Here is a 110,124-nt window from a genome sequence, read left to right as displayed (position 1 = left end):
CGAGGAACCGTCCGGCGTCATCCGCGCCTTCGATGTCGACACCGGCGCGCTTGTATGGAACTGGGATTCCGGTAATCCGGACCAGACGACACCGCTGGCGGCGGGCCAGACCTACACCCACAACTCACCCAATATGTGGTCGACACCGAGCGCCGACGAGAAGCTCGGCCTTCTCTACGTGCCGCTCGGCAACCAGACGCCGGACCAGCTCGGCGCCGGGCGCAGCGCCAATGTCGAAAAGTTTTCCTCCTCGATCACCGCGCTCGATCTTGCCACCGGACAATTGCGCTGGGTGCGCCAGACCGTGCATCACGACCTCTGGGACATGGACGTGCCGGCGCAGCCGACGCTGGTCGACATCACCACGGCTGCCGGCCTGGTGCCGGCGCTGGTCGGGCCGACCAAACAGGGCGACCTCTATGTGCTCGACAGGCGCAGCGGCGAACCGATCATCCCGGTCAAGGAAGTGCCGGCGCCAGGCGGCGCCGTCGAGGGTGATCACACCTCGCCGACGCAGCCGGTTTCGGATCTGTCCTTTAACCCGAAGCCGCTGACCGGCGCCGACATGTGGGGCATCACCATGTTCGACCAGTTGGCCTGCCGGATCGAATTCCAGGGCCTGCGCTATGAGGGCCGCTATACGCCGCCTTCCGTGCAGGGGTCGCTGATCTATCCCGGCAATTTCGGCACATTCAACTGGGGTGGTGTCGCCGTCGATCCGGTCCGGCAGGTGATGTTCGGCATGCCGACCTATCTGGCCTTCAAATCGCAGCTCATTCCGCGCGACCAGGTGCCGCCGCCGGATGAAGGTCGCGGCAGCGAACAGGGGCTCAACCGCAATGAGGGTGCGCCATACGCAGTGGTGATGGGGCCGTTCCTGTCGCCACTCGGCGTGCCATGCCAGGCGCCGCCATGGGGCTATGTCGCGGGCGCCGATCTCAGAATCGGCAAGATCGCCTACAAGCACCGCAACGGCACCGTCTACGACATGACGCCGTTGCCGCTGCCGCTGAAGGTCGGCGTTCCCGGCATTGGCGGGCCGATGATCACCGCCGGCGGCGTCGCCTTCCTTGGCGCGGCGGTCGACGACTATTTGCGCGCCTATGATGTGACATCGGGCAAGCAGCTCTGGCGGGCCAGGCTGCCGGCCGGCGGGCAATCGACGCCAATGACCTACACCGTCGCCGATGGCCGCCAGTTCGTGGTCATCGTCGCCGGCGGCCACGGCTCGGTCGGCACTAAGCCGGGCGACTATGTGATGGCGTACACGCTGCCGAAGTAGGGGCTGGGATTCTATCTGTGTGTTCGGCCCGGCCGATCGATAGGAGTTCCGGCAATGCTGGCGCCGCCCCTCATCTGCCTGCCGGCATCTTCTCCCCGTATAGTGACGGGGAGAAGGAGCAGTTTCGGCGCTGGCTCTCTTCCTGCAACGTTGGTGATTGGCGAAATCATCGATGACGGCTCCTTCTCCCCGTCACTATACGGGGAGAAGTGCCCGGCAGGGCGATGAGGGGCAGCTCCAGCCTTGGGCAGCCATGATCGGGACCGCTGGTTGGCGGGCGCTATCAGAGCCCGAGATGGCCCTTCAGGCTCGGCACCGAGTCGAGCACTTCGTTGGTCAGCTGCGGCCCTGCGGCGGCTTCGGCCTGCTGGATCAGCGTGGTGCCGGCCTTCTGGATCTGCGCCATGTCGAGGCCGGAGGCTTTGAGCGCGGCGACACCGTTGATCAGCGCGCCGGTCTTTTCGCCAAGCACGCCGCCAAGCGCACCTTGCAGCGACGACAGGAAGCCACCACCGCCGGCAGGGGCGGCAGCCATGACGTCGTATTTCTGGGCGAGTGCGTCAGCGCCCGGGATCTTGGCAAAGAAGCTGGAGACGGTGGTGTCTTCGGCTTCATGTTCGAGCACCGAGAAGATGGTGCCGACAACCTTTTCGGTGACCGCCTGATCGAGGCCGGCTTTCTGCGAGACGATGGTCACGATGCTCTGGGCGTCCATGGTATTTCCCCTCGGCTGTCAGTTAGCGGGTTTTCGAACGGCGCCGGTCGACCCGGACCTTCACCATCCGCTTGGCAGCTTCCGACGCGGCGGAGCGCAGGGCCAGCAAGGCGGCTGCGGCAACCACGAGCGCGCTTAAAAGGATCGGAGTGGACAAGGTCATGGCGTTGTTCCTTCTCGTCTGGCTGCCACAACGGGCGAAGCCACAATCAACTTCCCCTGATATTGTGGCGGCACCATCAACATTCTCTGAAATGACCAAAATGTGATGGCTGCGCGGTTGGTGCGGCTGACTTGTGCCAACTGCACGGCCTGACGACGAAAGCGTCACTGATCCGTGACTGGACCGTGCGAGCTTGCACCCTATCTTGACCCGCAAGGTCATCCCGGAGTGACCCGCAAATCATCCCGGAGTGACCGTGAGATCATCTCCTAGCGAGGAGCACGCCATGACGAAAGCCGCCGCCGAAGCCACCAAGCCTGCCATCACGACTCCTGCCATTACTCAGGCGATGATCGATGCCTATGACGAATACACGCATCTGACGCTCGACCGCCGCCGCTTCATGGAACAGCTGACCAGGCTCGCCGGATCGGGCGCCGCAGCCGCCGCGATCGCGCCGCTGCTGGCCGCGAATTCGGCGCAGGCGGCAATCGTCGCCGACAATGATCCGCGGGTGAAGGCGCAGGATATCACCTATCCCGGCAGCAGCGCCGAGATGAAGGGCTATCTGGTCAAGCCGGCGGACCAGTCGGGCAAGCTCGGCAGCGTCATTGTGGTGCATGAGAACAGGGGCCTCAACCCGCATATCAGGGATGTGGCACGGCGGGTGGCGCTTGAGGGTTTCGTGGCGCTGGCGCCGGATTTCCTGTCGCCGCTCGGCGGCACGCCCACTGACGAAGACAAGGCGCGCGACATGTTCACCAAGCTCGACGCCAGCCAGGTCACCGCCGATGGTCTGGCGACCATCGCCTATCTCAAGGCCGAGAAGGACGGCAACGGCAAGGTCGGCGCCGTCGGCTTCTGCTGGGGCGGCGGCGCGGTCAATGATTTGGCCGTCAACGCGCCGGATCTCGCGGCCGGCGTCGCCTATTACGGCATGCAGCCGAAGGCCGAGGATGCGGCGAAGATCAAGGCGGCGCTGCTGCTGCACTATGCCGGGCTCGACGAGCGCATCGACGCCGGCATCGATGCCTACAAGAAGGCGCTCGACGCCGCGCATGTCGAATACACCGTCTATGTGTATGACGGCGTCAACCATGCCTTCAACAACGACACATCGGCCGCGCGCTACGACAAGAAGGCAGCTGATCTGGCCTGGGGCAGGACGATCGCTTTCCTGAAGGAGAAGCTGGCTTAGTAGACCGGTCAACGCCCGGCGGGGCAATGAGGGCAGTGCAGGCCGACGTCAGGCGTGGCCGCGTTTCATGCGCGCCTGCTTCAGGATGGCGCGCCAGCGAATCATGTCGAACGGGATCGGTTCGTTGCTGTTGGCGATGTGGAAGATCTCGTTGTTGACGTTCTTCAACGAGCGCCAGAAATCATAGTCGGTGATGCGCGGATCGGCAGCCAGCCTGTCCACTTCGACCTTGATGTCGGTTTTCATGCACGTTCCTCGAACCGCCTGTGCCCCGCCGCCCGCATCGCAACTCGGATCGACCCGTTCTCAAACGGTCCGCTGAGTCGTTCAATGGCTCAAATGGTTTGTTAACGTTAAAAGCTCGGTAAGGTTAACGCGGGCACGGGAGCGCATCAAGCGGTCTTGCGGCGAATACCGATCGAACGGCCGGCGCGCTCGGGCATGGGCAGTCCAGAATGGGCGGCGCGCATGGCTTCCACCTTGGCCTGCACGTCGGCGGGGAAGGGCGCAACCTTCGGCCCGGACATATCGACATGCAGCGACAGGGTTTCGGAGGTGGCGGCGAGCCAGCCGTCGACATGGCGGATTTCCTGGTAGGCCCTCAGCCGCTTGTCGTCATGGTCGATCAGCTGGAACGAGACGACGACCTTGTGTTCGAGATGCAGCTCCTGCACGTAGCAGACATGGACCTCGGCCGTGTAGATGGTGAGGCGCCGCTCGTTGACATAGTCCAGCCCCATGCCCATTGCCGCAAAGGCTTCATCCGAGCAGCGGTCGAACAGCACGTTGTAGTAGGCCATGTTGAGGTGGCCGTTATAGTCGATCCAGTCCTTCTCGATGTCCATCGGCTTGGAGACGTAGGGGGCAGGGATGGACATTGGAACTTCCTTGTTCTGGTGCTGGACCGAGTTCTGGTGCTGGACAGGCCGCGGTAGGTGAGACTACGCATCCATAATCGCATAACAAGCGTGGACGCTGGTCCATTCGCGGAGGAATTCATGGCTCTGAGCGACCTCAACCCGGTCGAACGCAACGAGGAAGGCATCGCCGCCGTGCTCGGCATCCTCAAGCAGCAGTTCGGCGAACGTTTCCAGACCGGCGCGGCGATCCGCTCACAGCATGCGCATACCACTACGTATATTCCGACGCAGGCGCCTGACGGTGTCGCTTTCCCGGAGACGACAGAAGAGGTGCAGGAGATCGTGCGCGCCTGCGCCGCGCACCGCGTTCCTGTCATCGCCTTCGGTGTCGGTTCCTCGCTTGAGGGCCACACCAACGCGCCGGGCGGCGGGATCTCGGTCGACACATCGCGCATGAACCGCATCCTGGCGGTTAACCCGCAAGATCTCGACTGCACGGTCGAGCCGGGTGTTACGCGGGAGGACCTGAACCGTCATCTGCGCGACACCGGGCTGTTCTTTCCGATCGATCCCGGCGCCAATGCGTCGCTCGGTGGCATGGCGGCGACCAGGGCGTCGGGCACCAATGCGGTGCGCTACGGCACGATGCGCGAGAATGTCTTGTCGCTGACAGCCGTGATGGCCGATGGCGAGACGGTGACCACCGGCAAGCGGGCGAAGAAGAGCTCTGCCGGCTACGACCTCACGCGGCTTTTGGTCGGCTCGGAAGGCACGCTCGGCATCATCACCTCGCTGACACTCAGGTTGCAAGGCATTCCGCAGGCGATCTCCGGCGGCGTCTGTCCGTTTCCAAGTCTGGAGGCGGCCTGCAACGCGGTCATCGCGACCATCCAGATGGGCATCCCGGTGGCGCGCATCGAACTGGTCAATGCGCTGCAGATGCGGGCGATGAAGAATTATTCCAAGCTCGACTATCCCGAGAGCCCGTGCCTGTTCGTGGAATTCCATGGCAGCGATGCCGGCGTCGCCGAACAGGCCGAAACTTTTGGCATGATCGCCGAGGAGAATGGCGGCGGGCCGTTCCTGTGGACCAGCGTCGCCGAGGAACGGACGAAATTGTGGAAGGCCAGGCACGACGCCTATTGGGCATCGCTGACGCTGCGGCCGGGCACCAAGGGCCTGTCGACCGATGTCTGCGTGCCGATCTCGCGGCTCGCCGAATGCGTTGCCGAAACCGAGGCCGATATTGCCGAGATGGGCCTGGTGGCGCCGATTGTCGGGCATGCCGGCGACGGCAATTTCCACGTTCTGGTGCTGATGGATGTCAACGATCCCAATGAGATCGCGCTGGCGGAGAAATTCGTCTCGCGGCTCAACATGCGGGCGATCGCCATGGACGGCACCTGCACCGGCGAACACGGCATCGGCCAGGGCAAGATCGGCTTCCTGCGCCATGAGCTCGGCCATGGCGTCGATATCATGCGTTCGATCAAAAAAGCGCTCGATCCGCAAGACATTATGAACCCGGGCAAGATACTGCCGGGGGTGGGGAAATAGTGGAATGGCCACAAGCGAGACCCTGCTACCGATCGACGTGCCGCCGTCGTCCGCCGGCGCGCCTTCGCCTCATGTCTTTGCCGATGAAGGTAGGCTGCTAGTTGCCTACATCGTCGACAGACCGGATCCGTCATTCGACGGCACCAATCCGCGCTCGGTTTCGCCCGCGACAGAAAGCCAGGCGATCGCAATCCTGACGGCGGACCCTTATCTGGCATTTCAATTCGGCCCGCCGAACGACGAAGCCATCAGCGGGCACCGTCTCTATAGGCTGGGGTTGCAGCCTTATTCGGCGTTCGAAGTCCTCAATTCGTCCTGGATCGCGTCCCTGGAAAAGGCAAATCGGGTTCACTCGTCCCACACGCCGGAACTGTTTTCCGCTTACCGGCATTTCATCCTGACGTTCCAGGATTCGACGCTGGAATTCATTGCGAGGAGCTTTTCGGTCAGCCTTCATCAGGGGGCGGTCCTGCCGACGCTGATGGAGGCGGCCGGATCTCGGTGATCGGGCGCACCGAGATGGGCCAACCGCGATGTGTCTGCCAGATGAATTGCCTCTTTATCGACACGCTGATGCGGGTAGAGTGCGGCTGACTTTCAATCAACCCGTTCGGAGCTGATGCTCGCACGCCTGTTCGTGATCTTCGGTGGCTTGTTTGTGCTGGTGCTGCTTGCGGCGCTGGTGGTGCCGTATTTTATCGACTGGACCGGCTATCGCGCCGAGTTCGAGCGCGAGGCGAGCGCCATTCTCGGCCGCAAGGTGACGGTGCAGGGCGACGCCACGGCGCGGCTGTTGCCGTTCCCCTCGGTGACCTTCTCCAACGTCACCGTCGCCGGCGGTCCCGGCGGCCAGCCGGCAATGACCGTCGAGACTTTTTCGATGGATGCGGAACTGGCGCCGTTCCTGCGCGGCGAAGTGCTGATCTTCGACATGCGGCTGGTGCGTCCGAAGGCAACGATCGACATTGCCGATGACGGTACGGTTGACTGGGCGATGCGGCCGTCCTCGCCCTTCGACGTCAACCAGATCTCGATCGAGAGGCTGACGGTGACGGAGGGCGAGATTGCGCTCCGCCATGCCGCCGGCGGCCGCAGCCATGTGATTTCCGAAATCAATTCGACCATCTCTGCCAAGTCGCTGGCAGGGCCGTGGCGCATGGACGGGACGTTGCGGCTCGACGGCCTGCGCTCGACGGTCGTCGCTTCGACGGGGAAGGCCGAGGGCAATGGCCAGATGCGGCTGAGGCTCAAGGTCGATCCGGACGACTATCCGCTGGTCGTCGAGACCGACGGCAATGCCGGCATCGTCAACGGGGCTGCCGTCTATACCGGCCAGTTCAAGATTTCCGGTAACGACAAGAATTCAGCTGCGCTGCGCGGCTCCGATGGCGAGAGCGTCAAGGTCAGCGCCGGCAAACCCGATCCGGGGTTTAGGCTGAACGGCAAGTTCTCGCTCGATCACCAGAAGCTCGGCGTCGACGAATTCCGTTTCGAGACCGGGCCGCTCGACAATCCCTACACCGCCGACGGCAAGGCTTCGGTCGATCTCGGCCTCAAGCCGAGCTTCGCCATCGAGGCCAATGGCGCGCAGGTGCAATTGGATGAGGCGGTGGGCGCTGAAAAGGGCGCCGGCTTGACACTGGACCAGCGCATTGCCGGGATCGAGCAGGCGCTGCTCGACCTGCCGATGCCGACCATTCCCGGCACCGTCGAGGTCAAGCTGCCTGCGGTGGTGGCCGGCGACACCACGGTGCGCGACGTGCATCTCTCGGCCGAGCCGGTCGAGGCCGGCTGGTCGGTGAAGTCGATGGCTGCGACCTTGCCCGGGCGCACCACGCTGGAAGCCAGCGGCATGCTTAGCGTCCAAGACCATTTCGGCTTCACCGGTTCCATGCTTCTGGCGGTGGCGCAGCCTTCCGGCTTTGCCGCCTGGCTGTCGAAGGATGTCGACGAGGCGATCCGCCGCCTGCCTGCCGCCGGCTTCAAGGCCAAGGTCGATCTGTCGGAGAAGCGCCAGGCGTTCAGCGATCTCGAACTGATCCTCGGCAAGGCAAAGTTTTCCGGCCGCATCGATTCCAGCCAGCCCGACGACGCCAAGCCGTCGGTGCTGATGCGGCTCACGGGCGGCGAACTCGATGTCGACGGGCTGACGGCGTTCGCCTCGATCTTCGTCAGCGACAAGGGCGCCAACCGCTTTTCCGACCGCGACCTCGATTTCCAGATCAAGGCTGGGCCTGTCAGCGCCGGCGGGCTGACCGCCGACACGGTCGATACCGCGCTCAGGCTGCGCGACGGGCTGCTCGAAATCGACCGGCTGTCGATTGGCGGCCTGGCCGGAGCGTCGATCAGCGCCACCGGCCGGATCAAGGATTTCCCGGCCAGCCCGACCGGCAAGCTCGACGCCTCGGTGGTCGCCGTCGATCTGAAGCCGCTGATCGACATCGCTGCGCAACACTATCCCGACAATGATGTGCTGAAGGGACTGGCAAGCCGCACTTCTGCCTATCCCGAGCTGTTCCAGGACGCGCGAGTCGATCTGGTGGCAAGTGCCGCCGACAATGGTGACGGCACGACGGGGCTGGCGGTGAGCGGGCAAGGCAACGCTGGCGGCTCAGCTTTTTCGGCGTCGCTGTCGGGCAAGGGTGCTGCCGGCCAGTTGCTCGACGCGCCGGTAACGCTGACCTTCAACGCCAAAAACCCGGACGCCACCGCGCTGCTGGCGCTCTACGGAATGCCGGCGCTGCCGCTCGGTATGCTCGGCCAGGCAAGTACCGACATCTCGGCTAAAGGCACGCTTGGCGGCGGCCTGGCGACGAGTTTCAACCTCGCCGCCGATGATTTCAAGGCAACGTTCGACGGCACCGTCGCCGAAAGCCCGCAAGGCGCCACCGTCAAGGGCAAGATCGGCCTCGATGCCTCCGATATCGAGCCCTGGCTGATGACCACCGGCGTCGGCCTGCCGGGCATGGGGGCCGGCACGTCGACCTCGCTCAGCGCGGATGCCGATTTCGGCAGTGGCCTGTTGGTGCTGAGCGGCCTCAACGGGTCCATCAACGAAGCGGCGGTGTCCGGTGACATCAATCTCGACGTGAAGCAGGGACTGCCGCATCTTGCCGGTGCGCTGGCGCTCGACGAACTCGACCTCGACCCGATGGCGGTGGCGCTGTTCGGCGACCAGTCCTTCATCGCCAGCAACGGCAACTGGCCGACGGCGCCGTTCAGTCAGAAATCCAGCCTGCCATTCACCGCCGACCTCGATCTGACGACGGCCACGCTTGCCGCCGGGCCGCTGGCCACGGCCTATGACGCATCGCTGTCGCTAAAACTCGACCAGGAAGGCATCCGCGTTTCGGACCTGAAGGCAAAGCTGCTCGGCGGCGCACTCACCGGTCTGTTCGAATTGAAGAACACCGACGGCAACGGGCTGTTCTCCGGTCAGATGAGGCTTGCCGGCGCTGATCTCACGACTGTGCTGCCCAATGCTGGCCTGAGCGGCAGTGGCGATTTCTCGACTGGCCTGTCGACCAGCGGCAAATCGGTCGACGCGATGATTGCCGCACTCTCCGGCTCCGGCACGGCGGCGCTGAAAGGCCTGACCATTGCCGGTGTCAATCCCGATGCCTTCGGCGCCTTGATCGCCAAGGCCGATACGATCGGGCGCGACATCGACGTGGCCAAGACCGCGGGCTTTGCGCCTGACATTGCCGGCGACGGCAATTTTGCCGCCGGTGATACCGACATCGCCTTTACGGTTGCCGGCGGTACGCTCAGGGCGCCGCCGGTCAAGCTGGAAAACGCTGGCGCGGCATTGTCCGCCGACATCACGGCGGACCTGAACACCAGCACCGTCGCCGCCAGGGGTACGATCACCTACAAGCCTGGCGACCAGGCGCTGGTCGGGTCGGATCCCTCGGTCAATTTCAGCGTCGACGGGCCGTTCGGCGCGATGAAGAAGCTGTTCGACAGCGAGCCGCTGGCGCAGTTTTTGACGCAGCGCGCGCTGGAAAAAGAGCAGCAGCGGGTCGAGGCGATGCAGGCTGCACTGCTCGAGAAGCAGCGGCTGCGGCGCGAAGTGCGCTATTACGCTGCGCTACAGACCGAACGTGACAACGCGGCTGAAGAATTGCGCAAGCAGGAAGAAGCGGCCCGGCTGAAAGCCGAGGCCGACGCCAGGGCGAAAGCTGAAGCCGACGCAAAAGCGCAGGCCGAAGCGGATGCCAAGGCCAAGGCGGATGCGGAAGCAAAGGCCGATGCCGCTGCGAAAGCGCAGGCGGAAGCCGACGCCAAGGCCAAGGCAGACGCCGAAGCGAAGGTGCAGGCCGAGCAGCAGGCAGCCGAAGACGCCGCCAAGGCCGAAGCCGAACGGAAGAAGGCTGAGCAAGCGATGCGGATTGCTTCGCAGGAAAAGGCCAGGCTGGAGGCCGAACGCAAGGCTCGGGAGCAGGCGCCGAAGGTCGACCGCTCACTGCCCGGCGTCAATGACGGTACGGCCCCGGCGCCGCCAACGCCCAAGACAAACCCATTCTCGGTCGACAATCTGCTGAAGTCGCTGGGCAATTAACGGCCCGTGCCGCTGACCGCGAGCGCCTATTGTTTATGACGGGTCAGCAGAGCTCCCAGCATCGGTTCGATGCGCTCAAGTTCATCGAGATGCACGGCAGACAGTTCGGCAAGACGGTTTTCAGCGTGCTCGGTCAATTTCAAGAATACGCGCCGCTGATCGTCCTTGTCCTGGTGCCTGATGACAAGCCCTGCCTCACTTAGCCGGTCGACCAGTTCCACGGCGCTGTGATGACGGACACGCAGGCGTTCGGCGAGGTCGCCGACCGTCACCGGTCCACCGCCTGGAACCCCCTTGATCGCCAGCAGCGCCTGATGTTGGCGCGGGGTCAGGCCGGCTTCGTTGGCCTTGGTCTGGCTGAATTCGAGGAAGCGCCGGATCAGGTAACGGAATTCGGACAGGCGCTGGTAATCGGCCTGGGAGATGGCGGGGCGTGGCTTCTGCGGAAAGGTCATTTCCGATCTCTATCGCCCTTTCCCGAAAAAGCTCAACGGCCAGCTTAAGATCCTCGTCCAAAATGACGCGGCGAGGCGGTTGAGAACGATCTTGAATAGTTATATCGTATTACGATACATAGCGCCCGACAACAGGATGGCGCTCGGCGCCTCCAGAAAGCTGGGCTCGCCACATGAAATCCTTGGAAAATCACCACCTTCGCGACTTCACCACCGATACGCGCGTGCTGCTCATCGCGACGATCGCCGTAGCGGTTGCGACGGCCGGGCTGTTTGCCGGGATTGCACTGCTGAAGCTGATCCGGCTTGCCACCAACGTCGCCTATTTCGGCCAGTTCTCGCTGGCCGATCTAAGGCTGGAGAATACGCCGCTCGGTTATGCCGCGGTCATCGTTCCGGTGATCGGCGCGCTGATCATCGGCTTGATGGCCAGATACGGCAGTGAGAAGATCCGTGGCCACGGCATTCCCGAAGCCATCGAGGCCATCCTGCTCGGTCGCTCGCGGCTCGGCGCCAAGGTGGCGATCCTGAAGCCGCTGTCGTCGGCGATCTCGATCGGCAGCGGCGGTCCGTTCGGCGCCGAGGGCCCGATCATCATGACCGGCGGGGCCATCGGTTCGCTGATCGCGCAGATGCTGCCGGTCAGCGACAATGAGCGCAAGACGCTGCTGGTGGCGGGCGCAGCGGCAGGCATGACCACCGTCTTCGGAACGCCGATCGCCGCGATTATGCTGGCCGTGGAACTGCTGCTCTTCGAATGGACGCCGCGCAGTTTCATTCCGGTCGCCGTCGCGGCCATCATTGCCGAGGTCGAGCGCACCATGCTGCATTTGCCGGGGCCGATCTTCCCGTTCCAGGGCAGCATGGTGTCGTCGTTCACCGGCCTGGGCGGCTGGGTGCTGATCGGGATATGCGCCGGGATGCTGTCCGGTTTGCTGACGCAGATGGTTTATGCCTGTGAGGACGCTTTCCAGAAGCTGCCGATACACTGGATGTGGTGGCCGATGATCGGCGGCCTTGTGGTCGGCATTGGCGGACTGATCGAGCCGCAGGCACTGGGCGTCGGTTATGACAACATCGCGGGCATGCTCGACGGCCGCCTGATCGCCACTGCCGCTCTTATCCTGCTGGTGGTGAAGGCGATCATCTGGTCGGTGGCGCTGGGCTCAGGAACATCGGGTGGCGTGCTGGCGCCGCTGTTGATCATGGGCGGCGCCATGGGCGCGGTTCTCGCCGGCATCCTGCCCGAGGCGACACCCGGCTTCTGGCCATTGCTGGCGATGGCGGCGACCATGGGCGGCACCATGCGCGCGCCGCTGACGGCGACTTTCTTTGCGGTCGAGCTGACCGGCAATACCCATGTGTTGGTGCCCTTGATCACCGCTTGCGCGGCCGCGCACGCCGTCACCGTGCTGTTGATGAAGCGATCGATCCTGACCGAAAAGATCGCCAGGCGAGGGCATCATCTGGTTCGCGAATATCGCGTCGATCCGTTTGCGCTGACCAGGGTGCGCGAGGTCATGACAACGCAAGTGGAGAGCGTGCCGGCGACGATGACGCTTCATGGCGCGGCCGCCTTCCTGACCGCGCCGGAGACGCGACATCCGAGCTTTCCCGTCGTCAATGAATACGGCCATGTGCTTGGCGTCATCGATCCACCGGCGATCCTGCGCTGGCGGCGCGCGGGCATGCACCGCACCACGACGCTCGGCGAATTGCTGGCCGGCGGCAAGCTCACGCTTGCCTATCCGGACGAGTATCTTGAGGGTCTTTCCGACAAACTGCTAATGGCCAGCGTCTCGCATTTGCCGGTCGTCGCGCGTGAGGATGCGCGGCTGATCGGCTATGTCGGCTGGAAGGATCTGATGCGGGTCAGGTCGAGGAAGCAGGCCGAGGAACGCGATCGCTCGGCCCTGCTGGGCTTTGGCACCCGCCGCAAGAAACAGGATACGGTCATTAAGGCCTAAGAAATTCTCCCGTCGCGCTTCGCCCAGTCCAGCACATGCAGTCTGAGTGCCGAGGACAAATTGGCGTCGCGCGGCCTTGTCTCGTCGATTTCGGCGACCAGGGCGGCAAGCGTCAGCTTTCGCGCTGCGGCGATGGCGACGAGGTCGTCGTAGAACGGTTTTTCGAGCGAATAGCTGGTGCGGTGGCCGCGGATCGTTACCGAGCGTTTTTCGACCGGGCTCACCGCAGGCTGCCCATCAATCGCCCTGGTCTTCCGGGCGTTCGCGGCGGTGGCCGGCGACGAACTTCTCGGCCTTATCTGATGTCAGCCGGTCGCGGGTTTTTTCGGCTTTGGAACGGCCGTGCAGAGCGCGGTTCTCGCCGGCGAGTTTTTCTTTTTCGGCGCGCGCCTTCTGCTTGCGGACCTGGCGAAGGTTGACGATTTCGCCCATGTCGCGCTGTCCGCGCTGCTACTTCTTGCGGAAGGCGTCGAGCGACACGACGTCGGCGCCCTTGCCGGCGTCAGCCACGGCGGGCTTTTTCTCGGCTTCGGCCACAGTGGCTTTCTTCTCGGCCTTCGGCTTTTTCTCGGAGACGATGGCCAAGGGCTCGGGAGCCGGCTGTGCCGGCGCTTCGTCTTCGGCGGGAATGTCGGTCTTGACGTCGAATTCGAGTTCGAAATTGACCGACGGATCGTAGAAGCCGCGCACGGCCGAGAAGGGGATTTCCAGCTTTTCCGGCACGTCGGAGAAGGACAGCCCGACCTCGAAGCCGGTATCAGTTACCTTGAGGTCCCAATACTGGAACTGGATGACGATGGTCATCTGTTCCGGATAGCGCTCGCGCAGCCTGGACGACACGCGCACGCCCGGCGCGCCGGTCAAAAAAGTGATGAAGAAATGATGATTGCCGGGAAGGCCGGTGCGCGCGACTTCGGCCAGCACCTTGCGCATGACGCCGCGCAATGCCTCCTGGGCCAGAATGTCGTAGCGGATGTGGTCGTCGGCCATGTGCTGGTCGGGTTCCGTTGAATCGTCCGCATAGCTGTAATCAAGCTTGAGGGCGGCGTAAACCGGATATAGATCGCTGGTGCAACGAAGCGAGGCCCATCAATGACGATTTGATCGCTGGATTTGATTCGTTCAGGCGCTGGCCAGCTGCTTTTCCACCGCTGCCGCTGATCGGCGCTTGCCGAAGGCGCGCAGGAAGGTGCGCACGCCGTGGGTGGCGGATTGCAGCACTTCATCTTCCGACGGCATGCCGCCGAGCATGAAGGTGGTCTGCAGTTCGGCGTTGGCCAGCGCCAGGAACTGGCGCGCGGCGACGTCGGGGTCGTCGACCGCGAGGTGACCGGCATGGGCGAGGCGGGCGAAACGGGCGGCAAGTGCGGGCCAGGTCCGCCCCGGACCCTGGTCGCGCCATTCGGCGAAGAGTTCGGGATAGCGCTCGCCCTCGGTCTGGATCAGCTTGCGCAAGAAACGTCCGTCGCGGTTGCAGATGCAGTTCTGGTTCATACGCACGGCAAAGCCGATCAAATCGGCCTCCAAATCCCTGGGCTGGTCGGGGAAGCTGGCGAAGGTGGCGAAGATGCCGGCATTGCAGCGCTCGGTCAGGTCGCGCACCACGGCCATGAAAAGCTTTTCCTTGTCGCGGTGGTGATTGTAGATGGTCTGGCGCGAGACGCCGGCCTCCGCCGCGATCAGGTCGATATTGGCGCCGGCAAAGCCTTCGCGGCAAAATACCGAGGCCGCCGTATCGATGATCGACATACGCTTGGCCTCGTGGCCGCGTGGCGGGAAAATGTCAGGAGAAACGGCAGGCTTCATAAAAATATATATAGAGGTGATTGACGAATTAGACAAGGCTGTCTAAATTTGTGGACATAAGAAAACGGAAATTTACTCCAAGGGGACGAATGAATTCGCCCCGGGATGTCGGATTTCCACGGGATGGAACGTCCTGGGGTTAGACGTCGCTTGCCGGCGACAACCAGATTCGAAAGAAGCCTTTATCATGAGTCCCAAATTCCTCCGCATCGCGGTCGTGCTCGGCTTGTTGTCCGCCATCGGCCCTTTCGCCATCGACATGTATCTGCCCGCGCTGCCGTCGATCGGCGAGGATTTGCATGCCGGCACCGCCGCCGTGCAGATGAGCCTGCTGATTTTCTTCCTGTCGATGGGCTTCGGCCAGATCGTCGTCGGGCCGATCTCCGACATGGTTGGCCGCAAGCTGCCGCTCTATGGCGGCTTGGCGCTGTTCATGGTCGGCGGCATCGGTTCGGCAATGGCGCCGACCATCGAATGGCTGATCGCCTTTCGCTTCCTGCAAGGCCTCGGCGCCAGCGCCGGCATGGCGGTGCCGCGCGCCATCGTGCGCGACCTGCACACCGGCACTGAAGCTGCCAAGCTGATGTCGCTGTTGATGCTGGTGTTTTCGGTGTCACCGATCCTGGCGCCGCTGACCGGCAGCCAGATCATCGAGAATTTTGGCTGGCGCGCCGTGTTCTGGACGGTGACGGGCGCGGCTCTCTTGGCGACCATTCTTTTGGCGACCTCGCTCAAGGAGACGCGGCCGGCGGAAGAACGTGTCGGATCCTCCTTCGGCACCGCACTCGCCGGTTACCGCTTCCTGATGGGTGACCGCAATTTCCTCGGCCTGGTGGCGATCGCCGGCTTCGGCATTGCCAGCTTCTTCGTTTACCTCTCGAGCTCGTCCTTCATCCTGATCGACCATTACGGGCTGTCGCCTTCGGTCTACAGCGTGTTCTTCTCGATCAATGCGGTGGCTTTCATCGGCATGTCGCAGCTGACCGGGATGCTGTCGGAACGTTTCGGCCTGAAGCGCGTCGTCTGGGTGGCGGTGACCGGTTACGCCACGACGATGGTGGTGCTGTTCGCTGTCATGGCGACCGGCGTTGACCGGCTCGATGTGATGGCGGCGCTGCTGTTCGTCGGCTACGGCTTCCTCGGCCTGGTCATCCCGACAACTTCCGTGCTGGCCATGGAAGAGCATGGCGAAATCGCCGGCACCGCCTCGGCACTGATGGGCACGCTGCATTTCGCCATCGGTGCGCTGGCCATGGGCGTCGCCGGCATCTTCTTCGACGGCACGCCGCTGCCGATGGTGGCCGGCATTACGCTGTGCGCCGTGATCTCGTTTACGCTGGCCAAGCTGACGCTCGGCCGCACGCGCGAAGCCGTTGAGGCCCCGGCGGAGTAAGCCAATCGCAATCGATGAGAAAGGTCGGGTCTGACCGGCCTTTCTCATGTATGGGGTGGCAATCCGGCTTCAGCCAGAATGAAGTCCAATCGCGCTTCGACCGAGGCCAGCGGCAGCTCGATCAGTTCGTAACCCAATTCTGTGTAGACGCCGACCAGTGAGTGATAGGTGCGCTCAGCCTCGTCCAGCGTCTGCTTTCGCTCGTTGTCCTGGGTGAAGATGTCCGGCCAAAGCGGGGCAATGAAGACGCGGCTGTTGTAACGAAATTTTGTCGCGGCGTTTGTGACATGGGCGGGCACCGGTAGTCCGATCAGCCTGTAATAGCCCAGCGTATCCGGCACACCGCGATCGAAGAAGATCGGTCCCGCATGGTCGCAAGCGGCGTGCCATGAGCGCATCTCCCACGACAGCATCAGTTCGGAAAACAGCGGCTTGTCCCGCCAGGGCAGGGCAAATCCGCCGATTGCCACCTGGTCGCGGATGATGCCGCGCCCGGCTTCGGGCGAGGTGGCGAAGCCGGCGGCTTTCAGCGCTTCGATCAGCGTGGTCTTGCCCGAACCGGGACCGCCGGTCAGCACAAAGAATCGATCGGAACAGTTTTGCATCTCTTGTCCATGGAGAAGGGCGCACGCGGCTCGACAGCTTCGCGGCCCGTGGCCAGGCAAAGTTCGACCAGCGCGGCAGCCTGCGTTGCGTGCAACATATTGAGAGGGGAGAAGTGGAGGTTTCTGTTGCCAGGTACCTCCGAACCCCGCCTAGAAGTGCGAACCTCTAGGGCTTGATTTGAAGCGTTCGCACTGCATTAAGCAGCGAGACGAGCTTCCGCATAGTTGTCGTTGGCAACTATAAGTTTAGCCCGATGACGGTGGTACAATGCCGGGCAAAAGTACGATCTTTACACCTTCGTCGATCCTATTTCGCCCCCAGCAAAAACCGCTTCGTCGTCAAAGCGGCTTTTGGTGGAGGCGCCGGGTACCGCCCCCGGGTCCGAACGGCTTATTTCATCGCCCATTTATCGCCATAGTCGGTCAAGCCGACAAAACGAATATAGGGGGTCGTCGCACGAAATGAAAGGCCGCAATCGCGCTTCTTCCCAGAGCCAAACTGTGACGCCGAGGGTTGACTTGGACACGGTCTCAACCGAAGCTTTGCGCCGGTGAGGAGTATCGACCTAGCGCACAGGTTGCGTAGCGCGCCACAGCCCTCATCGACCGGATCCGTGGCGCCGACGAGGGGAAGTCTGATGGCCGACTATCTTGCGGATGTGAAGAAATACGACGCCGGCGCCAGCGCCGATGCGGTCGAAAAGATCGTCAAGCATCTGGGCATTGCGCTCAGGAACCGCGATTCCTCGTTGGTATCCTGCACCGACCCCAAGGAACTCGAGCGCGTGAAGACCAACTGGGTCGCCAAGAAGCTCGGCGTCGCCGACGGCGCCAAGGCGGATGCATCCATCGAAAAGACCTGCAAGGCGATGGCTGCCGACAACACCAAGAGCCGCGTGACCTTTTACTACCTCGTCGCCAAGGATCTGGGCAAGCTGGGTTCTTTGTAGAGATTATCTCTGACAGGCAGAGCGCGTTTGATTTGCTCCTCACTGGACGTCAGCGCCGCCCCTCATTGCCCTGCCGGGCATTTCTCCCCGTATAGTGACGGGGAGAAAGGGCTGACCGCAGTCTTGGCACTCTTTCGTGAACGCTTGTGATTGGCGAAACCATCGGCGACTGCGCCCCTCTCCCCGTCACTATACGGGGAGTTGAGGATCGGTCCGCGAAGCGGACGAAAAGCCAATTGCTTGGCTTTTCGAATGACGAACGCCCGGCAGGCAGGTGAGGGGCAGCGCCAACCCTTGAAAGAGTGATGGGGGCAAGCCGCGTCTGGTGCCTTTTGATGTGTTCGGCGGCCCGCCAGTCGGCTATTATCACGAAACCTCGAATCGAGCCGGAACCGATGCGCCAGTATCTCGACCTCTTACAACATGCCCTGGACAATGGCGCCGATCGCGGCGACCGCACTGGCACCGGCACGCGTGGGGTGTTCGGCTACCAGATGCGCTTCGATCTCAGCCGCGGCTTTCCGGTCACCACGACCAAGAAGCTGCATTTGAAGTCGATCATCCATGAACTCCTGTGGTTCCTGGCCGGCGACACCAACATCAAATACCTTAACGACCACGGCGTTTCGATCTGGGACGAGTGGGCCGACGAGAATGGCGATCTCGGCCCGGTCTATGGCAAGCAATGGCGCTCCTGGCCGGATGGCCATGGCGGATCGATCGACCAGATTGCCAACCTTCTCAAGGAGATACGAAAGAATCCGAATTCGCGCCGGCTGATCGTTTCGGCGTGGAACCCGGCCGAGGTCGAGGCCATGGCGTTGCCGCCCTGCCACTGCCTGTTCCAATTCTACGTCTCGGAGGGCAAGCTGTCGTGCCAGCTCTACCAGCGCTCGGCCGACATCTTCCTCGGCGTGCCCTTTAACATTGCCTCCTATGCGCTGCTGACCCTGATGGTGGCGCAGGTCACCGGGCTGAAACCTGGCGATTTCGTCCACACGCTGGGCGACGCGCATCTCTATTCCAACCATTTCGAGCAGGCGCGCGAGCAGTTGCGGCGTACGCCCAAGGCGCTGCCGACGCTGTGGATCAACCCGGAGGTGAAGGACCTGTTTGCCTTCCGCTTCGAGGATTTCCGGCTGGAGAACTATTTTGCTGACGCCACGATCAAGGCGCCGATCGCGGTCTGATCCGCCGTTCCTTCAGTCGATACCGACCATGACATCCGAGGCCTTGATCACGGCATAGGCCTGCTTGCCCTTTTCGAGCTTGAGATCGGCGACAGCCTCATTGGTGATCGAAGCGGTGACGACCGAACCGCCGACGTCGATGTGGACATGCGAGGTGGTGGCGCCCTTGACGATCTCGGTGACCGTTCACCTGAGGATGTTGCGTGCGCTGATTTTCATGGGACTTCCTTTGCAAGGTTCCGTTCCCGTCAAAACCAGAACAATCGATGCCGAACAGACGCTTTCGACGGCTGCGGCCTTCCCTTGTTATATTCATCCGGATATATCGATCCTAGGCTTCGAGCCGGTCGGATTTCAAAACCCAGGGAGAGTTTTCATGTCGAGGCACAAAGGTTTTGGATTGAGAGCGATCGCGGTCGGCGGCTTTGCCGCGGCGCTTATGGCCGCGATGCCGGCCGCGCATGCGGAGGACAAGGTGATCGTGTTCGCCGCGGCCAGCCTCAAGGACGGCCTCGATGCGGTGAACAAGGCCTGCGAAGCCGATGTCGGCGAGGCCGCGACTGTCTCCTACGCCGCGAGCTCCGCACTGGCCAAGCAGATCGAGGGCGGGGCGCCGGCCGATGTCTTCATCTCGGCCGATCTCGACTGGATGAAATATCTTTCCGACAAGAAACTGACCAAGCCGGACACCGAGGTGAAGCTGCTCGGCAACCAGATCGTGCTGGTGGCGCCGAAGGATTCGACGATTGAAACCAAGATCGAGAAGGGCTTTGACCTCGCCAAACTGGTCGGCGACGGCAAGCTCGCCATGGGCGACTTCAAGGCGGTGCCGGCCGGCAAATACGGCAAGGCGGCACTTGAATCGCTTGGCGTCTGGTCGTCGGTGGAAGGCAAGGTGGCGCAGGCCGAGAATGTGCGCGCCGCATTGAAGCTGGTTTCGATGGGTGAAGCACCGCTCGGCATCGTCTATGCGACCGATGCGCATGCCGACAAGGGCGTCAAGGTGGTCGGCACCTTCCCGGAGGATTCGCATCCGCCGATCATCTATCCGGTTGCCCAGATCGCTGATTCAAAGGACAAGGATACGCCGGCCTTCCTGAAGTGCCTGCAGTCCGCCAAGGCGGCGGAGCTGTTTAGGGATCAAGGTTTCACCGTGCTCACGCCGAGCAATTAAGGTAGCGCCTGACACATGAACTGGCTGCTGGACCTCACTCCCGACGAATGGAATGCGGTCCGGCTGTCGATCAAGGTGGCGACGGTGGCGATGCTGTTCAGCCTGCCACCGGGCATCGCGATTGCGCTCCTGCTTGCGCGCGGAAAATTCTGGGGCAAGACGCTGCTCAACGGCGTGGTTCATCTGCCGCTGATCCTGCCGCCAGTGGTGACCGGCTATCTCTTGCTGCTCACCTTCGGTCGTCGCGGGCCGGCCGGTGCATTCCTGGCTGAGCATTTCGGCATCGTCTTCTCGTTTCGCTGGACGGGCGCTGCCTTGGCCTGCGGCATCATGGGCTTCCCCTTGATGGTGCGGGCGATCCGGCTGTCGATCGAGGCCGTCGACCGTAAGATGGAAGCCGCCGCAGGCACGCTCGGCGCCAATCCGCTGTTTGTGTTCGCCACGATCACGCTGCCGCTGATCCTGCCCGGGCTGATCGCCGGCTCGATCCTGTCCTTCGCCAAGGCGATGGGCGAGTTCGGCGCCACCATCACCTTCGTCTCCAACATTCCCAACGAGACGCAGACGCTGCCTTCGGCGATCTACACTTTTACGCAAGTGCCGGGCGGCGATGACGGGGCGCTACGGCTGACGCTGATCTCCATCGTCATTTCGATGGCGGCCCTGGTTGCCTCGGAAGTGCTGGCGCGGCGCGTTGGCCGGCGGATGGACATCGAATGAGCGTCCTTGTCGACATCAGCCATCGTCTGGGCGATTTCGCCATCGACGCGCGCTTCGAAAGTGCCGGGCGGCTAACGGCGCTGTTCGGGCCCTCGGGCTCCGGAAAGACGACGCTGATCAACATGATCGCCGGGCTGATCCGGCCGGGCAAGGGTCGCATCGCGGTCGATGGCCGGGTGCTCGTCGACACCAGCGCCGGCATTTTCGTGCCGAAGCACAAGCGCCGCATCGGCATGGTGTTCCAGGATGCGCGGCTGTTTCCGCATATGAGCGTGGCCGGCAATCTGGGCTATGGCCGCTGGTTTACGCCGGCGGCGGAGCGCTATGCCAATATGGACGCGGTGGTCGACCTGCTTGGCATCGGCCACCTGCTTGATCGGCGGCCGGCAAAGCTTTCCGGCGGCGAGAAGCAGCGGGTAGCGATCGGCCGGGCATTGCTGGCCAGCCCGAAGCTGCTGTTGATGGACGAGCCGCTGGCCTCGCTCGACGATGCGCGCAAGGCTGAAATCCTGCCCTATATCGAGCGGCTGCGCGACGAGACCAAGCTGCCGATCGTCTATGTCAGCCACTCCGTCGCCGAGGTGGCGCGGCTGGCGAGCGACGTGGTGGTGATGGCGCAAGGCAAGGTCGCTGCCTCAGGCCCGACCGGCGCGATCATGCAACGGCTCGATTTGTTGCCGGCGGAAGAGCGCGGCGAGGGAGGCGCGGTGCTGGACACCAAAGTGCTGCGCCACGACGAGGCGTTCGGCATGAGCGTGCTCGGTTCGGCGGCGGGCGAAATCCGGGTGCCACGGCTGGCTATATCGGTCGGCGCGCCGGTGCGCATTCGCATCCGCGCCCGCGACGTGATGGTCGCCACAGAACAGCCGACGGGCCTCAGCGCGCTCAACATCCTGCCCGGCATCATCGTCGCGGTAAGTCCAGGTGAGGGGCCAACGGTCGAGGTCGGCATCGACTGCAACGGAGCAACCGTGCTTGCCCGCATCACCGAGCAGTCGCGACACGCGCTGAACCTCCAGTTGGGGAGCAAGGTGTTCGCGGTGGTCAAGACGGTGAGCTTCGACAGGGCCAATACCGGCGCCGGGCTGCCGGCCGAAGTGGATGGCTGATAGCCGCTATATCGTTTTGGAATAGCGCTATGGATCGAGAGAGGCTAATGTGACCGAGGAGGACACGACATGCCGTCGCTGAGCTTGCGGATAAATCTCGATCCGGACGGGCGCATCGGTCCGGGCAAGATCGAGCTTTTGGAGCAGATCGCCACCTTCGGCTCGATCTCGGCCGCCGCGCGCGGCATGGAGATGTCCTACAAGCACGCCTGGGATCTGGTCGAGGACATGAACCGCGTGTTCGGCAAGCCGCTGGTCGCAGCGCAGACCGGCGGCCGCAAGGGCGGCGGCGCGCAGCTGACCTCGGTCGGCCTGGCGGTGGTCAGCCGCTTCCGTGCCATCGAACGGGCGGCGGCCGCGGCGGCGGCCACGCACATGGAGGCGTTGCAGGCGGAGATTGATGCCGGGTGAGGAGGGGGAGTTGAAGAACTGAAGAACTGAAGAATATGGGAGTGGATGTTGGCCGTTAGGCGTCTCCTGCCCTCCTTACCAATTCTTCAGTTCCTCATTTCTTCAATTCCCCTACTCCCTGCCCTCCGCTTTGCGCAGCAGATAGGTGTCCATGATCCAGCCCTTCTTCCGGCGGGCTTGTTCACGGATTTTCTCAATCTCCTCGCCGACATCACCTAGGCGGCCGGAGAGAGTGATTTCGTCGGGTGTGCCGAGATAGGCGCCCCAATGGATGATCAGATCCTTGTCGGCCAGCGTGTTGAAAGCGCATTTACCGTCGAGCATGACCACCGCACTGCCGGCATTTTGCGGCATGCCTTGCTCGGTCAGGCGGCGGCCGGTGGTGATGAGCACGGGGTCGCCGATACGGTTCAGCGCCATCTTGTGGCTGGCGGCGAGCGCCTGGACGGCAGTGATGCCGGGAATGACCTCCAACTCGAACCCGACATTGCCTCTGAGCCGCACCCGCTCGAGGATACGCAGCGCGCTGTCGTATAGAGAAGGGTCGCCCCAGATCAGGAAAGCGCCGCAGCCGTTCTCGGCAAGCTCGTCGCGGATCAGGCCTTCGTAGATGTCGGCGATTGCCTCGTGCCAGTCGTCGACGGTCGAGCGGTAGGACGGCGCCGGCTCGGCGCGCACCGGCACGTCGAATTCGACCATGCGCGATTTCGGGTTGGTGACGAAACGGTCGCAGATATGCCGGCGCAGTTCGGCAAGATCGTTCTTTTTCGCGCCCTTGTCGGGAATAAACAGGGCGTCCGCCCGGTTCAGGCCTTCTATGGCCTGCACGGTCATATGATCGGGATTGCCGGCGCCGATGCCGATGACGAAAAGCTTGCGCATGACGCGAACTCCTGCCCGATAGCGGTCTCGGTGTCCAGACAAGCATGTGCGCAAGCAATGGCGACCGCGGAAGGGCTTTGAAACACGGCCTTGAAACGGCTAGGATCATCCCGGCATTCCGGCCGAGAGGGCTTCCATGTTCCGATACGTTCTGACCGCGGCGCTGGCGCTTTCAGCCGCCCCCGCTTTCGCCAACGATTCGGTGGCCGAACTCAGCACCGGCGGCCTTATCCTGTCGCGCAGCGATGCGGTGGCGATGCAAAGCGAGGATCTCTTCATCTCGCCCGAAAAGGTGACGGTCGACTATGTCTTCCACAACAACACCGACAAGGATGTCGACGCAATCGTCGCCTTCCCGATGCCGGACATCTCGGGCGACCCGGAGGAAATGCCGGCAATTCCTGAAAATCAGAGCGACAATTTCCTTGGCTTTGAGGTGACGATCGATGGTGTGCCGGCGAAGCCGCAGCTCGAGCAGAAGGTGTTCGCTGTCGGCATCGACATCGGCGCCGATCTGAAGGCGCAGAACGTTCCGTTCAATCCGTTCGGCGATGCCGCCAAGGCGGCGCTGGCGAAGTTGCCGAAAGCGGTCGCCGAGGACTGGGAGAACCGCGGCATCATCATCGAGGATACCGGCGGCGACGGTACCGAGGCGAACAAGGTCTATACGCCGTGGTGGCAATTGCGCTCGACCTATTGGTGGCGTTCGACCTTTCCGGCCAACAAGGATGTCCATGTCTCGCACCGCTACAAGCCCAGCGTCGGCGGCACGTCTTCGGTCAGTTTCTTCTATGATGGCCAGTTCCAGGGCAGCCAGTATGCTGCCTACAAGGCCCGCTACTGCATGGACGGCGGCTTCGAGAATGCGGTGCGCAAGGCGGCCAAGGACGATCCGGACGGTTATCCCAAATACTATGAGAAACGCATTGCCTATATCCTGACCACCGGTGGAAACTGGGCATCCGGCACCATCGGCAAATTCAAGCTGACCGTCGACAAAGGCAATCCGAAAGCCCTGATCTCGTTTTGCGGCGACAATGTCAAAAAGGTCGGGCCGACGACGTTCGAACTGACGGCGCAGGATTTCTATCCCGAGCACGACATCGACATTCTGCTTCTCGAACCGTCGGACAGCAATGGCGGGGACGCCAACTGATGGAGCTCGCGATCTATGTCGCCATCGCCGAGAACGGCGTGATCGGGCGCGACGGCGGCCTTCCGTGGCGGCTGTCCACCGATCTCAAGCGGTTCAAGGCCGACACTATGGGCAAGCCCGTCATCATGGGCCGTAAGACCTATGAGGGCATCGGCCGGCCGCTGCCGGGCAGATTGAACATTGTGGTGACCCGCGACAAGGCCTGGCGCGCCGAGGGCGTTGAAACAGCAAATTCGCTGGAAGCCGCAATCCATCTGGCCACGGTGCGTGGGCGTTGCATGAGCGGTGTCGACGAGATCTGTGTCATCGGCGGCGGCGAGATCTATGCGCAGGCGCTGCCGCTTGCCGACCGCCTGCATGTCACCCATGTGCTGGCCAAGGTCGACGGTGATGCGCATTTCCCTGACATCGATCCAGGCAGCTGGCGAATTGTGCATTCGGAGGATTTTCCGGCCGGTGAAAAGGACAGCCACGCGACGCGCTACACGGTTTACGAGCGCAGCCGCCAATGACACAGGTGTCCTCATGACGGATAACAAGCATCAGCCGCTCGGTGCCTTCATGGATTTACTAAGCGCGGAGATACGCTCGCGTATGGGGAATGAACCCGCGCGTGAAGCTGCGCACCAGCGGATCTTCGGCAACACCGCGCTTGAGGCGCCGCGGGCTAGCGGTGAGCGACCCCAGCGCCAGCCGGCTTGTCGCCACCTTCCGGCATGCTTTGCCGAGCTTGAAACGATCGGCGGCAATCTCGGCAAGCTCGCCGCCGCACTGCGCGAGATCGAGCCGCATCTCAGCTGGAACAATCAAAGCGAGCGTCGCAAGTCGGCGGTGCTGGCCGAGAATTACGCCGATTCCTTCATTGTCGGCCCGGGCGGTTTCGTCCCGAGCGGTCAAATCGAGATCGGAGTGTCGGTCATGGCGCCGCACGCGACATATCCAGATCATCGGCATCCGCCGGAAGAGCTTTACCTCGTCCTGTCGCAGGGTGAGTGGCGGCAGAATGCCGAGGCGTGGCATGAACCCGGGGTCGGTGGGGTCGTCTACAATCCACCTGACATCGTTCATGCCATGCGCGCGGATGCCAAGCCGCTTTTTGCCATTTGGTGCCTTCCCCTCGACAATACGCCGCATTCATAAGGCGACTTATTGAAATTTGCTGCTTGCAGCGGTCCAAATCGGACGGTGCAGTGTCGGATCGCGTTGAAAGCGCATCGCGGCGTCCCTATAGAAGAACAACTGGATTTTGCGTCGCAAGGCCGGCGCTGAGGGAATTCCAAGCGAAAGGACATTCATGCCCTGGAACGACAAGAGCGGTGGCGGCGGCGGCCCATGGGGCGGCGGCGGCAATCAGGGACCCTGGGGGCAGGGACCAAAGGGGCCTGGCGGCCCGCAAGGGTCACCTCCCGATCTCGAGGACATCATCCGCCGCGGCCAGGACCGGCTGCGGCGCGCGCTGCCTGGTGGCGGCGGCGCCAGCCCGGCCGTCTTTGCGCTGATCGCAGCGGCACTGGTCGTGCTGTGGGCATTCAAGGCGGTCTATACCGTGCAGCCGGACGAGGTTGCGGTCGAACTGCGCTTCGGCAAGCCGAAGCCGGAGCTGTCGCAGCCGGGTCTGCATTTCCATTGGTGGCCCGTTGAAACCGTCGAGACGGCCAACATAGCCGAGCAGCTCGTCGATATCGGCGGCGGCGGCGCGACGAGCGGCAACACTTCCGGGCTGATGCTGACCGGCGACCAGAATATCGTCAACGTCCAGTTCTCGGTGGCCTACCAGGTCTCCGATCCAAAGGCCTATCTGTTCGACGTCTCCGACCCGGAAGGCATGCTGCAGCAGGTCGCTGAAAGCGCCATGCGTGAAGCAGTCGGCCGGCGACCCGCTCAGGACATTTTCCGCGACGATCGCCAAGGCATCGCCGCATCGGTGCGCGAAATCATCCAGACGACGCTGGACGGCTACAAGGCCGGCCTGAACGTCAACGCGGTTTCGATCGAGGACGCGGCGCCGCCGCGTGAAGTGGCGGACGCGTTCGACGAAGTGCAGCGCGCCGAACAGGACGAGGACAAGTTCGTCGAGCAAGCCAACCAGTATTCCAACCAGAAGCTCGGCCAGGCGCGCGGCGAGGCGGCACAGGTCCGTGAAGACGCGGCGGCCTACAAGAACCGTGTCGTGCAGGAAGCCGAAGGCGAGGCGCAGCGCTTCATCTCGGTTTATGACGAATATGCCAAGGCCCCCGATGTGACGCGCAAGCGCCTTTATCTGGAAACGATGGAGAAGGTCCTGAAAGACTCCAGCAAGGTCATCGTCGAACAGGGCAATGGGCAAGGGGTCGTCCCCTATTTGCCGCTGCCGGCACTGCAGCCGAAGGCGCCGGCGCCCCTTGGCGCCACGACCGGAGGAACCCAGTGATGGCCAATCGTCTTCCCATCCTCGCCGTCATCGCGGCCGTGCTTCTGTTCCTGATCTACTCCTCGGTCTTCGTGGTCAACGCGCGCCAGCAGGCGCTCGTGCTGCGGTTCGGCGAGATCGTCGATGTCAAGAATGAACCCGGCATCTATTTCAAGGCGCCTTTCGCCTTCTTCGACGCCGACAGCGTGCAATTGATCGAAAACAGGGTGCTGCGCTTCGATCTCGACAACATCCGCGTCCAGGTTTCAGGCGGCAAGTTCTATGAGGTTGACGCTTTCATCGCTTACCGCATCTCGGATCCGCGCGTGTTCCGCTCCGCCGTGTCCGGTCAGATCACACTGGCCGAAGCCCGACTGAGGACGCGTCTCGACGCAGCGTTGCGCCGTGTCTACGGTCTGCGCGACTTCGAAGCGGCGCTCTCGGAAGAGCGAGCCGTCATGATGCGCGAAGTGCGCGATCAGCTTCGGCCGGACGCGACGTCGCTCGGCCTGCAGATCGAGGATGTGCGCATCCGCCGGACCGACCTGACGGCTGAGGTTTCGCAGCAGACCTTCGACCGCATGAAGGCCGAACGTCTGGCCGAGGCCGAACGGCTGAGAGCGCGCGGCAAAGAGGCCGCGCAGCGCATCACGGCTCGCGCCGACCGCGAGGTGGTGGAAATCGTCGCCGAAGCGCGCAAGGAATCGGAAATCCTGCGCGGTGAGGGCGAGGCCCAGCGCAGCGCGACTTTCGCCGATGCCTACAAACGCGATCCGGCCTTCTTCGACTTCTACCGGTCGATGAATGCCTACGGCACGGCGCTGGACAACTCCGGGACGACGATGGTGCTGTCGCCGAACTCGGAGTTCTTCCGCTTCTTCCGCAATCCGGATGGCACGGACGCGAAGCCTGCGGCCCCGGCGGCACCTGCCGCGCCGGCAGCGCAACCTGCACCCGCCCAGTAGGGCGGTGCAGGATTTTCTTGCGCCCATAGGCCTGGTCCAGCGCATGATCCCGAACCAAAGGTTCGGAAAGATCATGCGAAAACCAAAGTGCTACAGCGTCCTTTGCGCGTCCAGAGGACGCGCGGCGCTGTAGGCGTCGAGGGCCTGGTCTATGGCGGTTTCCCCGGCCTTGCCAAACGCCTTGCTGGGGAAGTGCTGTCGATGATGCCTGAAAATGCGCTGCGCATCGTCGGGCTGGCGGCGATCGCCATCGGCGTCGGCATTGTCTGGCTGGTGCGTGGCTGAGGATCGCTGATATCAGGTGTAACGGAGGATTTATCCTCCTGATGTGGCCATAGCCGCAGATGTGCCGTATTTCTTGCCAACATGACGCGACGCGGCGTTTTGCCGAAGCGCTTTTTCTTTTCAGCAATTCCGGGAGGCTCTCGATGACATCCAACACCCTTCTGCGCGCGGCGCGGCGGACGTTCATCGCAGGTGCTGCGGTACTTATGGTCGGCGCGCTTGCCGTTCCGGCTTTCGTGACGCCGACGGTGGCTGCGGACGGACCGGCTTCGGTCGCTGATCTCGCCGAAGGCCTGATCGGCGCGGTGGTCAACATCTCGACCTCGCAGACCGTGAAGGGCACGGAAGGTCCGGGCGCGGTGCCGATGCCGCAACTGCCGGAGGGCTCGCCGTTCCAGGATTTCTTCGACGATTTCTTCAAGAACCGTGGCGGCGACAAGGATGGCGGCTCGCAAAAGGTGCAGTCGCTGGGCTCCGGCTTCGTCGTCGATGCCGAGCAGGGCATTGTCGTGACCAATAATCACGTGATTGCCGATGCCGACGACATCGAGGTGAATTTCTCCGACGGCGTGACGCTGAAGGCGACGCTGGTCGGCACCGACACCAAGACCGACGTCGCGGTGCTCAAGGTCGACCCGAAGGGCCACAAGCTGACGGCGGTGAAGTTCGGCGATTCCAACAAGATGCGCGTCGGCGACTGGGTGATGGCGATCGGCAATCCGTTCGGCCTCGGCGGCACGGTGACGGTCGGCATCGTCTCGGCCCGCAACCGCGACATCAATTCCGGCCCCTATGACGACTTCATCCAGACCGACGCCGCCATCAACCGCGGCAATTCCGGTGGGCCGCTGTTCAACAGCGTGGGTGAAGTCATCGGCATCAACACGGCGATCATCTCGCCGTCGGGCGGCTCGATCGGCATCGGCTTCTCCATCCCCTCGCAGCTTGCTTCGGGCGTCGTCGACCAGTTGCGCCAGTTCGGCGAAACCCGCCGCGGCTGGCTCGGCGTGCGCATCCAGCCGGTGACCGACGACATCGCCGAGAGCCTCGGCATGGCGACCGCCAAGGGCGCGCTGGTGGCCGGCGTCATCAAGGGCGGACCGGTCGACAACGGCACAATTCTCGCCGGCGACGTCATCATCAAGTTCGACGGCAAGGACATTCATGAAATGCGCGACCTGCCGCGCGTCGTGGCGGAAAGCCCGGTCGGCAAGGCGGTCGACGTGATCATCGTGCGCAAGGGCGTCGAGCAGACGGTGAAGGTGACGCTCGGCCGGCTCGAGGACGGCGAGAAGCTCACCAGCGGCGAAGACGGCACGACCGACGAGGACAAGGGCGGCGACAAGGCGCCGGCGGTGTCGACGGCTTCGGTGCTCGGCATGACCGTCGGCGAACTCAATGACGAGACGCGGACCAAGTTCGGCATCGCGGCTGATGTCTCGGGCGTCGTCATCACCGACGTCACCAAGGACTCGGCTGCGGCCGAGCGCGGTATCCAGGCCGGCGAGGTGATCACCGAGATCGCCCAGGAATCGGTCGCGACCCCGAAAGACGTCATGGACCGGATCGGCGCGCTGAAGGAACAGGGGCGCAAGAATGCGCTCTTGATGCTGGCGTCGAAGACCGGCGAGTTGCGGTTTGTCACGATCCGGATGGATTGAGTCCGGTCAGGCCTGCAACGATCTGATTTCGAAATGAAAAGGGCGGCTAGCGAGCCGCCCTTTTTCGTGCCTGCCAGTCCTTGCGCGATAGGGCGTAGAGGACATGCCGCTTGAGATGCGGGTGGCTGTCAGGGATGGATGGGTGGTCGAAATCGCGAGCCGGGTCAGGGCTCATGCCAAGACGCTCCATGACGGCCGTCGAGCGGCGGTTGGCCGCGACGGCGAAGGAGACGATTTCGTCACGGTCAAGCGTTTCGAAGCCAAAGGCGAGCCAGGCTTCGGAGGCCTCGGTGACATAGCCCTTGCCCCAGAATTCCGGCGCCAGCCGCCAGCCGATCTCGATCGTATCGGAAGGCATGGACGGCACGTGATCGGTCTCCAAGAGGCCGACAAAGCCAATGCATTCGCCCGTCGCGGCAATCTCGGCGGCGGCAAAACCAAAGCCGTCCTTGGCGATCCAGCCCCGAAATTCGTCCATCTTGGCATCCGTCTCGACACGGTCGCGGCGGAACGGAAAGAATTCCATCACCCGCTCGTCCGAATTGATGCGATGGAAGAGCTCGCGGTCGCGTTCTTCCCAGTTCCGCAGGATCAGGCGTTCGGTGCGCATCGGTTTCATACGACGAATTCCTCCTGCCGGTAGCCCTGCACATAAAGCAGCGCGGTGAGATCGCCATGGTCGATGCGGACCTTGGCTTCGGCGGCGACGGTGGATTTGGCGTGCAGAGCAACGCCGGTGCCCGCAAGCCGGATCATGTCGAGATCGTTGGCGCCGTCGCCGACGGCAATGGCGTCGGCCGGCGTCAAGCCCAGGCGAGCCGAAATCTCGTTCAGCGCATCGGCCTTGGCGGCGCGGCCGAGGATCGGCTCGGCGACCAGGCCGGCAAAGCGCCCGTTTTCCTCGATCAGGCGGTTGGCGCGGTTTTCCTGGAAGCCGAGCATGTCCGCGATGCGGCTGGTGAACACGTCGAAGCCGCCGGAGACGAGTGCCGTCCAGGCGCCATTGGCCCGCATTGTCTGCACCAGAGCGCGACCGCCCGACGCCAGTGTCAGGCGGTTGGCGATGATGCGGTCGACAACGGCGGTATCGAGGCCTTTCAGCAGCGCCACGCGTTCCCGTAAGGCGGGCTCGAAGGCGATCTCGCCATTCATAGAGCGCGCCGTGATGGCGGCAACGCGATCTTTGACGCCGATCTCGTCGGCCAGTTCGTCGATGCATTCCTGGTCGATCATGGTCGAATCCATGTCGGCGAGCAGTATTGTCTTGCGGCGCGTGTCGGCCTGCTGGACGATCACGTCGACAGGCTCGGAGGCAAGCGCAGCGCGCAAGGCGGCAATCGTCTCAGTGGTTTCAGCCGCTTCGGCCAACACCAGATCGCACGCAACGCCTTCACCCAGCCAGCGAACAGCGCTTGCGCCGACCGAGCGTGAGGCCATATTCGCAAGCGAGGCCGACACGGTGCGGCGGACGGGGTGGGATACAAGCGTGGCGATGAGCGGCATCGAAAATTCCAGCGGGCAGGCGGGCGAGGGCCGCGTGAAGAACGCGATCCTGATAGCCGGGCCGACCGCGAGCGGCAAGTCGGCGCTGGCGCTCGATCTCGCCGAGCGCAAGGGCGGTGTCATCGTCAACACCGATTCCATGCAGGGCTATTCGGTGCTCGATGTGCTGACGGCGCGGCCGAACGCGGCCGAACTCGGCCGCGCGCCGCACTTTCTCTACGGCCACGTGCATCCCTCCACCGCCTATTCCACCGGTGCCTGGCTGCGCGACGTGATGAAGCTGATCGATGACGGAACGCTTGTCCGGCGGCACGATGGCCCTCCCTTTGAGCGACCGGTGATTTTCGTCGGCGGCACCGGGCTTTATTTTCGCGCCCTTGCCGAGGGCATTTCGGAGATGCCGGACATTCCGCAGCAGGTGCGCGACCGCTGGCGCTACGAGTTGAAGGAGCAAGGCGCGGCCAAGCTGCATCGACTCCTGATGCATGAGGATTCGGCGGTTGCCATGCAGTTGAAGCCGACCGACGGCCAGCGCATCGTGCGGGCGCTGGAGGTGCTTGACGCCTCCGGCCGCTCCATTCTCGAATGGCAAGCGGCGCGTGGCCGGCCGCTGATCGACCGCGACAGCGCGCGTTTCTTCGTCATCGAACCGGACCGCGCGGCCCTTGTCGAGCGGATTGAGAGCCGGTTCGACCGTATGCTCGATCTTGGCGCTCTCGATGAAGTAAAACGGCTTGTGGCGCTTGGCCTCGATCCTGATTTGCCGGCGATGAAGGCAATCGGCGTTCGCGAACTCTCGGCCGCGATGGCTGATGACATCAGCTTCCCTGAGGCCATCGAGCGCTGCAAGGCCGCGACGCGGCAATATGCCAAGCGGCAAACGACGTGGTTTCGCCATCAACTGGGGCCGGAATGGCTAAGATTGCAGCCCGGCGACGACCCGAACACAGCGATTTGATTTTCCTGCTGCTAATGCAATTACAGAAACAGGAGCTGAAATGAACATTCCCGTTCCGGTTGTCTGGATTAACAGTCCGTAAGGCGCCGTCATGCCATAAATCTGGCGGGTACTTTTCCAACGGGGAGCAGATGCGTTTCCACAAGGCGGAATCCGCATTTTTCGTCTTTATTTTCGTGATCCTCGCCGCAGGCCTGGTGACACTTCATGCCTATGGTCTTTTGCAAGGCATCGCCGCCGACATGGATACGGCGTCCCGCATCGAGAGGATCGTCTACCTCAACAGGCTGCTGTTCATCACCGGTGTGCTTCTGGCTACTGCGCTGTTCTTCGGCGTATTCTTCATCTACCCGCTGATCCGCAGACAGGCGACGGAAGAGGGCAAGCTGCGGGCGATGACGGTGTCGCTCAGCGCCCGTTCGGAAACGCTGCAGCATGCGGCGCTGACCGATGGTCTCACCGGCATGCAGAACCGGCGCTATTTCGACGATGCGCTTAAGGAATATCTCGAGGAATTCCGCCGCATCGAAAAGCCCGTCGGGCTGATGATCCTCGACCTCGACCATTTCAAGCAGGTCAATGACACGCATGGCCACGATGTCGGCGACGAAGTGCTGAGGGCAGTCGCCAATTGCCTCAAAGGTATGACTCGCTATCACGACGTGGTGGCGCGGCTCGGCGGCGAGGAGTTTGCCGTGGTCACGCCCAACATGGATGCGGAGTTGTTGGGGAAATTCGCCGAACGCATCCGCAAGGCGATCGCCAACATGTCGGTGCTGTCGGGCAATGTCCGCCTCAAGATCACCACCAGCGTCGGACTTGCTGTGTGGGACCGGAAGGAAACGGCCGAGGAATTTTACCGCCGCGCCGACCGCCAGCTCTATGAGGCGAAGAGGCAGGGCCGCAACCGCGTCTGCGCCTAAAATCCCGAAGAAGAATTCATGAGGCCGGTTGCCTGACGCGGCTTTCTCGACTTCCGGCCTTCGCCGGCCGAAGCGCGCATGAGGTGGTGCGGCAGTTATGGCTACGGCCGGCGTAGGCCGGTGCTCACGGACTAAATGTCCGCTGCGCTCCGGCTTTCGAAGCCACGTCATTCGATCCGGCCTGATGAATTCCCTTTCGGGATTTACCCAAGCCGGTCAACGAAACCGCAATCTCGTTCGATGCGGCTTGGCGGTCGGTTGCGCGGCCTTTCCAGAGAATCTGATTTATGACTAATCGCTTTGCGAGCGCATGCCGAAGGTGGCGGGCTTCAGGCCGTAGCGCATATCGAAATCGTCGTCCGGCTGGACGCGCGGCGCTGGCGGCTTGCGGTAATCTGGATCGCCGGCTTGGCGGCCGGTATCCACGACCTCGGCGAAGGCCATCGCCTGTTGCGGCTTCGGCACGTTGCGCAGCCGCTCGACGATCGCGGCGAGATCGACATCGCCGTCGACATCCGACTCCAGATCGTCGCGCTTGGCTGTGCCGGGGATCAGCTCCTGCGCGAGCTTTTCGAATTTCAGCCGCATGGTCGTCGCTACGCCTTCACCGAAGGCGATGGCTTCGCGCTGGCCCATGGAGGACAGGAAGGCCAGCGTCGAGGCGGAGGAATCGGCGATCGCCGAGCGGATGATTGCCTGGTCCTGCTCGTTGGCCAGGCGCATGGCAAAGAAGGTCGAGCATTGCGACAGGATGGTCGGATCAAGTTCGCCCGGACGCTGGGTGACGACGCCGAGATAGCAGCCATATTTGCGGCCTTCCTTAGCGATGCGCGATAATGCATGCCTTGTCGGCGCGAAGCCGAGCCGCGGATCGGCCGGCATGTAGCGATGCGCTTCCTCGCACAGCAGCAAAAGTTTCAGCCGGCCTTCGCTCCAGAGAGCGAGGTCGAAGGCGAGGCGCGCCAGCACCGAACAGACGGAGTTGACCACTTCGGACGGCATGCCGGCCATCTCGAAGCAGGTCACCGGGCGGCCATGATGCGGCACCCGGAAAATGTTGCCGATCGTCTCGTGGATCGTGTCCTCGATCAGTCGCGAATTGAACATGAAGCGATAGCGCGGGTCGGATGCGGCCGACTCGATGCGCGTCTTCAGCGATTTCAGCGTCGGACGGTCGTTCTTGCTTTCCAGGAGGCCCATGCGCTCATCGATCTGCTTGATGAGATCGACCATGCGGTAGGGCACCGGCGTGTCGGCGGTCAGCGCATCGCTGCCGCGCCGCACATAGGAGCCGGAATTCGGGTTGCGGTAGAGATTCTTGGCGGCGGGGATCAGGTCACGCAGCACATCGACCTCTTCCGGCACGACCTCTCGGCCGCGAAACAGCACCTCGGCGAATTCCTCCAGCCTGAACATCCAGAACGGCAAATCGAGCGTCTTGGAGTCCACCTTGACGCAGAATTCCGGCAGCGACGCGGCGAATTCATTGTGAGGATCGAGGATGAGGATGCGCAAATCGGGCCGGGCGGCGATCGACTTGCGCAAGAGTAGCGAGACCGCCGTGGATTTGCCGACGCCTGTCGTGCCGACAATGGCGAAGTGGCGCGCCAGCGTGTCGTCGATGGCAATGTTGGCGTCGATCGCCTCGTCCTGCGACAGTGTGCCGATGGTGATCGAATGACGCCCGGCGAGGTCATAGACCGCCTGCAGGTCGCGGCTGCGAATGCGGTGGGCGATGGCGCCGATATGGGGATAGGTGGTGATGCCGCGGTCGAAAATCGGTCGGTCGCCGGGATCGGCGCCGTCGCGCACCTCGCCGATCAACTCGACGTTCACCTCGATCGGGTTCTGCCCCTCATTGCTCCAGGCGCGATCCGACTTGCCGATCTCATAGACCAGGCCAACCGTGCGCGATGTCCCGAGGTTGATGGAGATCATCTTGCCGACCGTCCACAGGCCGGTGACCGCCCCTTCGATGTCGTCGGCGTAGGCGCTGATGGTGGCGCGGGCGCCGTCGCACTGCACGACATTGCCCAGAATGCGCTTGTCGTTCTGCTCGGCGCGGCGGCGCTCCTGCGAGGTCGGTTCGCCGACGGAGGCTTCGCGCTCGACAAACATACGGTCCGATCCTCATTTCCGTGGAGCGTTGACCCTACGCAAATGGGGTTAAGGTGGCGTGATGCGGGATGGTGTAGCAGGCGTTAACCCGTTAGCGAAAATTCAACCGACCGGCCTCTTTCCCAGTGCAGAAATTTCGATATATTGGACGAATGACTGATATAGCGAATGATGTATCCGCCACGATCGGCAAAAGAATCCACGCCGAAAGAACCTTGCGAAACTGGTCGCTGGCGGAGCTGGCGCATCGCTCCGGCGTCTCCAAAGCCATGCTCAGCACCATCGAGCGGGGCATGACCAGCCCGACCGCGGCGCTCCTGGTGCGCATCGCCGCCGCCTTCGGCATGACGCTGTCGACGCTGATTGCGCGCGCCGAGCAGCAAGCCGGCGGCCTGCTGCGCGAAAGCGAGCAGCCAGTGTGGCGAGATCCCGGCACCGGTTACGTCCGGCGGCATCTGTCGCCGGTCTCCGACATGCCGCTCGAACTGATCCGGGTGCAATTGCCGGCCGGCGACAAGGTAAGCTTTCCGGCAGCGTCCTACGCCTTCATCAAGCAGCAGATGTGGCTGATCTCCGGACGTCTCGAATTCACCGAGGGCGATGTCGTGCACAGTCTCGAGCCCGGCGACTGCCTTGCGCTCGGCGCGCCGTCGGACTGCACGTTCCACGCCGTGGGGCCGCAGCCCGCCGACTATCTGGTCGCGCTGGTCAGGGGCTGAGGTCGTGGCAAGACGTCCCAAGCGCTCCGATAATGGCGGACCGCCCCTCGACGACTACAAGGGCCCGCCATGGGGCAAGGGCGATCCATACATCTTCCTCGCCTGGCAAGCAGCGCACGCCAAGGCGTGGAAGGCGCCGAGCCGTGACGTCATGCTGATGCGCATGGAAAAGGCCGAACGGCTCGGCCTGACCTACGAGGAATACACGCTCGAAATCCTCGAACGCGGGCTGCACCTGCAGCCGAAAGATGCCGATCGCATCGCCGCGATCAAGGCACGACGAAAACGGCGCCGCGTCGCGCGCCTGGATTAGTAAGGGATGGTGCAGGCATGAGTTCCATTGAGATCAAGACTCTCACGCGTGACGCTGCAACGCTAGCCGCGCTGGTCGACATGCTGATCGAGACGGTCGCGGCCGGCGGCTCGGTCAGCTTCATGCATCCCTTGTCCCGGCAGGCGGCGGAAGGCTTCTGGGACCAGTCGCTGACGGCTGCGGAGAGAGGTGAAAGGGTGGTGCTGGGCGCCTGGGCCGGCGATGCTCTCCTCGGCACAGTGACCTTGCTGCTCGACTTGCCGGTCAACCAGCCGCACCGCGCCGAGATCGCCAAATTGATGACCCGGCTCGCACATCGCGGCAAGGGCATAGCGAGCCGGCTGATGCGCGCCGCGGAGGCTCTCGCCGTCGAGAGAGGCCGCACGCTGCTGGTGCTGGACACCGCTGCGGAAGAGGGCGCTTCGGGCCTCTACGAAAAACTCGGCTTCACGCTCACCGGCGAAATACCGGACTTTGCCCTGAAGCCGCATGGCGGCCTGACCGGCACGCTCATCTACTGGAAGCGCATCGGCCAGTCTCGGTAACCGTCCTTCGCTAACCCTTGTGGTGCACCTGTTGCAGCCCGTAGACCGGCGTTGCAATGCCTTCCATGCGTGCCTTCAGCTGCAGCGACAGGAACTGCGAATAGTGGCGTGACTGATGCAGGTTGCCGCCATGGAACCACAGCGCCTCCTGCTGCGTCGGCTTCCACATGTTGCGCAATTCGCCTTCCCAGGGACCGGGATCCTTGGTGGTGTTGGAGCCAAGGCCCCAGCATTTGCCGACCTTGTCTGCGACCTCCCGTGAGATCAAATCGGCCGCCCAGCCATTCATCGAGCCGTAGCCGGTGGCGTAGACAATGAGATCGGCCGGCAATTCGGATCCGTCGCTGAGCAGCACCGAGTGCGCCTTGACCTCCTTCACCTCGACGCCGCTCTTCAATTTGATCGAGCCGTCGATGATCAGGTCGGAAGCGCCGACATCGATGTAGTAGCCCGAGCCGCGCCTCAGATACTTCATGAACAGGCCGGAGCCGTCGTCGCCCCAGTCGAGCATGAAGCCGGCCTTCTCCAGGCCTTTGTAGAAGCTGGCGTCGCGCTTCTTCATCTCCGCATAGGCCGGGATCTGGAATTCGTGCAGGATCTTGTACGGCAGGGAGGCGAAGACAAGGTCGGCCTTGGCGGTGGTCATGCCGCTCTCGACCGCCTTTTCCGAATAGAGCGAGCCCAGCCCGATCTCCATCAGCGTGTCCGACTTGACGATATGCGTGGTCGAGCGCTGCACCATGGTGACGTCGGCGCCTGCCTCCCAAAGGGCTGCGGCGATGTCGTGGGCTGAATTGTTGGAACCAATGATAACAGCCTTCTTGCCGACATAGGCGTCGGGGCCGGGATGCTTCGAGGAGTGATGCTGGTCGCCCTTGAAGCTTTCCATGCCCTTGAAGTTCGGCATGTTGGCCTTGCCGGACTGGCCCGTGGCCAGCACCAGCTGCTTCGGCTTCAGCGTGATGTCCTTGCCGTCGCGGCGCACGACAACCGTCCATTCCTTCTTCTTGTCGTCATAGACAGCGCTCCTGGCCTCGCTCGAGGACCAATAATTCAGCTCCATCACCTTGGCGTACATTTCCAGCCAGTCGCCAATCTTGTCCTTGGGCGCGAAGACCGGCCAGTTTCTGGGAAAATCGATATAGGGCAGATGGTCGTACCAGACGGGGTCATGCAGGCAGAGCGACTTGTAGCGCCTGCGCCAGCTGTCGCCGGCGCGCTCGTTCTTCTCGACGATGATGGTCGGCACGCCGAGTTGCCGCAGCCGCGCGCCGAGCGCGATGCCGCCCTGGCCGCCGCCGATGATCAGCGTGTAGGGCTGCGTCTTGAAGCCGAGTTCGGCGGCTTCCTTCTCGCGCTCTTCCTTCCAGGTCGGGCGGTTCTTGCCATGGCCATGCTTGGCGCCGAGCGGACGGTCGAAGCCGGCCGGTTCCTCATGGCCCTTGAGCTCGACCATGGTGGTGAGCAGCGTCCAGATATTGCCGTCCTTCAGCCGGATGTGACCGAAGCCGCGCGCCACCTCCGTTTCGAAGCTGATCCAGCCGTCCAGCACGCCGTCGCTTTCGCTCGCGTCCTCGCCCTTGGCGATCGCCCAGTTCGACGGTTTGGTCTTGGCCAATTGGCTGACCAGCACGTCGCGAACCTGATCGCGGCCCTCCATCGTCTTGATGTTCCAGGTGAAGGTGACGAGATCGCGCCAGTAACAATCCTCCTGAAAGCAGGCGACGGCCTTGTCGATATCGCCGGCGCTGAGTGCCGCGCCGAAGCGATCGAGCAGGTCTGAGAGCTTCTTATTGGGGGCCTTGTCGAGCATTGAATTTCCTCCGCGATTTTTCCTGGCCGCCTGTAGCGAGCGGAACCCTGCCGAAGCTTGACGTCCGGCTTCGCGCAGTATCGCGGCAAACCATGCGCCGCGTCACGTCGTCCAATAGTTTGGCGTGTATTCAGAGACTTATCGGGAAATCGCCGTGCGGACCGCGCCCGGCTCAAATGCTACGGGCGCTCAGCCATGTGCTGGCCGAAGACGGTTGCGAACCAGTGACGGACATCATCCTCGGCGCGGCTGAGATGGGCGCCGGAAGGGGCGGCCAGATGCTGGGCCAAGGCGAAGGCCGTGACGCTTGGCGCCTGATAAAAGTGAATCCGCGCGGCCCAAAAGGCCGCGCGGATTGCCCGTTGACATCCGCGCAAAACCAATTCTATTGTCCGCCACGATGAAAAAGGCACTCATTCTCGTAGGAAAGCGCGTGGGCAAGGCGGTGTAACCGCCGGGCGAAAACCTCCCATGCGCAACACACAGGCTCCCTCGGGGGCCTTTTTTATTGCCCGAAACACGACTAAACGACCAGCAATCGCCCAATGGCGGACAGTACGGGACAGGACCGATGAGCAACGGACAGAGTGAGCGGCGTGAAATGCCAAGCAGGGAAATGACGGGCGCCGAAATGGTGGTGCAGGCGCTGAAGGACAATGGCGTCAAGCATGTCTTCGGTTATCCCGGCGGCGCGGTGCTTCCGATTTACGACGAAATTTTCCAGCAAGATGAGGTCGAGCACATTCTGGTGCGCCACGAGCAGGGCGCCGGCCATGCGGCTGAAGGCTATGCGCGCTCGACCGGCAAGGCCGGCGTGCTCTTGGTGACATCGGGTCCGGGCGCCACCAATGCGGTGACGCCGCTGCAGGACGCGCTGATGGACTCGATACCTCTGGTCTGCCTGACCGGGCAAGTGCCGACCTCGCTGATCGGTTCCGATGCCTTCCAGGAGTGCGACACGGTCGGCATCACGCGCCCCTGCACCAAGCACAACTGGCTGGTGAAGGATGTCAACCAACTCGCCGCCACCATACACGAGGCTTTCCATGTCGCCACGACCGGCCGTCCCGGCCCGGTGGTGGTCGACATCCCGAAAGACGTGCAGTTCGCCAAGGGCATCTACGTGCCGCCGCAGACGGCGCCCCGCACCAGCTACCAGCCGAAGGTCCAGGGCGATCTCGACAAGGTCAAGGCCGCGGTCGAGCTGATGGCGAGCGCCAAGAAGCCGATCATCTATTCGGGCGGCGGCGTCATCAATTCCGGCCCGGAAGCCAGCCATCTGCTGCGCGAACTGGTCGATCTCACCGGTTTCCCCATCACCTCGACGCTGATGGGGCTCGGCGCCTATCCGGCATCGGGCAAGAACTGGATGGGCATGCTCGGCATGCACGGCACCTATGAAGCCAACATGGCGATGCACGATTGCGACGTGATGATCTGCATCGGCGCGCGCTTCGACGACCGTATCACCGGACGGCTGACCGCGTTCTCGCCGAACTCGAAGAAGATCCACATCGACATCGATCCGTCGTCGATCAACAAGAACGTCCACACCGACGTGCCGATCATCGGTGATGTCGGCCGCGTGCTGGAAGACATGGTGCGGCTGTGGCGGGCAAGCGCCAAGGCCGACAAGAAAGCGCTCTATCCCTGGTGGGAGCAGATCGCCAAATGGCGCGCGCGCGATTCACTCGCCTTCAAGATGAACCACGACGTGATCATGCCGCAATACGCCATCCAGCGGCTCTACGCGTTGACCAAGGATATGGACACCTACATCACCACCGAGGTCGGCCAGCACCAGATGTGGGCGGCGCAGCACTATCATTTCGAAAAGCCGAACCGCTGGATGACATCCGGTGGCCTTGGCACGATGGGCTATGGCCTGCCGGCAGCACTCGGCGTGCAGATCGCGCATCCCGATGCACTGGTCATCGACATTGCCGGCGACGCCTCGGTGCAGATGACGATGCAGGAGATGAGCGCTGCGGTGCAGCACAATGCGCCGATCAAGATCTTCATCCTCAACAACCAGTATATGGGCATGGTGCGGCAGTGGCAGCAGTTGCTGCACGGCAACCGTCTGTCGCATTCCTACACCGAGGCGATGCCCGACTTCGTCAAGCTGGCCGACGCCTATGGCGGCCATGGCATTCGCTGCGAGAAGCCGGACGAACTCGACGACGCCATCAAGGAAATGATCGCGGTCAAGAAGCCGGTGCTGTTCGACTGCCGGGTGGCGAACCTCGCCAACTGCTTCCCGATGATCCCGTCGGGCAAGGCGCATAATGAAATGCTGCTGCCGGACGAGGCGACCGACGAAGCGGTGGCCAACGCCATAGACGCCAAGGGCAGGGAACTGGTCTAGGGCATGATGCCGAAAAGTGTGAAGCGGTTTTCGGGCGACATCATGCCCCATCGATAACACAAGCCGAGGCAGGGCTTGTCGAAAGAAGCCGTGCGCAAACAGAGAATTAGCTCAAAAGTCTGAAATCGAGATTCACGTCATGAACGCACAGCTTCAACCGACCGGCTCCGCCTATTTCATCGCCAAGGAAACCGAGAAGCCGGAGAACCACACGCTCTCCGTGCTGGTCGACAACGAGCCGGGCGTGCTTGCCCGGGTCATCGGCCTGTTTTCCGGCCGCGGCTACAACATCGAGAGCCTCACCGTCTCCGAGACCGAACACGAAAAGCATCTGTCGCGCATCACCATCGTGACGCGCGGCACGCCGCATGTGCTGGAGCAGATCAAGCATCAGCTCGAGCGCATCGTGCCGGTGCACCGCGTCGTCGATCTCACCGTGCGCTCGCATGAGTTCGGCCAGGAGCGGCCGCTGGAGCGCGAACTGGCGCTGGTCAAGGTGGCCGGCACCGGCGAGGCCCGCGTCGAGGCGCTGCGTCTCGCGGATGCCTTCCGCGCTTCGGTCATCGACGCCAACACCGAGCACTTCATCTTCGAAATCACCGGCAAGGGCTCCAAGCTCGACCAGTTCATCGCCATCATGAAGCCGCTCGGCCTGGTCGAGATCTGCCGCACCGGCGTGGCGGCGATGAACCGCGGCCCGCAAGGGATGTAGGCGTGATGCGCACGGCAATCCTGACAGGCGCATGGACCATCGTGACTGCGCTAAAGACGTTCTGGTCTGCGCCGACCTCTGTTTCGAGAAACGCAGCTGCGTAATGGGGCGATTCCACGTGACCTTTGCGCCTTGACGGGGCATCTTGTCGGCTGCCGCCAGGTCAAGAAACAGGATAGATGGAATCTACAATCCGAAGCCAACTTGCCGTGACTGATCTTTCCATCATCCTATCGGCTCCCGATCGCCAGCTTGAGCGGGCATGGAGCGAGCAGTTTGCCGGGACGGTGGATGTAATTGTCACAGATTGCTCAATCCTGGATGTCGACTGCGACGCCGTGGTAAGTCCCGCAAACAGCTTCGGCTTCATGGATGGCGGGATCGACGCCATCTACTCTCAACACTTCGGTTGGGACCTTCAACTGAAGCTGCGAAGGAAGATCCTTGATAACCATCACGGGGAGCTTTTGGTTGGATCAGCTGAAATCGTAGAGACCGGGGACGGTCGACATCCGTATCTCGTTGCTGCGCCGACAATGCGTGTGCCGATGCGATTGGGAAAAGAAACGATCAATCCCTATCTCGCCACGCGTGCCGCCTTGCTTCTTGCAAAGCGCGTTGGTGCCATACGTGCGATAGCCTTTCCGGGAATGGGAACAGGGGTAGGGCGTGTGCCTGCGGAGATTTGCGCGAGGCAAATGCGCACTGCCTATGACGAGGTCATCCTGGGAAGCTTCCGATTGCCCCAAAGCTGGGCGGAAGCAACCGAACGACATCAACTGCTCTATACCGACAGGCCCGTTCGGCTCCAATAGTCAAGAAAATACTAGTGGATGCTGCGCCGGCTTAACCGCGGCCCTTGGCGGCATCGCCTCGGCCAAGCTCCTTGCTCTCCCTTTTGATCGGGCGCGAGACCGGGCAGACGTCCTGAACGAAGCCGTTCAGCGTGTTCACCAGATTGTTCTGGACCAGCGAGTAGCGGATGAATTGTCCCTGCCGCTCCCTGGCGATGAGGCCGGCCGTTTCCAGAATGCTTAAGTGCTGCGAGATCGACGGCTTCGACATGTCGAAGCGCGCCGCGATCTCGCCGGCCGTCAGCGAGGAATGGGCGAGATAGGCGAGGATCTTGCGCCGGGGCTGCGACGAAAGCGCTTCGAACACGCGCTGTATGGCGCCGCTGCCGGCGGCCGTTTCGCCATTCGAGATGTCGTCTTCGATCACAATTCCTGCCTCGTAGGTGGCGAAGGCGTGTGCCTCCGGTCTGCATTTCCCCGGTATTTAGACTATTGCCTAAATACCTAATCCGAGATAGTAGATAATTAGCTTACTGCCTAAATAAGTGCCGGCTTGGCGAAAGGCAAGGCTCTGGTTCGGAAATGTTTCCTGCAGAGGAGGGGTACCGATGAAGACCATATCCACAGGCAGAATGATATCGCAGCCCTTGAGCGACGCCGAGGACGGCGAGGTCGTCTGGATGCCGGCCAAGTCGATCTGGGTCGGCGCGATGACGCTGATTGCCCTAGTGTTCGGGCCGATGACATTCAGCTGGAGCGCTGTCGCCCTGTTTGTGGCGACAACGGCGGTGACGATCTGCGCCGGGCATTCGGTCGGCATGCATCGCCTGCTCATCCACCGCTCATTCAAGGTGCATATCTGGATCGAGCATGCACTGGTCTATCTCGGCACGCTCGTCGGCATGGCAGGTCCCTTCGGCATCATCTATGCGCATGACATCAGAGACTGGGCGCAGCGCCAGACGGCCTGCCACGATTTGCACGCCCACCGCCGGCCCTTCTTCGCCGACGCCTTCTGGCAGATGCATTGCGCTGTGGCGTTGCGCAATCCGCCTGACTTCGTCATCGAGCCATCGATCCGCAACGACCGCTTCTACAAATTTGTCGAGCGCACCTGGATGCTGCAGCAATTGCCGTGGGCGATCCTGTTCTTCGCCCTTGGCGGCTGGAATTGGGTGGTCTGGGGCATCGCGGTGCGGGTCTCGGTGTCGCTCACCGGGCATTGGCTGGTCGGGCATTTTGCGCATCGGGGAGGACAGCAGGGCTGGCGCGTCGATGGTGTTGCCGTGCAAGGTTACAATCTGCCGCGTTTCGGCCTGGTGACTTTCGGCGAGAGTTTTCACGGCAATCACCATGCGTTTCCCGAATCCGCCAGGCTCGGCCTTGAGCGCGGGCAGATCGATCTCGGCTGGGTTTTCATCCGCATCCTTGCCGCGCTTGGCCTGGCGCATGGGGTGAAGCTTCCGGAGAACACGCCCAAACGCAAAGGCCTGCGGCGGTTGGCAAGACAGCAGCAAACGGCTGCTGCGCCCGGCCTGTTGTCGGCGCGGCCTCAGGGCAGGTAGACTGTCTCGGCTGTGACTGGCTCAGAATAGACGGATCACGGCGGGGCGTGTTGGACCAATCGAATGGAGTTGCGTCCGGGCGCCCAGTCTATTTAAGTCAGCATTGCTGACCTTTGTGAGCCGTCATGACCCTCGACGCCTTCCTTGCCCTTTTGGTCTATGCCTTCGTGACCTCGATCACGCCTGGGCCGAACAACCTTATGCTTTTGGCGTCGGGCGTTAATTTCGGCATCGTCCGGACAATCCCGCATATGCTGGGCATTAGCATCGGCTTTTGCGTGCTGTTGATGGCCGTCGGTTTCGGCCTCGGCGCGGTGCTGACGGCGTTTCCGGCGCTGCACACGGCACTCAAGATCGCCGGCGCCGCCTATCTTCTCTACCTCGCCTGGAAGATCGCCATGTCACGCTCCCTTAGCGCCAAGGGCGAGGCGGAGGCCAAGCCGATGCGCTTTATCGACGCGGCAGCGTTTCAATGGGTCAATCCCAAGGCCTGGGTGATGGCGATCACCGCCATGGCCGTCTACACCAACGCCGACCATCCATTCCTGTCGGTGGTGTTGATCGCTTTTGCCTTCTCGCTGGTCAATTTGCCGAGCGTGTCGATCTGGGCGGGTTTCGGCACCGCGCTGCGCGGTTTCCTGTCGGATCCGGTGCGGCTGAAATGGTTCAACATCGCCATGGGCGTGCTGCTCGCAGCGACCCTTTGGCCGATGCTGAAATAGGATATGCTTGATGTTCAGGTGAGGTTCGCCGGACCTGAATCTCAACCACATCCTGGCTGGCTTTCCGACTTCTGAGCCGGCTGCCCATTCATTGTGCAGTGCACATTAAATCTTCGTAATGCCGCGTTTTGGCCCTTTTCCGACAAAGGCGTGTCCTATCTACTTCCGCAAAATCGCGGCAAGGCGCCGTGATTTGCGGTAGAATGAGACCACCGGGTTCGGCGTGTCGGATCATAGGGCTTGTAGTCGATGCGCGGGAAAGTCGTTCTGGCGGTGGTAGTGGCGGCGGCCTGTGTTGCCGCGGCGTGGGTCTATTTTTCGCCGGCGGCGATGAGCAGTCTGCAGCAGATGCTGCCGGGCGCCAGGCAGACAGCGGCGGACAAGCCGGCTGCGGCGGACAAGACTTCGGCTGACAAGGCCGCGGGCAAATCCGGCGCCGGCGGCAATGCCGCCCGTTCGGCCTCGATCGTTTCGGCCACCGCGACAACGGCCGATTTTCCGATCCGCCGCTACGCCATCGGCTTCGTATCCTCGCCGGCCGTGGTCAACATCAATGCGCGCGTGTCCAGCCAGATCGTGTCGATCGACGTCAAGGACGGGCAGATGGTGAAGACCGGCGATCTGCTGTTCTCGCTCGACGACCGGTCGCTGAAGGCGCAACTGGCCAAGGACCAGGCGACGCTGGCCAAGGACCAGGCGATGCTGGTCAGCGCTCAGGCCGATCTGCAGCGCGCCAAGGACCTGGTCGCCAAGCAGGCCGGCACGCAGCAGACCTACGATCAGGCGCTGGCCGCGCAGAAGGCGGCGGCCGCAACCATCGACGCCGACAAGGCGACGATCGATGCCGATACCGTCCAGCTGAGCTACGCAGCGATCACGGCGCCGATCTCGGGCCGGCTGGGCGCCGTCAATGTCTCGGTTGGCGACCTCGTCACCGTCAGCAACGGCAACAGCACCACGGCGACGCCGCTGGTGACTGTCACCCAGATAGATCCGCTGCAGGTCAACTTCAACCTCCCGGAAAGCAATCTGGCGCTGCTGCACAAGGCGCTGGCCAACCCGCACCAGGGCGCGGTCACGCTGACCAAGGACGGCGACCCAACGCCGATTGGCAAGGGCACACTCGACTTCGTCGATTCCAGTGTCGACACTGCCTCCGGAACCATTGCGACGCGGGCAAGCATACCCAATGCCGATCTGTCGCTATGGCCCGGACAGTATGTGAACGTCATCCTTGACGCCGGCATCATGCCGCAGATGACCTCGGTTCCGACGGTCGCGGTCCAGCCCAGCCAGAAGGGCCCCTTCGTCTATGTGGTCAAGCCGGACAACACGGTCGAGATGCGGCCGGTGCAAGTGGCGCTGACCGAAGGCGAAAACAGCGCCATCAGCGAGGGCGTCAAGTCCGGCGAGAAGGTGGTCGTCGAGGGCCAGACCAGGCTGAAGGACGGCGCCGCCGTGCATGAGGGCAAGGCGGCCGGTGGTGATCAGGCGGCGCCAAAGGTCGCGCAAGCCGAGAAGGCTGGCGCCCAATGATTTCCGAATTCTGCATACGCAGGCCCGTCGCCACGCTGCTGATGTCGTTCGCCCTCGTGCTGGGCGGGCTGTTTGCCTACAAGTTCCTGCCGGTGGCGGCACTGCCAAGTGCTGAATTTCCGGTCGTGAACGTCTCGGCGTCACTGCCGGGCGCGTCGCCCGAGACCATGGCGACCTCGGTGGCGACGCCGCTGATCAAGCAGTTCGCGACGATCGCCGGCATCGATTCGATCTCGACCACCAACTCGCTCGGCCAGACCTCGATCGCCATCCAGTTCGTGCTCAACCGCGACATCGACGCGGCCGCCGCCGACGTGCAAGCGGCGATCGCGCGTACACAGAAATCGCTGCCGCCGGAAATGACCTCGCCGCCGAGCTACCGCAAGGTCAATCCGGCCGACGCGCCGATCCTTTTGATGTCGCTGGTCAGCGATACGGTTCCGTTGACCGATCTCGATGCCTTCGCCGAAAATGTCATCTCGCCCTCGCTGTCGACCATCGACGGGGTGGCGCAGGTCTCGATCTTCGGCCAGCAGAAATATGCGGTGCGCATCCAGATCGATCCGACCGCGCTTGCCGCGCGCGGCATCTCGATCGACCAGCTGCAGACGGCGATCACGTCGGCCAACAGCAACACGCCGCTCGGCGTCTTACAGAACGACAAGCAGCAGCTGACCATCACCGCCAACACGCAGCTCACCAACGCCGCAGGCTTCTCCAACCTCATCATCGCCACCAAGGATGGCCACCCGGTGCGGCTGGGCGAAGTGACCCGCGTCGTCGATTCGGTGCAGACCACGACGACGGCGAGCTGGTACGACGGTACGCGCGCGATCATCATGGCCGTGCAGCGCCAGCCCGACGCCAACACGGTCGACGTCGTCGACAAGGTCAAGGCGATGCTGCCGTCCTTCCAGGACCAGATGCCGGCCGCCGCCCAGATCAAGCTGCTCAACGACCGTTCGACCTCGATCCGCCAGGCCGTCGACGATGTGCAGTTCACTCTTCTCTTGACCATCGCGCTGGTGGTGATGGTGATCTTCGTCTTCCTGCGCCGGGTGACGGCAACCATCATTCCGGCCGTGGCGGTGCCGATCTCGCTGATCGCCACGCTCGGCGCGATGTTCCTGTTCGGCTTTTCCATCGACAACATATCGCTGATGGGCCTGACGCTTGCCGTCGGCCTCGTCGTCGACGATGCCATCGTCATGCTGGAAAACATCTTCCGCCACATGGAGGAGGATGGGCTGTCGGCCTTTGACGCATCGCTGAAAGGCGCACGCGAGATCGGCTTCACCATCATCTCGATCTCGATCTCGCTGGTGGCGGTGTTCATCCCGGTGCTTTTGATGGGTGGTGTCATCGGCCGCATCTTCAACGAGTTCGCCGTAGTGGTAACGGTCGCCATCCTGGCGTCGATGTTCGTGTCGCTGACGCTGACGCCGATGCTGTGCTCGCGGCTGCTGTCGGTGACGAAGGCCGACCGCGACAAGCATGGCCCTGGCCACAAGCAGGATTTTGTTACCCGCAGCTACGACCGGCTGCTCAGCTTCTGCCTGCGCCACACTTTCCTGGTGTTCCTCGTCTTCATCGGAACCGCGGCAGGCTCGGTGTGGCTGATCGAGGTGTCGCCGAAGGGCTTCTTCCCGCAGGAGGATATCGGCCAGATATCGGTGACGACAATCGCGCGCCAGGACATCTCGTTCGACGCCATGTCGAAGCTGCAGGGGCAGGTGGCCAGCGTCTTTTCGCATTCGCCCTATGTCGATCATGTGGCGTGGTCCGCGGGCAGCGGCAGCAATGCGCTCAACCAGGGGCAGCTTTTCGTTCAGCTCAAGGGCAAGGACCAGCGTCCCGATATCGAGAAGGTGCTTGCGGATCTAAGGCGGCAACTGGCCGGCGTGGCGGGTATCGAAACCTACATGCAGCCGGTGCAGAACCTGCGGCTCGGTTCGCGCTCGTCAGCCAGCGCCTACCAGCTGGTCGTACAGGGCCTCGATACCGGCCAGACCGACATCTGGGCGCAGAAGCTGAATGACGCGATGGCGGCCGACCATGCGAATTTCACCGACGTCACCAGCGATCTGCAGAACAATGCCCTGCAGGCATCGCTGGTGGTCGACCGCGACAAGGCCGCCCAGCTCGGCATCGACACCGACACGCTGCGCTCCGCCCTCTATGGCGGATTCGGCACCGACCAGGTTTCGACAATCTTCGGTTCGGCTGACAGCTATGAAGTCATCACCGAGCTCGATCCCAACATCGAATGGTCGCCGGAGCGCATGCTCGCCATCCAGATGCGGACGGCGAGCGGCAGCCTGGTGCCGCTCGGCGCTTTTGCCCGCGTCGACCGCACGGCCGGCGCCCTGACGGTCAACCAGCTCGGCCAGCTTCCGGCGGTGACCATCTCCTACAATCTGCCGCAGGGCGTGGCGCTCGGCGACAGCACGGCCCGCATCGACGCGCTGAAGGAGCAGATCGGCATGCCGAAGGCGATCTCGACCAGCTTCGCCGGCACCGCCAAGACCTTCCAGGATTCGCTGGCCAATCAGGGCCTGCTGATCGGTGGCGCCATCCTGACCATCTACATCGTGCTCGGCATCCTCTATGAGAGCTTCATCCATCCGCTGACCATTCTGACCGGCCTGCCTTCGGCGGTGCTCGGCGCAGTGGTGGCGTTGCGCTTTGCCGGCATGGATCTTTCGGTGATCGCGGTGATCGGCATCCTGATGCTGATCGGCATCGTCAAGAAGAACGGCATCATGATGGTCGACGTCGCGCTGGAACTGCGACGAGACGGCATGTCGGCCAAGGAGTCCATCCACAAGGCGTGCCTGATGCGGTTCAGGCCGATCATGATGACGACGCTGGCAGCATTGATGGGCACGTTCCCGATCGCGCTCGGCACCGGCGCCAGTGCGGAACTGCGCCAGCCGCTCGGCGTCGCCGTTGTCGGCGGTCTGCTCGCTTCGCAGGCGCTGACGTTGTTCGTCACGCCGGTGATCTACGTCTATTTCGAGAATTTCTCCGGCTGGCTGATGAGCTTCTTCTCCTCGAAAAAGAGCCGGCCGGCGCTGCATGCTGTCGAGAGCGGCGAGCAAGGCTCGCTGTTCGGCCCCGAGGACCGGCTTGTCGAACCGCAAAAGGCCGCCGCCGAATAGGCAGCGGCCCGTGGCCCAAGCTGTCATGCTTGCCGAGTCGTTCCGGCAATCCTAATCTGCGGTCATGTCCCACGATCATGACCACGACAACGAGTTCGACCCATTTGCGGCGCGGGTGCGCGCGCTGGAAACCATCCTCACTGAAAAAGGCCTGATCGATCCGGCGGCGATCGATGTCATCGTCGACACCTATGAGACCAAGATCGGGCCGCGTAATGGCGCCAGGGTTGTGGCGAAAGCCTGGAGCGACCCGGCTTATGCCGACTGGCTGAAGCGCGATGCGACGGAGGCGATCGCCTCGCTGAGTTACACCGGCCGGCAGGGCGAACACATGCAGGCGGTGTTCAACACGGAGGAGACGCATAACCTCGTCGTCTGCACGCTGTGCTCCTGCTATCCGTGGTCGGTGCTTGGCCTGCCGCCGGTCTGGTACAAGGCGCCGCCTTACCGCTCCCGCGCGGTGATCGATCCGCGCGGCGTGCTGGAGGAATTCGGCCTGACCTTGCCGGCGGAGAAAAAGATCCGCGTCTGGGATTCGACCGCCGAGCTGCGCTATCTCGTGATGCCGATACGGCCTGAGGGTACAGAAGGCTGGAGCGAGGAACAGCTCGCGGAGCTGGTCAGCCGCGATGCAATGATCGGCACCGCTGTCGCGAAGGTGCCGGCATGAACGGGCCGCAGGATCTCGGCGGGCAGATGGGGTTTGGCCCGGTCGCACCTGAAAAGGACGAACCTTATTTCCATGCGGCATGGGAAAGGCGGGCGCTTGGCGTCACGCTCACAGCCGGCGCCATGGGCGCCTGGAACATCGATGAGAGCCGGCACGCCAGGGAATCGTTGCATCCGGCGGTCTACTATTCATCGAGCTACTACCAGATCTGGATCAAGGCGCTGGAGGTGCTGTTGAAGCGCCACGGCTTCGTCACCGAGCGCGATCTCGATACGGGCAGGGCGGTCGATCCGGCGGCGACACCGAAGAGGGTGTTGAAGGCCGAAAGCGTGCCGGCGGTGCTGGCCAAGGGCGGCCCTTGCGACCGGCCGGTTGCGACACCGGCGCGGTTCAAAGCGGGCGATCCTGTGCGGACAAAGAATTTCAGTCCCACCGGCCATACGCGCCTGCCGCGCTATGCGCGCGACAAGCAGGGCGTGATCGAGGCTGTGCGCGACGGTTTTGTCTTCCCCGACAGCAACGCGCATGGCAAGGGCGAAAACCCGCAATGGGTCTATACCGTCGTCTTCGATGGCCCTGAAATTTGGGGCGAGGGCGCCGACCCGACGCTCACCGTCTCGATCGATGCCTGGGAGAGCTATCTTGAGCCGGCATGAGGGCGCATTGCCGGCAGGGTTCGATGAGCCGGTGTTTTCAGAGCCGTGGCAGGCCGAAGCCTTCGCCATGACGGTGGCGCTGCATGACAAGGGCCTGTTCTCCTGGAGCGAATGGGCCGAAGCGCTGTCGGCGCAGGTGAAGAAGCCGAGCGCTGCAAGCGACGGGCATGACTACTACGAGCATTGGCTGGCGGCGCTGGAGAAACTGCTGGCGGCCAAGGGCGTCGCCGGAAAAAGCGATGTCGACACACTCGCCGCCGCCTGGGAGCGGGCCGCCCATGCCACGCCGCATGGCAAGCCTATCCTGCTGGAGAACGATCCCGGGCTTGGTGAGGTATAAAGTTTGGAGCGTTTGCGCTGCCCCTCACCTGCCTGCCGGCATCCTCTCCCCGTATAGTGACGGGGAGAGGGGCGCTGTCATCGCCGGTTTCGCTAATCTCCAGCATCTCATGATGGCGCCGAGGCTGCGGCCAGCCTTTTTCTCCCCGTCACCATACGGGGAGTTGAGGAATGGTCCGCGAAGCGGACGAAAAGCCAACTGCTTGGCTTTTCGAATGACGAACGTCCGGCAGGGCAATGAGGGGCAGCGCTGACGGTATGTCCTTATGTGAGGCGACTACCCGGCTCCTTTACGTTTGTTCCCTTTACGTTCCGGTTCGAGCCTGATAGCTTGCGTCCGAAGGCATTGATGGTGACGGCCTTGTCTTTCCCTTGCGAATCCGGTCTCTCCAGCTGATGGAATTCTCTCCCCAACAGGATGAGGCGTTGAAGGCGGTGGCGCGCTGGCTCAAGGAGGGCCGGCCGCAGGTCTTCCGGCTGTTCGGCTATGCCGGCACCGGCAAGACGACGCTGGCACGCTATTTTGCCGAACATGTCGACGGCCAGGTGCAGTTCGCCGCCTTCACCGGCAAGGCCGCACAGGTGCTGCGCTCCAAGGGCGCCGTCAATGCCCGCACCATCCATTCACTGATCTACCGGCCGAAAGGCGAGGAATCGGTTGCCGACGAGGTGACCGGCAAGACCTCGATGTCGCCGACCTTTTCGCTCAACCGGCAAAGCCCGATTTCGCGTGCCAAGCTGGTTGTCATCGACGAATGCTCGATGGTCGACGAGCAGCTTGGGCGCGATCTCTTGAGTTTCGGCACGCCTATCCTGGTGCTCGGCGATCCGGCGCAGCTGCCGCCGATCTCGGGCGGCGGCTTCTTCACCGAGCACGAGCCGGATGTGCTGCTCACCGAAATCCACCGCCAGGCGCGCGACAATCCGATCATCCAGCTGGCGCTCGACGTGCGCGAGGGCCGCGAGTTCATGCGCGGCGACTACGGCACCGCGCAGGTTATCGGCAAGGAGGACGTCACCCAGGAGCTGGTGCTGAAGGCGGACCAGGTGCTGGTCGGCACCAACCGCACGCGCCGCCGCTACAATCAGCGCCTGCGCGAGCTGAAGGGGTTCAATGCCGATTATCCGCAGGCCGGCGACAAGCTGGTCTGCCTGCGCAACGACCCGGCCAAGGGTCTTCTCAACGGCTCGCTGTGGAAGGTGATGACCTCGTCGCGCGAGACGGTGAAGCCCGGCATCAATCTTCTGGTCTCGCCCGAAGAAGACGATCCCGACCGCGGCGTCGCCAAGATCAAGCTGCTCAAGTCGGCGTTCGAGGATCCGGACGCTGATATCCCCTGGCAGCAGAAGAAGCGCTTTGACGATTTCGACTATGGCTACGCGCTGACCGTGCACAAGGCGCAGGGCTCGCAGTGGAACGACGTCGTGCTGTTCGACGAGAGCTGGGCCTTCAAGGAAACCCGCCAGCGCTGGCTCTACACCGCCATCACCCGCGCCGCAGAGCGGCTGACCATCGTTAGATAGCTGGCGTCAGGTAGCAGTTGGCGTAGCAGGGCTGAGTGGCGTCGCGCCCAGCCATTGCCAGGCGTCCGCTTCGTCCTCGGCCTTGAAGTGCCTGAACTCGATGGGAGATGCAGCGGGGAGGAAGCTCTGCGCATCCGCTATCCAGTTCGGCTCGCCGATCGTCGCGCAGCGGGCGATATGCTCCAGGGCGTGCACCGTGCCCTGTTTCAGCGTCTCGTCGGCGACATCCGCCCAGTCGACACCCTCGTGATCGACCAGCCGCATCAACACGTCGATTCGCGGGTGAAGCGCGTAGGCGGCCTCAAGCAATCCAAACAGATTTTCACCGTCTGCCGCCGAGATATGGCCGACAACGTCGATGGCGAAAAGATCCTCACGGTCGGTTTCGATACGGCGGATCGCCGGCACGGATTGGAGAAAATTCATTGGCTGGGCCTCCCTCTGCGAGCAGATGTCATGACTGGAACACCCGAAACCCCCTGTCTGTTCCCGTCAAAGGCAGTATAGATGCGCTGCACAAACAGCCGGACCTCACGCCATGCCCGCAAAACTTTCCGTCAACCTCAACGCCATCGCCATGCTGCGCAACCGCCGCGATCTGCCATGGCCGAGCGTCACCGGGCTCGGCCGCCTGGCGCTTGCCGCCGGCGCGCACGGGCTGACGGTGCATCCGCGGCCGGACGAGCGCCACACCAGGCATTCCGACTTGCCTGAGATCCGAGCGCTGATCGACGACGAGTTTCCCAAGGCGGAATTCAACATCGAAGGTTATCCGACGCAGGATTTTTTGGCGCTTGTGGAAAAGCACCAGCCGGAACAGGTCACCCTGGTGCCCGACGATCCGGCGCAGGCGACCTCCGACCATGGCTGGAACTTTGCCGCCGAGGCCGCGTTCCTCAATCCGATCGTTAAGCGCCTGAAAAAGGGGGGCTTTCGCGTGTCACTGTTTTCCGATCCGGACCCCGACGGCGTCGCCGCCGCGCGCGATACCGGCGCGGACCGGATCGAGCTCTATACCGGGCCTTACGGCAGCTGCTATTCCGATTCCGCCAAGGCGCAGAAGGAACTGGAAAGATTGGGAAAAACCGCTGACGCGGCACTCGCCGCGGGGCTTCAGGTCAATGCCGGCCACGATCTGGTGGTGAACAACCTGCCGGCGTTGGCAAGGCGCATCCCGGCATTGGCCGAAGTGTCGATAGGGCATGGGTTGACAGCCGATGCGTTGGAGTATGGCATGGCCGGCACGGTGGGGCGGTTTCTTAGGGCATGCGGGTGGTAGAGGCAAACCCCTGGCGTTACGGCATGGCAGCCATTACCTGAGGGCACTTGATATTGCATCGCAGCAAGCGTAGAGCACCGCCCGCTTATCGGAGTGTCGTCCATGGCCCTTACCAATACTGGTAGTGAGGCAGAACCCGTCGAACAATCGAGCCATCCCGAAATCGAACAGCATAGCACCAAGGTGCTGATGCTGGGCGCGCTCGGCGTGGTCTATGGCGACATCGGCACCAGCCCGATCTACGCGTTCCGCGAGGCACTGGTGGCGTCGTCCGGCGGCGAGGTCGCCGACCGCGGCGATATTCTGGGCGTGCTGTCGCTCATCATCTGGTCGCTGACGATCATCGTCACCATCAAATACATCAATTTCGTGCTGCGCGCCGACAACCGCGGCGAGGGCGGCGTGCTGTCGCTGATGGCGCTGGCGCGGGGCAGTTTCCCGACGCGCTCGGCGATCATCCTCGGTGTGGGCATCGTCGGCGCGTCGCTGTTCTTCGGCGACGCCGTCATCACGCCGGCGATTTCGGTGCTTTCGGCGGTTGAAGGCATGAATGTCGTCACCCCGGCCTTCCAGCCCTATGTGGTGCCGCTGACGCTGGTTATCCTGGCGATCCTGTTTTCGGTGCAGCGTTTTGGTACCGGCGGCGTGGCGCTGATCTTCGGGCCGATCACGGCGGTCTGGTTCCTGGCCATCGGCCTTTCCGGCCTGAACCACATCATCGCCGATCCGGAAATCCTGTGGGCGGTCAGTCCGCACTACATCGTCGCCTTCCTGATCAATTCGCCCGACGTCGCCTTCGTCACCATCGGCGCCATCTTCCTCGCCGTCACCGGCGCCGAAGCGCTTTATGCCGATCTCGGCCATTTCGGCCGCAAGCCGATCGTGCTCGCCTGGCTGGCGATCGTGTTCCCCTGCCTGCTGCTCAACTATGCCGGGCAGGGCGCTTTCGTGCTGGCCAAGAATGGCGTGGTCGGCCATCCATTCTTCGAGATGAACGAAGGCTGGACACTGATCCCCATGGTCGTATTGGCGACGGCGGCGACGGTTATCGCCAGCCAGGCGGTCATATCAGGCGCCTTCTCGCTGACCCGGCAGGCTGTGCAACTCAACATGCTGCCGCGGTTGGAAATCCTGCACACGTCGGAACGGCAGTCCGGCCAGATTTACATGCCGCGCGTCAATTTGCTGCTGGCGCTGGTGGTGATGCTTTTGGTGGTCGGCTTCGGCGAATCGAGCAAGCTGGCGTCGGCCTACGGCATCTCAGTCACCGGCAACATGCTGGTCACGACAGTGCTGCTCTTCGTCGTCATGACGCGCATCTGGAAATGGCGGCTGTGGGTAGCGGTCGCAATGACGGCTGTGTTCGGCTTCATCGACGTCGGCTTCTTTGCTTCCAACATCGTCAAGGTGTTCGAGGGTGGCTGGGCCTCGCTGGCGGTGGCCTTCACCATCGTGCTCGCCATGTGGACCTGGGTGCGCGGCAGCCGCTATCTCTTCGACAAGACCCGCCGCAACGAAATCCCGCTCGATTTCCTCGCCGGCAATCTGTTGAAGAAGAAGCCGCAGCTGGTGTCCGGCACCGCGGTGTTCCTGACCAGCGATCCGCAAAGCGCGCCAACCGCGCTGATGCACAGCCTGAAGCACTACAAGGTTCTGCACGAGCAGAACGTCATCCTCTCGGTGGTGACGGCGCCGCAGCCGCTGGTGCCCGACAGCGAGCGCGTCAAGATGGAGACGGTCAACGAGCTGTTCATGCGGGTGACGCTGACCTTCGGCTATATGGAACAGCCCAACATTCCGCGTGCGCTGGCGATCTGCCGCAAGCAGGGCTGGAAGTTCGACATCATGACGACCTCGTTCTTCCTGTCGCGGCGTTCGCTCAAGGCCTCGCCCAATTCCGGCATGCCGGTGTGGCAGGACAAGCTGTTCATTGGGCTCGCCCGCACGGCGGCCGACGCGACGGAATATTTCCAGATCCCCACGGGGCGCGTGGTCGAGATCGGCACGCAGGTGGCGATCTGACAGAAAAGGCCGTGCCCGAAGGTACGGCCTTTGCCTTTGCAGTGCAGCTCAGCTGTCGCTTTAGCCGGCCAGCGCGGTCTTGTTCGTCTCCAGAAACTGCTTCAGCGGCACCGATTTGCGGCCGGAGAGTTTTTCGACGGCGTCGGTCACTATGCCGAGATCGCCAGCGCGGGCGGCTGCGTCGAACGACACCAGGACCTTGGCGAAGGGTTCAGGCAGGCCGGCTGACTTCATTCCCTCGGTCAGGGCTTCGTCGGAAAGCTGGATGACCTGGATCGGCTTGTTGGTGACTTCGGTGACCAACGCCGCCACCTCGGCAGCCGTGTACGCACTGGGGCCGGTCAGCGTGTAGGTCGCGCTTTCGCTGCTGTCCGAGGCGAGCCCCGCGGCGATCGCCGCCGCGAAATCGTCACGCGTGCCGTAGGAAATGGCGCCGTCGCCGGCGGAGGTGTACCATTGACCCGATGCCAGAACCTGCGGCAACGCCATGAACAGGTTCTCGTTATACCAGCCGTTGCGGAAGATCGTGTACGGAATGCCGCTCGCCTTGATCGCCTGTTCGGTGTCGTAGTGGTCGGGCGCGAAAACAACCGGCGAACCAGGTTCTGGGTTGGGCATCGAGGTGTACAACAGATGGCCGACGCCAGCCTGTTTGGCCGCCGTCACCGCCGCCAGCTGCTGCTCGCGCCGCTTTCCCTGTATCTCAAGTTCATTGGTCGAGATGACAAGCGCCCGGTCGGCCCCGGCGAAGGCCTTGCCAAGCGATTGCGGATCGTTGAAGTCGGCGGCCCGGACGAGGACGCCCCACGCCGCAAGGTCGGCAAGGTTGGCGGGTGTACGGGTGGTGGCGATGATGCGGCTAGCGGGAATCTTTAAGGTGTTCAGCAGGTGGTTGATGACGCTGCGGCCAAGCTGGCCGGAGGCGCCGGTGACGAGAAGGGTTTCGGTCATCGGGAGATCCTGATTTTGCGCCAATGTGGCGGGTGCTCTTGTGGTCTCAAAAAGAGACCAGCACTAAAATAGGAATTGACCCGTCGCCGTAAAGAAGGCAGTTTTCAGGGAGGTAGGCACCGCCAGGGAACCAGCAGCCGTGGACAGCAAGATCGTCAATCTGAAAACCAAGCTCAATATATTCAAAGCCACCAGCAATGGCGCAAACATTGCCGATTGCCCGGTTCGCGACGTGATGCAGGGGGTGAACGGCAAATGGAGTTCGCTGCTGATGGCGGCGCTCGCCGAGCAGCCTTATCGTTTCGGCGAGTTGCGGCGCTTGGTGCCCGACATCTCGCAGCGCATGCTCACTCAGACGCTCCACGATCTGCAGCGCGACGGCTTTGTTCATCGCGAAGTGTTCCCGACCAAGCCGCCAAGCGTCGAATACAGCCTGACCGACCTCGGACGCTCAATGTTCGGCGCTTTGCATCAATTGATCCTGTGGGCCGAAATCAACCATGGTGCGGTGCGCGAGGCACGTGCTGCCTTCGACGCCGGTGGTTGATTTTTTGGCGCATGCCGCAATGGCTTGATTTGGCAGGGTCGCTGAAGGATTGTCCGGCCATTGGTTGGGCGGGCAATGGAAAAATCTCTCGACATCGCGATTGCCGGCGCCGGCCCGGCAGGGCTGGCCACGGCGCTCTATCTCAAGCGCGCCGGGCATAACGTCACCATCTTCGAACGTTTCGACCGGCGTCGAGATCGAGACGCTGGTGGTCGGCGAGCGGGCGCACCTGGTCTTCGATAAGGGCCGAAGGGGAGGGCCGTTCGACCTCGTCGTCGACGCCAGCGGCTCGCGCTCGAAACTGCGCCAGAGCCTCAACGATCCGGCCGAGCCGCGGCCGCTTGCCTATGGCGCGTTCTGGGCATCGCTCGGCTGGCAAAGGGTTCGACGAAAATGCGCTGCTGCAGCGCTACGACAAGGCGAGCGTGATGATCGGCGTGCTGCCGATCGGCAGGCCGCAGCCGAGTGCCGAAAAAATGGCGGCGTTCTTCTGGAGCCTGAAGCCGGCGGATGTCGAACAGGTCCGAGCTGCGGGCCTCGACGCCTGGAAGGCGAGGCTGATCTCGCTATGGCCGGCGTGCGAAGCGTTCACCAGCCAGATCGACAGGTTCGACCAGCTGTCGCTGGCACGCTACGGCCATCACACGATGAGGCTGCCGGCGGGACGGCGTCTGGCAGTGATCGGCGACGCCGCGCATTCGACCAGCCCGCAGCTCGGGCAGGGCGCGAACATGGCGCTGCTCGATGCGGCAGCGCTCAGCCATGCCTTGGCACAAGCGGACAGTGTGGAGGCAGTTCTACCAGTCGGACGGCACCATGCTGCCCTTCTTCCGCGACAGGCTGGTGGCGACCATCGCGAAAATCCCGCCAGTGCCAGGCGTGCTTGCCTCGATGGTGGCCGGCACGGTGATCGATCCGTTCAGGCGGATCGGGCTAAAGGAGGTGCACTGGCGAGATCATCCGGCTGGATCAGGGTCGAGAGAAACGAATTTCTCGCCCGCAGGAATTGACGCAGGCGTTGCGGATAGTCCGGCGCCACCGCGCCCTTGACCGAGGCGCGTTCGCTCAATGCCTTGCGCCAGGCCTGGACCAGAGGCTTGCCGTCCAGCATGCCGAAATCGCCGATCCGATCGAAGGTGTCGAGATAGCGGAAGACCGGGCCGTAAACGGCATCGACGAGGCAGAAGCGCTCGCCGGCGAACCATGGTCCCGCCTGGTCGGCCAGCTCGCTCTCGATGCGGTCGAACATGGCCGACAGCGCGCCGGCTTCGGCGAGAAAACCCGCCTCTGTCGACGCCGAGTAGAAGCGGCCGATGGCGTTCAGCGTCGCCGAACCGAACTCGATCCAGGCACGATGCCGGGCGCGGGCGTAAGCGTCGGCTGGGTGGAGGGGATTGCCTTGCGTCTCCTCCAGGAATTCGAGGATGACGGCGGATTCGAAGATCACTGTCTCCTTGCCATTTGCCTGGACGATCAGCAGCGGCACCTTGCCCAAAGGCGAGATCGCCTTGAACCAGTCCGGCTTGTCGGCGAGGTCGATGGTGACGCGCTCGAACGGCACGCGCTTCTCGGTCAGCGAGATCGCGGCGCGCTGGACATAGGGGCACAGATGATGGCTGACGAGAGTGAGCTTGCCAGTCATTTCATTCTTCTCTGGCATGTCACTCCCCCCAGACATAGTTCAACGCGCCGTCCTCGACGCGCGTCGACAGGAACATCAGGCGGGATGCTTTTGGCGCCGGGCCTTCGAGCCGGTCGCCTGATGTCATGTCGAAGGCGGCACCGTGCCATTGGCAGACGAGTTTGCCGTCCTTGCAGTCGAGCGGCCCGCCGAAATGCAGACAGACATTGGCGGCGGCGCGGATGCGGTCACCGCTGCGCCAGACATGGACCTCGCGGCCGAAGAACGGCGCGATCAGGCTGCCCGTCTGCGGGACGTCGGCGACTTTGCAGATTTCGTGTCTCATGGATTCCTCGGTGGTTGATGCAGTTGCATGAATATAGATGCAGATGCATTAATCGTCAAGCTTGATGCAATTGCATCTATCGCTTAGGATGAGGCCATGACCGAGAAAGCCATGCCTTCGCCGGAAGCCATCAAGGCCTGGGCGCGCCTGATGCGCGTTTCGCGCCAGTTGATCGAACAGGCCGAAGAGGCTTTGAAGGACAGCGGCTTGCCGCCACTCGACTGGTACGACGTGCTGCATGAGCTTGCCGAGGCGGGCGAGGGCGGGCTGCGGCCGTTCCAACTGACCGAGCGCACCCTGTTTGCGCAGTACAACATCTCGCGGCTGCTTGCGCGGCTCGAAGCCGACGGGCTGGTCGAGAAGCTGAAGGTCGCCGATGACGGCCGCGGTCAGACCATCCGCATCACTGCCAAAGGGCGCGAGACGCGCCGGCGGACGTGGGCGGTCTATGGACGCTCGATCGCCGAACTGGTCGGCGAAAAGCTTTCGGCGGACGAGCTGAGCACGGTGTCGGCGTTGCTTGGGCGGCTGCGTCATCCGCCGGTTGCGGATTGATCCGTCCGATAAGATCCGGCCGATGTCAGGCCAGATGGCTGCCCCAGAGAAAGGCCAGTGTCGCCAGCACGCCCAGTCCGGCGCGCGCCAGGTGCAGGGTGCCCCACTTGACGATCAGGGCTCTGGCTTGCGGATTGTCGGCGCTCGCGTCCATCGCTTCCAGAAGCTTGTTGGTCGGCAACATCACCATCAGCGTCCACGGCCAGGGCAGGATGATCAGAATTGCGCCGAGCAGAAAGGCGAAGCCACCGGTCTGCCACCATGCGATCAGGCCGAGGACGCAGGCGACAATGGCAATCGAGGCCTGCATGGCCGCGCCGCGCTTGTAAGAAGGCTGCCATTCCTTGAGCAGCGCCTTGTCATCGAGGCCAAGCCGCGCCGGCTGCTCGGCGACGCTGACATAGATGGCGGCGCCGGAGAACACGGCGGCTACCGTCAAGGCGAGCAATCCGACCAGCATCTTCTTCCCACAGCAAACGGTCCAGCGACGAACCGTTGAGACAGAAATAGGGCTTGCAAGGCTGAGTGCAATACGGCATAGAACGGCGAACCGTAACGTACGGTACGGCTTGCCGCTCTTGCTGGCTCGCCTGCCGCCGAGGAACGACCGTGTTGCAGGCAAGCGCCGACATCGACACCAGCGAGACCTTGACGGAGCGGCAGAAGGCCGTTCTGGACGCGGCCTTGCGCCTGCTGGTCGAGGAGGGCGACAATCTGACGATGACCGCGGTTGCGCGCCGCGCCAGCTGTTCCAAGGAAACGCTCTACAAATGGTTCGGCGACCGCGACGGGCTGCTGACGGCTACGGTGCAGTGGCAGGCCTCGAAGGTGCGTGTGGTGCCGGTCGACGGCGAGAGACTCGATCTTGCCTCGCTGACGGCAAGCCTTGAAGGCTTTGCCGCGGACTGGCTGAAGGTAATTTCGAGCGACACGTCGATTGCCTTGAACCGTGTGGCGGTCGGCCATGCCGGGTCATTCAAGCGTAAGCCGGGCAAGGACGATCTCGGCGCCATCGTGCTGGAGAATGGCCGCTTTGCGCTGGCCAGGCGGCTGAAGCCGGTGCTGCTGGCCGGCAAGCAGGCCGGGCTGCTCGATTTTACGGATGCCGAAACGGCATTCCGCAGCTTTTTCGGGCTGGTCGCCCGCGACGTGCAGATCCGCCTCCTGCTCGGCGACCGGCTGGAATTGACTGAAGCGGCGATCGGCGGCGATGCCGTCCGGGCAACGCAACAGTTTCTCGCTCTTTTCGGAGCAAAAACCGGCCGTAGGGCCACTGATCTATAAAAGGGAAGGAAGACCAAAATGCGTGTCTATTACGATCGCGACGCCGATCTCAACCTGATCAAGGGCAAGAAAGTCGCCATCATCGGCTATGGCAGCCAGGGCCGGGCGCATGCGCTCAACCTCAAGGATTCCGGCGCCAAGGAGATCGCCATCGGCCTCAAGGCCGGCTCGGCGACCGCCAAGAAGGTCGAGGCCGACGGGCTCAAGGTGATGAGCGTTGCGGATGCCGCCAAATGGGCCGATCTGATGATGATGGCGACGCCCGACGAATTGCAGGCCGACATCTACAAGAACGAGATCGCCCCGAACATCCGCGATGGTGCGGCGATCGCCTTCGCGCACGGCCTCAACGTGCATTTCGGCCTGATCGAGCCGAAGTCGACCGTCGACGTCGTCATGATCGCGCCGAAGGGCCCCGGCCACACGGTGCGCGGCGAGTACCAGAAGGGCGGCGGCGTGCCGTGCCTGGTCGCCGTCAACCAGGACGCGTCGGGCAATGCGCTCGATCTCGCTCTGTCCTACGCCTGCGGCGTCGGCGGCGGCCGTTCGGGCATCATCGAGACCAATTTCCGCGAGGAATGCGAGACCGATCTGTTCGGCGAGCAGGTGGTTCTGTGCGGCGGCCTGGTCGAACTGATCCGCGCCGGTTTCGAAACGCTGGTGGAAGCCGGCTACGCGCCGGAAATGGCCTATTTCGAGTGTCTGCACGAGGTCAAGCTGATCGTCGACCTGATCTATGAAGGCGGTATCGCCAACATGAACTACTCGATCTCGAACACCGCCGAATGGGGTGAATATGTTTCGGGTCCGCGCATCATCACCGCCGAGACCAAGGCCGAGATGAAGCGCGTGCTGAAGGACATCCAGACGGGCAAGTTCACCTCGGAATGGATGCAGGAATACCGCGCCGGCATGTCGCGCTTCAAGGGCATCCGCCGCAACAATGACAGCCATCAGATCGAGGAAGTCGGCGCCAAGCTGCGCGCCATGATGCCGTGGATCTCGAAGAACAAGCTGGTCGACAAGGCGAAGAACTAATCCGCAATTTTAGGACTGCGACGAAGCCGGCGGAGCGATCCGCCGGCTTTTTCATGCTGGCTTTCGATCAGCTGCTACAGAGCTCAGCCGTAGTGCCAGTGCGGCTTCGGCTCGGTGCCGGTGAACTCGACGCCGATGCGGTCGTCGCGGCGCCAGCGCACGACGGCCTTGTAGCCGATGCCGTCGATCGGCACATAGAGCAGGAATTCGTCCGGCACGCGCGCGTCGATCGGCACTTTCAGCTCGGCGCCGCCGGCATGCATGTTGCGCACCGTGCACTTGACCTCGGAATTGGTGAGGCCGAGCAGGATCGTCGCGCCTTTCAGCACGCGCTGCCGGTGTTTGTTTCTCAATTCGTCGTCGGCCATGACGGCACGTCCTTCGCGATCGGATCGACGCGATCGTCAGATGGGGGCAGCGTATCATGGATAGTCCGAGCCGATAAACATATGGTTAGCGGCGATCTTATCCAGCCGTCTCTCCCAAATGGAAACGGCGCCGCGATAGGCGGCGCCGTCGTGCATTGTCGCTTATAGTTCAGCTATAGGGCGACCAGCATTGCTGGCGCGGGCCATTGTAGGGCTGGAACGTGTTATCCCAGGCCCGGTAAGACCGGTAGCGGTCGTAGCACCACTGGACATGGGCGCTGGAAAGACGCTGCGTGCGATAGTAGCGGCGGGGCGCCGGCTGCACGTAGTAGCCGTTGTTATAATAGCCGTTGTTGTAGATGCTGCCGAGACCGAGACCCAGGCCGAGGCCGAGAACTGCGGCGGCGCCGGTATCGAAATCGCGGCTGTGACGGTGGCGATGATGACGCCAGCGCCAGTTGTCGTCGCCATTCCAGTTTCCGCCATTCCAGTTGCGGGAAAAGCGACGGCCGTCGTGGCGACGCCACTGCCAATCGTTGAAGGAGCGGCGGTCATTGCCGCCCGCCCAGTCGTCGCGAACCGGCGTGATCGTCGGGGCTGCGGTGCTTGACGGAATTGAGAGGTTTGGCTGCAGGATCGGGCCGGCGGCGGACGGCGCCGTAACACCCGAGACGAGACCGAGCGCTATCAGCCCGGATTTGGCGGTGGAAGAAAAGAGCGAGTTCATTGCACTCTCCAAGAGATACAGGCCCCACGCCCGGAAGACCCCAGGAAGTGGCCTATTGATGGACCTTTGCATCTGAACGGAGGATGAACGGAAAGGTTCCCTCAACCTCGCCGAGCAAGGGCCGGCCTCTTGTTTTCGGGGCTGCTTGCGGGCAAAGGTCACGGCCATGTCGCTGCGCCTCGCCACCTTCAATGTCGAAAACCTGATGAACAGGTTCGATTTCTCCGGCTACCGCAATCAGCTCAACGAAGACCGTACGCTGGCGCTTTTCGACATCCAAAGCGAGGCCGAATACAAGATGCTGGAGCAGGCGCGTGCGATTGCACAGTCCGACGACACGCGCCAGCTGACGGCGCTCGCCATCGCTGCCACGCGCGCGGACATCATCTGCATGCAGGAGGTCGACAATATCGAGGCGCTGAAGGCCTTCGAATACGGCTATCTCTTCAAGATGGTGGGTGAGGGCTACCGGCAGAAATACACCACGGCCGGCAATGATTCGCGCGGCATCGACGTTGCCGTGATGATGCGTAACGAGACCGCGCAGGGACAGCCGATCGAATTCGTGCGCATGACCAGCCATGCCTATGCCACCTTCGAGCAGTTCGGCCTGTTCACGCCGGAGCTGGCCGAGCTCGGGCATCAGGCCAATGAGCGCATCTTCCGGCGTGATTGCCTGGAGGTCGACATCAAGGTCGGCGGCGTGCCGTTGACGCTCTATCTCGTGCATTTCAAATCGATGGGCTCGCCACGCAATGGGCTCGACGGGCGCGAAGCGACGATGCCTCTGCGCGTCGCCGAGGCGCAGGCAGTGCGCCGCATCATCGAGGAGCGCTTCAGCAAGGACCATGCCGCCGACAAGCGCTGGGCGATCTGCGGCGACATGAACGACTACCGGCAGCGGGTGAAGATCGAGGGCGACGCCTTCGATGGCTACCGCTTCCAGGTGATAGACGAGAGCCAGTCCTGCCTCAATGTGCTGACCGCCGGCGGCTTTTGCGAGAATGTCGTCGAGCGCCGTCCGGAGATGGACCGCTGGAGTTTCTACCACACGCGCGGGCCGCAGGAGCGGCATCTGTGCCAGCTCGACTACATCCTGCTGTCCAAGGGGCTGGCGGCGAAGAATGCGACGGCCGTTCCCGACATCATCCGCAACGGCCAGCCCTGGCGCACCATATTTCCGGCCGGTCAGGCGGTGGAGCGTTTTCCGCGCGCCGGCTGGGACCGGCCGAAGGCCTCGGACCATTGTCCGGTGGCGATCACTTTGGACATGGCCTGAGTGGGGGGCCTGAGCGTGAGTTTCGACCTACCGCGCAATGTCATCCTGCCGGTCGATGAGATCGACGTTCGGCTCGACCCCGGCCAGCATCCGTTCGAGCGCGACAACGCGCAGGCCATCACTGAGAACTGGCGGCTTGAGACCGAAGCCAAACCCGCGCTGTTCGACGGCACCGTGGTGCTTTTGTCAGCACTCGCCTGGCGCGACAACCGTCTCGCCGGGCGCTGCCACGCAGTGAAGTACTCGACCTTCATGCTGTGGCGCAAGAACCGGCAAGGGACCGGCGCCGAGCACGCCTATGGCCATGCCATGCTGGTCGCCGGCGACAATGCGCTGGTGGCGATCCGGATGGGCTCGCACACGGTCATGGCCGGTCGCGTCTATTTCGCCGCCGGCTCGTTCGAGCCGATCGATTTTCGCGACGGCCGCGTCGATGTCGATTTCAACATGATCCGCGAGGTGCGCGAGGAAACCGGGCTTGACCTGACGGGCGCTGCGCGCGGCAGGCGCTACCACGCGCTGTCGACTTCGACCGGCACGGTTCTCTTCCGCCGCTACCACGTCGAGGAGCCGGCGGACGAGATTGCGCGGCGCATCAGCGCCTTCGTCGCCACCGAGGCCGAGCCGGAGATTGAGGGACCGGTGATCATCCGCCATGCCACCGACCTGCCGGAGGGACTGGCGCCGCATATGAAGCCGCTGGTCGAGTGGCATTTTGCCCGCAGCGGCGAGGACCCCTGATCTGTCAGGGAAAGAGCGGCGGCAGCGTCTCCGGCGCAGTGACTTCCCGAGGTTCGAAACTCGCTGCCTTCAGCGGCCGGGTCGGGGCGCCGTCGTCCTTGTAGTAATAGCTGTAACCGTTGATCGCCGGCGCGCCGCCGAGATGGGCGTAGAGAATTTTTGACCCCTCGGGAAAGAAGCCTTTGCGAGTCAAGTCGATCAGGCCCTGCATCGACTTTCCCTCATAGACCGGATCGGTGATCATCGCCTCGGTGCGGGCCGCCAGCCGGATCGCGTCGTTGGTCTCATCGGAGGGAACACCGTAGGCCGGATAGGCATAGTCGGGGTTGATGATGATTTCGTCGTCGCGGACCGTGCGGCCGAGCCCGACGAGGGCAGCGGTGTCATCGACGATGCGGCGGACCTGCGCGCGGGTCTGGTCGAGCGTTCCGGAGGCGTCGATGCCGATCACCCGGTCGGCGCGACCTTGCGCGGCGAAGCCGACGATCATGCCGGCCTGCGTCGACCCGGTCACCACGCACACGATGATGTAGTCGAAGGTGAAGCCGAGCTCGGCCTCCTGGCGCGCCACCTCTTCGGCGAAGCCGACATAGCCGAGCCCGCCGAATTTGTGCACCGAGGCGCCGGCCGGAATCGGATAGGGCTTGCCGCCGGCGTCCTTCACCGACTGGATGGCGTCCTCCCAGCTCTTGCGGATGCCGATGTCGAAACCGTCATCGACAAGCCGGCTGTCGGCGCCCATCAGTCGCGTCAGCAGGATGTTGCCGACCCGGTCGTAGACGGCGTCATAGTGCGGCACCCATTTTTCCTGGATCACCACGCACTTCATGCCGATCTTGGCGGCCGTTGCGGCGACCATGCGGGTATGGTTCGACTGGACGCCGCCGATTGATACCAGCGTGTCGGCGCCCGAGGCTATGGCATCCGGAACGATGTATTCGAGCTTGCGCAATTTGTTGCCGCCCATGGCGAGCCCGGAATTGCAATCGTCGCGCTTGGCGTAGACCTGTACTGTCCCGCCCAGCGCCGCGCTCAGCCGCGGCAGATGCTCGATCGGCGTCGCGCCGAAGGTTAGGGGATAGCGTTCGAATTTTGCCAGAAGTGACATCGATTTGCCTCCGCCATAGTCGTTTTTCAATAGACAGAGGATAAACGAACAGGGGCGAAATGTGCTCTCGAAGGCTTTCCAAGATTTTTCCACTTCCATAAGAAAATACGCTAAGATTGGTTCTAATCGTCCATTTAGATCCGCAGATATGGAAGAATCTTCCGACCCGACCTTCGACCGCATTGACATCAAGATCCTGCGGGCCCTTCAGTCCGAGGGACGGCTGACCAATGCGGAACTGGCGGCGCGCGTAAATGTCAGCGCCGCCACATGCCATAGGCGTACGCAACGCCTGTTCGAAGAGGGATACATCACCGGGGTCAGGGCGGAGATCGCGCCCGCCGCCGTAGCGCTTGGCGCACTGGTGATGGTTGGCGTCGTGCTCGACCGTTCGACACCGGAAAGCTTCGCCGCCTTCGAGGAGGCCGTGCTCAAGCTCAAGGAGGTGCTGGATTGCAATCTCGTCGCCGGTGACTTCGACTATCTCCTGAAGATCAGGGTCCGCGACATGGCGGATTTCAACAAGCTGCATGGGCAGAAGCTGATTGCGTTGCCGGGCGTTCGGCAAACAAGGACCTTCTTCGTCATGAAGGAGGTCAAGGAGAATGCGCGACTGCCGTTCTGACGGTGGCAACCAAACGGCGAGCGAGGGTCAGCCTTGCCCCTTGTTCTGCGCTGCCTTGCGGTCGTTGCGGGCGGCGACAAAGAACAGGATGACGCCGAGGCCGAGCAACGCGCCCATTGCCATTCCCATGGTCTGGCCGACGATCTGCTGGAAATCGGCGGTAACGCGATCCGGATTGGCCATGCCATAGCGGGCGAGGTACCACCAGAGGCCGGCGAGGGCTGCCTCGATGATGAACATCACCAAGATCAGTCGTGCCTTCTTGCTCATGCGTTGTTCGTCCCTGACCAGAGATATCTTGCCTTAGGGCCAGGAGATCGCCGAGTCGATCGAATCTGCATCGAAATAATGTCGATTTGGGAGCGAGGGCGGCCGGCAAAGCAGCACGCGCTCGGCCTCCCCTTGCATGCCGCCAATTCGTCTGCTAGATACTGAACCATATGGTTCAGTATCTTCGCCCCCATCTCGATGCCTCGTTCGCCGCGCTCTCGGACACCACCCGACGCGGCGTTCTGGAGCAGCTCGGACGTTCCGATGCTTCGATCACGGAGCTCGCCGAGAAGTTCCACATGACCCTCACGGGCATGAAGAAGCATGTCGGCGTCTTGGAGCAGGCGGGGCTCGTCACCACGGAAAAGGTCGGGCGCGTGCGGACCTGCAAGCTCGGCCTGCGCCGACTGGAGGAAGAGGCGGCATGGATCGAGAGGTACCGACAGGTCTGGGACGCACGCTTCGACGAGTTGGACAAGGTTGTCGAGGAATTGAAACAGAAGGAGAAAGCCGATGGACAAAAGAAGCGAGATTGAGCCCATGAACAGCCGCACGACGGTCGAACGGAAGTCCGACCGAGAGCTGGTCGTTACGCGAATCGTCAACGGCCCGGCGCGCATCGTGTTCGAGGCGTGGACCAAGCCCGAGCTGTTCAAGCAGTGGTGGGCGCCGAAGTCGATGGGCATGTTCCTGCGTTCCTGCGAGATGGATGTTCGTACCGGTGGCACGTACCGTCTGGCGTTCGGCCACGATGCCTCAAACTCTGACGAGTTCTTCGGCAGGTATGTCGAAGTGATACCGCACTCGCGCATCGTCTGGACCAATGACGAAGGTGGTGAGGTTGGACCCGTCACCACGGTGACCTTCGAGGAAAAGGGTGGCAAGACGCTGCTGGTCCTGTACGAACTCTATCCCTCGAAGGAAGCTCTCGACGCTGCCGGGACAGGGGCGGCGGATGCGATGGGCGAGCAGTTCGAGCAACTGGATGAACTTCTCGTCGCCCTGGGCGCGGGCGGGGGAGGGTCATGAAGTCCACGCATGGAGCAGCGTTGACCGGTCGCTGATCGGACGGCGACAGCATTGTGGGAATCGGCAACATCCAAGGTTGCGGATGGAGATCGCAGTGGTGGAGCTGACCTGGTCTTACTCGTGCCGCAGCGCGTCGATCGGGTCGAGCCTGGCGCCGCGCAGCGCCGGGAAGAAGCCGAACACCATGCCGATCAGCGCCGAAAACCCGACGGCAACCAGGATGACCGCCGGGCTTGGCGCGAACGGTATGGCCAGCGTCGCCGAGGCGAGGCCGGCCAATGCGAGACCGACCAGGATACCGATAATGCCGCCGAGCAGCGACAGCACCGTCGCCTCGACCAGGAACTGGATGAGGATATGTTTTTCATGCGCGCCGATGGCGAGCCGGATGCCGATCTCGCGCGTGCGTTCGGTGACCGAGACCAGCATGATATTCATGATGCCGATGCCGCCGACAAGCAGGCTGACGCCGGCCACGGCGCCGAGCATGCCGGTCATGGTGGTGGTGGCGCTGGCCATGGCGTCGGCGATCTGGGTCATGTCGCGGATCGAGAAATCGTCTTCGCGGTCGGGCGTGATGCGGCGGGTGTCGCGCAGAATATCCTCGACGCGCGGCTGCAATTCGGTGGTCGGCGTGCGGTCGTCGGCGGCGACATAGATGTTGTCGATGTCGCGGTTGCCGGCGATTCGGCGCTGGTAGGCGGCAAGCGGCATCAAGACGACATTGTCCTGGTCCTGGCCGAAGCCGGTATAGCCCTTGGGTTCGAGCAGGCCGATGATCTTGCACGAGGTGCGGTTGACGCGGATGATCTCGCCTTCAGGCTCGCCGGCGCCGAAGAATTGCTGGCGCACGGTCTCGCCGATCAGGCAGACGCCGGTGCCCGAGCGTGTTTCGGAATCGCTGAACGGCCGGCCCGAAACGAGCTTCCAGTCGCGGGCGTCGAGATAGGCGCTGTCGGTGCCGGTGACGCCCGACGTCAGGCTCTCGGTGCCGAAGATGACGCGCACCTGTTTTTGCGAGGCCGGCGAAATGGCGCGTGCCCCGGTCAGATGCGCGACGAGGGCGGCAACATCCTTGTCGGCCAGCGGCCGCACCGCCTGGTCGAGCCCTCCCGGTCCGCCAGTGCCTGCCGGGCGGCCAGAGCGGACGACGAGCAGGTTCGAGCCGAGCTTGGCAATGTCGGACTTGACCTTGGCCGTGGTGCCGGAGCCGATGGTCAGCATGGCGATGACGGCGGCAACGCCGATGACAATGCCGAGCAGCGTCAGGAACGAGCGCAGCACATTGCGGCGGATGGAGCGCAGCGACAGGCGGACGGTTTCCCAGATCATGGTCAGGCCACTTCCAGTTTCGAGGAATCGGAAGCGACGTGGCCATCGAGGAAGCGGATGGTGCGCTCGGCATATTCGGCGACGTCGGCCTCGTGGGTGACCATGGCGATGGTCAGGCCAAGCTCGCGGTTCAGCCGCGTCAACAGCTCCATGATCTCGTGTGTGCGGGCGGTGTCGAGATTGCCGGTCGGCTCGTCGGCGACGAGCAGCGTCGGCGTTGTGACGATGGCGCGCGCGATCGCCACACGCTGCTGCTGGCCGCCGGAGAGCTCGGCTGGCGTATGGTGCTCGCGCCCGACAAGCCCGACCTCGGCCAGCGCCTGCATGGCAAGCTCGCGGCGCTCGCGGGCCGGCGCGCCGCGATAGATCAGCGGCAGCTCGACATTTTCCGCCGCCGTGGTGCGCGGTAGCAGATTGTAGCCCTGGAAGACGAAGCCGATGTAGAGATTGCGCAGCAACGCGCGGCGGTTGCGGTCGAGCCGGCCAGCATCGATGCCCATGAAGGAGTAGGTGCCGGCGGTCGGCGTGTCGAGGCAGCCGATAATGTTCATCGCCGTCGACTTGCCCGAACCCGACGGACCCATGATGGCGACGAATTCGCCGCGCTTGATCGTGAGGTCGACGCCGGCCAGTGCATGCACCTTGGCTTCGCCCTGGCCGTAACTCTTCCAGACCGTGTCGAAACCGATGAGGGCCGCGGCCACGGCGTCAGCTCCGCAGCTGCGAGGCGGTGATCACCTGAGCGCCTTCGTCGAGGCCGGAGGTGATCTCGGTCAGTTCACCGTCGGTGGAGCCGATCTTGACGTTGACAGGATGCGGCCGGCCGTTCTCCAGCACATAGAGTGTGCGTGAGCCGTCGGTGGGCGCCGCCACCTGCTGGCGGCGATTGCCGCCCGGACGGCCCATGCGGCCCGTAAACAGGTCGCTGAGGCTCCAGGCGCGGGCGGCCTGCTGCGCCGGGCGGTAGCGGAAGGCGGTGGACGGCACGGTGAGCACGCCCTTGGCCTGTTTGGTGACGACCGAAACGGTGGCGGTCATGCCGGGCCGCAGCAACAACTCTTCGTTGTTGACCTCGAGCCGCGCATTGTAGGTGACGACGCCGTCGGTGGTGACCGAGGCGTAGGAGATGTCGCCGATCTCGGCATCGAACGGCCGCTCCGGAAAGGCGTCGACGGTGAAGCGCGCATGCTGGCCGGGCTTGACCGCACCGATATCGGCCTCGTCGACCGCCGCCACCAGCTCCATGTTGCGCAAGTCGGCGGCGATGATGAACAGCACCGGCGCCTGTAGCGAGGATGCGACCGTCTGGCCGGGGTCGACCGAGCGCGTCAGCACGATGCCGTCGATCGGGGCGTAGATCGTGCTCTTGGCAAGGTCGGTCTGCTGCGCCTTTAGGTCGGCCTGGGCGATGGCGAGATTGGCCTGCGCACTGTCGAGCGCCGCCTTGGAGCGGTCGCGCGTGGCGGTTGCGGCCTCAAGCGACTGGTCGGTCGCCATGCCGCGCTTGGTCAGTTCGGCGGCGCGCACCAGCGCCTTCTCGTTCTCGGCCAGCGTGACCGTGGCGTCCTCGACATTGGCGGCGGCGGCCTTGGCCGAAGCCTCGGCGCGTTCGATCTGGACCTCGAGTTTCACCGTGTCGAGCGTCGCCAGCACGTCGCCCTTCTTGACCTGCTGGTTCTCCTCGGCCGAGACGGAGCGTATGATGCCGGACAGTTCGCTCGAAATGTCGACCTGGGTGAGGGGCTGCAGCGTGCCGGTTGCCGACACTGCGACGGTGAGATCGGCAATCGTGGCCGGCGTGGTGGTGTAGTCGATCTTGGCGGGAGAGCCGGCATACCATTGGTAGCCGACGAGACCACCGGCAATGGCGATCAGCGCCAGCAGCGCGTAAAGCCAGCCGCGGCGGCGCTTCTTGCGCACGCCGTTGCGGTCAAGTCCGAGCGCCGCCTCGATGGCGGAATCCGATTCCGTCTTTGGCAGATTGACAAGCTGGTCCACGCCGGACCCCTATGAAGCGTAATGTCCCTATAGGTGCACAGATCAGGCTTACTGGTTCGAATATCAAATTAAATTTCGGCCATGTTCGGATTGAGGCGGAAGGTTTTCCAAGATGCAGACGCGCAATTACTTGCTTTACGATGTGTTTACGACCGAACGGCTGGCCGGCAATCCGCTGGCTGTCGTGTTGGACAGCAAGGGGCTGGATACGGCAGCCATGCAGGCCATCGCGCGCGAGTTCAACCTGTCCGAATCGGTCTTCGTGCTGTCGCCGGACAATCCCAAGCACCGCAACCGCATCCGTATTTTCACGCCCGACTATGAAATGCCGTTTGCCGGCCACCCGACCGTCGGCGCGGCGATTGCGCTGGCCGAACTGGCAGGCGAGAGCGACGCCGGCCTCTTCGTGCTGGAGGAGAACATCGGCCCGGTGCGCTGCGCCGTCAGCCGGCACGATGGCGCCACCTTTGCCGAGTTCGATCTGGCGAAGCTGCCGGAACCGTTGAAGCTCGAAGCCGATCCGCAAGCGATTGGTGCGGCCCTTGGCCTCGCGCCGCATGAGATCGGCTTTGAGAATCACCTGGTGTCGTTCTGGTCGGCCGGCGTGCCTTACGTCACCATCCCGGTCGCCAATCTGGAGGCGGCAGCCCGCATCAAGCTCGACAACCAGGCATGGTCGGAACTGGCGCCGCGCAAGAGCGAATGGGCTTTCGCCAGCCCGTACGTCTATTGCCGCCAGACGGTGAACCATGACAGCGCCTTCCATGTCCGCATGATCGTGCCGGGCACGCCGTCCTACGAGGATCCGGCGACCGGGTCGGCGGCAGCGGCCTTTGCCGGCGCCATCATGCATTTCGACACCCCCACCGACGGCATTTCGCAGCTGTGGATCGAGCAGGGGCTGGAGATGGGCCGACCGTCGCGCATCCGTCTCGAACTCACTGTCGAAGGCGGAAAACTGGCGTCGGCGCGCATTGGCGGCCACGCCATCAAGGTGGCGGAAGGCAGACTGTTCGTCTGACCGCCTGCGGCAGTTCAGCTATTTGTCGGGAAATGATTCCGGCAGGGCTGGACAGGACCGGTATCGGCGGCTATATGCCCGCCAACGCCGGTTTTGACCGGTCGAGTGGGTGCGTAGCTCAGTTGGTAGAGCAGCTGACTCTTAATCAGCGGGTCCACAGTTCAATCCTGTGCGCACCCACCAAATTTTTCGAAAAGTTGGTGGAAGACCCTTGGAATGCGGGACGCGTTGACGCGCCTCGGCATGCCTCAATCATGGGGCAGGTTGCCTTGAACTCGGCCGGTGCGCTATTTGGCGAAGGAGGGAAGGCCGCGCTGGATAAAGAAAGGCCCGGAAGCCGAAGCCGCCATCAATTAAAGCCAGTTTGAAACCACGGACTGGTGTCATACCCTAAGCGCGGATTATAATGATCCAGGAAGTTTTCGGCCCTATTTGACGGTCGCGCAACCACGGTGCCTGTCGATTTGCAATCCGGTTTCGCGGTCGGCTTGCTGCCAGCCTTCTTATGAGCTGTAGAACACGAGGTTGTAGCCTGAGCGGTGGCCACCTTTTTCTTCTCTTTCGCAACAGCTGCTCCGGTGGCGGCCAATACTATTGCTACGCCAAAGACAACGAGTTTCATTGAAACGCCCTCACCCTGCACAATCCGTAATGATTGCGCCTGGTCAACGTTACGTCAATCACATTTTGTCGGCAACGACGGCCAATAGTGCCAGTAAAAAGAGCCCACCACAGAAGCTGCGGGCCAATGTTCCCCCAGGTGGGGAATCTTTCAGCGGCCGGGCCGTTTGAACCACCAGCCCGGAATGCCAGTGACCGGCCAGACGATCGTCAGTGAAGGTTCGGGCCGGCGCTCTCCCGACAAATCGCCCTAGCTACTTCTCCGACACACCGGCCTCAGCGAAGCTAGCCATCCTTACATGGCATTCCAGCGCCGAGCGGACGATGTTGACGGCGAGGCAGGCGCCGGAGCCTTCGCCGAGCCGCATGCCGAGGTCGAGCAGCGGCGGCAGACCGAGCGCTTCGAGCAGGCGGCGGTGACCAGATTCGGCTGAGACGTGGGCGGCGATGGTGTGGGCAAGGCCGCTTGGGTGCAGCCTTGCCAAGGGCGCCGCGGCGGCCGTGCAGACGAAGCCGTCGAGCAGCACCGGGACATTGTTGCGACGCGCGGAAAGCGTGGCGCCGAAGATGGCGGCGAGTTCGCGTCCGCCAAGGGCGGCGGCGATCTTCAGCGGGTCGGACAGCGCATCGGCATGGCGCTTGAGGCCGGCTTCGATGGCCGTGACCTTGCGTTTTAACCCGGCATCGTCGACGCCGGTGCCGCGCCCGGTCCATTTTTCCGCGCCGCCGCCGAACAGGCCGGCCGAGATCGCGGCAGCCGGCGTGGTGTTGCCGATGCCCATTTCGCCGAAGCAGACGAGGTCGAGGTCTTTCGTCACAGCGTGATAACCGGCGGAGACGGCAGCGAGGAAGGCCTTCTCGTCCATCGCCGGCGTTTGTGTGAAGTCACCGGTCGGCTGGTCGAGGTCGAGCGGGATGACGTCGAGTTCGGCACCGGCGATGCGAGCCAGCTGGTTGATGGCGGCGCCGCCGCCGGCGAAATTCGCCACCATCTGTACGGTCACTTCCGAGGGGAAGGCAGACACGCCTTGCGCTGTGACACCGTGATTGCCGGCGAAGACGAAGACTTTTACGCGGTCGAGCTTCGGCATGTCGCGGCCCTGCCAGCGCGCCAGCCAGGCGGCGATGGTCTCCAGCCGGCCAAGGCTGCCTTGCGGCTTGGTCAGCGTGTCCTGGCGGCGGGAGACGGCATTGGCGGCCGTGTCGCTGCCGGCAGGCAGGTCGAGGCAAGCGGCGCGCAGTTCATCGAATGATTTGAAGGGCATGGGGAAGCAATCTCCGGAAGTGATTCAGGGGAGGGAAACGGAAGCGACCAGCAGCACTATGATCTCGCCGAGCTGCTGCAGGGCGCCGATCGTGTCACCGGTTTGGCCGCCAATCTGGTTGAGGCAGAGCGCGCGCAAGGCGCTGAACACGAGCGCCAGCAGGATCAGCGCCGCAAACGCACCTCCCAGCCCGAGCGTCAGCAGTGCTGCGGCGCCGAGCACTGCGCCGAGAACAGCGGTTTGCGCCGACACGGTGCCAGCGTCTGCGGACAGGCCGTCGCTGCGCGCCGGCGGTGACAGGTGCATGAAGGCGCCGAGCAGGCCGCGCGAAGCGGCATGGGCGGCGATCAGGGCGAAGAGAACGCTTGTCGGATTGGCGAGTTGCGACAGCGCGCTCCAGCGGATGAGCAGCGACAGGCCAAGCGCCGAAGCGCCATAGGCGCCGATTCGGCTGTCGCGCATGATCTCCAGTTTTTTGTCGCGCGTCTTGCCGCCGCCAAAGCCATCGGCGACATCCGACAGCCCGTCCTCATGCAGGCAGCCGGTGGCGAGCAGCGTTGCGGCAAGGACGAGGGCGGCCGCCGGACCGGCGGCCAGGCCGAGTTTTATCCCAATGGCGTGGACGACGGCGCCAACCACTGCCACGGCGAGGCCGGCGACAGGTGCGGCCCAGATCGCATCGGCAAGGCCGCGGCTGCGAAAGTCGAACACAGGCAGCGGCAGCCGGGTGAAGAAGACGAGGCAGAGCGCGACGTCGTCAAGCGCCTGCCGGGGCGAGGGAACGACGGTCATGCACCCCTCGCAATGGCATGGAAGAAGGTGCCGCTGACACGGCCGCGCCGGTAGCCGGAGGCGCCGAGCGGATTGCCCTGGCCGTCGGCGAGATCGGCCAGCGGCTCGTCATTACCGGTCGCAATCATCTGCGCATAATGGAATTCGTGGCCGCGGATAAGCGCGCCCTGCGCGCCCAGCGGACAGGCGGCGCGCAGCCGCGCTTCGCGGTAGCCGAGGTTCATCTTGCGCTTGGCGAAGCTGGTGGAATGGCCGAGCAGGCCGAGCATGGCGTGTGTCTCGCCGGCCGCATCCTCCAGTGCTTCGCCCAGCACCATGAAGCCGCCGCACTCGCCATGGATGGGCTTTGTTTCGGCGAAACGCGCCATGCCCGCGCGAAAATTCATTGCCGCCGCAAGACGGCCGGCGTGAAGCTCGGGATAGCCGCCGGGCAACCAGCAGACATCGCAATCCGTAGCCGGCGCTTCGTCGGCGAGCGGCGAGAACGGCACGATCTCTGCGCCGGCCTTGCGCCAATAGGCTGCGACATGCGGATAGAGGAAGGTGAAGGCTGCGTCTTCCGCCAGCGCGATGCGCTGGCCGGGCGGCGGCAAGGCATTTTCGAAACTGCCCGGCGCCGGCGAAAAGGGTGCTGCCAGCGCCATGATGGCGTCGAGGTCGAGGGATTTCTCGACCATATCTGCCAAGCGGTCGAGATGCGCCATCAGGTCGGCATACTCACCGGCCTGAACGAGGCCGAGATGGCGCTCCGGCAGGTTGAGCGAGGGGTCGCGCAAGACGCTGCCGACGACCGGCAGGCCGAGCGCTTCGATGGCCTCGCTGCACAGCTTGCGGTGGCGCTCGCTGCCGAGACGGTTGAGCACGACGCCGGCCATGCGCACGTCTGGGTCATAGGTGGCGAAACCCTTGGCGACGGCGGCCGCCGTGGTCGATTGGCCGGAGACATCGAGCACTAGAAGTACCGGCAGATGGTAGAGCCGCGCCAGATCGGCGGCCGAGCCGGTGCGGCCTTGCCCGGCGGGGATGCCGTCGAACAGGCCCATGGCGCTTTCGAGGAAGATGAAATCGGCATCCTCGGTGGCGTTGCCGGCCAGTGCATTGAGCAGGTCGGGCGACATCGCCCAGCTGTCGAGATTGACGCCGGAAAGCCCGGTCGCGGCGGTGTGGAAGCCGGGATCGATATAGTCGGGGCCGGATTTGGCGCCGCGCACCTTGATGCCGCGCCGGGCGAGCGCGCGCAAAATGCCGATAGTGACGCTGGTCTTGCCGGACCCCGAGCGCGGCGCCCCGATGATGATGGCGCGGGTCATGGATTGCCCGCCAATGCCGCGCGCATGGCGACAATGCCGCCGACGACAATCAGCGCCGGCGAGGCGAGCCCGGCCGCCGCCGCGGCCTCGGCGATGGTGGCGAGCGTGGCGACGACGGTTCGCTCCTGCGGCGTCGTCGCCGAAACGATGACCGCCGCCGGCGTCGATGGCGCCAGCCCGCCTTCGAGCAGGGACGCGGCGATGGTGGGAAGATTGGCCATGCCCATATAGATGACCACCGGCTGGCCGGTGCGGGCGATCGCTGCCCAGTCGAGATCGTCATCGGTGCCGGCGGCATGGCCGGTCGCCAGAATTACCGCCTTGTTGATGCCGCGCATGGTGGCCGGGATGCCGGTGGCGGCCAGCGCGCTCAGCCCCGATGTCAGGCCGGGCAGGACGCGAAACGGGATATCTTCCCGCGCCAGCGCCAGTGCCTCTTCGCCGCCACGGCCGAAAATGTAGGGGTCGCCGCCCTTCAGCCTGATGACGCGGCGGCCGTCGCGCGCCAGCCGCACCAGCAAAGCGGTGATGTCGTCCTGCTTCATCGACGGCTTGCCGCCGCGTTTTCCCGCAAAGAACAGCTCGGCTTTGTCCGCGACGGCGACGACATCTGGTGAGACCAGCGCGTCGTAGACCAGCGCATCGGCATCGGCCAAAGCCGCCAGCACTTCCAGGGTCAGGCAGCCTGGATCGCCAGGACCGGCGCCGGCCAGCCAGACATGGCCGGGCTCAAGCGCACGCGGCTTGAAGTTGAGCCGCGACAGCGCCTTTTCGAGCGTGGTGTTTTCGCTTTTGGTCTTGCCGCTCACAGTCCATCCCGTCCGCGAAAACGCCGCTGGTAATGGGCGTCGTATAATGAACTCTCGCCAAAACCTTCCGCCGCCAGCGAAGAGCCAACGAAGATGATCGCCGTGCGCTCCATCGGATCGGCCGCGAGCAGCGCCTCGATGGTGGCCAGCGTGCCGGTCAGCACGCGCTCGTCCGGCCAGGAGGCGCGAAAGACGATCGCCACCGGGCAATCGCCGCCATAGTGCGGCGTCAATTCGGCGACGACGCGGTCGATGGCGTGGATGGCGAGATGAATGGCCAGCGTAGCGCCGGTGCGGCCGAAGCCGGCCAGCGTTTCGCCCGGCGGCATTTTCGAGGCGCGGCCGGAGACTCGGGTCAGCACCAGGCTTTGCCCCACTTCGGGAATGGTCAGTTCGCGACGCAGCGCTGCGGCAGCGGCGGCGAAGGAGGGGACACCCGGCGTCAGTGTGTAAGGGATGCCATGCTTTTCCAGCCGGCGGATCTGCTCGGCCACCGCGCTCCACACCGAGAGATCGCCGGAATGCAGGCGGGCGACATCGTGGCCGGCCTGATGGGCCGCCACATATTCAGCCTCGATCTCGTCGAGCGACATCGGTGCCGTGTCGATCAGTTTTGTCCCGGGCGCACAGTGCTGCAGCAATTCGGGGGCGACGATCGAGCCGGCATGCAGGCAGACCGGGCAGCTTGCGAGCAGCTTGGCGCCCCGCAGTGTGATGAGGTCGGCGGCGCCTGGACCGGCGCCGATGAAATGAACGGTCATGGCGCATCTCCGCTGATGGCGATGGCGCAGGTGACCGGGCCGACCACGGTGCGCGGCCCGAGCAGTTTTGCTCCGGCGCCGGCAACGGCAAGGGCGGAGGCTTCGGAGACGGATGGCGTGCCGGCGAGTTCTTGCGAAAGGTTGCGCGAGGCGGCCCCCTCATCCGGCCCTTCGGGCCACCTTCTCCCCGCTGGGGAGAAGAGGCTGGCGTCGACCCCGGCAATCTCCTCTCCCCCCGGTTCGGTGCCCGCCACATCCACTACTATCACTGGGAGGTTGAGCTCACGGCCTGCAGCGAAAATGGCCTCTTCGTTGCGCTTGAATTCGGTCGTCGCCAGTGCCGACAGCGCCGTCATCGCCAGCCCATGTGCTTCGAGGGCGGTCTCGATCGCTGCCAGCACGTCTTTGACGCTCACGCCCTTGCGGCTGCCGATACCCGCGACCATCATGGTTTCACCCAGCTCCATTGGGTGACCGGCATGGCCGGCCGCCAGGCCTGCATCGAGCCAACAGGGGAAGCGCGGGAGATGGCGATGCGGGTGAGGTCGCCGCCGCGCTTGGTATGCTGGGCGAGGAGCAGAGTTTCCATCTCCAGAGTGACAGCATTTGCGACCAGACGACCGCCGGAACGCAGCGCCTTGATGGCTGCGTTCAAAACACCTGAAACACTGCCGCCACCGCCGATGAAGATCGCGTCCGGCGTGGCCAGCCCGGCCAGTGCCTTGGGTGCGGGCCCTTGCACCACGACGAGGCCGGGCACGCCACAATGCGCGGCGTTGCGGGCGATGCGGGCGGCACGATCGTTGTTGGCCTCGATGGCGATGGCGCGCATCGAGGGATGAGCGAGCATCCATTCGATGCCGATGGAGCCGGAACCGGCACCGATATCCCACAGCAATTCGCCACGCCTTGGCGCCAGCGCCGCAAGCGTGATGGCGCGGATGTCGTGCTTGGTGATCTGGCCGTCATGCTCGAACAGATGATCGGCGCGGCCAATGGTTAGCGGCAGGATGCGCGCTTCCGGGGTCGATTCAAGTTCGAGCGCCAGCACGTTGAGCGGATTGATATCTCCAAGATCGAAAGCGTCGGCTCGGGCGGAACGCTGCTTCTCGTTCGGTCCGCCCAGCGCTTCCAGGACCGTCAGCCGCGAAGCGCCGAAATCGAGCTCGGTGAGCAGGCGCGCGATTGCCGCCGGTGCATCGGCGTCCGATGTCAGCGCCAGGATGCGCGCATTCGGCTGCAGCAACGGCCGGATCAGGTCGAGCGGCCTCCCATGCAGCGACACCATCTCGATGTCCTGCAGCGCCCAGCCAAGCCTCGCGGCGGCCAGCGAAATGGCCGAGGGTGCAGGGATGACATGCATCTTCTGTGGCTCGACCTTGCGGGCAAGAGTAGCGCCAACACCATGGAAGAACGGGTCGCCGGAAGCGAGCACGCAGACACGCCGGCCGGCCAGCGCCAGCACATCGGCCATGCCGGCATCGAAAGGGACCGGCCACGGGCGTTGCTCGCCCTTGGCAAGCGAAGTCACCAGCGCCAGATGCCGTTTGCCGCCGAAGACGATTTCCGCTTCGGCGATCAGCCGCTTGGCCTCGTCGCCGAGACCCGCTAAACCGTCCTCGCCGATGCCGACGATGGTGAGCCATTTTGGTGTTGGCTGATTTTTTGACATGTCGGCGCCGCCCCTCATCCGCCTGCCGGCACCTTCTCCCCGTATAGTGACGGGGAGAAGGGGGAAGCTCCGACGCTGACGCCTCCCTCTCCCCGTTCTTCACGGGCAGAGGGTAAGGGTGAGAGGCAGCGCCGACGCGGTTCAATATGGTGCCCATGAAGAAAGTTCTGATCCTCGGCGGCACAACAGAAGCGCGCCAATTGGCCGGAAAACTGGCGGCGGATTTCCTCGTCACCCTGTCGCTCGCCGGCCGCACCGAAAGCCCGGTCGCGCAAGGTGTGCCGGTGCGCAGCGGCGGCTTTGGCGGCGCCGACGGACTGGCCGCCTATCTCGAGGAAACGCGAACCGACCTGCTGATCGATGCCACGCATCCCTATGCGGCGCGGATTTCCGCCAATGCTGCGGAAGCCGCGCGCCTGAGCGGCGTGCCGATCCTGGCGCTGCGCCGTCCCGGCTGGGAGCCGGTCGAAGGCGACCGCTGGACGCTGGTGGATACGGTGGGCGATGCGGTGCAAGCGCTTGGACCGGCTCCGCGCCGCGCCTTCCTGGCGCTCGGCCGGCAGGAGGTCGCAGCTTTCGAGGCCGCGCCGCAGCACCATTATCTCATCCGCAGCGTCGACACGGTCGAGCCGAAACTGGTGGTGCCGGATGCGACTTACCTGCTGGCGCGTGGGCCATTCCGCGAGGCGGATGAACGCGCGCTGCTCGAGGAGAATCACATCGATGTCGTCGTCTCCAAGAACAGCGGCAGCGAGGCGACCTATGGCAAGATCGCGGCGGCGCGGGCGCTCGGCATCGAGGTGGTCATGGTGCGTAGACCCATCCTGCCGGACGTGCCCTCCGCCAAAACCGTCGATGAGCTTGCCGCGATGATCGATCATGGTCTCGACCCCGTCGCGGAGCGCGGCGTGTAGACCAGCGCCGGCTTGTCGCCGCGCTTGATGATCCTCGTTTCCGGCGAGCCGATGATGATGCAAGTCGCCATGTCGGCCTTTTCGGCGTCGGCATCGGCCAGCAGAAACACCTCGATGCGCTCGTCCGGGCGGCCGGCGGCGCGGCCGAAAATCACCGGCGTGGTGCCGGGCAGGATGGCGGTCAGGCATTCGAAGGCGCGGCCGAGCTGCCACGGGCGCGCCTTGCTGATCGGGTTGTAGAGCGCGATGACGAAGCCGGCGCCGGCTGCTGCCAAAAGGCGCAGTTCGATCAGATCCCACGGCTTCAGATTGTCGGACAGCGAGATGGCGCAGAAATCATGACCGAGCGGCGCGCCGATGCGGGCCGCGACCGCCAGCATGGCGGTGACGCCAGGCACGACGGCGACATCGACCGCGTGCCATTCGGCCGGGCCGGCCTCGATCGCCTCGCAGACGGCCGCCGCCATGGCAAACACGCCAGGATCGCCGCCGGAGACGACAGCGACCTCATGGCCCTCGGCAGCCTTTACCAGCGCGTCCTTGGAGCGGGCGATTTCCTCGCGATTGTCGGAGGCGACGCGGGTCTGGTCAGGGCGCAAGTCGAGCCGGTCGAGGTAAGGCTTGTAGCCATAGAAGAATTTTGCTTCCGCCACGGCGCGGCTGGCTTCAGGCGTGACCTGATCGGCATTGCCGGGTCCGAGGCCAATAACGGTGAGACGGCCGCTCATGGCTTGGCACCCATTCCCATAGCACCAGGCCGGCCGGACCAGCCGGCGACCAGCACGATGGCGAAGTAGGGTGCCTTGTCGTCCGGCTTGTCTGCGAGCCTCATCGAGACGCTGCCGGCCATGGTGCCGCGCTCGACATAGACAGCGCGGGTCAATTTGCCTGTCGCCTCCAGCGCCCGCCTGATCTTGGGCAGGTTGCGGCCGACCTTCATGATAACGGCGGCGTCGGTGTCGGCCAGCCGGCGAGTGAGTTCGAACTCGCTCATCGTTCCGGGCAAAACCGTCAGCACATCGTCGCCCTGGACGATCGGCACACCGGTCTGCGACCAGCATCCGGACATGGCGGTAACGCCGGGGATGACCTCCGTCGGGAAGCGATGGGCGAGGCGCACATGCAGATGCATGTAGGAGCCGTAGAACAGCGGATCACCTTCCGACAGCACCGCCACCATCCGGCCGGCCTCGAGGTGTTCGGCTACCTTTTCGGCCGACTGCTCGTAGAAATCGGTGATCTGCGAGCGGTAGTCGTCGCCGTCCTTGTCAATTTCGGTGGTGACGGGGTAGAGCAGCGGCAGTTCGAGCATGTCCGGGCGGAAGCGCGCCTCGACGATGGCGCGGGCATTGCTGTTGTTGCCGCGCTTGGCGAAATAGGCGACGATATCGGCTTCGGCCAGGACGCGCGCGGCTTTCAGCGTCAGCAGTTCGGGGTCGCCGGGACCGGTGCCGATGCCGACAAGGCGGCCTTTGGGAAGCGCGTTCACAGGCCGGGCCTCGCCAGCGAATTGAGGGCGGCAGCGGTCATCGCGCTGCCGCCGAGACGGCCGCGCACGATGGCGTAAGGCACGCCATAAGAATTCTCGGCCAATGCATCCTTGGATTCGGCCGCGCCGACAAAGCCGACCGGCATGCCGATGATGGCCGCCGGTTTCGGCGCGCCGTCGCGCAGTCTTTCCAGGAGATAGAACAGCGCCGTCGGCGCGTTGCCGATGGCCACAACCGAACCGGCCATGCGTTCGCCCCACAGGTCGATCGCGGCGGCCGAGCGGGTGTTGCCGATATCTTTGGCAATGTCGTGCGTGCGTGGGTCGCGCAGCGTGCAGATCACCTCGTTGCCGACGGGCAGCCGGGCGCGGGTGATGCCATGCGAGACCATTTCCGCATCGCAGAAGATCGGCGCACCGGCCGCCAAGGCGGTACGGGCGGCCACGACGAAGTCAGGTGAGAAAACAAAATGACTTGATGCTTCGACCTGGCCGCAGGCATGGATCATGCGGATGGCGACATCGGCCTCGGCTTCGGAAAAGCGCGACAGGTCGGCCTCGGCGCGGATGATGGCGAAGGAGCGCTCGTAGATTGCGTTGCCGTCATGGATGTAGTCGTAGGCGGCCATGCTCACTTCCTGTCGGTAGGTTTCGGCGATTGCCGCCGGCCCGAGCCTTGTCAGACAAGCGGCGGCGGTTTCGCCCTGAAATCGTGCGCTGCGGATCGCTGCTGCGACGTGACTGATGCCGCGCGCGGCGTCATAGCCCGGCCTGTAGCCCGCAGGAAGGGCCTTTGCCGTCGCGTTCACGACAAGTCCGGCTCCGTTTTCGCCGCCGACGATTGTTAGCGCCGCTGGGCCGGGGTGTGCGCAGCCCTTGGCACAACCGGAAATGTGCAGGGTGAAGTCTAGGATATCGGCGTTTTCGGCGGCGATGGTTTCGGCGATGTCGCGCGTGGCAATCTGGCCGGAGGCGCAGGCAGGGGTGCCGGGGCAGGCGGCAATGCGGGTGCGGGGGTCGGTGGCGGAGGTGACGAAGCCGAGCGCGGTTGCGGTGGTTTGGAGGAGGTGGTTTACGGCTGGTGGTTGGCCGAGGAAGAGCAAGGCGCGGCCGGGGGCGAGGCGAATTTCGGTGGCGCCGAGGGCGAGGGCGCGTTGGGCGAGGGCGATGAGCTTGCCGGCCGGCATGCTGCCGTAGGGGAGGGCTATGCCGAGAGCGTGGTCGGTGCTCAAGTCAAAGAGGCCAATCGGTGGGCAAGAGCGCTCTACGTCGCCCCCCTCTGTCCTGCCGGACATCTCCCCCACCAAGGGGGAGATCAGCAGCTTCGCTGGCGGCTCTTCACTCTCGACGTTGAAGGATGGCGAAAACGGCCGCGACAGCCTAATCTCCCCCCAAGTGGGGGAGATGTCCGGCAGGACAGAGGGGGGCGCGACAGAGTGCCAGCCTGCGAGCGAGGCTAATTGCCTCTCCGACAAATCCCTCGCATGCGCCTCGCGGCCTTTTTCCGCGACCATCCTGAGCGCAGCCACCGCGATATCCCTCGCGGCATCGGCGTCGGCCGTCGCGACCGGCTTCGTGCTTCGACCGTCACCGCCAACCGACACAGCCCACACGACGCCATCGCCGGACCGCACCGCCTTCAGCCTGACATCGGCCGTCACCGCATCCATTGTCAGTTGCCCGCCGCCATCGACGACCACCGACACCTTCGGCCCGAGCCTCGCCGTCAGCCCGGCGTCCTCAACCGCCGCCCTGATCCTTTCAGCCAGAGCCCGCGGATCCACAAGCTCCCGCGGATCGATGCCCGCCAGCGGCCCGGTCTCGACCGGCACGCCGGTGCGCACCGCAATCCCCAGCGCGTCCACCTCCGCCGCCAGCAGGGCTGCGCTTGCCGCCGTCAGCCCGCGGATCTGCAGGCTGCCGCGCGCCGTCACCTCCATGATGCCGTTGCCGTACCGCAGGGCGGATTCGCAGAGCCCGATCAGAAGCTTCGGCGGCAAACCTCCGGCAGATGGGCCTCCAGCAACGGGGTTGAGCCTGACCAGCAGGCCGTCGCCGGTTAGCATCGGCGCCGACAAAGCCGGACAGGCGCCACGCCTTGAGAAGGCGTTCATGCCGCGACCCCGAGCGCCTCGGCCTCGGCGATCAGCGCGGCAAGATCGTCGTCGACGGAATTGCGCAAGGGATGCCAGAGGCCACGTCTGCGCGCCGACAGGAAGCGCTCGGCGATGACTTTTGCGGCAGCGGGGTTTTCGCGCAGGATGAAGGCGCGCACGTCAGGATCGCCGACATAAGCGTCATGCACGGCCTCGATCAGCGCGCCCGAAATGGCGTGCGTGGTTTCGGCAAAGCCGATGAGGCGGTCGACCGTCTCGGCGAATTCGGAAGCGCCGCGCGGGCCGTGGCGCATCTGGCCCGATATAAACCGCGCGTTGACCGCGCGCGCCCGCACCACCCGCGATACGGCTTCGCTCACCGAACGCGGTTTAGGTTTCTGCGGATCCGTCGTGTCGAGCACGATCACGTCGGCATTCCTGCCCAGCGCTGCCAGTGCGGCCGAAAAGCCGCCGATGAAGGCGACATCAGCGGAGCCTTCGAGAATGTCGCGGCCGGGATCGTCGCCGGTGTGGACGAGAAGATCGGCCTCGGCGATGCGGGTTTCGAAAGCGCCGGGGGAGGCGATGCCTTCGCCCTCGGCGCCGCCATAGGTATGCGATGTGGCGTCGAGATAGGCGCGGCCGATCTCTTCGCGCATGCCCCAGTCGCCGCTTGACAACAGGTCCTCGATGCCGGCGCCATAGGTGCCGGGCGAGGTGCCGAAGATGCGCGGGCTGAGCTTGCCGTCGGCGCGGGTTTTGGCGGCGAGCGGATTTTCCGAATCGTCCTCGTCGCGCGCGGCAACGGCGTTAGCGGCGGCATCGATCAGCGCGATCTGGGTCGGGAACATGTCGCGGAACAGGCCTGAAATCCGCCAGGTGACGTCGACACGCGGGCGGCCGAGGGCGGCCGGAGGCAGCACCTCGATGCCGGTGATGCGGCCTGTTGCAGAATCCCATTGCGGCCGGCAGCCCATCAGCGCCAGCCCTTGCGCTATTTCCTCGCCGCCGGTGCGCAGCGACGCCGAGCCCCAGAGGTCGATGACCAGCGAGCGCGGCCAATCGCCATGCGATTGCATGTAGCCGCGCACCACTTCTTCTGCTGCAGCCTTGCCGAGATCATAGGCGGTCGGTGTCGGCATGGTGCGCGGGTCGGAGGTGAAGAGGTTGCGGCCGGTGGGCAGCACATCGGAGCGACCACGCGCCGGCGCGCCGGCCGGACCGGCCTTGACGTGGCGGCCGTCGAGCGCGGCCAGCAGCGCCGACTTCTCGGCAGCAACGCTTTGCAGGCGCATGGCATCTGGTTCGTCGTCGGGTGCTCGGCCGTAGATATGCAGACCGTCCTTGATGGCGAAATCCTTGAGGTCGCAGAGCCAGGCGTCGATGCGACGCAGCGCTTCATCCGGCGCGTCGGTTTTGGCGACGCCGGCTTCGGAGGCAAGGCCGGTCTTTCGCGCGGTGTCGACGATCAGTTTTGCGAGACGGTCGCGGCGGCGGCGATCGAGGCCGTCGGCCTGGGCGTATTCGTCGACCAGCCGCTCGAGTCTGTGCTGTTCTTCGTCCAGTCCCGCGCCGGCCAGCGGCGGCGGCAGATGGCCAAGGGTGACGGCAGCAATGCGCCGTTTGGCTTGTGCTGCTTCGCCCGGATTGGAAACGATGAAGGGATAAATGACCGGCAGCGGGCCGGTGACGATCTCGGGAAAGCAGGCTTGCGACAGCGCGACCGTCTTGCCGGGCAGCCATTCCAACGTGCCGTGGGCGCCGACATGGATGAGAGCATGGATGCCGAGCGATTTGCGCAGCCACAGGCCGAAGGCGATCAGATCGTGACGTGGAGGGAGCGTCGGGTCGTGGTAATCAGCGCGACGGTCGGCCGAGCGGCCGCGGTCGGGGGCAAGTGCGACTGTGATGTTGCCGAAGGTCGCGGCGCGGAAGGGGAAGCCGCTCTTACCCTCCCCCTTGTGGGGAGGGTGGCCCGCAGGGCCGGGTGGGGGTGGTGCACCGCGACCCCCAGCCCGTTTCGCGCCATCCGCTTCGCGAATGTCGCGAACCGACCCTCCCCACAAGGGGGAGGGTGAGGGAGCGCCCCATGCGGCATCGACGACAGCCACAGCTTCAGCAGGCAAATCCCTGGAGAAGTCCAGATACTCTCCCAATCCCAACCCATCATCACTCCGCTCCAGCAAATCCAGCAACGCACGCGGTGTTTGCGGAATCCCTTCAACCGCATAGCCCTGCGCCTTCAGGTCATGCAGCATCGCCAGCACGCTGGATGGCACGTCGAGGCCGACAGCGTAGCCGGTGCGGCCGGGGGCGCTCGGATAGTCGGGAATCAATATCGCCAGCTTGCGCGCCGCGCGAGCCGTCTCCTGCAGGCGAATAAACGCCGCTACCCTATCCGCCACCTGCGCCACGCGATCCGGTTCCGGCCGGTTGGCGAAGGCGCGGTGGCCGAGCGCCGGGTCGGTCTCGCTTTCACCCTTGAAGGAAATCGCGCCGGCAAGGATGCGGCCGTCGAGTTCGGGCAGCACGACATGCATGGCAAGGTCGGCGGGCGCCAGGCCGCGCTGGTTCTTGTCCCAGACGTCGCGGCGAGTGGTGGCGACGATGACCTGGAAGACGGGCACGCCGGCGCGGTCGAACAGGGTTTCCACGCCGGGCTCGGCACCGGAAGCGAAGGCGGTGGCTGTGATGATGGCGGCGGGTTTGAGCGAGGCCAGCGCGGTTTCGACGAAGGCCAGCGAGGTGGCGTCTTTCAGGCTGGAGACGAAGATCGGGACCGGGGTGATGCCGCGCTGGCGGAGTGCATCAAAAAGCGCGTCGATGGGCGCGACATCGGCAGCCAGCAGCATCGAGCGGTAGAAGAGGATGGGGATGATGGGTGCGGGGGGATTGTCGGCGTCGCGTTCCCGCCCACCCCCCTCTGTCCTGCCGGACATCTCCCCCGCAAGGGGGGAGATTGCGCTGTCATCGGCGATTTCGCCAATCTTGGATGGTCCAGACAGATTCTTGTCCAACGGCGCAGAAGAGGGACCGGCTTTGGTGACGGTTGATCTCCCCCCTTGCGGGGGAGATGTCCGGCAGGACAGAGGGGGGTGTGAAGGATCGCCAACGTCGACAACTCCACGCCCCGGCTCATAAAACCCGGCTTTCGGCACCGCGACCGGCTCGGCCGCCGCCACATCCGACCCGGCCAACCCCGCCAGCCGCTGCATCAGCGCGCTCATATTCTCCGGGCCGCCCTCGCGGAAATAATCAAGCAAGGCGTCCAGTTCCTCACGCGGGAGCGTCGAGGCTTCGGTCAGGCGCAGGTCCTCGTCGTGGCCTTCGCCGGGCAGCAGGGCGAGTTTGATGCCCCGCTCACGGGCGATTGCTGCAAGCTGGTCGCAGCCGTAGCGCCACCAGTCGTAGCCGCCGAGGATGCGCACCAAAATCATCTTGGCGTGGCGGGCGACGCTGTCGACCCAGAGGTCGACGGACATGGGGTGGCGCAGATCGCGGAGCGCCGCCAATCGCATCGAGGGCAGGCGGCCGGCATCAGCCTTCCACGCCGCCGCCAGCCCGGCGAGGTCGCTGTCGGTGAAGGACAGCGCCACGATATCCGCCGGCGTCTGCCTGAGATCAACTGGCTCGGCGAGATCGTCGAGCGAGGCGGAGGTCGTGGTGAGTATGTGCATTGCGGCTCGTGGTTTGGGTCAGCCGGCGAGTATACGCTCGATCGCCGGGCGGTTCAGCCCCTTGAGGCCAATGACGACGAGGCGCGAGCGGCGGTCGTCCTCGGCCGTCCAGGCGCGGTCATAGTAATGGTTGACGCGCGGGCCGACGGCCTGCAGCAAAAGCCGCATCGGCTTGCCGCCGACATCGACGAAGCCTTTCACGCGCAGCACATTCTCCTCTTCGGCAATGGTGGTGACGCGCTTTGCCAGTTCGTCGGGATTGACGATCGAGGGAATGTCGACGATGAAGGTGTCGAAGTCGTCGTGCTCGTGGTCGAAAGCGCCGTCATGGTGCGACTTGCGGTTCTCGATATCGTCCTCGACGGCGAGGCCGAGGCCCAGCAGGATCGAGGGATCGACCTTGCCATGCGCGGTCGCCACGATTTTTACGGCGCGGGCGGAGTGTTCGCCGATGATGGCGTTGGCGCGGGCCGACCCGGCTGAATCCATCAAATCGCTCTTCGACAGGATGATCAGGTCGGCGCAGGCGATCTGGTCCTCGAAGACTTCCTCGACTGGATCGTCGTGATCGAGCGTCTCATCCTGAACACGCTGTGCCTGCAGGGCGTCCATGTCGTTGGCGACGCGGCCTTCGGCCAGTGCCGGGCCGTCGACGACGGCGATGACGCCGTCGACCGTCACGCGGCTCTTCACGCTCGGCCACTGGAAAGCCTGGACCAGCGGTTTGGGCAAAGCCAAGCCCGAGGTCTCGATCAGGATGTGGTCGACCTTCGGCGTCAGCGCCAGGATCTGGTCGAGGGCCGGCACGAAATCGTCGGCGACGGTGCAGCAGATGCAGCCATTGGCCAGCTCAACGATGTTCTCCTCAGGGCAGGTGTCGATGCCGCATCCCTTGAGAATCTCGCCGTCGATGCCGATGTCGCCGAACTCGTTGACGATGATGGCAATGCGCTTGCCGCCGGCATTTTCCAGGAGATGGCGGACCAGCGTCGTCTTGCCGGCGCCGAGAAAGCCGGTGACGACGGTGCATGGAACACGGGAGAGATTGCCGGCCGGATTTGGAGCGTTCATGGTCAGTCCTTCAGCATGTCGAGGGGTGGGATGCGGGCAACGAGGCCGCGCTTGAGGCTATCGGGCCGGCCGCGCCAGGGGATGAGGCCGTCCGTCGAGGTGGCGAAGAGCTTGGCGCCGGTAACGAGATCGGCGCCGCTGGTCGCGGTCAGGTCACCGAAGACATAGCTCCAGCAGCTGTCGCGCAGGATCGCAGCGCTGAGCCGACGCTTGCAATTGCCGAGGCATTCGACGGTGCGGACACGGATGTCGCCGGCAGCGGCGCGGCGCGTGTCCTCAGCCAGCAATTCGCCAGCGCGGGGATGGGCGTCTGAGCCGGTCTCGTCGCGGCAGGAGGCGCAGACGATGACGGTCACGCCAGTCAATGCGTCGCTATCGGCGGACGAAACATCCGCTGTGCCAGCCGAAAAACTGCTGTTCTGGTCCAAAAACCGGGCTCCTTGCCCGGAAACCCGCCAGGCGATCGGATATTTTGTCTCAGACGGCAGGTCTCCTGGCTCGCGGGTCATAGCCTTGGTAGCCGCCTTCCCGGTGTTACCCAGTGGCTTTCGGCCTTGGCTCGTCGCTTACAGTTGCGGGGACAGCCGCGGATTTGGGATATTGTCCCGCACCGCATTCCCTCTTGGCCCCAGCCGTTGCGGGCAGGGGACCGTCTACAGCGGATTTAGGCTTTTGCGGGCAGCACTGTCAACGCACGGCTACGACATGGCAATGTCGGCCAAAGGCTGTCCCAAATCGCCAGCCGGCGTCACTTCGATGCGCTCGAGGCCAAGCCAGCCCTGCATCTGCTTCAATTCCTCGAAGAGTTGTGCGGCGGTCTCAGGTGGCGCTTTGGGTTCGGCATAAGCCGCGTGGACGCGCAGCACGCTGGCGGGACGGTCGGCTTTGAGGTCGACGCGCCCCACGATCCGGTCGCCGAGCAGGAATGGCAGCACGTAATAGCCGTATTGCCGCTTGTCGGCAGGCGTGTAGATCTCGATGCGGTAGCGGAAATCGAACAGACGCTCGCTGCGCGAACGCTCGAAGACGACGGGGTCGAACGGCGCCAGCAAGGCGCGGGCTTCGATTTTTCGCGGCAGGCGGGCGTCCTTGTGGAGGTAAGCCGGCTTGTCCCAGCCTTCGACGCGCACCGGCAAAAGCTCGCCCGTCTCGACCAACTCCTCCAGCCGGCCCTTCATGTCGGCCGGCGACAGGCGGAAATAGTCGCGCAAATCGCCAGATGTCGCGATGCCGTGGGCGCGGGCGGAAATGCGCAGCAACTCGCGGTGCGCGTCCTTGGCGGCCGGCACCGGCAGATCGAGGACCGCCTGAGGCAGCACGCGCTCGGGCAGGTCGTAGAAGCGCTCGAAGCCGCGACGGTAGGCCGTGGTGATACGGCCGGCCCAGAAGAGCCACTCGAAGGCATGCTTGGCATGGCTCCAGCCCCACCAGCCGCCCGAGCCCTTCTGGCCTTCGAGCGCCGAAGCGGCGATCGGACCGCGCTCGGCGACCGCGCGGTAGATCTCCTCAATATAGGCGGCGTGTTCGCGGCCCCATTTGGCGAGGCCGAGATACATTTCGTCGCCGCTCTCGGCGCGCTGCATGCGCCAGCGCATCAGCGGCCAGGTTTCGACCGGCAGGAACGAGGCCTCATGCGCCCAATATTCGAACACCGTGCGCTTGCGGGTGACCGCGGCATTGTCGAGCAAAGCCAGCGGGTAGGGGCCAAGGCGCGAATAGAGCGGCATATAGTGGGCGCGCACCACGGCGCTGACGGAATCGATCTGCAGCAGGCCGGTGCGCGAGAGCACCCGGGCGAGGTGGCGGCGGTCGGGTGTGCCGCCCGGGCGGGGGTCGGTAAAACCCTGCGCGGCCAGTGCGATCCGCCTGGCCGTGGCGAGCGATATTTTGTCCTTCATCAAGATGCCTTTGCCTGGTCCTGTTCGCGCATTTTTAGCCGGTGATTCCGACCATGCTAGCAGGCGAATGGCGGGAGATATGTCAGGAGACAAAAGTGGAGTAAAAGGTGAAGGAAATCAAACAGGAGCGGATCGGACCAGTTTTTCCCGACCTGCCGTCCAGCACTGCGTTTTGAACAAGGTTTGACTTGCTTCGCCGAAAGCCCTGCGCTAACCCTCGCCGCGTTGCAGCATAGGCACCTAAAACGGTTCAGCGGTTAAACTGTCACGCTTCCGCATTAGGGTTGGTTGCTGTAATCAAAGTGGATTGGCCGCCAACGGAAAGCCGCAGCATGAACGCACTGCTCAGTTCGTACCTGCCCATCGTCCTGTTCATCGCCGTGGCGGCGGTCGTCGGCCTGGCGCTTATCATAGCGCCGTTCCTGGTGGCCTACCGCAGTCCCGACCCGGAAAAGCTTTCCGCTTATGAGTGCGGCTTTAACTCTTTCGATGATGCCCGCATGAAATTCGACATCCGCTTCTACCTGGTGTCGATCCTGTTCATCATCTTCGATCTGGAAGTGGCCTTCCTGTTCCCGTGGGCGGTGTCGTTCTCGAAGATCGGCATGCTCGGTTTCTGGTCGATGATGGTGTTTTTGGCGGTGCTGACCATCGGCTTCGCCTATGAATGGAAAAAAGGAGCGCTGGAATGGGATTGAACGACAGTTCCGGCACACTCGTCGCGCCGAAGCCCAAGGGCCTGATCGACCCCAATACCGGACGTCCGGTCGGTTCTGACGACCCGTTCTTCCTCGAGATCAACAATGAACTCGCCGACAAGGGGTTTCTGGTCACCTCGACCGAGGCGCTGATCACCTGGGCGCGCAGCGGCTCGCTGATGTTCATGACCTTCGGTCTGGCCTGCTGCGCCGTCGAGATGATCCACACCTCGATGCCGCGCTACGATTCGGAGCGGTTCGGCGTTGCGCCGCGCGCATCTCCGCGCCAGTCCGACATCATGATCGTCGCGGGAACGCTGACCAACAAGATGGCCCCGGCGCTGCGCAAGGTCTACGACCAGATGCCGGAGCCGCGCTACGTCATCTCGATGGGCTCCTGCGCCAACGGCGGCGGCTACTACCACTATTCCTATTCGGTGGTGCGCGGCTGCGACCGCATCGTGCCGGTCGACATCTATGTCCCCGGCTGCCCGCCGAGCGCCGAAGCGCTGCTCTACGGCATTCTTCTCTTGCAGAAGAAGATTCGCCGCACTGGCACGATCGAACGGTAAATCCATGGCCGCATCCCTTAGCGAACTGTCGACCTATCTCGGCGAAAAGCTGCCGGGCCGTGTCAAAGATGCGGTGCTGGCCTATGGAGAGCTCGGCATTTCCGTCGAGCCCGGCGACCTGATCGAGGTGGCGACCTTCCTGCGCGACGATCCACGCTGCCAGTTCATCTCGATCATCGATGTCTGCGGCGCCGACTATCCGTCGCGGATCAAGCGCTTCGACGTCGTCTATCATCTGTTGTCGCCGAAGCAGAATTTGCGCATCCGCATCAAGGTCCAGGCCGACGAAGAGACGCTGGTGCCCTCGCTGACATCAGTCTATCCCGGCGCCGACTGGTTCGAGCGCGAGACCTACGATCTCTATGGCGTCCTATTCTCCGGCCATCCGGACCTGCGCCGCATCCTCACCGATTACGGCTTCGAGGGCCACCCGCTGCGCAAGGATTTCCCGCTGACCGGTTTCGTCGAAGTCCGCTACGACGACGAGGCCAAGCGCGTGATCTACGAGCCGGTGGAATTGAAGCAGGAATTCCGCAATTTCGATTTTCTTTCCCCGTGGGAAGGCACCGACTACGTGCTGCCCGGGGACGAAAAAGCCAAGACGAATTGAGGCGCCAGAATGGCCGAAACCTCCGTCCGCAATTTTAACATCAATTTTGGACCTCAACACCCTGCAGCGCATGGTGTTTTGCGCCTGGTGCTTGAGCTGGACGGCGAAGTGGTCGATCGCGTCGATCCGCATATCGGCCTGCTGCATCGCGGCACCGAAAAGCTGATCGAGCACAAGACTTATCTGCAGGCAGTGCCTTATCTCGACCGGCTCGATTATTGCGCGCCGATGAACCAGGAACATGCTTTCGCGCTCGCCGCCGAGCGGCTGCTCGGCATCGAAGTGCCGAAGCGCGGGCAGCTGATCCGCGTGCTCTATTGCGAGATCGGCCGCATCATGTCGCATATCCTCAATGTGACGACGCAGGCGCTCGACATCGGCGCGCTGACGCCGCCGCTTTGGGGCTTCGTCGAACGTGAAAAGCTGATGGTGTTTTATGAGCGGGCTTCCGGCTCGCGCATGCATGCCGCCTATTTCCGCCCCGGCGGCGTGCACCAGGACCTGCCGGCGAAGCTGGTCGAGGACATCGGCAAGTGGATCGATCCGTTCCTGAAGTCGCTCGACGATCTCGACAAGCTGCTTACCGGCAACCGCATCTTCAAGCAGCGCAATGTCGATATCGGCACGGTGTCGCTGGCCGATGCCTGGGCCTGGGGTTTTTCCGGCGTCATGGTGCGCGGCTCGGGTGCTGCCTGGGATTTGCGCAAGTCGCAGCCCTATGAATGCTATCCCGAGATGGATTTCGACATCCCGATCGGCAAGAACGGCGACTGCTACGACCGTTATCTGGTGCGCATGGAAGAGATGCGCCAGTCGGCCAAGATCATGCGCCAGTGCGTCGATCTGTTGCTCGGCAAGGAAAGCACCGGCCCGGTATCGAACCTCGACGGCAAGGTGGTGCCGCCCAAGCGCCAGGCGATGAAGCGCTCGATGGAAGCGCTGATCCACCACTTCAAGCTCTACACCGAAGGCTATCGCGTGCCGGCCGGCGAGGTTTATGCGGCTGTCGAAGCGCCAAAGGGCGAGTTCGGCGTCTATCTCGTCTCCGACGGCACCAACAAGCCGTACCGCTGCAAGCTGCGCGCGCCGGGCTTCGCGCATCTGCAGGCCATGGATTTCCTCTGCCGTGGCCACATGCTGGCCGACGTCACCGCCGTTCTCGGCTCCCTCGACATCGTGTTTGGTGAGGTCGATCGCTAAATGTCAGTTCGCCGTCTCGCAGAAGCCAGCGTCCAGCCAGCCTCCTTCGCCTTCAACCGGGCGAATGCGGCAGCGGCCAAGCAATGGATCAAGAAATATCCGAAGGGTCGCGAGCAGTCGGCGATCATTCCCTTGCTGATGATCGCGCAGGAGCAGGAAGGCTGGGTCACCAAGGCGGCGATCGAGACTATTTCCGACATGCTCGGCATGCCGCGCATCCGTGGGCTTGAGGTTGCGACCTTCTACACGCAGTACCAGCTCAATCCGGTCGGCACGCGCGCGCATATCCAGGTCTGTGGCACCACGCCCTGCATGCTGCGCGGCTCGGAAGCGCTGATGGATGTGTGCCGCTCCAAAATCCACCACGACCAGTTCCACACCAACGACAAGGGCACGCTGTCGTGGGAGGAGGTCGAGTGCCTCGGCGCCTGCGTCAACGCGCCGATGGTGATGGTCTTCAAGGATACGTTCGAGGATTTGACGCCGGAGCGGCTCGCTGAAATCATCGATCTCTACGATGCGGGCAAGGGTGCCACGGTTCCCACAGGACCGCAGAATGGCCGCACCGGCTCGGAGCCGGCCCCCGGCCTGACGACGCTGAAGAGCGAAAAGGCGATCCTCAAGGCGACGCGCGACAAGGAAGCCAAAGCGGCGACCAAGGCTGCCAAAGCGGCGCCAGCCGCAGTTGCGCCGGCCGCTACGGTTTCGCAGGCGGCGGCCGCAGCGCCAGTTGCGCCGTCCAAGGCCGGCAAGCCAAAGACCGATGCTCCAGAGACCAGTCCGGCTCTGAAGTCGCCATCGCCGGTCAAGGTCGCGCCCGAGGTGGAAAAAGCAGCGAGCGTTGCCGCACCGCTGCATTCGGCTGCCAATGCCAACCTGGCTGCGCCGGAAGTCGAGGAGGTCTCGAAACAGCGTAGCGGCCCCAGGAACAAAGCCGAGCCTACGACTGCCTTCAAGGCGCCGGAAGTCAAGATTCCAGCCGCCAAGCCGGCAAAACCGTCGCTCAAAGACAAGAACCGTCCCGCTGGCATCGACAGGCCGGTCGCAGTCGATGATCTCAAGCTGATCTCGGGCGTCGGTCCGAAGATCGAGGGCATCCTGCACACTCTGGGCATCTTCACCTTCGCGCAGGTCGCTTCGTGGAAGAAGGCCGAGCGCGACTGGATGGACGGCTATCTCGCCTTCAGTGGCCGCATCGACCGCGACGACTGGGTCGGCCAAGCCAAGGCGCTCGCCAAGGGCGGCGTCGCCGAATACATCCGCGTCTTCGGCAAGAAGCCGGTCTGAGGGACGAAACATGCTTCAGGATCAAGACCGCATCTTCAACAACATCTACGGCCTCTTCGACAAGTCGCTGGCCGGCGCCATGGCGCGCGGCGCTTGGGACAACACGCCCGGCATCATCGCCAAGGGGCGCGAGTGGATCGTCAACGAGATGAAGGCGTCGGGCCTGCGCGGCCGTGGCGGCGCCGGCTTCCCGACCGGGCTGAAATGGTCGTTCATGCCCAAGCAGAGCGACGGAAGGCCGAGCTATCTCGTTGTTAATGCCGACGAATCCGAGCCCGGCACGTGCAAGGACCGCGACATATTGCGCAACGATCCGCACACGCTGGTCGAGGGCTCGTTCATTGCCGGCTTCGCCATGGGCGCGGTCGCCGCCTACATCTATGTGCGCGGCGAGTTCGTCAGGGAGCGCGAGGCGCTGCAGCGCGCCATCGACGAGGCCTATGAGGCCAAGCTGATCGGCAAGAACAACACGTCCGGCTACGATTTCGACATCTACATGCATCACGGCGCCGGCGCCTACATCTGCGGCGAGGAGACAGCGCTGCTCGAAAGCCTCGAAGGCAAGAAGGGCCAGCCGCGGCTGAAGCCGCCATTCCCGGCCAATGTCGGCTTGTACGGTTGTCCGACAACCGTGAACAATGTCGAGTCGATCGCGGTGGCGCCGACCATTCTGCGCCGTGGTGCGGCCTGGTTCTCGTCCTTCGGCCGGCCCAACAATGTCGGCACCAAGCTGTTTTGCATCTCCGGTCACGTCAACAATCCGTGCACCGTCGAAGAGGCGATGTCGATCCCGTTCCGCGAGCTGATCGAGACGCATTGCGGCGGCATTCGCGGCGGCTGGGACAATCTGCTTGCGGTCATTCCGGGTGGCGCTTCAGTGCCGCTGGTGCCGGCCGAACAGATCATCGATGCGCCGATGGATTTCGACGCGCTTCGCGACCTCAAATCGGGCCTCGGCACAGCAGCTGTCATCGTCATGGACAAGTCGACCGATATCGTGAAGGCGATCGCCCGGCTTTCCTATTTCTACAAGCATGAAAGCTGCGGCCAGTGCACGCCGTGCCGCGAAGGCACCGGCTGGATGTGGCGGGTGATGGAACGGCTGGTGCGCGGCGAGGCGCAGAAGCGCGAGATCGACATGCTGCTCGACGTCACCAAGCAGGTGGAAGGCCATACGATCTGCGCGCTGGGCGACGCGGCGGCATGGCCGATCCAGGGGCTGATGCGGCATTTCCGCGGCGAGGTGGAGCGGCGCATCGACGAGTTTTCGCGCAACGCGCACCGGGCCGAGCCGGTGATGGTGGCGGCGGAATAGATTTGAAATACGGGCGCAAGCCCGGGACTGACATATCGGGGCGGGGCAGACGAAGAAACGACCAGGAGATTTCTATGGCGCCGTATTCGAACCCTTTGATGCCCAAATTGGATGAATTTGAGAAAATGAACCGCGACCTGACCAGAATGATGCCGAAGGAGATGGCCAGCGCCGTCAACCTTCTCGCGCATCCTGTGGCCGGTGCCGCCGCCATGTCGGCGCTTGGCTTTGGCCTCGCCAACCATGCCTTTGGCGTGTGGCTTGGCGCATGGTCGGGTGCTGTCGAGACATCACAGCGGATTTTCCAGCCGATCATCGACGATTTCGAGCAGCGCGCCGAGCGTTATTCGGAGACAGCCCCCGCCACCAAGGCGCGCGCGGCGACCAAAACCCTGATCGCCGAGGCGCAGACTTTTGCGCAGGACGTGACCGATATTGCCGCCCGCACCGCCGATGCCGAGCCGGAGAAGGCGGATCCGGTCGCCGAAGACGCGACGACTGGATTGATGCCGGAGGATTTCAGGCAGCCCAAGACGATAGCGCGTCCGTCCAAGCCGTCTGATCTCAAGGCGATAGCGGGCGTCGGGCCGAAGCTGGAAAAGGTGCTGAACGGCCTCGGCATCTGGACCTTTGCCCAGATCGCCGCATGGACGCCGGAAGAGATCGCCTGGATCGAGGATTACCTGTCGCTCAAGGGCCGCGTCGGCCGCGACGAGTGGACCCGCCAGGCGGCGGCGCTGACGCTCGCCGCCAAGGCGAAGAGGTAAGGGGGCAAGCATGGATGTCCACGACAGGAGCGAAGTTCTCGATGTGCGCAATGCCATCGTCAGCGACTCCAGATTTGACGATGTGAACCTGTCGAACACGCAGTTTCACAACGTCAACCTGTCGGCCGTCCTGGTGGAAGACGCGAACCTCTCGAACGCGTGTTTCAGCGATGTGAATATGAGCAATTTGAAGATAGAAAACGCTGAACTCGCCGGCATGATGATCAATGGCATCAAGTTGAGCGATCTGTTTCAGGCATATGAGACGGCGCAGACCGCCGGGGGCAATTGATGGCAAAGCTCAAGGTCGACGGGAAAGAGATCACTGTACCCGACCACTATACGCTGCTGCAGGCGGCCGAGGACGCCGGCGCGGAAGTGCCGCGCTTCTGCTTCCATGAGCGGCTGTCGATCGCCGGCAATTGCCGCATGTGCCTGATCGAGGTGAAGGGCGGGCCGCCCAAGCCGCAGGCTTCCTGCGCCATGGGCGTGCGCGACCTGCGCCCCGGCCCGAACGGCGAGCCGCCGGAAATCTTCACCAACACGCCGATGGTCAAGAAGGCCCGGGAAGGCGTGATGGAGTTCCTGCTGATCAACCATCCGCTGGATTGCCCGATCTGCGACCAGGGCGGCGAGTGCGACCTGCAGGACCAGGCAATGGCCTTCGGCGTCGATTCCTCGCGCTATCACGAGAACAAGCGCGCGGTCGAAGACAAGTATATCGGCCCGCTGGTCAAGACGGTGATGAACCGCTGCATCCACTGCACGCGCTGCGTCCGCTTCACCACGGAAGTCGCCGGCATTTCCGAGCTCGGCCTGATCGGCCGCGGCGAGGACGCCGAGATCACCACCTATCTCGAAAGCGCGATGACCTCGGAGTTGCAGGGCAATGTCATCGATCTCTGCCCGGTCGGCGCGCTGACCTCGAAGCCTTTCGCCTTCCAGGCGCGGCCGTGGGAGCTGACCAAGACCGAATCCATCGACGTCATGGACGCCGTCGGCTCGGCGATCCGCGTTGATAGCCGCGGCCGGGAAGTGATGCGCATCCTGCCGCGCGTCAACGAAGCGGTGAACGAGGAGTGGATTTCCGACAAGACCCGCTTCATCTGGGATGGGCTGCGCACGCAGCGCCTCGACCGCCCCTATGTGCGCAAGGACGGCAAGCTTGCTCCCGCCAGCTGGGCCGAGGCCTTCGCGGCGATCAAGGATGCGGTGTCGAGGGCTGCGCCGGAGAAGATCGGCGCCATTGCCGGCGATCTCGCGGCGGTTGAGGAAATCTACGCGCTGAAGCAGCTTATGGCTGCGCTGGGCTCGAAGAACATCGACTGCCGCCAGGATGGCGCCGCACTCGATCCGGCGCTTGGCCGCGCCAGCTACATCTTCAATCCGACCATCGAGGGCATCGAGCAGGCCGATGCGGTGCTGATCATCGGCGCCAATCCGCGCTTCGAAGCGTCGGTGCTCAACGCCCGCATCCGCAAGCGCTGGCGCATCGGCAATCTGCCGGTCGGCGTCATCGGCGAGGTTGGCGACACACGCTACGATTACGAACAGCTCGGCGCCGGCCCGGAATCGCTGAAGGATCTGGCCGACGGCAATGGCAAGTTCTTCCAGGTGCTGAAGAAGGCGACGCATCCGCTGATCATTGTCGGTCAGGGCGCGCTCGCGCGCGCCGACGGCGCTGCGGTCCTCGGCCAGGCAGCAAAGCTCGCCGCTGCCGTCAACGCTGCCCGCGCCGACTGGAACGGCTTTGCGGTACTGCACAATGCGGCCGGCCGCGTCGGCGGCCTCGATGTCGGCTTCGTGCCGGGCGAGGGAGGCAAGAATGTCGCCGGCATGCTCGGCGACAGCGACGTGCTGTTCCTGCTCGGCGCCGACGAGATCGACATGGGCAAGACCGGCGGGGCCTTCGTCGTCTATATCGGCACCCATGGCGACGCCGGCGCGCACCGCGCCAACGTCATCCTGCCGGGCGCTGCCTACACCGAAAAGTCGGGCACCTATGTCAACACCGAGGGACGCGTGCAGCAAACCAACCGCGCCGGCTTCGCGCCGGGCGATGCGCGCGAGGACTGGGCGATTCTCAGGGCACTGTCGGATGTGCTCGGCAAGAAGCTGCCGTTCGATTCGCTGCAGCAGCTGCGCGCCAAGCTCTATGGCGAATACCCGCATCTCGCCCGCATCGATCATGTCGAGGCCGGTAACGCCGACGACATCGCCAAGGTGGCGAAGCTCGGCGGGCGGCTGAACAAGGGCACTTTCACCTCGCCGGTCACGGACTTCTATCTGACCAACCCGATCGCGCGGGCGTCGGCCGTAATGGCTGAGTGCTCGGCGCTGGCGAAAAACGGCTTCAGGCAGGCGGCAGAGTAGACATGGACACTTTCTTCTCCTTCTACGTGCTGCCGACGCTGATCATCCTCTTGAAGTCGGTCGTGCTGATCGTCGTTTTGCTGATCGGGGTCGCCTACCTGCTTTACGCCGACCGCAAGATCTGGGCGGCGGTGCAGCTGCGCCGCGGCCCGAACGTCGTCGGCCCATGGGGCACGCTGCAGGCTTTCGCCGATCTGTTGAAGTTCGTCTTCAAGGAGCCGGTCATTCCATCCGGCGCCAACAAGGGCGTGTTCCTGCTGGCGCCGCTGGTGTCGGCGGTGCTGGCGATCTCTGCCTGGGCGGTTATTCCCGTCCATGCCGGCTGGGCAATCGCCAACATCAATGTCGGCATCCTCTACGTCTTCGCTATCTCCTCGCTCGAGGTCTATGGCGTCATCATGGGCGGCTGGGCGTCCAATTCGAAATACCCGTTCCTCGGTGCGCTGCGCTCGGCGGCGCAGATGGTGTCCTACGAAGTCTCGATCGGCTTCGTCATCGTCACCGTGCTGCTTTGCGTCGGCTCGCTCAACCTGTCGGACATCGTGATGTCGCAGCAAGACGGGCTGGGCACCAGGCTTGGCCTGCCCAACAGCTTCCTCGACTGGCACTGGCTGGCGCTGTTCCCGATGTTCGTCATCTTTTTCATCTCGGCGCTGGCCGAGACGAACCGCCCGCCCTTCGATCTGGTGGAAGCCGAGTCGGAACTCGTCGCCGGCCATATGGTCGAATACTCCTCGACGCCGTTCCTTTTGTTCTTCCTCGGCGAATATGTCGCCGTGGTGCTGATGTGCGCGCTGGCCACCATCCTATTCCTCGGCGGCTGGCTGCCACCCTTCGATTTCGCGCCCTTCACCTGGGTGCCCGGCGTGATCTGGTTCGTGCTCAAGATCTGCCTGATGTTCTTCATGTTCTCGATGGTGAAGGCTTTCGTGCCGCGCTACCGCTACGACCAGCTGATGCGCCTGGGCTGGAAAGTCTTCCTGCCGATCTCGCTGGCGATGGTGGTGATCGTCGCCGCCTTTCTCAAGATCACGGGGTTTGCGTGATGTCCGCTCTTGGCCAAGCCGCCAAATCGCTGCTGCTGCAGGATTTCGTCAGCGCCTTCTTCCTGTCGATGCGCCAGTTCTTCGCGCCGAAGGAGACGATCAACTATCCGCACGAGAAGGGGCCGGTCAGCCCGCGCTTCCGGGGCGAGCATGCGCTGCGCCGCTATCCCAATGGCGAGGAACGCTGCATTGCCTGCAAGCTGTGCGAAGCGATCTGTCCGGCGCAGGCGATCACCATCGAGGCCGGCCCGCGCCGCAATGACGGCACGCGCCGTACCGTGCGCTACGACATCGACATGGTGAAGTGCATCTATTGCGGCTTCTGCCAGGAAGCCTGCCCGGTCGACGCTATCGTCGAGGGACCGAATTTCGAATTCGCGACGGAGACGCGCGAGGAGCTTTACTATGACAAGGACAGGCTGCTGGCGAATGGCGACCGGTGGGAGCGCGAACTGGCGCGCAACATCTCGCTGGACTCGCCCTACCGCTGACATTTGACGCATGGACGGGGCGAGGGGCCTCGTCTAAGGACAACGCAACTTGCCGGCCGGAGGCGGTCGCAAACATCGAACAGGACGGATGTCCTGTTTCGGACAGGAACCCGGGGATCCCCAATGCTGAGTGGACTAGAGGCGGCCTTTTTCTACCTCTTCGCCTTTGTCGCGGTGGCGTCGGCCTTCATGGTCATTTCGGCGCGTAACCCTGTGCATTCCGTGCTGTTCCTGATCCTGACCTTCTTCAACGCTGCCGGCCTGTTCATGCTGACCGGCGCCGAGTTCCTGGCGATGATCCTGCTCGTCGTCTATGTCGGCGCCGTGATGGTGCTGTTCCTGTTCGTCGTCATGATGCTCGATGTCGACTTCGCCGAGATGAAGGAGGGCGCTCTGCAATATGCGCCGATCGGCGCGATGGTCGGGCTGATCCTGGCGGCGGAGCTGATCGTGGTGCTTGGCGGTTACACATTCGCGCCGCAGCTGGCGTCGACGGTCTCAAAGCCGATCCCGGACCTCGCCGCACGGACCAACACCGCCGCCCTCGGCGACATCCTCTATACCGACTATCTCTACTACTTCCAGATTTCGGGCCTCATCCTGCTGGTCGCCATGATCGGCGCGATCGTCTTGACGCTGCGCCACAAGGAAGGGGTCAAGCGGCAGTCGATCGCAGCCCAGGTTGGCCGCACGCCGGCGACGGGCATGGAAATCCGCAAGGTCAAGTCGGGCGAGGGGCTCTGAGATGGTCGTCGGCATCGCACATTACCTCACCGTCTCGGCGATCCTGTTCACGCTCGGCGTGTTCGGCATCTTCCTGAACCGCCGCAACATCATCGTCATCCTGATGTCGATCGAGTTGATCCTTTTGGCGGTCAACATCAATTTCGTCGCCTTCTCGGCCGCACTCGGCGATCTCGTCGGACAGGTGTTTGCGCTGTTCGTGCTGACGGTCGCGGCCGCTGAAGCGGCCATCGGTCTTGCCATTCTTGTCGTCTTCTTCCGCAACCGCGGCTCGATCGCGGTCGAAGACGTGAACCAGATGAAGGGTTGACGAGGCAGTTATGTATCAAGCGATCGTCTTCCTTCCGCTGCTGGGCTTCCTGATTGTCGGCCTGTTCGGCAATTCGCTCGGCGCCAAGGCATCGGAATACATCACCTCGGGCTTCCTGGTGATTTCAGCCGTGCTGTCCTGGGTCGCCTTCTTCTCCGTCGGCTTCGGCGAGGGCGAGGTGTTCACCGTGCCGGTGCTGCGCTGGATCCAGTCGGGCGGGCTGGACGCCTCCTGGGCGCTCAGGATCGACACGCTGACGGTGGTCATGCTTGTGGTCGTCAACACGGTGTCCGCGCTGGTTCACATCTATTCGATCGGCTACATGCACCACGACCCGAACCGGCCGCGCTTCTTTGCCTATCTGTCGCTGTTCACCTTCGCCATGCTGATGCTGGTGACGGCCGACAATCTGGTGCAGATGTTCTTCGGCTGGGAGGGCGTCGGTCTCGCTTCCTACCTGCTGATTGGCTTCTGGTACAAGAAGCCGTCGGCCAATGCCGCGGCCATCAAGGCCTTCATCGTCAACCGCGTCGGCGATTTCGGCTTCGCGCTGGGCATTTTCGGCGTCTTCGTTTTGTTCGGCTCGGTCAATCTCGGCACCATCTTCGCCAATGCCGCGACGTTCATTCCGACCGAAGGCGCTGAGCACGGTGCTGCCGTTCTCACCTTCCTTGGCTACGCGCTCGACAAGCACTCGGCCATGACCATCGTCTGCCTGCTGCTGTTCATGGGCGCTATGGGCAAGTCGGCGCAGGTGCCGCTGCACACCTGGCTGCCGGACGCCATGGAAGGCCCGACGCCGGTCTCCGCCCTCATCCATGCCGCCACAATGGTCACGGCCGGCGTGTTCATGCTGGCGCGCCTGTCGCCGCTGTTCGAGCTGTCGCATTCGGCGCTGACGGTGGTCACCTTTATCGGCGCCTTCACCGCCTTCTTCGCGGCGACCGTTGGCCTGGTGCAGAACGACATCAAGCGCGTCATCGCCTATTCGACCTGCTCGCAGCTCGGCTACATGTTCGTCGCGCTCGGCGTCGGCGCCTATGGCGCCGCCATCTTCCATCTGTTCACGCACGCCTTCTTCAAGGCGCTGCTGTTCCTCGGTTCGGGCTCGGTCATCCATGCCGTCTCCGACGAACAGGACATGCGCAAGATGGGAGGCCTGCGGAAGCTCATTCCGAAGACCTACTGGATGATGGTGATCGGCACGCTGGCGCTGACCGGCGTCGGCATTCCGGTGACCGTCATCGGCACCGCCGGCTTCTTCTCCAAGGATGCCATCATCGAGGCTGCCTTTGCCGGGCACAATTCGGTTGCCGGCCTCGCCTTCATCCTCCTGGTCATCGCCGCCTGCTTCACCTCGTTCTATTCCTGGCGGCTGATCTTCATGACCTTCCACGGTGAGCCGCGGGCGAGCCACGACGTCATGCACCATGTCCATGAATCACCGCCGGTGATGCTGGTGCCGCTGTTCATCCTGGCCGCGGGTGCGCTGTTTGCCGGCATCATCTTCCATGGCGCCTTCATCGGCGAGGGCTATGCCGAGTTCTGGAAGGCGTCGCTGTTCACGCTGCCGGACAACCACATCCTGCACGATATCCACGAATTGCCGCTGTGGGTCGAGCTGGCACCGTTCGTCGCCATGGTCATCGGCTTTGCCGTCGCCTGGAAGTTCTACATACGCTCGCCGGAACTGCCCCGGAGTGTCGCCGCCAACCATCGCCTGCTCTATGCCTTCCTGCTCAACAAGTGGTATTTCGACGAGCTCTACGACGTCCTGTTCGTGCGGCCGGCCAAGGCGCTGGGCAGGTTCCTGTGGAAGACCGGCGACGGCACCATCATCGACGGGCTCGGGCCGGACGGCGTTTCGGCGCGCGTCGTCGACGTCACCAACCGCGTCGTCAAGCTGCAGACCGGCTACCTCTATCACTACGCCTTCGCCATGCTGATCGGCGTGGCCGCACTCGTCACCTGGATGATGCTCTGATGACCGCCTGGCCAATCCTCTCGCTGGTCACCTTCCTGCCGCTGGTTGGTGTGCTGCTGATCCTGTTCATCAGGGACGACAGCGAAAACGCACGCCGCAATATCCGCGCCATCGCGTTCATCACTACCGCGGCCACCTTCATCATCTCGCTGTTCATCTGGACCGGCTTCGACAATTCGCAGGCCGGCTTCCAGTTCGTCGAGAAGTTCGCCTGGCTGGATTCCGGCATTTCCTACCATATGGGCGTCGACGGCATTTCGATGCTGTTCGTCATCCTGACGACGTTCCTGATGCCGCTCTGCATCCTGGCGTCGTGGGAAGCGATCGACAAGCGCGTCAAGGCCTACATGATCGCCTTCCTGCTCCTGGAAACGCTGATGATCGGCGTGTTCTGCGCGCTCGACATCGTGCTGTTCTACGTCTTCTTTGAAGCCGGCCTGATCCCGATGTTCATCATTATCGGCGTCTGGGGCGGCAAGCGCCGCGTCTATGCCTCGTTCAAGTTCTTCCTCTATACGCTGGCCGGCTCGGTGCTGATGCTGCTCGCCGTCATGGCGATGTTCTTCCAGTCCGGCACCACCGACATCCCGACGCTTTTGACCCACAATTTCCCGGCCAGCATGCAGACATGGCTATGGCTCGCCTTCTTCGCTTCTTTCGCCGTGAAGATGCCGATGTGGCCGGTGCACACCTGGCTACCGGACGCGCACGTCGAGGCGCCGACGGCGGGCTCGGTGATCCTGGCTGCCATCCTGCTCAAAATGGGCGGATACGGCTTCCTGCGCTTCTCGCTGCCGATGTTCCCGCTGGCGTCGGAGATGTTTGCGCCACTGGTGTTCACACTGTCGGTCGTCGCCATCATCTACACGTCGCTGGTGGCGCTGATGCAGGAGGACATGAAGAAGCTGATCGCCTATTCCTCGGTCGCCCATATGGGCTTCGTCACCATGGGCATCTTCGCCATGAACCAGGAAGGCGTGCAGGGCGCCATCTTCCAGATGCTCAGCCACGGCCTCGTGTCCGGCGCGCTGTTCCTGTGCGTCGGCGTCATCTACGACCGCATGCACACACGCGAGATCGACGCCTATGGCGGCCTGGTCAACAACATGCCGAAATACGCCACCGTGTTCATGGTCTTCACCATGGCCAATGTCGGCCTGCCCGGCACCTCAGGCTTCGTCGGCGAATTCCTGACCATGCTCGGCGTGTTCAAGGTCAACACCTGGGTGGCGTTCTTCGCCGCCACCGGCGTTATCCTGTCGGCGGCATACGCGCTCTGGCTCTACCGCCGGGTGATCTTCGGCGCGCTGACCAAGGAAAGCCTGAAGGGCCTGCTTGATCTCTCGACGCGCGAGAAGGCGATCATCTACCCGCTGGTCGTGCTGGTCATCTTCTTCGGCGTCTATCCCGCTCCCGTCTTCGATGCCACGGCCCAGTCGGTCAAGGCGCTCGTCACCAATGTCACCGCATCCATCGGCGCCGCGCAGACCGCGGCGGCGAACTGACCAGAGGTTTTGCGAACCATGACGCCGGACCTTTATTCCAGCCTTTCACTCTCGACGCCGGAGCTGATCCTCGCCATCGGCGCGCTGGCGCTGTTGATGGTCGGCGCCTATTCGCGCGCCAACGCCGTCAACATGGTGACCGGCCTTGCCGTCGCCGTGCTGGTGATATCAGGCATATGGCTGGTCTTTTCCACGGGGCAGGGCAGCGCCTACGGCAACGCCTTTATCCAGGATCCTTTCTCCCGCTTCATGAAGGTGCTGTCGCTCGTTGGTTCGGCGGTAACGCTGGTGATGTCGATGCGCTTTGCCAAGCAGGAGCATTTCGACAAGTTCGAATACCCGGTGCTGATCCTGCTCTGCACGCTCGGCATGATGCTGATGATCTCGGCCAACGGCATGATCGGGCTCTATCTCGGCCTCGAACTGCAATCGCTGGCGATCTACGTGCTGGCGGCGATCAACCGCGACAATCTGCGCTCGACCGAGGCCGGCCTGAAGTACTTCGTGCTCGGCGCGCTGTCGTCGGGCATGCTGCTCTATGGCATCAGCCTGGTCTACGGCTACACCGGCAATGTCGGCTTCCAGGAAATTGCCTCCGCACTCGGCAGCGGCGAACGCCAGCTTGGCCTCGTCGTCGGCCTGGTCTTCGTGCTGGCCGGCCTCGCCTTCAAGATCTCGGCGGTGCCGTTCCATATGTGGACGCCGGATGTTTATGAGGGCGCACCGACGCCGGTCACCGCCTTCCTGGCGGCAGCCCCCAAGATGGCGGCGATGGCGCTGATCGTGCGCGTCACCATGGGCGCGTTCAAGCCGATCGCTGCCGACTGGCAGCAGATCGTCGTCTTCATCTCGATCGCCTCGATGGCGCTCGGCGCCTTTGCCGCCATCGGCCAGACCAACATCAAGCGACTGATGGCGTACTCCTCGATCGGCCATATGGGCTATGCGCTGGTCGGTCTTGCGGCCAACAGCGAGGCCGGTGTGCGCGGCGTCGCCATCTACATGCTGATCTATCTGGTGATGACGCTCGGCACCTTCGCCTTCATCCTCGCCATGCGGCGCAAGGAAGGCAATGTCGAGCAGATCAGCGATCTCGCCGGTCTCTCGTCGACCAACCCGATCATGGCGACGATCCTGACCATATTGATGTTCTCGCTGGCCGGCATCCCGCCGCTCGCCGGCTTCTGGGGGAAGTGGTACGTCTTCCTCGCCGCCATCAACGCCAATCTTTACGCGCTGGCGATCATCGGCGTGCTGGCTTCGGTCGTGGGCGCCTATTACTATCTGCGCATCATCAAGATCATGTGGTTCGACGAACCGGCGGGCGGCTTCGTGCCGATGGCCAGTGAACTGCGCCTCGTGCTCGGCGTCTCCGGCGCTTTCGTGCTGTTCTATGTGCTGATCGGCGGTCCGATCGCGACCTACGCCGAAGCCGCCGCCAAGACATTTTTCTGAGCGGGATGGCATTTCGGCTGGCTCCAACCTCTGAGACGGAAGGGTTCCGGCTCGAGGCCCATGACAGTATCGGCTCCACCAACACGGTGGCGCTGGACCATGCCAGGGCAGGTGACCCCGGCAAATTGTGGGTCGTTTCCAAAAAGCAGGAAAGCGGGCGCGGCCGGCGGGGTCGAGCCTGGGTATCGCCCGAAGGCAATCTGGCCGCGACTTTGCTCGTCATCACCGGCGGTGAGTTGCGTCTAGCGGCAACACTCGGCTTCGTCGCCGGCCTGTCGCTGGCGGACGCGCTCGACGCCGTCGTGCCGAAGGGCAGGATCGCCATCGGCCTCGACGGTGCCAATGAGGGCCGCAACCGCTTCGAGCTGAAATGGCCGAACGATGTGCTGGCCTCCGGCGCCAAGCTTGCCGGCATCCTGCTGGAATCGGCCATTCTCGACGGCGGCCGCTTCGCGGTGGCGGTCGGCATCGGCGTCAATGTGGTGGCGCATCCCACTGATATGCCGTATCCGGCGACATCGCTTCTGGCGCTTGGCGCGACATCCGATGCCGAAACGCTGTTTTTGGCGCTGTCCGATGCCTGGACCGACAATGCGCGGCTGTGGGACGAAGGACGCGGGCTCGATGCCATCCGGCGGCGCTGGCTGGCGCGCGCAGCGGGGCTTGGCGGCGAGGTTGCTGTCAGGATTGACGGGAATGTGGTGCGCGGTACCTTCGAGACCATTGACGCGGACTGCCGTTTCGTGATCCGCGATGACGAGGGGTCGGTTGTGACGGTAGCCGCCGGCGACGTGCATTTCGGCGCGGTCGCGTCGGCAAGAGTCTGATTGTTGTGCGCAATTCCTGTGGGAAAACCGTTACACACTTTTCCTGGAATTGTTTAAGGGGCTGGCCGCAAGGGCCGGGAAGGGAAAATTGATGGCGAAAGCGCAAAACGCCGAACTCGTCTTCGTGCCGCTCGGCGGCGTCGGCGAGATCGGCATGAACTTCGCCCTTTACGGCTACGGCCCGCCCAGTGCGCGCGAATGGATCGTCGTCGATGTCGGCGTGACCTTTCCCGATGCGGCGCATCCGGGCGTCGACCTGATCCTGCCTGATACGCGCTTCATCGAGGAGAACCTCGCCGGCCTGCGCGGCATCATCATCACCCATGCGCATGAAGACCATTACGGCGCGCTGCTCGACACCTGGCCAAAACTGAAGGCACCGGTGTGGATGACGCCGTTCAGCGCCGGCCTGCTGGACGCAAAGCGCCAGGGCGAGCAGGGCGCGCCGAAAATCCCGGTGACGATCTACCGGGCAGGCGAAAAATTCACCGTCGGTCCGTTCGAGATCGAGGCCATTCCGGTGGCGCATTCGATCCCCGAGCCGATGTCGCTGGCGATTACCTCGCCGGCCGGCACGGTCATCCATACCGGCGACTGGAAGATCGATCCGGAGCCGACGATCGGTCCCAAAACCGACGAGGCGCGTTTCCGCGCTTATGGCGACAAGGGCGTGCTGGCGCTGATCTGCGATTCCACCAATGCGTTGCGGGAAGGCGAATCGCCATCGGAAGTGGCGGTTGGCGAGGGTCTCAGGGGCGTCATCCAGAGTGCCGTCGGCCGCGTCGCCGTCACCACCTTCTCCTCCAATGTCGGGCGCATCGTCTCGATCGCCAAGGCGGCGCGCGATGCCGGCCGGCAGTGCCTGGTGCTCGGACGCTCGCTGAAGCGCGTCATCGATGTCGCCGGTGAACTCGGCTACATGGACGGGTTGCCCGAGTTCATCGCCGAAGAAGACTTCGGTTTCATCCCGCGCGAAAACCTGGTCATCATCTGCACCGGCAGCCAGGGCGAACCTCTGGCTGCACTGGCAAAACTGTCGCGCGAAGAGATGAAATCGGTGTCTCTGACGGCAGGCGACACGGTGGTGTTTTCCTCGCGCACCATCCCCGGCAACGAGAAGGCGATCCTCGAGATCAAGAACCGCCTGATCGACCTCGGCATCAAGATCATCGAGGACGGCGACGCGCTGGTGCATGTCTCCGGTCATCCGCGCCGCAGCGAATTGCGCAAGATGTATGAGTGGGTGCGGCCGCAAATCGGCGTTCCCGTGCATGGCGAGGCCGCGCATCTGGTGGCGCAGGGGTCGCTGATGTCGACCTCCGGTATCGGCCAGGTGGCGCAGGTGCGCGACGGCGACATGCTGCGGCTCGCTCCCGGTCCCGCCACCATCATCGACCAGGTGCCGTTCGGCCGCATCTACAAGGATGGCAGGCTGATCGGTACCGACCAGGCGATGGGCATACGCGACCGGCGCAAGTTGTCGTTCGCCGGCCATGTCGCGGTCAATGTCGTGCTCGACGACAAATATGAGCTTGCCGGCGATCCCGATCTGGTCGCCATCGGCGTCGCCGAGGCGGATGCCCGTGGCGAGAACATGGAAGATCTGATGCTCGACGCGGCCGTCGGCGCGGTGGACTCCATCCCGCGCCAGCGCCGCAAGGACCTCGATCTGGTGCAGGAAGCGGTGCGTCGCGCCGTGCGCGGCGCCGCCAACGAAGCCTGGGGCAAGAAGCCGTTGGTGACGGTGTTTGTCACGCGTTAGAGCGTTTCACCGTTTCACGGAAACGGCGAACCCGCTCTATCTCTTTATTTTGACGCAATTCCCAAGGGAAAGCGCTACGCGCTTTTCCCGGGAAAACCGCACACACTTTTCCTGGAATAGCTCTAGGCTGAATCGACATTCACCGCATCCATAGCATTGCGCAAGCGATCTGGACGAAGCTGAGGAAGTATAGGGCGCGCCGATCGTATCGGGTGGCTATGCGTCTGAAGTGCTTGAGCTTGTTGAAGCAGCGCTCGATCATGTTGCGC

At 63.5% G+C, this 110,124-nt stretch carries 111 protein-coding genes, 1 tRNA gene, 1 other RNA gene, 2 pseudogenes and 1 riboswitch (1 of these 116 only partly in view); of the genes and pseudogenes, 69 read left to right on the top strand and 46 right to left on the bottom strand.

Features of this window, described 5'->3' with window-relative positions; translation table 11 throughout:
* Window positions 1-1,282 carry the 3' portion of a glucose/quinate/shikimate family membrane-bound PQQ-dependent dehydrogenase gene (locus tag AC04SG_RS09340; protein WP_488550788.1) on the top strand. 1,031 nt of this gene lie to the left of the window's left edge, so the window shows 1,282 of its 2,313 coding nt (coding positions 1,032-2,313); the start codon falls outside the window, past its left edge; it ends in the stop codon at window positions 1,280-1,282.
* 283 nt (window positions 1,283-1,565) lie between these two features.
* On the opposite strand, the gene AC04SG_RS09335 is transcribed toward AC04SG_RS09340, so the two are convergent.
* Both AC04SG_RS09335 and AC04SG_RS09330 read right to left on the bottom strand, forming a co-directional pair.
* Complete coding sequence (locus AC04SG_RS09335; protein ID WP_488550787.1) at window positions 1,566-1,997, bottom strand: hypothetical protein; 432 nt, start codon at window positions 1,995-1,997, stop codon at window positions 1,566-1,568.
* Window positions 1,998-2,019: 22 nt separating this feature from the next.
* Window positions 2,020-2,160, bottom strand: coding sequence for a hypothetical protein (locus tag AC04SG_RS09330; RefSeq protein WP_162712035.1), 141 nt, complete (start codon window positions 2,158-2,160; stop codon window positions 2,020-2,022).
* Between the two features lie 286 nt (window positions 2,161-2,446).
* Between AC04SG_RS09330 and AC04SG_RS09325 the strand changes: the two genes are divergently transcribed.
* Window positions 2,447-3,358: a dienelactone hydrolase family protein gene (locus AC04SG_RS09325; RefSeq protein WP_488550786.1), complete on the top strand. Its 912-nt coding sequence runs from the start codon at window positions 2,447-2,449 to the stop codon at window positions 3,356-3,358.
* 48 nt (window positions 3,359-3,406) lie between these two features.
* Here the strand turns inward: AC04SG_RS09325 and AC04SG_RS09320 are convergent, their stop codons facing one another.
* On the bottom strand, window positions 3,407-3,604 hold the full coding sequence (locus AC04SG_RS09320) for a hypothetical protein (RefSeq protein ID WP_056582983.1): 198 nt from the start codon (window positions 3,602-3,604) through the stop codon (window positions 3,407-3,409).
* Window positions 3,605-3,750: 146 nt separating this feature from the next.
* Complete coding sequence (locus tag AC04SG_RS09315) at window positions 3,751-4,236, bottom strand: thioesterase family protein (RefSeq protein ID WP_488550785.1); 486 nt, start codon at window positions 4,234-4,236, stop codon at window positions 3,751-3,753.
* A gap of 120 nt (window positions 4,237-4,356) precedes the next feature.
* On the opposite strand from AC04SG_RS09315, the gene AC04SG_RS09310 reads away from it, so the two are divergent.
* The 3 genes from AC04SG_RS09310 (at window position 4,357) to AC04SG_RS09300 (ending at window position 10,336) form a co-directional block, all read left to right on the top strand.
* A complete protein-coding gene (locus AC04SG_RS09310) occupies window positions 4,357-5,775 on the top strand; it encodes an FAD-binding oxidoreductase (RefSeq protein WP_488550784.1) in 1,419 nt (472 codons plus the stop codon).
* Window positions 5,776-5,779: 4 nt separating this feature from the next.
* On the top strand, window positions 5,780-6,280 hold the full coding sequence (locus AC04SG_RS09305; protein WP_488550783.1) for a hypothetical protein: 501 nt from the start codon (window positions 5,780-5,782) through the stop codon (window positions 6,278-6,280).
* A gap of 114 nt (window positions 6,281-6,394) precedes the next feature.
* Window positions 6,395-10,336, top strand: a complete 3,942-nt coding sequence (locus AC04SG_RS09300) for an AsmA family protein (protein WP_488550782.1) — start codon at window positions 6,395-6,397, stop codon at window positions 10,334-10,336.
* 26 nt (window positions 10,337-10,362) lie between these two features.
* On the opposite strand, the gene AC04SG_RS09295 is transcribed toward AC04SG_RS09300, so the two are convergent.
* Window positions 10,363-10,791: a MarR family winged helix-turn-helix transcriptional regulator gene (locus AC04SG_RS09295; RefSeq protein ID WP_488550781.1), complete on the bottom strand. Its 429-nt coding sequence runs from the start codon at window positions 10,789-10,791 to the stop codon at window positions 10,363-10,365.
* A 173-nt stretch (window positions 10,792-10,964) separates the two neighbouring features.
* On the opposite strand from AC04SG_RS09295, the gene AC04SG_RS09290 reads away from it, so the two are divergent.
* On the top strand, window positions 10,965-12,758 hold the full coding sequence (locus AC04SG_RS09290) for a chloride channel protein (RefSeq protein WP_488550780.1): 1,794 nt from the start codon (window positions 10,965-10,967) through the stop codon (window positions 12,756-12,758).
* Here the strand turns inward: AC04SG_RS09290 and AC04SG_RS09285 are convergent.
* The 4 genes from AC04SG_RS09285 to AC04SG_RS09270 all read right to left on the bottom strand — a co-directional run bounded on the left by AC04SG_RS09285 (window position 12,755) and on the right by AC04SG_RS09270 (window position 14,564).
* Window positions 12,755-12,982 (bottom strand): ribbon-helix-helix domain-containing protein, encoded by a 228-nt coding sequence (locus AC04SG_RS09285; RefSeq protein ID WP_488550779.1) that lies wholly within the window; start codon window positions 12,980-12,982, stop codon window positions 12,755-12,757. The two genes, AC04SG_RS09290 and AC04SG_RS09285, sit on opposite strands and share 4 nt — an antisense overlap.
* 13 nt (window positions 12,983-12,995) lie before the next feature.
* On the bottom strand, window positions 12,996-13,190 hold the full coding sequence (locus AC04SG_RS09280; protein WP_477231483.1) for a DUF4169 family protein: 195 nt from the start codon (window positions 13,188-13,190) through the stop codon (window positions 12,996-12,998).
* An 18-nt stretch (window positions 13,191-13,208) separates the two neighbouring features.
* Window positions 13,209-13,748, bottom strand: a complete 540-nt coding sequence (locus AC04SG_RS09275; RefSeq protein ID WP_488550778.1) for an SspB family protein — start codon at window positions 13,746-13,748, stop codon at window positions 13,209-13,211.
* Between the two features lie 132 nt (window positions 13,749-13,880).
* A complete protein-coding gene (locus AC04SG_RS09270; protein WP_488550777.1) occupies window positions 13,881-14,564 on the bottom strand; it encodes a TetR/AcrR family transcriptional regulator in 684 nt (227 codons plus the stop codon).
* 187 nt (window positions 14,565-14,751) lie between these two features.
* Between AC04SG_RS09270 and AC04SG_RS09265 the strand changes: the two genes are divergently transcribed.
* The gene (locus AC04SG_RS09265) at window positions 14,752-15,957 is read left to right on the top strand and encodes a multidrug effflux MFS transporter (protein ID WP_477347905.1); all 1,206 of its coding nucleotides are present in this window, start codon (window positions 14,752-14,754) and stop codon (window positions 15,955-15,957) included.
* Window positions 15,958-16,001: 44 nt separating this feature from the next.
* Here AC04SG_RS09265 and AC04SG_RS09260 read toward each other — a convergent pair whose 3' ends face one another.
* Both AC04SG_RS09260 and ssrA read right to left on the bottom strand, forming a co-directional pair.
* Window positions 16,002-16,562 (bottom strand): AAA family ATPase, encoded by a 561-nt coding sequence (locus AC04SG_RS09260; protein ID WP_488550776.1) that lies wholly within the window; start codon window positions 16,560-16,562, stop codon window positions 16,002-16,004.
* A gap of 112 nt (window positions 16,563-16,674) precedes the next feature.
* Window positions 16,675-17,034: a transfer-messenger RNA gene (ssrA, locus tag AC04SG_RS09255) on the bottom strand.
* 166 nt (window positions 17,035-17,200) lie between these two features.
* Here ssrA and AC04SG_RS09250 point away from each other — a divergent pair.
* Together AC04SG_RS09250 and AC04SG_RS09245 are read left to right on the top strand one after the other, a co-directional pair.
* Window positions 17,201-17,512 (top strand): DUF2853 family protein, encoded by a 312-nt coding sequence (locus AC04SG_RS09250; protein WP_352559159.1) that lies wholly within the window; start codon window positions 17,201-17,203, stop codon window positions 17,510-17,512.
* 395 nt (window positions 17,513-17,907) lie between these two features.
* A complete protein-coding gene (locus tag AC04SG_RS09245; protein ID WP_488550775.1) occupies window positions 17,908-18,702 on the top strand; it encodes a thymidylate synthase in 795 nt (264 codons plus the stop codon).
* A gap of 12 nt (window positions 18,703-18,714) precedes the next feature.
* Here the strand turns inward: AC04SG_RS09245 and AC04SG_RS09240 are convergent, their stop codons facing one another.
* Window positions 18,715-18,876: a TOBE domain-containing protein gene (locus AC04SG_RS09240; RefSeq protein WP_488550862.1), complete on the bottom strand. Its 162-nt coding sequence runs from the start codon at window positions 18,874-18,876 to the stop codon at window positions 18,715-18,717.
* 202 nt (window positions 18,877-19,078) lie between these two features.
* On the opposite strand from AC04SG_RS09240, the gene modA reads away from it, so the two are divergent.
* The 4 genes from modA to AC04SG_RS09220 all read left to right on the top strand — a co-directional run bounded on the left by modA (window position 19,079) and on the right by AC04SG_RS09220 (window position 22,116).
* On the top strand, window positions 19,079-19,876 hold the full coding sequence (modA, locus tag AC04SG_RS09235) for a molybdate ABC transporter substrate-binding protein (RefSeq protein WP_488550774.1): 798 nt from the start codon (window positions 19,079-19,081) through the stop codon (window positions 19,874-19,876).
* A 15-nt stretch (window positions 19,877-19,891) separates the two neighbouring features.
* Complete coding sequence (gene modB / locus AC04SG_RS09230; RefSeq protein ID WP_112560437.1) at window positions 19,892-20,596, top strand: molybdate ABC transporter permease subunit; 705 nt, start codon at window positions 19,892-19,894, stop codon at window positions 20,594-20,596.
* Window positions 20,593-21,705, top strand: a complete 1,113-nt coding sequence (gene modC / locus AC04SG_RS09225; RefSeq protein WP_488550773.1) for a molybdenum ABC transporter ATP-binding protein — start codon at window positions 20,593-20,595, stop codon at window positions 21,703-21,705. Before modB ends, modC begins: the two co-directional genes overlap by 4 nt.
* A gap of 69 nt (window positions 21,706-21,774) precedes the next feature.
* Window positions 21,775-22,116 (top strand): winged helix-turn-helix domain-containing protein, encoded by a 342-nt coding sequence (locus tag AC04SG_RS09220; protein ID WP_112560439.1) that lies wholly within the window; start codon window positions 21,775-21,777, stop codon window positions 22,114-22,116.
* A gap of 111 nt (window positions 22,117-22,227) precedes the next feature.
* On the opposite strand, the gene cobF is transcribed toward AC04SG_RS09220, so the two are convergent.
* A complete protein-coding gene (cobF, locus tag AC04SG_RS09215) occupies window positions 22,228-22,998 on the bottom strand; it encodes a precorrin-6A synthase (deacetylating) (protein ID WP_488550772.1) in 771 nt (256 codons plus the stop codon).
* Between the two features lie 136 nt (window positions 22,999-23,134).
* Between cobF and AC04SG_RS09210 the strand changes: the two genes are divergently transcribed.
* The 7 genes from AC04SG_RS09210 to AC04SG_RS09180 all read left to right on the top strand — a co-directional run bounded on the left by AC04SG_RS09210 (window position 23,135) and on the right by AC04SG_RS09180 (window position 29,454).
* Window positions 23,135-24,154: a DUF4424 domain-containing protein gene (locus tag AC04SG_RS09210; protein ID WP_488550771.1), complete on the top strand. Its 1,020-nt coding sequence runs from the start codon at window positions 23,135-23,137 to the stop codon at window positions 24,152-24,154.
* Window positions 24,154-24,666, top strand: coding sequence for a dihydrofolate reductase (locus AC04SG_RS09205; RefSeq protein WP_488550770.1), 513 nt, complete (start codon window positions 24,154-24,156; stop codon window positions 24,664-24,666). Before AC04SG_RS09210 ends, AC04SG_RS09205 begins: the two co-directional genes overlap by 1 nt.
* 13 nt (window positions 24,667-24,679) lie before the next feature.
* Window positions 24,680-25,294, top strand: a complete 615-nt coding sequence (locus AC04SG_RS09200) for a dimethylsulfonioproprionate lyase family protein (protein WP_488550769.1) — start codon at window positions 24,680-24,682, stop codon at window positions 25,292-25,294.
* Between the two features lie 154 nt (window positions 25,295-25,448).
* Entirely contained in the window at window positions 25,449-26,564 is a 1,116-nt protein-coding gene (gene hflK, locus AC04SG_RS09195; RefSeq protein WP_488550768.1) for an FtsH protease activity modulator HflK, read from the top strand.
* Complete coding sequence (gene hflC / locus AC04SG_RS09190) at window positions 26,564-27,508, top strand: protease modulator HflC (RefSeq protein WP_112560445.1); 945 nt, start codon at window positions 26,564-26,566, stop codon at window positions 27,506-27,508. The genes hflK and hflC overlap by 1 nt, the downstream gene beginning before the upstream one ends.
* Before the next feature lie 102 nt (window positions 27,509-27,610).
* Window positions 27,611-27,793: a DUF2065 domain-containing protein gene (locus tag AC04SG_RS09185; RefSeq protein WP_488550861.1), complete on the top strand. Its 183-nt coding sequence runs from the start codon at window positions 27,611-27,613 to the stop codon at window positions 27,791-27,793.
* A 143-nt stretch (window positions 27,794-27,936) separates the two neighbouring features.
* Window positions 27,937-29,454 carry a DegQ family serine endoprotease gene (locus AC04SG_RS09180; RefSeq protein WP_488550767.1) on the top strand — a complete coding sequence of 506 codons (1,518 nt, stop codon included), beginning with the start codon at window positions 27,937-27,939 and terminating at the stop codon, window positions 29,452-29,454.
* A 46-nt stretch (window positions 29,455-29,500) separates the two neighbouring features.
* Here AC04SG_RS09180 and AC04SG_RS09175 read toward each other — a convergent pair whose 3' ends face one another.
* Complete coding sequence (locus AC04SG_RS09175; protein WP_192258391.1) at window positions 29,501-30,073, bottom strand: GNAT family N-acetyltransferase; 573 nt, start codon at window positions 30,071-30,073, stop codon at window positions 29,501-29,503.
* Window positions 30,070-30,957, bottom strand: a complete 888-nt coding sequence (gene serB, locus AC04SG_RS09170) for a phosphoserine phosphatase SerB (RefSeq protein WP_488550766.1) — start codon at window positions 30,955-30,957, stop codon at window positions 30,070-30,072. Before serB ends, AC04SG_RS09175 begins: the two co-directional genes overlap by 4 nt.
* On the opposite strand from serB, the gene miaA reads away from it, so the two are divergent.
* Both miaA and AC04SG_RS09160 read left to right on the top strand, forming a co-directional pair.
* Entirely contained in the window at window positions 30,947-31,915 is a 969-nt protein-coding gene (gene miaA, locus AC04SG_RS09165; RefSeq protein WP_488550765.1) for a tRNA (adenosine(37)-N6)-dimethylallyltransferase MiaA, read from the top strand. The genes serB and miaA overlap by 11 nt on opposite strands.
* A 131-nt stretch (window positions 31,916-32,046) precedes the next feature.
* Window positions 32,047-32,838, top strand: coding sequence for a GGDEF domain-containing protein (locus AC04SG_RS09160; RefSeq protein WP_112560450.1), 792 nt, complete (start codon window positions 32,047-32,049; stop codon window positions 32,836-32,838).
* Between the two features lie 291 nt (window positions 32,839-33,129).
* On the opposite strand, the gene AC04SG_RS09155 is transcribed toward AC04SG_RS09160, so the two are convergent.
* Window positions 33,130-34,956, bottom strand: coding sequence for an ATP-binding protein (locus AC04SG_RS09155; protein ID WP_488550764.1), 1,827 nt, complete (start codon window positions 34,954-34,956; stop codon window positions 33,130-33,132).
* Between the two features lie 152 nt (window positions 34,957-35,108).
* Between AC04SG_RS09155 and AC04SG_RS09150 the strand changes: the two genes are divergently transcribed.
* The 3 genes from AC04SG_RS09150 to AC04SG_RS09140 are packed head-to-tail and all read left to right on the top strand — an operon-like array spanning window position 35,109 to window position 36,533.
* The gene (locus AC04SG_RS09150; RefSeq protein ID WP_488550763.1) at window positions 35,109-35,675 is read left to right on the top strand and encodes a helix-turn-helix domain-containing protein; all 567 of its coding nucleotides are present in this window, start codon (window positions 35,109-35,111) and stop codon (window positions 35,673-35,675) included.
* A gap of 4 nt (window positions 35,676-35,679) precedes the next feature.
* On the top strand, window positions 35,680-35,988 hold the full coding sequence (locus AC04SG_RS09145) for a hypothetical protein (protein ID WP_488550762.1): 309 nt from the start codon (window positions 35,680-35,682) through the stop codon (window positions 35,986-35,988).
* Between the two features lie 17 nt (window positions 35,989-36,005).
* On the top strand, window positions 36,006-36,533 hold the full coding sequence (locus tag AC04SG_RS09140) for a GNAT family N-acetyltransferase (RefSeq protein WP_488550761.1): 528 nt from the start codon (window positions 36,006-36,008) through the stop codon (window positions 36,531-36,533).
* A gap of 10 nt (window positions 36,534-36,543) precedes the next feature.
* Here AC04SG_RS09140 and AC04SG_RS09135 read toward each other — a convergent pair whose 3' ends face one another.
* On the bottom strand, window positions 36,544-38,346 hold the full coding sequence (locus AC04SG_RS09135; protein WP_488550760.1) for an NAD(P)-binding domain-containing protein: 1,803 nt from the start codon (window positions 38,344-38,346) through the stop codon (window positions 36,544-36,546).
* 571 nt (window positions 38,347-38,917) lie between these two features.
* On the opposite strand from AC04SG_RS09135, the gene AC04SG_RS09130 reads away from it, so the two are divergent.
* From AC04SG_RS09130 to AC04SG_RS09120, 3 genes are all read left to right on the top strand, one after another.
* Window positions 38,918-40,714 (top strand): acetolactate synthase 3 large subunit, encoded by a 1,797-nt coding sequence (locus AC04SG_RS09130; protein WP_488550759.1) that lies wholly within the window; start codon window positions 38,918-38,920, stop codon window positions 40,712-40,714.
* 139 nt (window positions 40,715-40,853) lie between these two features.
* Window positions 40,854-41,426, top strand: a complete 573-nt coding sequence (ilvN, locus tag AC04SG_RS09125) for an acetolactate synthase small subunit (protein ID WP_023668352.1) — start codon at window positions 40,854-40,856, stop codon at window positions 41,424-41,426.
* 179 nt (window positions 41,427-41,605) lie between these two features.
* Window positions 41,606-42,241 carry a macro domain-containing protein gene (locus AC04SG_RS09120; RefSeq protein ID WP_488550758.1) on the top strand — a complete coding sequence of 212 codons (636 nt, stop codon included), beginning with the start codon at window positions 41,606-41,608 and terminating at the stop codon, window positions 42,239-42,241.
* Between the two features lie 31 nt (window positions 42,242-42,272).
* Here AC04SG_RS09120 and AC04SG_RS09115 read toward each other — a convergent pair whose 3' ends face one another.
* On the bottom strand, window positions 42,273-42,647 hold the full coding sequence (locus tag AC04SG_RS09115) for a metalloregulator ArsR/SmtB family transcription factor (protein WP_488550757.1): 375 nt from the start codon (window positions 42,645-42,647) through the stop codon (window positions 42,273-42,275).
* A 181-nt stretch (window positions 42,648-42,828) separates the two neighbouring features.
* Here AC04SG_RS09115 and AC04SG_RS09110 point away from each other — a divergent pair, with 181 nt between their 5' ends.
* From AC04SG_RS09110 to AC04SG_RS09075, 8 genes are all read left to right on the top strand, one after another.
* Entirely contained in the window at window positions 42,829-43,785 is a 957-nt protein-coding gene (locus tag AC04SG_RS09110; protein ID WP_488550756.1) for an acyl-CoA desaturase, read from the top strand.
* 125 nt (window positions 43,786-43,910) lie between these two features.
* A complete protein-coding gene (locus AC04SG_RS09105) occupies window positions 43,911-44,507 on the top strand; it encodes a LysE family translocator (protein ID WP_488550755.1) in 597 nt (198 codons plus the stop codon).
* 249 nt (window positions 44,508-44,756) lie between these two features.
* Window positions 44,757-46,043: an efflux RND transporter periplasmic adaptor subunit gene (locus AC04SG_RS09100; protein ID WP_488550754.1), complete on the top strand. Its 1,287-nt coding sequence runs from the start codon at window positions 44,757-44,759 to the stop codon at window positions 46,041-46,043.
* Window positions 46,040-49,204: an efflux RND transporter permease subunit gene (locus AC04SG_RS09095; protein ID WP_488550753.1), complete on the top strand. Its 3,165-nt coding sequence runs from the start codon at window positions 46,040-46,042 to the stop codon at window positions 49,202-49,204. The genes AC04SG_RS09100 and AC04SG_RS09095 overlap by 4 nt, the downstream gene beginning before the upstream one ends.
* A 64-nt stretch (window positions 49,205-49,268) precedes the next feature.
* A complete protein-coding gene (gene nthA, locus AC04SG_RS09090) occupies window positions 49,269-49,874 on the top strand; it encodes a nitrile hydratase subunit alpha (RefSeq protein WP_488550752.1) in 606 nt (201 codons plus the stop codon).
* Window positions 49,871-50,530 carry a nitrile hydratase subunit beta gene (nthB, locus tag AC04SG_RS09085; protein WP_488550751.1) on the top strand — a complete coding sequence of 220 codons (660 nt, stop codon included), beginning with the start codon at window positions 49,871-49,873 and terminating at the stop codon, window positions 50,528-50,530. The genes nthA and nthB overlap by 4 nt, the downstream gene beginning before the upstream one ends.
* Window positions 50,517-50,870 carry a nitrile hydratase accessory protein gene (locus AC04SG_RS09080; protein ID WP_488550750.1) on the top strand — a complete coding sequence of 118 codons (354 nt, stop codon included), beginning with the start codon at window positions 50,517-50,519 and terminating at the stop codon, window positions 50,868-50,870. Before nthB ends, AC04SG_RS09080 begins: the two co-directional genes overlap by 14 nt.
* Before the next feature lie 395 nt (window positions 50,871-51,265).
* A complete protein-coding gene (locus AC04SG_RS09075; protein ID WP_488550749.1) occupies window positions 51,266-52,393 on the top strand; it encodes an ATP-dependent DNA helicase in 1,128 nt (375 codons plus the stop codon).
* Between the two features lie 6 nt (window positions 52,394-52,399).
* On the opposite strand, the gene AC04SG_RS09070 is transcribed toward AC04SG_RS09075, so the two are convergent.
* The gene (locus AC04SG_RS09070) at window positions 52,400-52,819 is read right to left on the bottom strand and encodes a SpoIIAA family protein (RefSeq protein ID WP_192257945.1); all 420 of its coding nucleotides are present in this window, start codon (window positions 52,817-52,819) and stop codon (window positions 52,400-52,402) included.
* Window positions 52,820-52,931: 112 nt separating this feature from the next.
* Between AC04SG_RS09070 and AC04SG_RS09065 the strand changes: the two genes are divergently transcribed.
* Both AC04SG_RS09065 and AC04SG_RS09060 read left to right on the top strand, forming a co-directional pair.
* On the top strand, window positions 52,932-53,672 hold the full coding sequence (locus AC04SG_RS09065) for a pyridoxine 5'-phosphate synthase (protein ID WP_488550748.1): 741 nt from the start codon (window positions 52,932-52,934) through the stop codon (window positions 53,670-53,672).
* A gap of 102 nt (window positions 53,673-53,774) precedes the next feature.
* Complete coding sequence (locus AC04SG_RS09060; protein WP_488550747.1) at window positions 53,775-55,694, top strand: potassium transporter Kup; 1,920 nt, start codon at window positions 53,775-53,777, stop codon at window positions 55,692-55,694.
* 60 nt (window positions 55,695-55,754) lie between these two features.
* Here AC04SG_RS09060 and AC04SG_RS09055 read toward each other — a convergent pair whose 3' ends face one another.
* Window positions 55,755-56,645 carry an SDR family oxidoreductase gene (locus tag AC04SG_RS09055; RefSeq protein ID WP_488550746.1) on the bottom strand — a complete coding sequence of 297 codons (891 nt, stop codon included), beginning with the start codon at window positions 56,643-56,645 and terminating at the stop codon, window positions 55,755-55,757.
* Window positions 56,646-56,784: 139 nt separating this feature from the next.
* Here AC04SG_RS09055 and AC04SG_RS09050 point away from each other — a divergent pair, with 139 nt between their 5' ends.
* A complete protein-coding gene (locus AC04SG_RS09050) occupies window positions 56,785-57,192 on the top strand; it encodes a winged helix-turn-helix transcriptional regulator (RefSeq protein WP_488550745.1) in 408 nt (135 codons plus the stop codon).
* Window positions 57,193-57,267: 75 nt separating this feature from the next.
* Window positions 57,268-58,149 (top strand): annotated as a pseudogene (locus tag AC04SG_RS09045) (FAD-dependent oxidoreductase); the annotation flags it as partial.
* Here AC04SG_RS09045 and AC04SG_RS09040 read toward each other — a convergent pair.
* Together AC04SG_RS09040 and AC04SG_RS09035 are read right to left on the bottom strand one after the other, a co-directional pair.
* Window positions 58,112-58,852: a glutathione S-transferase family protein gene (locus AC04SG_RS09040; RefSeq protein ID WP_488550744.1), complete on the bottom strand. Its 741-nt coding sequence runs from the start codon at window positions 58,850-58,852 to the stop codon at window positions 58,112-58,114. The pseudogene AC04SG_RS09045 and the gene AC04SG_RS09040 overlap by 38 nt on opposite strands.
* Window position 58,853: 1 nt before the next feature.
* Window positions 58,854-59,159, bottom strand: coding sequence for a Rieske (2Fe-2S) protein (locus AC04SG_RS09035; protein ID WP_192257957.1), 306 nt, complete (start codon window positions 59,157-59,159; stop codon window positions 58,854-58,856).
* A gap of 96 nt (window positions 59,160-59,255) precedes the next feature.
* Here AC04SG_RS09035 and AC04SG_RS09030 point away from each other — a divergent pair, with 96 nt between their 5' ends.
* Entirely contained in the window at window positions 59,256-59,714 is a 459-nt protein-coding gene (locus AC04SG_RS09030) for a MarR family winged helix-turn-helix transcriptional regulator (protein WP_488550743.1), read from the top strand.
* A 25-nt stretch (window positions 59,715-59,739) separates the two neighbouring features.
* On the opposite strand, the gene AC04SG_RS09025 is transcribed toward AC04SG_RS09030, so the two are convergent.
* Window positions 59,740-60,171 carry an anthrone oxygenase family protein gene (locus AC04SG_RS09025; protein WP_488550860.1) on the bottom strand — a complete coding sequence of 144 codons (432 nt, stop codon included), beginning with the start codon at window positions 60,169-60,171 and terminating at the stop codon, window positions 59,740-59,742.
* Window positions 60,172-60,326: 155 nt separating this feature from the next.
* Here AC04SG_RS09025 and AC04SG_RS09020 point away from each other — a divergent pair, with 155 nt between their 5' ends.
* Together AC04SG_RS09020 and ilvC are read left to right on the top strand one after the other, a co-directional pair.
* Window positions 60,327-60,998 carry a TetR/AcrR family transcriptional regulator gene (locus tag AC04SG_RS09020; RefSeq protein ID WP_488550859.1) on the top strand — a complete coding sequence of 224 codons (672 nt, stop codon included), beginning with the start codon at window positions 60,327-60,329 and terminating at the stop codon, window positions 60,996-60,998.
* 18 nt (window positions 60,999-61,016) lie between these two features.
* Window positions 61,017-62,036 (top strand): ketol-acid reductoisomerase, encoded by a 1,020-nt coding sequence (gene ilvC / locus AC04SG_RS09015; protein ID WP_013531065.1) that lies wholly within the window; start codon window positions 61,017-61,019, stop codon window positions 62,034-62,036.
* A gap of 83 nt (window positions 62,037-62,119) precedes the next feature.
* Here the strand turns inward: ilvC and AC04SG_RS09010 are convergent, their stop codons facing one another.
* Both AC04SG_RS09010 and AC04SG_RS09005 read right to left on the bottom strand, forming a co-directional pair.
* Entirely contained in the window at window positions 62,120-62,404 is a 285-nt protein-coding gene (locus tag AC04SG_RS09010; RefSeq protein WP_488550742.1) for a PilZ domain-containing protein, read from the bottom strand.
* Window positions 62,405-62,573: 169 nt separating this feature from the next.
* Window positions 62,574-63,131 carry a BA14K family protein gene (locus AC04SG_RS09005; protein ID WP_488550741.1) on the bottom strand — a complete coding sequence of 186 codons (558 nt, stop codon included), beginning with the start codon at window positions 63,129-63,131 and terminating at the stop codon, window positions 62,574-62,576.
* Between the two features lie 166 nt (window positions 63,132-63,297).
* Between AC04SG_RS09005 and AC04SG_RS09000 the strand changes: the two genes are divergently transcribed.
* Window positions 63,298-64,410 carry an endonuclease/exonuclease/phosphatase family protein gene (locus AC04SG_RS09000; RefSeq protein WP_488550740.1) on the top strand — a complete coding sequence of 371 codons (1,113 nt, stop codon included), beginning with the start codon at window positions 63,298-63,300 and terminating at the stop codon, window positions 64,408-64,410.
* A gap of 15 nt (window positions 64,411-64,425) precedes the next feature.
* A complete protein-coding gene (locus AC04SG_RS08995) occupies window positions 64,426-65,151 on the top strand; it encodes a hypothetical protein (RefSeq protein WP_112565421.1) in 726 nt (241 codons plus the stop codon).
* A 4-nt stretch (window positions 65,152-65,155) separates the two neighbouring features.
* Here the strand turns inward: AC04SG_RS08995 and AC04SG_RS08990 are convergent, their stop codons facing one another.
* Window positions 65,156-66,259, bottom strand: a complete 1,104-nt coding sequence (locus AC04SG_RS08990) for a 1-aminocyclopropane-1-carboxylate deaminase (protein ID WP_488550739.1) — start codon at window positions 66,257-66,259, stop codon at window positions 65,156-65,158.
* Between the two features lie 148 nt (window positions 66,260-66,407).
* Here AC04SG_RS08990 and AC04SG_RS08985 point away from each other — a divergent pair, with 148 nt between their 5' ends.
* Entirely contained in the window at window positions 66,408-66,884 is a 477-nt protein-coding gene (locus tag AC04SG_RS08985) for an Lrp/AsnC family transcriptional regulator (protein ID WP_126088576.1), read from the top strand.
* Between the two features lie 27 nt (window positions 66,885-66,911).
* On the opposite strand, the gene AC04SG_RS08980 is transcribed toward AC04SG_RS08985, so the two are convergent.
* Window positions 66,912-67,154 carry a hypothetical protein gene (locus AC04SG_RS08980; RefSeq protein WP_352559246.1) on the bottom strand — a complete coding sequence of 81 codons (243 nt, stop codon included), beginning with the start codon at window positions 67,152-67,154 and terminating at the stop codon, window positions 66,912-66,914.
* Window positions 67,155-67,324: 170 nt separating this feature from the next.
* On the opposite strand from AC04SG_RS08980, the gene AC04SG_RS08975 reads away from it, so the two are divergent.
* On the top strand, window positions 67,325-67,690 hold the full coding sequence (locus tag AC04SG_RS08975) for an ArsR/SmtB family transcription factor (protein ID WP_488550738.1): 366 nt from the start codon (window positions 67,325-67,327) through the stop codon (window positions 67,688-67,690).
* Entirely contained in the window at window positions 67,668-68,183 is a 516-nt protein-coding gene (locus tag AC04SG_RS08970; protein ID WP_488550737.1) for an SRPBCC domain-containing protein, read from the top strand. The genes AC04SG_RS08975 and AC04SG_RS08970 overlap by 23 nt, the downstream gene beginning before the upstream one ends.
* Before the next feature lie 114 nt (window positions 68,184-68,297).
* On the opposite strand, the gene AC04SG_RS08965 is transcribed toward AC04SG_RS08970, so the two are convergent.
* From AC04SG_RS08965 to AC04SG_RS08955, 3 genes are read right to left on the bottom strand one after another with little or no spacing between them, the layout of a single operon-like run.
* Window positions 68,298-69,515, bottom strand: coding sequence for an ABC transporter permease (locus tag AC04SG_RS08965; protein WP_488550736.1), 1,218 nt, complete (start codon window positions 69,513-69,515; stop codon window positions 68,298-68,300).
* Between the two features lie 2 nt (window positions 69,516-69,517).
* Window positions 69,518-70,219, bottom strand: a complete 702-nt coding sequence (locus tag AC04SG_RS08960; RefSeq protein ID WP_192257979.1) for an ABC transporter ATP-binding protein — start codon at window positions 70,217-70,219, stop codon at window positions 69,518-69,520.
* Window positions 70,220-70,223: 4 nt separating this feature from the next.
* Entirely contained in the window at window positions 70,224-71,513 is a 1,290-nt protein-coding gene (locus AC04SG_RS08955) for an efflux RND transporter periplasmic adaptor subunit (protein ID WP_488550735.1), read from the bottom strand.
* A 112-nt stretch (window positions 71,514-71,625) separates the two neighbouring features.
* Between AC04SG_RS08955 and AC04SG_RS08950 the strand changes: the two genes are divergently transcribed.
* Window positions 71,626-72,534, top strand: coding sequence for a PhzF family phenazine biosynthesis protein (locus AC04SG_RS08950; RefSeq protein WP_488550734.1), 909 nt, complete (start codon window positions 71,626-71,628; stop codon window positions 72,532-72,534).
* 107 nt (window positions 72,535-72,641) lie between these two features.
* A tRNA-Lys gene (locus AC04SG_RS08945) sits at window positions 72,642-72,717 on the top strand.
* 166 nt (window positions 72,718-72,883) lie between these two features.
* Here AC04SG_RS08945 and AC04SG_RS08940 read toward each other — a convergent pair.
* The 8 genes from AC04SG_RS08940 to cbiE all read right to left on the bottom strand — a co-directional run bounded on the left by AC04SG_RS08940 (window position 72,884) and on the right by cbiE (window position 79,764).
* Entirely contained in the window at window positions 72,884-73,156 is a 273-nt protein-coding gene (locus AC04SG_RS08940) for a hypothetical protein (RefSeq protein WP_155922523.1), read from the bottom strand.
* Window positions 73,157-73,409: 253 nt separating this feature from the next.
* Complete coding sequence (cobT, locus tag AC04SG_RS08935) at window positions 73,410-74,420, bottom strand: nicotinate-nucleotide--dimethylbenzimidazole phosphoribosyltransferase (protein WP_488550733.1); 1,011 nt, start codon at window positions 74,418-74,420, stop codon at window positions 73,410-73,412.
* A 24-nt stretch (window positions 74,421-74,444) separates the two neighbouring features.
* Window positions 74,445-75,212 carry an adenosylcobinamide-GDP ribazoletransferase gene (gene cobS / locus AC04SG_RS08930; protein WP_488550732.1) on the bottom strand — a complete coding sequence of 256 codons (768 nt, stop codon included), beginning with the start codon at window positions 75,210-75,212 and terminating at the stop codon, window positions 74,445-74,447.
* Window positions 75,209-76,522: a cobyrinic acid a,c-diamide synthase CobB gene (locus tag AC04SG_RS08925; RefSeq protein ID WP_488550731.1), complete on the bottom strand. Its 1,314-nt coding sequence runs from the start codon at window positions 76,520-76,522 to the stop codon at window positions 75,209-75,211. Before AC04SG_RS08925 ends, cobS begins: the two co-directional genes overlap by 4 nt.
* Window positions 76,519-77,331, bottom strand: coding sequence for a uroporphyrinogen-III C-methyltransferase (gene cobA / locus AC04SG_RS08920; protein ID WP_488550730.1), 813 nt, complete (start codon window positions 77,329-77,331; stop codon window positions 76,519-76,521). The genes AC04SG_RS08925 and cobA overlap by 4 nt, the downstream gene beginning before the upstream one ends.
* The gene (gene cobM / locus AC04SG_RS08915; protein ID WP_488550729.1) at window positions 77,328-78,092 is read right to left on the bottom strand and encodes a precorrin-4 C(11)-methyltransferase; all 765 of its coding nucleotides are present in this window, start codon (window positions 78,090-78,092) and stop codon (window positions 77,328-77,330) included. The genes cobA and cobM overlap by 4 nt, the downstream gene beginning before the upstream one ends.
* Window positions 78,089-78,541: a cobalamin biosynthesis protein gene (locus AC04SG_RS08910; RefSeq protein WP_488550858.1), complete on the bottom strand. Its 453-nt coding sequence runs from the start codon at window positions 78,539-78,541 to the stop codon at window positions 78,089-78,091. The genes cobM and AC04SG_RS08910 overlap by 4 nt, the downstream gene beginning before the upstream one ends.
* Window positions 78,538-79,764: a precorrin-6y C5,15-methyltransferase (decarboxylating) subunit CbiE gene (gene cbiE, locus AC04SG_RS08905; protein ID WP_488550728.1), complete on the bottom strand. Its 1,227-nt coding sequence runs from the start codon at window positions 79,762-79,764 to the stop codon at window positions 78,538-78,540. The genes AC04SG_RS08910 and cbiE overlap by 4 nt, the downstream gene beginning before the upstream one ends.
* Before the next feature lie 155 nt (window positions 79,765-79,919).
* Here cbiE and AC04SG_RS08900 point away from each other — a divergent pair, with 155 nt between their 5' ends.
* Window positions 79,920-80,678: a cobalt-precorrin-6A reductase gene (locus tag AC04SG_RS08900; RefSeq protein WP_488550727.1), complete on the top strand. Its 759-nt coding sequence runs from the start codon at window positions 79,920-79,922 to the stop codon at window positions 80,676-80,678.
* Here the strand turns inward: AC04SG_RS08900 and AC04SG_RS08895 are convergent.
* The 8 genes and pseudogenes from AC04SG_RS08895 to AC04SG_RS08860 form a co-directional block, all read right to left on the bottom strand.
* Window positions 80,642-81,406: a precorrin-3B C(17)-methyltransferase gene (locus AC04SG_RS08895; protein ID WP_488550726.1), complete on the bottom strand. Its 765-nt coding sequence runs from the start codon at window positions 81,404-81,406 to the stop codon at window positions 80,642-80,644. The genes AC04SG_RS08900 and AC04SG_RS08895 overlap by 37 nt on opposite strands.
* On the bottom strand, window positions 81,403-82,167 hold the full coding sequence (locus AC04SG_RS08890; RefSeq protein WP_488550725.1) for a precorrin-2 C(20)-methyltransferase: 765 nt from the start codon (window positions 82,165-82,167) through the stop codon (window positions 81,403-81,405). The genes AC04SG_RS08895 and AC04SG_RS08890 overlap by 4 nt, the downstream gene beginning before the upstream one ends.
* Window positions 82,164-82,796, bottom strand: coding sequence for a precorrin-8X methylmutase (locus AC04SG_RS08885; RefSeq protein WP_488550857.1), 633 nt, complete (start codon window positions 82,794-82,796; stop codon window positions 82,164-82,166). Before AC04SG_RS08885 ends, AC04SG_RS08890 begins: the two co-directional genes overlap by 4 nt.
* 9 nt (window positions 82,797-82,805) lie before the next feature.
* A pseudogene (gene cobG, locus AC04SG_RS08880) lies at window positions 82,806-84,281 on the bottom strand (precorrin-3B synthase); the annotation flags it as partial.
* On the bottom strand, window positions 84,278-87,940 hold the full coding sequence (cobN, locus tag AC04SG_RS08875) for a cobaltochelatase subunit CobN (protein ID WP_488550724.1): 3,663 nt from the start codon (window positions 87,938-87,940) through the stop codon (window positions 84,278-84,280). The pseudogene cobG and the gene cobN, both read right to left, overlap by 4 nt.
* A gap of 18 nt (window positions 87,941-87,958) precedes the next feature.
* Window positions 87,959-89,011, bottom strand: a complete 1,053-nt coding sequence (gene cobW, locus AC04SG_RS08870; protein WP_488550723.1) for a cobalamin biosynthesis protein CobW — start codon at window positions 89,009-89,011, stop codon at window positions 87,959-87,961.
* A gap of 2 nt (window positions 89,012-89,013) precedes the next feature.
* Window positions 89,014-89,439 carry a DUF1636 family protein gene (locus AC04SG_RS08865; protein ID WP_488550722.1) on the bottom strand — a complete coding sequence of 142 codons (426 nt, stop codon included), beginning with the start codon at window positions 89,437-89,439 and terminating at the stop codon, window positions 89,014-89,016.
* A gap of 38 nt (window positions 89,440-89,477) precedes the next feature.
* A riboswitch (cobalamin riboswitch) is annotated at window positions 89,478-89,680 on the bottom strand.
* A gap of 29 nt (window positions 89,681-89,709) precedes the next feature.
* Entirely contained in the window at window positions 89,710-90,909 is a 1,200-nt protein-coding gene (locus AC04SG_RS08860) for a winged helix-turn-helix domain-containing protein (protein ID WP_488550721.1), read from the bottom strand.
* A gap of 332 nt (window positions 90,910-91,241) precedes the next feature.
* Between AC04SG_RS08860 and AC04SG_RS08855 the strand changes: the two genes are divergently transcribed.
* From AC04SG_RS08855 to AC04SG_RS08770, 18 genes are all read left to right on the top strand, one after another.
* Window positions 91,242-91,607, top strand: coding sequence for an NADH-quinone oxidoreductase subunit A (locus tag AC04SG_RS08855; RefSeq protein ID WP_112565102.1), 366 nt, complete (start codon window positions 91,242-91,244; stop codon window positions 91,605-91,607).
* Complete coding sequence (locus AC04SG_RS08850) at window positions 91,598-92,179, top strand: NuoB/complex I 20 kDa subunit family protein (protein WP_023670824.1); 582 nt, start codon at window positions 91,598-91,600, stop codon at window positions 92,177-92,179. The genes AC04SG_RS08855 and AC04SG_RS08850 overlap by 10 nt, the downstream gene beginning before the upstream one ends.
* 4 nt (window positions 92,180-92,183) lie before the next feature.
* Entirely contained in the window at window positions 92,184-92,789 is a 606-nt protein-coding gene (locus tag AC04SG_RS08845) for an NADH-quinone oxidoreductase subunit C (protein WP_488550720.1), read from the top strand.
* Window positions 92,790-92,798: 9 nt separating this feature from the next.
* Window positions 92,799-93,989 (top strand): NADH-quinone oxidoreductase subunit D, encoded by a 1,191-nt coding sequence (locus AC04SG_RS08840; protein WP_488550719.1) that lies wholly within the window; start codon window positions 92,799-92,801, stop codon window positions 93,987-93,989.
* On the top strand, window positions 93,990-95,276 hold the full coding sequence (locus tag AC04SG_RS08835; protein WP_488550718.1) for an NADH-quinone oxidoreductase subunit E: 1,287 nt from the start codon (window positions 93,990-93,992) through the stop codon (window positions 95,274-95,276).
* Between the two features lie 10 nt (window positions 95,277-95,286).
* Entirely contained in the window at window positions 95,287-96,591 is a 1,305-nt protein-coding gene (gene nuoF / locus AC04SG_RS08830; protein WP_112565109.1) for an NADH-quinone oxidoreductase subunit NuoF, read from the top strand.
* Window positions 96,592-96,665: 74 nt separating this feature from the next.
* On the top strand, window positions 96,666-97,358 hold the full coding sequence (locus tag AC04SG_RS08825; RefSeq protein ID WP_488550717.1) for an NADH-ubiquinone dehydrogenase: 693 nt from the start codon (window positions 96,666-96,668) through the stop codon (window positions 97,356-97,358).
* 10 nt (window positions 97,359-97,368) lie between these two features.
* Window positions 97,369-97,650: a pentapeptide repeat-containing protein gene (locus tag AC04SG_RS08820; protein ID WP_488550716.1), complete on the top strand. Its 282-nt coding sequence runs from the start codon at window positions 97,369-97,371 to the stop codon at window positions 97,648-97,650.
* Window positions 97,650-99,731 (top strand): NADH-quinone oxidoreductase subunit NuoG, encoded by a 2,082-nt coding sequence (gene nuoG / locus AC04SG_RS08815; RefSeq protein ID WP_488550715.1) that lies wholly within the window; start codon window positions 97,650-97,652, stop codon window positions 99,729-99,731. The genes AC04SG_RS08820 and nuoG overlap by 1 nt, the downstream gene beginning before the upstream one ends.
* Window positions 99,732-99,733: 2 nt before the next feature.
* Window positions 99,734-100,777, top strand: a complete 1,044-nt coding sequence (nuoH, locus tag AC04SG_RS08810) for an NADH-quinone oxidoreductase subunit NuoH (RefSeq protein ID WP_203278483.1) — start codon at window positions 99,734-99,736, stop codon at window positions 100,775-100,777.
* Entirely contained in the window at window positions 100,777-101,268 is a 492-nt protein-coding gene (gene nuoI, locus AC04SG_RS08805; protein WP_181055889.1) for an NADH-quinone oxidoreductase subunit NuoI, read from the top strand. Before nuoH ends, nuoI begins: the two co-directional genes overlap by 1 nt.
* Window positions 101,269-101,391: 123 nt before the next feature.
* Complete coding sequence (locus AC04SG_RS08800; protein WP_352559278.1) at window positions 101,392-102,012, top strand: NADH-quinone oxidoreductase subunit J; 621 nt, start codon at window positions 101,392-101,394, stop codon at window positions 102,010-102,012.
* Window position 102,013: 1 nt separating this feature from the next.
* Window positions 102,014-102,322 carry an NADH-quinone oxidoreductase subunit NuoK gene (nuoK, locus tag AC04SG_RS08795; RefSeq protein ID WP_023670810.1) on the top strand — a complete coding sequence of 103 codons (309 nt, stop codon included), beginning with the start codon at window positions 102,014-102,016 and terminating at the stop codon, window positions 102,320-102,322.
* A gap of 10 nt (window positions 102,323-102,332) precedes the next feature.
* On the top strand, window positions 102,333-104,306 hold the full coding sequence (nuoL, locus tag AC04SG_RS08790) for an NADH-quinone oxidoreductase subunit L (protein WP_488550714.1): 1,974 nt from the start codon (window positions 102,333-102,335) through the stop codon (window positions 104,304-104,306).
* On the top strand, window positions 104,306-105,811 hold the full coding sequence (locus tag AC04SG_RS08785; protein ID WP_488550713.1) for an NADH-quinone oxidoreductase subunit M: 1,506 nt from the start codon (window positions 104,306-104,308) through the stop codon (window positions 105,809-105,811). The genes nuoL and AC04SG_RS08785 overlap by 1 nt, the downstream gene beginning before the upstream one ends.
* A gap of 18 nt (window positions 105,812-105,829) precedes the next feature.
* Window positions 105,830-107,266: an NADH-quinone oxidoreductase subunit NuoN gene (nuoN, locus tag AC04SG_RS08780; RefSeq protein WP_488550712.1), complete on the top strand. Its 1,437-nt coding sequence runs from the start codon at window positions 105,830-105,832 to the stop codon at window positions 107,264-107,266.
* A gap of 5 nt (window positions 107,267-107,271) precedes the next feature.
* Entirely contained in the window at window positions 107,272-108,093 is an 822-nt protein-coding gene (locus tag AC04SG_RS08775) for a biotin--[acetyl-CoA-carboxylase] ligase (protein ID WP_488550711.1), read from the top strand.
* 91 nt (window positions 108,094-108,184) lie between these two features.
* Window positions 108,185-109,855 (top strand): ribonuclease J, encoded by a 1,671-nt coding sequence (locus AC04SG_RS08770; RefSeq protein ID WP_192257634.1) that lies wholly within the window; start codon window positions 108,185-108,187, stop codon window positions 109,853-109,855.
* Window positions 109,856-110,124: the final 269 nt, after the last annotated feature.

The organism is Mesorhizobium sp. CNPSo 4684 (genome assembly GCF_057784315.1).
This window is presented reverse-complemented; position numbering and strand designations above follow the sequence as displayed.

Excerpts from the sequence above, each read along its gene's own strand:
- AC04SG_RS09335 (WP_488550787.1), bottom strand. The coding sequence starts at position 1,997 with ATGGACGCCCAGAGCATCGTGACCATCGTCTCGCAGAAAGCCGGCCTC.
- AC04SG_RS09330 (WP_162712035.1), bottom strand. The coding sequence starts at position 2,160 with ATGACCTTGTCCACTCCGATCCTTTTAAGCGCGCTCGTGGTTGCCGCA.
- AC04SG_RS09325 (WP_488550786.1), top strand. The coding sequence starts at position 2,447 with ATGACGAAAGCCGCCGCCGAAGCCACCAAGCCTGCCATCACGACTCCT.
- AC04SG_RS09320 (WP_056582983.1), bottom strand. The coding sequence starts at position 3,604 with ATGAAAACCGACATCAAGGTCGAAGTGGACAGGCTGGCTGCCGATCCG.
- AC04SG_RS09315 (WP_488550785.1), bottom strand. The coding sequence starts at position 4,236 with ATGTCCATCCCTGCCCCCTACGTCTCCAAGCCGATGGACATCGAGAAG.
- AC04SG_RS09310 (WP_488550784.1), top strand. The coding sequence starts at position 4,357 with ATGGCTCTGAGCGACCTCAACCCGGTCGAACGCAACGAGGAAGGCATC.
- AC04SG_RS09305 (WP_488550783.1), top strand. The coding sequence starts at position 5,780 with ATGGCCACAAGCGAGACCCTGCTACCGATCGACGTGCCGCCGTCGTCC.
- AC04SG_RS09300 (WP_488550782.1), top strand. The coding sequence starts at position 6,395 with ATGCTCGCACGCCTGTTCGTGATCTTCGGTGGCTTGTTTGTGCTGGTG.
- AC04SG_RS09295 (WP_488550781.1), bottom strand. The coding sequence starts at position 10,791 with ATGACCTTTCCGCAGAAGCCACGCCCCGCCATCTCCCAGGCCGATTAC.
- AC04SG_RS09290 (WP_488550780.1), top strand. The coding sequence starts at position 10,965 with ATGAAATCCTTGGAAAATCACCACCTTCGCGACTTCACCACCGATACG.
- AC04SG_RS09280 (WP_477231483.1), bottom strand. The coding sequence starts at position 13,190 with ATGGGCGAAATCGTCAACCTTCGCCAGGTCCGCAAGCAGAAGGCGCGC.
- AC04SG_RS09275 (WP_488550778.1), bottom strand. The coding sequence starts at position 13,748 with ATGGCCGACGACCACATCCGCTACGACATTCTGGCCCAGGAGGCATTG.
- AC04SG_RS09270 (WP_488550777.1), bottom strand. The coding sequence starts at position 14,564 with ATGAAGCCTGCCGTTTCTCCTGACATTTTCCCGCCACGCGGCCACGAG.
- AC04SG_RS09265 (WP_477347905.1), top strand. The coding sequence starts at position 14,752 with ATGAGTCCCAAATTCCTCCGCATCGCGGTCGTGCTCGGCTTGTTGTCC.
- AC04SG_RS09260 (WP_488550776.1), bottom strand. The coding sequence starts at position 16,562 with ATGCAAAACTGTTCCGATCGATTCTTTGTGCTGACCGGCGGTCCCGGT.
- AC04SG_RS09250 (WP_352559159.1), top strand. The coding sequence starts at position 17,201 with ATGGCCGACTATCTTGCGGATGTGAAGAAATACGACGCCGGCGCCAGC.
- AC04SG_RS09245 (WP_488550775.1), top strand. The coding sequence starts at position 17,908 with ATGCGCCAGTATCTCGACCTCTTACAACATGCCCTGGACAATGGCGCC.
- modA (WP_488550774.1), top strand. The coding sequence starts at position 19,079 with ATGTCGAGGCACAAAGGTTTTGGATTGAGAGCGATCGCGGTCGGCGGC.
- modB (WP_112560437.1), top strand. The coding sequence starts at position 19,892 with ATGAACTGGCTGCTGGACCTCACTCCCGACGAATGGAATGCGGTCCGG.
- modC (WP_488550773.1), top strand. The coding sequence starts at position 20,593 with ATGAGCGTCCTTGTCGACATCAGCCATCGTCTGGGCGATTTCGCCATC.
- AC04SG_RS09220 (WP_112560439.1), top strand. The coding sequence starts at position 21,775 with ATGCCGTCGCTGAGCTTGCGGATAAATCTCGATCCGGACGGGCGCATC.
- cobF (WP_488550772.1), bottom strand. The coding sequence starts at position 22,998 with ATGCGCAAGCTTTTCGTCATCGGCATCGGCGCCGGCAATCCCGATCAT.
- AC04SG_RS09210 (WP_488550771.1), top strand. The coding sequence starts at position 23,135 with ATGTTCCGATACGTTCTGACCGCGGCGCTGGCGCTTTCAGCCGCCCCC.
- AC04SG_RS09205 (WP_488550770.1), top strand. The coding sequence starts at position 24,154 with ATGGAGCTCGCGATCTATGTCGCCATCGCCGAGAACGGCGTGATCGGG.
- AC04SG_RS09200 (WP_488550769.1), top strand. The coding sequence starts at position 24,680 with ATGACGGATAACAAGCATCAGCCGCTCGGTGCCTTCATGGATTTACTA.
- hflK (WP_488550768.1), top strand. The coding sequence starts at position 25,449 with ATGCCCTGGAACGACAAGAGCGGTGGCGGCGGCGGCCCATGGGGCGGC.
- hflC (WP_112560445.1), top strand. The coding sequence starts at position 26,564 with ATGGCCAATCGTCTTCCCATCCTCGCCGTCATCGCGGCCGTGCTTCTG.
- AC04SG_RS09180 (WP_488550767.1), top strand. The coding sequence starts at position 27,937 with ATGACATCCAACACCCTTCTGCGCGCGGCGCGGCGGACGTTCATCGCA.
- AC04SG_RS09175 (WP_192258391.1), bottom strand. The coding sequence starts at position 30,073 with ATGAAACCGATGCGCACCGAACGCCTGATCCTGCGGAACTGGGAAGAA.
- miaA (WP_488550765.1), top strand. The coding sequence starts at position 30,947 with ATGAGCGGCATCGAAAATTCCAGCGGGCAGGCGGGCGAGGGCCGCGTG.
- serB (WP_488550766.1), bottom strand. The coding sequence starts at position 30,957 with ATGCCGCTCATCGCCACGCTTGTATCCCACCCCGTCCGCCGCACCGTG.
- AC04SG_RS09160 (WP_112560450.1), top strand. The coding sequence starts at position 32,047 with ATGCGTTTCCACAAGGCGGAATCCGCATTTTTCGTCTTTATTTTCGTG.
- AC04SG_RS09155 (WP_488550764.1), bottom strand. The coding sequence starts at position 34,956 with ATGTTTGTCGAGCGCGAAGCCTCCGTCGGCGAACCGACCTCGCAGGAG.
- AC04SG_RS09150 (WP_488550763.1), top strand. The coding sequence starts at position 35,109 with ATGACTGATATAGCGAATGATGTATCCGCCACGATCGGCAAAAGAATC.
- AC04SG_RS09140 (WP_488550761.1), top strand. The coding sequence starts at position 36,006 with ATGAGTTCCATTGAGATCAAGACTCTCACGCGTGACGCTGCAACGCTA.
- AC04SG_RS09135 (WP_488550760.1), bottom strand. The coding sequence starts at position 38,346 with ATGCTCGACAAGGCCCCCAATAAGAAGCTCTCAGACCTGCTCGATCGC.
- AC04SG_RS09130 (WP_488550759.1), top strand. The coding sequence starts at position 38,918 with ATGAGCAACGGACAGAGTGAGCGGCGTGAAATGCCAAGCAGGGAAATG.
- ilvN (WP_023668352.1), top strand. The coding sequence starts at position 40,854 with ATGAACGCACAGCTTCAACCGACCGGCTCCGCCTATTTCATCGCCAAG.
- AC04SG_RS09120 (WP_488550758.1), top strand. The coding sequence starts at position 41,606 with ATGGAATCTACAATCCGAAGCCAACTTGCCGTGACTGATCTTTCCATC.
- AC04SG_RS09110 (WP_488550756.1), top strand. The coding sequence starts at position 42,829 with ATGAAGACCATATCCACAGGCAGAATGATATCGCAGCCCTTGAGCGAC.
- AC04SG_RS09105 (WP_488550755.1), top strand. The coding sequence starts at position 43,911 with ATGACCCTCGACGCCTTCCTTGCCCTTTTGGTCTATGCCTTCGTGACC.
- AC04SG_RS09100 (WP_488550754.1), top strand. The coding sequence starts at position 44,757 with ATGCGCGGGAAAGTCGTTCTGGCGGTGGTAGTGGCGGCGGCCTGTGTT.
- AC04SG_RS09095 (WP_488550753.1), top strand. The coding sequence starts at position 46,040 with ATGATTTCCGAATTCTGCATACGCAGGCCCGTCGCCACGCTGCTGATG.
- nthA (WP_488550752.1), top strand. The coding sequence starts at position 49,269 with ATGTCCCACGATCATGACCACGACAACGAGTTCGACCCATTTGCGGCG.
- nthB (WP_488550751.1), top strand. The coding sequence starts at position 49,871 with ATGAACGGGCCGCAGGATCTCGGCGGGCAGATGGGGTTTGGCCCGGTC.
- AC04SG_RS09075 (WP_488550749.1), top strand. The coding sequence starts at position 51,266 with ATGGAATTCTCTCCCCAACAGGATGAGGCGTTGAAGGCGGTGGCGCGC.
- AC04SG_RS09070 (WP_192257945.1), bottom strand. The coding sequence starts at position 52,819 with ATGAATTTTCTCCAATCCGTGCCGGCGATCCGCCGTATCGAAACCGAC.
- AC04SG_RS09065 (WP_488550748.1), top strand. The coding sequence starts at position 52,932 with ATGCCCGCAAAACTTTCCGTCAACCTCAACGCCATCGCCATGCTGCGC.
- AC04SG_RS09060 (WP_488550747.1), top strand. The coding sequence starts at position 53,775 with ATGGCCCTTACCAATACTGGTAGTGAGGCAGAACCCGTCGAACAATCG.
- AC04SG_RS09055 (WP_488550746.1), bottom strand. The coding sequence starts at position 56,645 with ATGACCGAAACCCTTCTCGTCACCGGCGCCTCCGGCCAGCTTGGCCGC.
- AC04SG_RS09040 (WP_488550744.1), bottom strand. The coding sequence starts at position 58,852 with ATGCCAGAGAAGAATGAAATGACTGGCAAGCTCACTCTCGTCAGCCAT.
- AC04SG_RS09035 (WP_192257957.1), bottom strand. The coding sequence starts at position 59,159 with ATGAGACACGAAATCTGCAAAGTCGCCGACGTCCCGCAGACGGGCAGC.
- AC04SG_RS09030 (WP_488550743.1), top strand. The coding sequence starts at position 59,256 with ATGACCGAGAAAGCCATGCCTTCGCCGGAAGCCATCAAGGCCTGGGCG.
- ilvC (WP_013531065.1), top strand. The coding sequence starts at position 61,017 with ATGCGTGTCTATTACGATCGCGACGCCGATCTCAACCTGATCAAGGGC.
- AC04SG_RS09010 (WP_488550742.1), bottom strand. The coding sequence starts at position 62,404 with ATGGCCGACGACGAATTGAGAAACAAACACCGGCAGCGCGTGCTGAAA.
- AC04SG_RS09005 (WP_488550741.1), bottom strand. The coding sequence starts at position 63,131 with ATGAACTCGCTCTTTTCTTCCACCGCCAAATCCGGGCTGATAGCGCTC.
- AC04SG_RS09000 (WP_488550740.1), top strand. The coding sequence starts at position 63,298 with ATGTCGCTGCGCCTCGCCACCTTCAATGTCGAAAACCTGATGAACAGG.
- AC04SG_RS08990 (WP_488550739.1), bottom strand. The coding sequence starts at position 66,259 with ATGTCACTTCTGGCAAAATTCGAACGCTATCCCCTAACCTTCGGCGCG.
- AC04SG_RS08985 (WP_126088576.1), top strand. The coding sequence starts at position 66,408 with ATGGAAGAATCTTCCGACCCGACCTTCGACCGCATTGACATCAAGATC.
- AC04SG_RS08980 (WP_352559246.1), bottom strand. The coding sequence starts at position 67,154 with ATGAGCAAGAAGGCACGACTGATCTTGGTGATGTTCATCATCGAGGCA.
- AC04SG_RS08975 (WP_488550738.1), top strand. The coding sequence starts at position 67,325 with ATGGTTCAGTATCTTCGCCCCCATCTCGATGCCTCGTTCGCCGCGCTC.
- AC04SG_RS08970 (WP_488550737.1), top strand. The coding sequence starts at position 67,668 with ATGGACAAAAGAAGCGAGATTGAGCCCATGAACAGCCGCACGACGGTC.
- AC04SG_RS08965 (WP_488550736.1), bottom strand. The coding sequence starts at position 69,515 with ATGATCTGGGAAACCGTCCGCCTGTCGCTGCGCTCCATCCGCCGCAAT.
- AC04SG_RS08950 (WP_488550734.1), top strand. The coding sequence starts at position 71,626 with ATGCAGACGCGCAATTACTTGCTTTACGATGTGTTTACGACCGAACGG.
- AC04SG_RS08940 (WP_155922523.1), bottom strand. The coding sequence starts at position 73,156 with ATGAAACTCGTTGTCTTTGGCGTAGCAATAGTATTGGCCGCCACCGGA.
- cobT (WP_488550733.1), bottom strand. The coding sequence starts at position 74,420 with ATGCCCTTCAAATCATTCGATGAACTGCGCGCCGCTTGCCTCGACCTG.
- cobS (WP_488550732.1), bottom strand. The coding sequence starts at position 75,212 with ATGACCGTCGTTCCCTCGCCCCGGCAGGCGCTTGACGACGTCGCGCTC.
- AC04SG_RS08925 (WP_488550731.1), bottom strand. The coding sequence starts at position 76,522 with ATGACCCGCGCCATCATCATCGGGGCGCCGCGCTCGGGGTCCGGCAAG.
- cobM (WP_488550729.1), bottom strand. The coding sequence starts at position 78,092 with ATGACCGTTCATTTCATCGGCGCCGGTCCAGGCGCCGCCGACCTCATC.
- AC04SG_RS08910 (WP_488550858.1), bottom strand. The coding sequence starts at position 78,541 with ATGATGGTCGCGGGTATCGGCAGCCGCAAGGGCGTGAGCGTCAAAGAC.
- cbiE (WP_488550728.1), bottom strand. The coding sequence starts at position 79,764 with ATGTCAAAAAATCAGCCAACACCAAAATGGCTCACCATCGTCGGCATC.
- AC04SG_RS08900 (WP_488550727.1), top strand. The coding sequence starts at position 79,920 with ATGAAGAAAGTTCTGATCCTCGGCGGCACAACAGAAGCGCGCCAATTG.
- AC04SG_RS08895 (WP_488550726.1), bottom strand. The coding sequence starts at position 81,406 with ATGAGCGGCCGTCTCACCGTTATTGGCCTCGGACCCGGCAATGCCGAT.
- AC04SG_RS08885 (WP_488550857.1), bottom strand. The coding sequence starts at position 82,796 with ATGGCCGCCTACGACTACATCCATGACGGCAACGCAATCTACGAGCGC.
- cobN (WP_488550724.1), bottom strand. The coding sequence starts at position 87,940 with ATGCACATACTCACCACGACCTCCGCCTCGCTCGACGATCTCGCCGAG.
- cobW (WP_488550723.1), bottom strand. The coding sequence starts at position 89,011 with ATGAACGCTCCAAATCCGGCCGGCAATCTCTCCCGTGTTCCATGCACC.
- AC04SG_RS08860 (WP_488550721.1), bottom strand. The coding sequence starts at position 90,909 with ATGAAGGACAAAATATCGCTCGCCACGGCCAGGCGGATCGCACTGGCC.
- AC04SG_RS08855 (WP_112565102.1), top strand. The coding sequence starts at position 91,242 with ATGAACGCACTGCTCAGTTCGTACCTGCCCATCGTCCTGTTCATCGCC.
- AC04SG_RS08850 (WP_023670824.1), top strand. The coding sequence starts at position 91,598 with ATGGGATTGAACGACAGTTCCGGCACACTCGTCGCGCCGAAGCCCAAG.
- AC04SG_RS08845 (WP_488550720.1), top strand. The coding sequence starts at position 92,184 with ATGGCCGCATCCCTTAGCGAACTGTCGACCTATCTCGGCGAAAAGCTG.
- AC04SG_RS08840 (WP_488550719.1), top strand. The coding sequence starts at position 92,799 with ATGGCCGAAACCTCCGTCCGCAATTTTAACATCAATTTTGGACCTCAA.
- AC04SG_RS08835 (WP_488550718.1), top strand. The coding sequence starts at position 93,990 with ATGTCAGTTCGCCGTCTCGCAGAAGCCAGCGTCCAGCCAGCCTCCTTC.
- nuoF (WP_112565109.1), top strand. The coding sequence starts at position 95,287 with ATGCTTCAGGATCAAGACCGCATCTTCAACAACATCTACGGCCTCTTC.
- AC04SG_RS08825 (WP_488550717.1), top strand. The coding sequence starts at position 96,666 with ATGGCGCCGTATTCGAACCCTTTGATGCCCAAATTGGATGAATTTGAG.
- AC04SG_RS08820 (WP_488550716.1), top strand. The coding sequence starts at position 97,369 with ATGGATGTCCACGACAGGAGCGAAGTTCTCGATGTGCGCAATGCCATC.
- nuoG (WP_488550715.1), top strand. The coding sequence starts at position 97,650 with ATGGCAAAGCTCAAGGTCGACGGGAAAGAGATCACTGTACCCGACCAC.
- nuoH (WP_203278483.1), top strand. The coding sequence starts at position 99,734 with ATGGACACTTTCTTCTCCTTCTACGTGCTGCCGACGCTGATCATCCTC.
- nuoI (WP_181055889.1), top strand. The coding sequence starts at position 100,777 with ATGTCCGCTCTTGGCCAAGCCGCCAAATCGCTGCTGCTGCAGGATTTC.
- AC04SG_RS08800 (WP_352559278.1), top strand. The coding sequence starts at position 101,392 with ATGCTGAGTGGACTAGAGGCGGCCTTTTTCTACCTCTTCGCCTTTGTC.
- nuoK (WP_023670810.1), top strand. The coding sequence starts at position 102,014 with ATGGTCGTCGGCATCGCACATTACCTCACCGTCTCGGCGATCCTGTTC.
- nuoL (WP_488550714.1), top strand. The coding sequence starts at position 102,333 with ATGTATCAAGCGATCGTCTTCCTTCCGCTGCTGGGCTTCCTGATTGTC.
- AC04SG_RS08785 (WP_488550713.1), top strand. The coding sequence starts at position 104,306 with ATGACCGCCTGGCCAATCCTCTCGCTGGTCACCTTCCTGCCGCTGGTT.
- nuoN (WP_488550712.1), top strand. The coding sequence starts at position 105,830 with ATGACGCCGGACCTTTATTCCAGCCTTTCACTCTCGACGCCGGAGCTG.
- AC04SG_RS08775 (WP_488550711.1), top strand. The coding sequence starts at position 107,272 with ATGGCATTTCGGCTGGCTCCAACCTCTGAGACGGAAGGGTTCCGGCTC.
- AC04SG_RS08770 (WP_192257634.1), top strand. The coding sequence starts at position 108,185 with ATGGCGAAAGCGCAAAACGCCGAACTCGTCTTCGTGCCGCTCGGCGGC.